This is a genomic window from Ruegeria sp. CJ3 (assembly GCF_056536725.1).
The window spans coordinates 115,125-230,467 of sequence record NZ_JBQFQE010000007.1; the positions used below are offsets into that span (position 1 = coordinate 115,125).

Annotated in this window: 93 protein-coding genes, 2 tRNA genes and 1 pseudogene (2 of these 96 cut by a window edge); 51 read left to right on the forward strand and 45 right to left on the reverse strand. The window is 60.8% G+C overall.

The annotated features are described in order from the left end of the window. Nucleotides 1–890, reverse strand: partial view of an ABC transporter substrate-binding protein gene (locus ACR0J1_RS13930; RefSeq protein WP_480733430.1) — the 5' portion only. It extends 370 nt beyond the left edge of the window; only the first 890 of its 1,260 coding nucleotides appear in the window; the start codon lies at nucleotides 888–890; the stop codon falls past the left edge of the window. A 139-nt stretch (nucleotides 891–1,029) separates the two neighbouring features. Here ACR0J1_RS13930 and ACR0J1_RS13935 point away from each other — a divergent pair, with 139 nt between their 5' ends. The 5 genes from ACR0J1_RS13935 (at nucleotide 1,030) to ACR0J1_RS13955 (ending at nucleotide 6,116) form a co-directional block, all read left to right on the forward strand. After that, nucleotides 1,030–1,821 carry an IclR family transcriptional regulator gene (locus ACR0J1_RS13935; RefSeq protein WP_480733429.1) on the forward strand — a complete coding sequence of 264 codons (792 nt, stop codon included), beginning with the start codon at nucleotides 1,030–1,032 and terminating at the stop codon, nucleotides 1,819–1,821. Next, entirely contained in the window at nucleotides 1,818–2,876 is a 1,059-nt protein-coding gene (locus ACR0J1_RS13940) for an ABC transporter ATP-binding protein (RefSeq protein WP_480733428.1), read from the forward strand. The genes ACR0J1_RS13935 and ACR0J1_RS13940 overlap by 4 nt, the downstream gene beginning before the upstream one ends. Before the next feature lie 128 nt (nucleotides 2,877–3,004). Beyond that, nucleotides 3,005–3,964, forward strand: coding sequence for a dihydrodipicolinate synthase family protein (locus ACR0J1_RS13945; RefSeq protein ID WP_480733427.1), 960 nt, complete (start codon nucleotides 3,005–3,007; stop codon nucleotides 3,962–3,964). After that, a complete protein-coding gene (locus ACR0J1_RS13950; protein ID WP_480733426.1) occupies nucleotides 3,955–4,884 on the forward strand; it encodes a 4-hydroxyproline epimerase in 930 nt (309 codons plus the stop codon). The genes ACR0J1_RS13945 and ACR0J1_RS13950 overlap by 10 nt, the downstream gene beginning before the upstream one ends. Then, nucleotides 4,881–6,116: an NAD(P)/FAD-dependent oxidoreductase gene (locus tag ACR0J1_RS13955; protein WP_480733425.1), complete on the forward strand. Its 1,236-nt coding sequence runs from the start codon at nucleotides 4,881–4,883 to the stop codon at nucleotides 6,114–6,116. The genes ACR0J1_RS13950 and ACR0J1_RS13955 overlap by 4 nt, the downstream gene beginning before the upstream one ends. A 6-nt stretch (nucleotides 6,117–6,122) precedes the next feature. On the opposite strand, the gene ACR0J1_RS13960 is transcribed toward ACR0J1_RS13955, so the two are convergent. Next, complete coding sequence (locus ACR0J1_RS13960; RefSeq protein WP_480733424.1) at nucleotides 6,123–7,139, reverse strand: Ldh family oxidoreductase; 1,017 nt, start codon at nucleotides 7,137–7,139, stop codon at nucleotides 6,123–6,125. 133 nt (nucleotides 7,140–7,272) lie between these two features. Here ACR0J1_RS13960 and ACR0J1_RS13965 point away from each other — a divergent pair, with 133 nt between their 5' ends. Further along, nucleotides 7,273–7,950, forward strand: coding sequence for a GntR family transcriptional regulator (locus ACR0J1_RS13965; protein WP_480733423.1), 678 nt, complete (start codon nucleotides 7,273–7,275; stop codon nucleotides 7,948–7,950). Here ACR0J1_RS13965 and ACR0J1_RS13970 read toward each other — a convergent pair. Then, entirely contained in the window at nucleotides 7,947–8,528 is a 582-nt protein-coding gene (locus ACR0J1_RS13970) for a YceI family protein (RefSeq protein ID WP_480733422.1), read from the reverse strand. The genes ACR0J1_RS13965 and ACR0J1_RS13970 overlap by 4 nt on opposite strands. A gap of 86 nt (nucleotides 8,529–8,614) precedes the next feature. On the opposite strand from ACR0J1_RS13970, the gene ACR0J1_RS13975 reads away from it, so the two are divergent. The 3 genes from ACR0J1_RS13975 to ACR0J1_RS13985 are packed head-to-tail and all read left to right on the forward strand — an operon-like array spanning nucleotide 8,615 to nucleotide 11,016. Next, nucleotides 8,615–9,151 carry an RNA polymerase sigma factor gene (locus tag ACR0J1_RS13975; protein WP_480733421.1) on the forward strand — a complete coding sequence of 179 codons (537 nt, stop codon included), beginning with the start codon at nucleotides 8,615–8,617 and terminating at the stop codon, nucleotides 9,149–9,151. Further along, nucleotides 9,148–9,885 (forward strand): anti-sigma factor family protein, encoded by a 738-nt coding sequence (locus ACR0J1_RS13980; protein WP_480733420.1) that lies wholly within the window; start codon nucleotides 9,148–9,150, stop codon nucleotides 9,883–9,885. The genes ACR0J1_RS13975 and ACR0J1_RS13980 overlap by 4 nt, the downstream gene beginning before the upstream one ends. Nucleotides 9,886–9,936: 51 nt before the next feature. Further along, complete coding sequence (locus ACR0J1_RS13985; RefSeq protein ID WP_480733419.1) at nucleotides 9,937–11,016, forward strand: helix-turn-helix domain-containing protein; 1,080 nt, start codon at nucleotides 9,937–9,939, stop codon at nucleotides 11,014–11,016. 34 nt (nucleotides 11,017–11,050) lie between these two features. On the opposite strand, the gene ACR0J1_RS13990 is transcribed toward ACR0J1_RS13985, so the two are convergent. From ACR0J1_RS13990 to ACR0J1_RS14025, 8 genes are all read right to left on the reverse strand, one after another. Beyond that, nucleotides 11,051–12,127, reverse strand: a complete 1,077-nt coding sequence (locus ACR0J1_RS13990) for a DUF2793 domain-containing protein (RefSeq protein ID WP_480733418.1) — start codon at nucleotides 12,125–12,127, stop codon at nucleotides 11,051–11,053. 119 nt (nucleotides 12,128–12,246) lie between these two features. Further along, the gene (locus ACR0J1_RS13995) at nucleotides 12,247–13,683 is read right to left on the reverse strand and encodes a mannose-1-phosphate guanylyltransferase/mannose-6-phosphate isomerase (protein WP_480733417.1); all 1,437 of its coding nucleotides are present in this window, start codon (nucleotides 13,681–13,683) and stop codon (nucleotides 12,247–12,249) included. 24 nt (nucleotides 13,684–13,707) lie between these two features. Beyond that, nucleotides 13,708–14,601 carry a UTP--glucose-1-phosphate uridylyltransferase GalU gene (gene galU / locus ACR0J1_RS14000; RefSeq protein WP_480733416.1) on the reverse strand — a complete coding sequence of 298 codons (894 nt, stop codon included), beginning with the start codon at nucleotides 14,599–14,601 and terminating at the stop codon, nucleotides 13,708–13,710. A 215-nt stretch (nucleotides 14,602–14,816) separates the two neighbouring features. Continuing rightward, the gene (locus ACR0J1_RS14005) at nucleotides 14,817–16,622 is read right to left on the reverse strand and encodes an ABC transporter ATP-binding protein (RefSeq protein WP_480733415.1); all 1,806 of its coding nucleotides are present in this window, start codon (nucleotides 16,620–16,622) and stop codon (nucleotides 14,817–14,819) included. 1 nt (nucleotide 16,623) lies between these two features. Continuing rightward, nucleotides 16,624–17,553 carry an ABC transporter permease subunit gene (locus ACR0J1_RS14010; RefSeq protein WP_480733414.1) on the reverse strand — a complete coding sequence of 310 codons (930 nt, stop codon included), beginning with the start codon at nucleotides 17,551–17,553 and terminating at the stop codon, nucleotides 16,624–16,626. Between the two features lie 10 nt (nucleotides 17,554–17,563). Then, nucleotides 17,564–18,487, reverse strand: a complete 924-nt coding sequence (gene oppB / locus ACR0J1_RS14015) for an oligopeptide ABC transporter permease OppB (protein ID WP_480733413.1) — start codon at nucleotides 18,485–18,487, stop codon at nucleotides 17,564–17,566. A 67-nt stretch (nucleotides 18,488–18,554) separates the two neighbouring features. Continuing rightward, a complete protein-coding gene (locus ACR0J1_RS14020; protein WP_480733412.1) occupies nucleotides 18,555–20,183 on the reverse strand; it encodes a peptide ABC transporter substrate-binding protein in 1,629 nt (542 codons plus the stop codon). Nucleotides 20,184–20,574: 391 nt separating this feature from the next. Then, nucleotides 20,575–21,804, reverse strand: a complete 1,230-nt coding sequence (locus ACR0J1_RS14025; RefSeq protein ID WP_480733411.1) for a lytic murein transglycosylase — start codon at nucleotides 21,802–21,804, stop codon at nucleotides 20,575–20,577. A 133-nt stretch (nucleotides 21,805–21,937) separates the two neighbouring features. Here ACR0J1_RS14025 and ACR0J1_RS14030 point away from each other — a divergent pair, with 133 nt between their 5' ends. From ACR0J1_RS14030 to ACR0J1_RS14045, 4 genes are read left to right on the forward strand one after another with little or no spacing between them, the layout of a single operon-like run. Continuing rightward, nucleotides 21,938–22,891, forward strand: a complete 954-nt coding sequence (locus ACR0J1_RS14030) for a cytochrome ubiquinol oxidase subunit II (protein ID WP_480733410.1) — start codon at nucleotides 21,938–21,940, stop codon at nucleotides 22,889–22,891. Continuing rightward, complete coding sequence (locus ACR0J1_RS14035; RefSeq protein WP_480733409.1) at nucleotides 22,888–24,978, forward strand: cbb3-type cytochrome c oxidase subunit I; 2,091 nt, start codon at nucleotides 22,888–22,890, stop codon at nucleotides 24,976–24,978. The genes ACR0J1_RS14030 and ACR0J1_RS14035 overlap by 4 nt, the downstream gene beginning before the upstream one ends. Beyond that, nucleotides 24,975–25,607, forward strand: coding sequence for a cytochrome c oxidase subunit 3 (locus ACR0J1_RS14040; protein WP_480733408.1), 633 nt, complete (start codon nucleotides 24,975–24,977; stop codon nucleotides 25,605–25,607). Before ACR0J1_RS14035 ends, ACR0J1_RS14040 begins: the two co-directional genes overlap by 4 nt. Continuing rightward, on the forward strand, nucleotides 25,600–25,926 hold the full coding sequence (locus ACR0J1_RS14045) for a cytochrome o ubiquinol oxidase subunit IV (RefSeq protein WP_480733407.1): 327 nt from the start codon (nucleotides 25,600–25,602) through the stop codon (nucleotides 25,924–25,926). Before ACR0J1_RS14040 ends, ACR0J1_RS14045 begins: the two co-directional genes overlap by 8 nt. Here ACR0J1_RS14045 and crcB read toward each other — a convergent pair. Next, the gene (gene crcB / locus ACR0J1_RS14050; protein WP_480733406.1) at nucleotides 25,919–26,290 is read right to left on the reverse strand and encodes a fluoride efflux transporter CrcB; all 372 of its coding nucleotides are present in this window, start codon (nucleotides 26,288–26,290) and stop codon (nucleotides 25,919–25,921) included. The two genes, ACR0J1_RS14045 and crcB, sit on opposite strands and share 8 nt — an antisense overlap. Continuing rightward, a complete protein-coding gene (locus ACR0J1_RS14055; RefSeq protein ID WP_480733405.1) occupies nucleotides 26,287–26,694 on the reverse strand; it encodes a fluoride efflux transporter FluC in 408 nt (135 codons plus the stop codon). Before ACR0J1_RS14055 ends, crcB begins: the two co-directional genes overlap by 4 nt. Before the next feature lie 192 nt (nucleotides 26,695–26,886). Between ACR0J1_RS14055 and ACR0J1_RS14060 the strand changes: the two genes are divergently transcribed. Continuing rightward, complete coding sequence (locus ACR0J1_RS14060; RefSeq protein WP_480733404.1) at nucleotides 26,887–28,467, forward strand: FMN-binding glutamate synthase family protein; 1,581 nt, start codon at nucleotides 26,887–26,889, stop codon at nucleotides 28,465–28,467. Between the two features lie 2 nt (nucleotides 28,468–28,469). Here the strand turns inward: ACR0J1_RS14060 and ACR0J1_RS14065 are convergent, their stop codons facing one another. The 4 genes from ACR0J1_RS14065 to ACR0J1_RS14080 are packed head-to-tail and all read right to left on the reverse strand — an operon-like array spanning nucleotide 28,470 to nucleotide 32,386. Then, a complete protein-coding gene (locus ACR0J1_RS14065) occupies nucleotides 28,470–29,126 on the reverse strand; it encodes an ABC-type transport auxiliary lipoprotein family protein (RefSeq protein ID WP_480733403.1) in 657 nt (218 codons plus the stop codon). Continuing rightward, nucleotides 29,123–30,439 carry an MlaD family protein gene (locus tag ACR0J1_RS14070; protein WP_480733402.1) on the reverse strand — a complete coding sequence of 439 codons (1,317 nt, stop codon included), beginning with the start codon at nucleotides 30,437–30,439 and terminating at the stop codon, nucleotides 29,123–29,125. The genes ACR0J1_RS14065 and ACR0J1_RS14070 overlap by 4 nt, the downstream gene beginning before the upstream one ends. 5 nt (nucleotides 30,440–30,444) lie before the next feature. After that, the gene (locus ACR0J1_RS14075) at nucleotides 30,445–31,260 is read right to left on the reverse strand and encodes an ABC transporter ATP-binding protein (protein ID WP_480733401.1); all 816 of its coding nucleotides are present in this window, start codon (nucleotides 31,258–31,260) and stop codon (nucleotides 30,445–30,447) included. Between the two features lies 1 nt (nucleotide 31,261). Further along, entirely contained in the window at nucleotides 31,262–32,386 is a 1,125-nt protein-coding gene (locus ACR0J1_RS14080; RefSeq protein ID WP_480733528.1) for an MlaE family lipid ABC transporter permease subunit, read from the reverse strand. A 331-nt stretch (nucleotides 32,387–32,717) separates the two neighbouring features. Here ACR0J1_RS14080 and aspT point away from each other — a divergent pair, with 331 nt between their 5' ends. The 4 genes from aspT to ACR0J1_RS14100 are packed head-to-tail and all read left to right on the forward strand — an operon-like array spanning nucleotide 32,718 to nucleotide 38,696. After that, nucleotides 32,718–34,403: an aspartate-alanine antiporter gene (gene aspT / locus ACR0J1_RS14085; protein WP_480733400.1), complete on the forward strand. Its 1,686-nt coding sequence runs from the start codon at nucleotides 32,718–32,720 to the stop codon at nucleotides 34,401–34,403. An 18-nt stretch (nucleotides 34,404–34,421) separates the two neighbouring features. Further along, nucleotides 34,422–36,038 (forward strand): bifunctional aspartate transaminase/aspartate 4-decarboxylase, encoded by a 1,617-nt coding sequence (locus tag ACR0J1_RS14090; RefSeq protein WP_480733399.1) that lies wholly within the window; start codon nucleotides 34,422–34,424, stop codon nucleotides 36,036–36,038. Between the two features lie 55 nt (nucleotides 36,039–36,093). Beyond that, entirely contained in the window at nucleotides 36,094–37,995 is a 1,902-nt protein-coding gene (locus ACR0J1_RS14095; RefSeq protein ID WP_480733398.1) for a PAS-domain containing protein, read from the forward strand. Next, nucleotides 37,995–38,696 carry a response regulator transcription factor gene (locus tag ACR0J1_RS14100; protein WP_480733527.1) on the forward strand — a complete coding sequence of 234 codons (702 nt, stop codon included), beginning with the start codon at nucleotides 37,995–37,997 and terminating at the stop codon, nucleotides 38,694–38,696. Before ACR0J1_RS14095 ends, ACR0J1_RS14100 begins: the two co-directional genes overlap by 1 nt. Nucleotides 38,697–38,740: 44 nt before the next feature. Here the strand turns inward: ACR0J1_RS14100 and ACR0J1_RS14105 are convergent, their stop codons facing one another. From ACR0J1_RS14105 to ACR0J1_RS14125, 5 genes are read right to left on the reverse strand one after another with little or no spacing between them, the layout of a single operon-like run. Beyond that, nucleotides 38,741–40,051 (reverse strand): HlyD family type I secretion periplasmic adaptor subunit, encoded by a 1,311-nt coding sequence (locus ACR0J1_RS14105; RefSeq protein WP_480733397.1) that lies wholly within the window; start codon nucleotides 40,049–40,051, stop codon nucleotides 38,741–38,743. Next, nucleotides 40,035–42,167, reverse strand: coding sequence for a type I secretion system permease/ATPase (locus ACR0J1_RS14110; protein ID WP_480733396.1), 2,133 nt, complete (start codon nucleotides 42,165–42,167; stop codon nucleotides 40,035–40,037). Before ACR0J1_RS14110 ends, ACR0J1_RS14105 begins: the two co-directional genes overlap by 17 nt. Further along, entirely contained in the window at nucleotides 42,164–43,507 is a 1,344-nt protein-coding gene (locus ACR0J1_RS14115; RefSeq protein ID WP_480733395.1) for a TolC family protein, read from the reverse strand. The genes ACR0J1_RS14110 and ACR0J1_RS14115 overlap by 4 nt, the downstream gene beginning before the upstream one ends. Further along, nucleotides 43,494–44,282: a SapC family protein gene (locus ACR0J1_RS14120; protein ID WP_480733394.1), complete on the reverse strand. Its 789-nt coding sequence runs from the start codon at nucleotides 44,280–44,282 to the stop codon at nucleotides 43,494–43,496. Before ACR0J1_RS14120 ends, ACR0J1_RS14115 begins: the two co-directional genes overlap by 14 nt. 16 nt (nucleotides 44,283–44,298) lie before the next feature. Continuing rightward, nucleotides 44,299–48,144, reverse strand: coding sequence for a beta strand repeat-containing protein (locus tag ACR0J1_RS14125; protein ID WP_480733393.1), 3,846 nt, complete (start codon nucleotides 48,142–48,144; stop codon nucleotides 44,299–44,301). Between the two features lie 223 nt (nucleotides 48,145–48,367). On the opposite strand from ACR0J1_RS14125, the gene ACR0J1_RS14130 reads away from it, so the two are divergent. After that, nucleotides 48,368–50,413, forward strand: a complete 2,046-nt coding sequence (locus tag ACR0J1_RS14130; RefSeq protein WP_480734655.1) for a dockerin type I domain-containing protein — start codon at nucleotides 48,368–48,370, stop codon at nucleotides 50,411–50,413. A gap of 20 nt (nucleotides 50,414–50,433) precedes the next feature. Here the strand turns inward: ACR0J1_RS14130 and ACR0J1_RS14135 are convergent, their stop codons facing one another. From ACR0J1_RS14135 to ACR0J1_RS14150, 4 genes are all read right to left on the reverse strand, one after another. Next, nucleotides 50,434–51,741: an HlyD family type I secretion periplasmic adaptor subunit gene (locus ACR0J1_RS14135; RefSeq protein ID WP_480733391.1), complete on the reverse strand. Its 1,308-nt coding sequence runs from the start codon at nucleotides 51,739–51,741 to the stop codon at nucleotides 50,434–50,436. Beyond that, nucleotides 51,742–53,475, reverse strand: a complete 1,734-nt coding sequence (locus tag ACR0J1_RS14140) for a type I secretion system permease/ATPase (RefSeq protein ID WP_480733390.1) — start codon at nucleotides 53,473–53,475, stop codon at nucleotides 51,742–51,744. Between the two features lie 298 nt (nucleotides 53,476–53,773). Further along, a tRNA-Pro gene (locus ACR0J1_RS14145) sits at nucleotides 53,774–53,850 on the reverse strand. 108 nt (nucleotides 53,851–53,958) lie between these two features. Continuing rightward, nucleotides 53,959–55,071: a THUMP domain-containing class I SAM-dependent RNA methyltransferase gene (locus tag ACR0J1_RS14150; protein ID WP_480733389.1), complete on the reverse strand. Its 1,113-nt coding sequence runs from the start codon at nucleotides 55,069–55,071 to the stop codon at nucleotides 53,959–53,961. 247 nt (nucleotides 55,072–55,318) lie between these two features. On the opposite strand from ACR0J1_RS14150, the gene ACR0J1_RS14155 reads away from it, so the two are divergent. The 6 genes from ACR0J1_RS14155 to nqrF are packed head-to-tail and all read left to right on the forward strand — an operon-like array spanning nucleotide 55,319 to nucleotide 61,188. After that, nucleotides 55,319–56,659, forward strand: a complete 1,341-nt coding sequence (locus tag ACR0J1_RS14155) for a Na(+)-translocating NADH-quinone reductase subunit A (RefSeq protein WP_480733526.1) — start codon at nucleotides 55,319–55,321, stop codon at nucleotides 56,657–56,659. Between the two features lie 5 nt (nucleotides 56,660–56,664). Continuing rightward, nucleotides 56,665–57,873 carry an NADH:ubiquinone reductase (Na(+)-transporting) subunit B gene (locus ACR0J1_RS14160; RefSeq protein ID WP_480733388.1) on the forward strand — a complete coding sequence of 403 codons (1,209 nt, stop codon included), beginning with the start codon at nucleotides 56,665–56,667 and terminating at the stop codon, nucleotides 57,871–57,873. Beyond that, nucleotides 57,866–58,693, forward strand: coding sequence for a Na(+)-translocating NADH-quinone reductase subunit C (locus ACR0J1_RS14165; protein WP_480733387.1), 828 nt, complete (start codon nucleotides 57,866–57,868; stop codon nucleotides 58,691–58,693). Before ACR0J1_RS14160 ends, ACR0J1_RS14165 begins: the two co-directional genes overlap by 8 nt. After that, complete coding sequence (locus ACR0J1_RS14170; RefSeq protein WP_170710614.1) at nucleotides 58,693–59,346, forward strand: NADH:ubiquinone reductase (Na(+)-transporting) subunit D; 654 nt, start codon at nucleotides 58,693–58,695, stop codon at nucleotides 59,344–59,346. The genes ACR0J1_RS14165 and ACR0J1_RS14170 overlap by 1 nt, the downstream gene beginning before the upstream one ends. Next, complete coding sequence (gene nqrE / locus ACR0J1_RS14175; protein WP_050603817.1) at nucleotides 59,346–59,954, forward strand: NADH:ubiquinone reductase (Na(+)-transporting) subunit E; 609 nt, start codon at nucleotides 59,346–59,348, stop codon at nucleotides 59,952–59,954. The genes ACR0J1_RS14170 and nqrE overlap by 1 nt, the downstream gene beginning before the upstream one ends. Before the next feature lie 10 nt (nucleotides 59,955–59,964). Then, nucleotides 59,965–61,188, forward strand: coding sequence for an NADH:ubiquinone reductase (Na(+)-transporting) subunit F (gene nqrF, locus ACR0J1_RS14180; RefSeq protein ID WP_480733386.1), 1,224 nt, complete (start codon nucleotides 59,965–59,967; stop codon nucleotides 61,186–61,188). A gap of 58 nt (nucleotides 61,189–61,246) precedes the next feature. Here nqrF and tviB read toward each other — a convergent pair whose 3' ends face one another. Beyond that, nucleotides 61,247–62,530, reverse strand: coding sequence for a Vi polysaccharide biosynthesis UDP-N-acetylglucosamine C-6 dehydrogenase TviB (gene tviB / locus ACR0J1_RS14185; RefSeq protein ID WP_480733385.1), 1,284 nt, complete (start codon nucleotides 62,528–62,530; stop codon nucleotides 61,247–61,249). A gap of 15 nt (nucleotides 62,531–62,545) precedes the next feature. Then, the gene (locus tag ACR0J1_RS14190; protein ID WP_480733384.1) at nucleotides 62,546–63,559 is read right to left on the reverse strand and encodes a GDP-mannose 4,6-dehydratase; all 1,014 of its coding nucleotides are present in this window, start codon (nucleotides 63,557–63,559) and stop codon (nucleotides 62,546–62,548) included. A 151-nt stretch (nucleotides 63,560–63,710) separates the two neighbouring features. Between ACR0J1_RS14190 and ACR0J1_RS14195 the strand changes: the two genes are divergently transcribed. Then, nucleotides 63,711–64,496, forward strand: a complete 786-nt coding sequence (locus ACR0J1_RS14195) for a metallophosphoesterase family protein (RefSeq protein WP_480733383.1) — start codon at nucleotides 63,711–63,713, stop codon at nucleotides 64,494–64,496. On the opposite strand, the gene ACR0J1_RS14200 is transcribed toward ACR0J1_RS14195, so the two are convergent. Further along, nucleotides 64,493–65,017, reverse strand: coding sequence for a CBS domain-containing protein (locus ACR0J1_RS14200; protein WP_480733382.1), 525 nt, complete (start codon nucleotides 65,015–65,017; stop codon nucleotides 64,493–64,495). The genes ACR0J1_RS14195 and ACR0J1_RS14200 overlap by 4 nt on opposite strands. Before the next feature lie 123 nt (nucleotides 65,018–65,140). Between ACR0J1_RS14200 and ACR0J1_RS14205 the strand changes: the two genes are divergently transcribed. The 7 genes from ACR0J1_RS14205 to ACR0J1_RS14235 all read left to right on the forward strand — a co-directional run bounded on the left by ACR0J1_RS14205 (nucleotide 65,141) and on the right by ACR0J1_RS14235 (nucleotide 72,455). Continuing rightward, a complete protein-coding gene (locus tag ACR0J1_RS14205) occupies nucleotides 65,141–65,326 on the forward strand; it encodes a hypothetical protein (protein WP_480733381.1) in 186 nt (61 codons plus the stop codon). A 65-nt stretch (nucleotides 65,327–65,391) separates the two neighbouring features. Then, nucleotides 65,392–66,417 (forward strand): FAD:protein FMN transferase, encoded by a 1,026-nt coding sequence (locus tag ACR0J1_RS14210; protein ID WP_480733380.1) that lies wholly within the window; start codon nucleotides 65,392–65,394, stop codon nucleotides 66,415–66,417. 15 nt (nucleotides 66,418–66,432) lie between these two features. Continuing rightward, on the forward strand, nucleotides 66,433–66,663 hold the full coding sequence (gene nqrM / locus ACR0J1_RS14215) for a (Na+)-NQR maturation NqrM (RefSeq protein ID WP_480733379.1): 231 nt from the start codon (nucleotides 66,433–66,435) through the stop codon (nucleotides 66,661–66,663). A 15-nt stretch (nucleotides 66,664–66,678) separates the two neighbouring features. Continuing rightward, nucleotides 66,679–68,349, forward strand: a complete 1,671-nt coding sequence (locus tag ACR0J1_RS14220; RefSeq protein WP_480733378.1) for a sulfatase-like hydrolase/transferase — start codon at nucleotides 66,679–66,681, stop codon at nucleotides 68,347–68,349. Nucleotides 68,350–68,433: 84 nt separating this feature from the next. Then, a complete protein-coding gene (gene gpmI / locus ACR0J1_RS14225; RefSeq protein ID WP_480733377.1) occupies nucleotides 68,434–69,981 on the forward strand; it encodes a 2,3-bisphosphoglycerate-independent phosphoglycerate mutase in 1,548 nt (515 codons plus the stop codon). Next, nucleotides 69,978–71,108, forward strand: a complete 1,131-nt coding sequence (locus ACR0J1_RS14230) for a murein hydrolase activator EnvC family protein (RefSeq protein WP_480733376.1) — start codon at nucleotides 69,978–69,980, stop codon at nucleotides 71,106–71,108. Before gpmI ends, ACR0J1_RS14230 begins: the two co-directional genes overlap by 4 nt. A gap of 6 nt (nucleotides 71,109–71,114) precedes the next feature. Continuing rightward, nucleotides 71,115–72,455 (forward strand): S41 family peptidase, encoded by a 1,341-nt coding sequence (locus tag ACR0J1_RS14235; RefSeq protein ID WP_480733375.1) that lies wholly within the window; start codon nucleotides 71,115–71,117, stop codon nucleotides 72,453–72,455. Nucleotides 72,456–72,485: 30 nt separating this feature from the next. On the opposite strand, the gene ACR0J1_RS14240 is transcribed toward ACR0J1_RS14235, so the two are convergent. From ACR0J1_RS14240 to ACR0J1_RS14250, 3 genes are all read right to left on the reverse strand, one after another. Then, a complete protein-coding gene (locus tag ACR0J1_RS14240; RefSeq protein ID WP_480733374.1) occupies nucleotides 72,486–74,012 on the reverse strand; it encodes an MFS transporter in 1,527 nt (508 codons plus the stop codon). An 81-nt stretch (nucleotides 74,013–74,093) separates the two neighbouring features. Then, complete coding sequence (locus ACR0J1_RS14245) at nucleotides 74,094–74,459, reverse strand: hypothetical protein (RefSeq protein WP_480733373.1); 366 nt, start codon at nucleotides 74,457–74,459, stop codon at nucleotides 74,094–74,096. Between the two features lie 10 nt (nucleotides 74,460–74,469). Then, nucleotides 74,470–75,231 carry a DUF6478 family protein gene (locus ACR0J1_RS14250; RefSeq protein ID WP_480733372.1) on the reverse strand — a complete coding sequence of 254 codons (762 nt, stop codon included), beginning with the start codon at nucleotides 75,229–75,231 and terminating at the stop codon, nucleotides 74,470–74,472. A gap of 232 nt (nucleotides 75,232–75,463) precedes the next feature. Between ACR0J1_RS14250 and ACR0J1_RS14255 the strand changes: the two genes are divergently transcribed. The 4 genes from ACR0J1_RS14255 to ACR0J1_RS14270 are packed head-to-tail and all read left to right on the forward strand — an operon-like array spanning nucleotide 75,464 to nucleotide 81,705. Then, nucleotides 75,464–78,559, forward strand: coding sequence for an ABC transporter transmembrane domain-containing protein (locus ACR0J1_RS14255; protein ID WP_480733371.1), 3,096 nt, complete (start codon nucleotides 75,464–75,466; stop codon nucleotides 78,557–78,559). Further along, complete coding sequence (locus tag ACR0J1_RS14260) at nucleotides 78,549–79,442, forward strand: CPBP family intramembrane glutamic endopeptidase (protein ID WP_480733370.1); 894 nt, start codon at nucleotides 78,549–78,551, stop codon at nucleotides 79,440–79,442. Before ACR0J1_RS14255 ends, ACR0J1_RS14260 begins: the two co-directional genes overlap by 11 nt. A 59-nt stretch (nucleotides 79,443–79,501) precedes the next feature. Beyond that, nucleotides 79,502–80,434 (forward strand): acetyl-CoA carboxylase, carboxyltransferase subunit beta, encoded by a 933-nt coding sequence (gene accD / locus ACR0J1_RS14265; protein ID WP_480733369.1) that lies wholly within the window; start codon nucleotides 79,502–79,504, stop codon nucleotides 80,432–80,434. After that, the gene (locus tag ACR0J1_RS14270) at nucleotides 80,431–81,705 is read left to right on the forward strand and encodes a bifunctional folylpolyglutamate synthase/dihydrofolate synthase (protein WP_480733368.1); all 1,275 of its coding nucleotides are present in this window, start codon (nucleotides 80,431–80,433) and stop codon (nucleotides 81,703–81,705) included. Before accD ends, ACR0J1_RS14270 begins: the two co-directional genes overlap by 4 nt. A gap of 75 nt (nucleotides 81,706–81,780) precedes the next feature. Here ACR0J1_RS14270 and zapE read toward each other — a convergent pair whose 3' ends face one another. Further along, entirely contained in the window at nucleotides 81,781–82,839 is a 1,059-nt protein-coding gene (gene zapE, locus ACR0J1_RS14275; RefSeq protein ID WP_480733367.1) for a cell division protein ZapE, read from the reverse strand. 148 nt (nucleotides 82,840–82,987) lie between these two features. On the opposite strand from zapE, the pseudogene ACR0J1_RS14280 reads away from it, so the two are divergent. Further along, nucleotides 82,988–84,223 (forward strand): annotated as a pseudogene (locus ACR0J1_RS14280) (MFS transporter). On the opposite strand, the gene ACR0J1_RS14285 reads toward ACR0J1_RS14280, so the two are convergent. The 5 genes from ACR0J1_RS14285 to ACR0J1_RS14305 form a co-directional block, all read right to left on the reverse strand. Then, on the reverse strand, nucleotides 84,220–84,840 hold the full coding sequence (locus ACR0J1_RS14285) for an HAD family hydrolase (protein WP_480733366.1): 621 nt from the start codon (nucleotides 84,838–84,840) through the stop codon (nucleotides 84,220–84,222). The pseudogene ACR0J1_RS14280 and the gene ACR0J1_RS14285 overlap by 4 nt on opposite strands. A gap of 146 nt (nucleotides 84,841–84,986) precedes the next feature. Then, nucleotides 84,987–85,439, reverse strand: a complete 453-nt coding sequence (locus ACR0J1_RS14290; RefSeq protein WP_480733365.1) for a YaiI/YqxD family protein — start codon at nucleotides 85,437–85,439, stop codon at nucleotides 84,987–84,989. Next, entirely contained in the window at nucleotides 85,436–86,896 is a 1,461-nt protein-coding gene (gene sthA, locus ACR0J1_RS14295; protein ID WP_480733364.1) for a Si-specific NAD(P)(+) transhydrogenase, read from the reverse strand. The genes ACR0J1_RS14290 and sthA overlap by 4 nt, the downstream gene beginning before the upstream one ends. A 3-nt stretch (nucleotides 86,897–86,899) precedes the next feature. Continuing rightward, nucleotides 86,900–87,733, reverse strand: a complete 834-nt coding sequence (fghA, locus tag ACR0J1_RS14300) for an S-formylglutathione hydrolase (RefSeq protein WP_480733363.1) — start codon at nucleotides 87,731–87,733, stop codon at nucleotides 86,900–86,902. Nucleotides 87,734–87,836: 103 nt separating this feature from the next. Then, nucleotides 87,837–88,766: an AEC family transporter gene (locus ACR0J1_RS14305; protein WP_480733362.1), complete on the reverse strand. Its 930-nt coding sequence runs from the start codon at nucleotides 88,764–88,766 to the stop codon at nucleotides 87,837–87,839. A 148-nt stretch (nucleotides 88,767–88,914) separates the two neighbouring features. Between ACR0J1_RS14305 and ACR0J1_RS14310 the strand changes: the two genes are divergently transcribed. After that, nucleotides 88,915–89,532: a TetR/AcrR family transcriptional regulator gene (locus tag ACR0J1_RS14310; protein ID WP_480733361.1), complete on the forward strand. Its 618-nt coding sequence runs from the start codon at nucleotides 88,915–88,917 to the stop codon at nucleotides 89,530–89,532. 217 nt (nucleotides 89,533–89,749) lie between these two features. On the opposite strand, the gene arcC is transcribed toward ACR0J1_RS14310, so the two are convergent. From arcC to ACR0J1_RS14340, 6 genes are all read right to left on the reverse strand, one after another. Further along, entirely contained in the window at nucleotides 89,750–90,679 is a 930-nt protein-coding gene (arcC, locus tag ACR0J1_RS14315; protein WP_480733360.1) for a carbamate kinase, read from the reverse strand. Nucleotides 90,680–90,682: 3 nt separating this feature from the next. After that, complete coding sequence (gene argF, locus ACR0J1_RS14320) at nucleotides 90,683–91,684, reverse strand: ornithine carbamoyltransferase (RefSeq protein ID WP_480532496.1); 1,002 nt, start codon at nucleotides 91,682–91,684, stop codon at nucleotides 90,683–90,685. Between the two features lie 20 nt (nucleotides 91,685–91,704). Continuing rightward, nucleotides 91,705–92,934, reverse strand: a complete 1,230-nt coding sequence (locus tag ACR0J1_RS14325; RefSeq protein ID WP_480532498.1) for an arginine deiminase — start codon at nucleotides 92,932–92,934, stop codon at nucleotides 91,705–91,707. Continuing rightward, nucleotides 92,931–94,220 (reverse strand): amino acid permease, encoded by a 1,290-nt coding sequence (locus ACR0J1_RS14330; protein WP_480733359.1) that lies wholly within the window; start codon nucleotides 94,218–94,220, stop codon nucleotides 92,931–92,933. Before ACR0J1_RS14330 ends, ACR0J1_RS14325 begins: the two co-directional genes overlap by 4 nt. Nucleotides 94,221–94,278: 58 nt before the next feature. Further along, entirely contained in the window at nucleotides 94,279–95,685 is a 1,407-nt protein-coding gene (locus ACR0J1_RS14335; protein ID WP_480733358.1) for a YfcC family protein, read from the reverse strand. A gap of 679 nt (nucleotides 95,686–96,364) precedes the next feature. Next, nucleotides 96,365–96,449 (reverse strand) — tRNA-Leu (locus ACR0J1_RS14340). Nucleotides 96,450–97,185: 736 nt separating this feature from the next. On the opposite strand from ACR0J1_RS14340, the gene ACR0J1_RS14345 reads away from it, so the two are divergent. The 12 genes from ACR0J1_RS14345 (at nucleotide 97,186) to ACR0J1_RS14400 (ending at nucleotide 112,868) form a co-directional block, all read left to right on the forward strand. Further along, the gene (locus ACR0J1_RS14345; RefSeq protein ID WP_480733357.1) at nucleotides 97,186–97,599 is read left to right on the forward strand and encodes a hypothetical protein; all 414 of its coding nucleotides are present in this window, start codon (nucleotides 97,186–97,188) and stop codon (nucleotides 97,597–97,599) included. Between the two features lie 2 nt (nucleotides 97,600–97,601). Next, nucleotides 97,602–99,602: a dynamin family protein gene (locus tag ACR0J1_RS14350; protein ID WP_480733356.1), complete on the forward strand. Its 2,001-nt coding sequence runs from the start codon at nucleotides 97,602–97,604 to the stop codon at nucleotides 99,600–99,602. An 8-nt stretch (nucleotides 99,603–99,610) separates the two neighbouring features. Then, nucleotides 99,611–101,230, forward strand: a complete 1,620-nt coding sequence (locus ACR0J1_RS14355) for a dynamin family protein (protein ID WP_480733355.1) — start codon at nucleotides 99,611–99,613, stop codon at nucleotides 101,228–101,230. A 38-nt stretch (nucleotides 101,231–101,268) separates the two neighbouring features. Continuing rightward, entirely contained in the window at nucleotides 101,269–101,670 is a 402-nt protein-coding gene (locus ACR0J1_RS14360; protein ID WP_480733354.1) for a hypothetical protein, read from the forward strand. A 23-nt stretch (nucleotides 101,671–101,693) separates the two neighbouring features. Continuing rightward, on the forward strand, nucleotides 101,694–102,521 hold the full coding sequence (locus ACR0J1_RS14365) for a hypothetical protein (protein WP_480733353.1): 828 nt from the start codon (nucleotides 101,694–101,696) through the stop codon (nucleotides 102,519–102,521). Nucleotides 102,522–102,591: 70 nt separating this feature from the next. After that, nucleotides 102,592–104,634 (forward strand): dynamin family protein, encoded by a 2,043-nt coding sequence (locus ACR0J1_RS14370; RefSeq protein WP_480733352.1) that lies wholly within the window; start codon nucleotides 102,592–102,594, stop codon nucleotides 104,632–104,634. Further along, a complete protein-coding gene (locus tag ACR0J1_RS14375) occupies nucleotides 104,631–105,917 on the forward strand; it encodes a dynamin family protein (protein ID WP_480733351.1) in 1,287 nt (428 codons plus the stop codon). The genes ACR0J1_RS14370 and ACR0J1_RS14375 overlap by 4 nt, the downstream gene beginning before the upstream one ends. A gap of 338 nt (nucleotides 105,918–106,255) precedes the next feature. After that, on the forward strand, nucleotides 106,256–108,430 hold the full coding sequence (locus tag ACR0J1_RS14380; protein ID WP_480733350.1) for a serine/threonine protein kinase: 2,175 nt from the start codon (nucleotides 106,256–106,258) through the stop codon (nucleotides 108,428–108,430). A gap of 200 nt (nucleotides 108,431–108,630) precedes the next feature. Continuing rightward, nucleotides 108,631–109,653 carry an FHA domain-containing protein gene (locus ACR0J1_RS14385; protein ID WP_480733349.1) on the forward strand — a complete coding sequence of 341 codons (1,023 nt, stop codon included), beginning with the start codon at nucleotides 108,631–108,633 and terminating at the stop codon, nucleotides 109,651–109,653. Next, the gene (locus ACR0J1_RS14390; RefSeq protein WP_480733348.1) at nucleotides 109,653–110,432 is read left to right on the forward strand and encodes a PP2C family protein-serine/threonine phosphatase; all 780 of its coding nucleotides are present in this window, start codon (nucleotides 109,653–109,655) and stop codon (nucleotides 110,430–110,432) included. Before ACR0J1_RS14385 ends, ACR0J1_RS14390 begins: the two co-directional genes overlap by 1 nt. A gap of 22 nt (nucleotides 110,433–110,454) precedes the next feature. Continuing rightward, nucleotides 110,455–111,717, forward strand: a complete 1,263-nt coding sequence (locus ACR0J1_RS14395; RefSeq protein WP_480733347.1) for a type 2 periplasmic-binding domain-containing protein — start codon at nucleotides 110,455–110,457, stop codon at nucleotides 111,715–111,717. A gap of 44 nt (nucleotides 111,718–111,761) precedes the next feature. After that, on the forward strand, nucleotides 111,762–112,868 hold the full coding sequence (locus tag ACR0J1_RS14400) for a peptidoglycan-binding protein LysM (RefSeq protein WP_480733346.1): 1,107 nt from the start codon (nucleotides 111,762–111,764) through the stop codon (nucleotides 112,866–112,868). Between the two features lie 355 nt (nucleotides 112,869–113,223). Here ACR0J1_RS14400 and ACR0J1_RS14405 read toward each other — a convergent pair whose 3' ends face one another. After that, nucleotides 113,224–115,343 carry the 3' portion of an NADP-dependent isocitrate dehydrogenase gene (locus tag ACR0J1_RS14405; protein ID WP_480733345.1) on the reverse strand. Its footprint extends 94 nt past the window's final position, so 2,120 of the gene's 2,214 nt are visible here — the last part of the coding sequence; its start codon lies off the right edge, out of view — the gene reads right to left on this strand; it ends in the stop codon at nucleotides 113,224–113,226.

The window sequence follows — 115,343 nt, forward strand, 5'->3', positions numbered from 1 at the left end:
AGTTCAACGTCAGGGTTGATCGCCACGAACTGGTAGAAGTCCAGCTGATCATCGCTTAGACCCGCTTCGCGCAAGGGGGCCACTGCAAAGTTACCCATCAGGTAAGCGGTGGCTTCGCCATTGACCATGAAGGGCAGCGCCTCCTGCCAGCTATAGGTCTGGTGGTTGTCGATGAACGCGCCCATGTCGATCAACTGCTTCCAGTTGGCGAAGGTCTGCTTGACGCGATCGTCTTCCCAGCTCACCTCGCCATTGGCCAGCTGCTGGTGGAAGTCGAACCCATTGGTGCGCATGTTCAGGTAGTCGAACCAGCCACCAGCGGTCCACAGGAACTTGGTGCCGATGGTATAGCAGGCGCGACCGGAATCGACGATCTTCTGGCAGTTGGCCAGTTCTTCTTCCCATGTGGTCGGCTCGGTCAGGCCCAGCTCGTCAAAGATGTCTTTGCGATAGTAAACGCCCCACTGATAGTAGGTATAGGGCACGCCCCACTGCTTGCCGTCGATGGTCATCGCACCTTTGGTCGAGGCCAGGTTGTCGCCGATCTCAGCCTCGGCCCACAGGTCCGAAACGTCCTCGAACAGGCCGGCCTCGACATAAGGCTTCATTCGGTTGGCGGCATACCATGTGGCAACGTCCGGTGTGTCAGCCGTCAGGAAGTTGCGGATCTGGGTCTTGTACGCCTCGCGGTCGATCACGGTGGTTTCGATCTCAAGATCGGGGTGCTGGGCCTGGAACCGCTCGATCATCGCTTCCATCGTCGCACGCGGCGCCGGGTTCGATGTATCAAGGAAAATGCGCAACTCACCGGTGAGCTCGGCGGCTGCCGGGGCAGCAATTGCAACGCTCATGGCCAGCGCGGCCGTTGTGCGCTTGAAGATGGAATGCATGGTTTCCTCCCTTAGCTTCCATTCTAGGTTCCAAATAATGAAACCAAGTTTTATATATTGAAAACTACACATCGACTCGGCTAGTCTTGTCAAGACCCCCGTGGAGGAGCGGCGGGCTGGAGGAGGAGATCAGGCGCCCGTGGCTGGTGACGGAACGATAGGCAAGGCATGTGATGTGCTGGAACAGGTGGCAGCGTTCGGGCGGCCGGTGCGGTTCGGCGAATTGCTGGACGACAGCGACTTTCCCAAGGCTACGCTGTACCGGTTCCTGCAGTCTCTGACCAATCAGGGGATGTTGTATTACGACCCCGACCGGCAGACCTATGCGCCGGGGCTGCGGTTGGTGCGGCTGGCCCATGCGGCGTGGACGCAAAGCTCGCTGGCGCCGATCGCGCGCCCGTTTCTGGACACGCTCAGCCAGGATACCGGCGAAACGGTGCATCTGGCGCAGCTGGACTCCAGTCAGGTGCTCTATGTCGACAAACGCAACGCCGCGCAGCCGGTCGAGATGTATTCGCAGGCCGGCAAGGTCGGCCCGGCCTATTGCACCGGCGTTGGCAAGGCGATGCTGGCCTATCTGGACGAGGATCGGCTGCAAAAGACGATCTCGCAGCAGAGCTTTCACCGCTTTACCGACAAGACGCTGACCTCTGAGGACGCGCTGCGCGCCGATCTGGCACTGATTCGCAGCCGGGGCTATGCGGTCGATGATGAAGAGCACGAACCCGGCATTATCTGCATCGCCTGCCCGATTCTGACACCGGGCGGGCGCGTGCTGGGCGCACTTTCGGTCACGGGATCGACCGGGCGGATGGATTTTGAGCAGTTGGAAGCATGGGTTCCCCGTGTTCGGCGCGTGGCCGACCAGATCGGAACCGAGGCACAGGCATGGCGGTTCCCAGAGAGCCAGAAGAGGATGCAAGCAACATGACAGGTGTAACCCTGAAGAACGCGATCAAGCGCTATGGCCAGACTCAGGTCATCCACGGGATTGATCTGCAGATCGAAGACGGCGAGTTCTGCGTGTTCGTCGGCCCGTCGGGCTGCGGCAAGTCCACGTTGTTGCGGATGATCGCGGGGTTGGAAGAAACCACTGACGGCGAGATCGATATCGGCCAGCGCAACGTGACCCACATGGACCCGGCCAAGCGCGGCGTGGCCATGGTGTTCCAAACTTATGCTCTTTACCCCCATATGACGGTGGCTGAGAATATGGGCTTTGGCCTGCGCATGAACGGCGTACCCAAGGCCGAGATTGACCAAAAGGTGCAGGAGGCCTCGAATATCCTCAAGCTGGACCAGTACCTGAAGCGCAAGCCCAAGGCCCTGTCCGGCGGGCAGCGGCAGCGCGTGGCCATCGGTCGGGCCATCGTCCGCGGCCCTGAGGTGTTTCTGTTCGACGAACCGCTGTCCAATCTGGACGCCGAATTGCGCGTCGAAATGCGGGTCGAGATCGCACGATTGCATCAAGAGATCGGTGCGACGATGATCTACGTGACCCACGATCAGGTCGAGGCGATGACCATGGCCGACAAGATCGTGGTGCTGCGCGATGGCCGGATCGAACAGGTGGGTGCGCCGATGGATCTGTACCGCGACCCGGATAATCGTTTTGTGGCGGGATTCATCGGATCTCCGGCGATGAATTTTCTCGATTGCGATGTGGTGGACGGCAAGGTGCACCACCCCGCCCTGACCGATGATGTTCCAGTGACGGCCAGCGTGCCAACCGGCATGGCGAAGGTGACGCTGGGCATCCGGCCCGAGCATATCCAGATCGACCGCAGCGGCGACACCTGCACCGTCGATCTGACCGAGGCGCTTGGCGGCGTCAGCTATTCCTATCTGCTGACCGCAAATGGCGACAAGCTGATCGTCGAGGAACGCGACGACCAGCGTAGCAGGCAGGGCGAGCGGATCGGCATCTCGGTCCGGCCCGAGCGGGCGATGCTATTTGATCCCGAAAGTGGCCAGCGGCTGCGGTAAACGATTTCATTAAATGAAATCGGGCCGGAAACTTTCAAAGTTTCCGGTGCCGCGCTGCGGTGGTGCTAGATTTTGTATCCAATATCCGATAGTGGGGATTTAACCCTCATCAATCGGAGCCTGCACTTATGTCTGCCACCATCTTCACTGGTACTATGCCCGCCCTGATGACCCCGTGTACGCCGAACCGCGAGCCGGATTTCGATGCGCTCGTCCGCAAGGGTCAGCAGATGATCGACGCTGGCATGTCGGCGGTGGTCTATTGTGGCTCGATGGGCGACTGGCCGCTGCTGACCGACGCGCAGCGGATGGAAGGGGTCGAACGCCTGATCGGCGCGGGCCTGCCGGTGGTCGTGGGCACCGGGGCGGTCAATACGCACTCTGCCGTGGCCCATGCGGCGCACGCGCAACGGATGGGCGCCGCAGGGCTGATGGTGATCCCTCGGGTACTGTCGCGTGGCAGTTCGGCGACCGCGCAGCGCAACCACTTCAAGGCTATCCTGTCGGCAGCGCCGGATGTCCCTGCCATCATCTACAATAGCCCCCATTACGGCTTTGCCACGCGGGCCGATCTGTTCTTCGCCCTGCGCGCCGAGCACCCCAATCTGGTCGGCTTCAAGGAATTCGGAGGCCGCGACGATCTGCGTTATGCGGCCGAGCATATCACCAGCCGCGACGATCAGGTGACGTTGATGGTCGGCGTCGACACCGAGGTCTATCACGGCATCGTCAATTGCGGGGCCACTGGTTCGATCACCGGCATTGGCACCGCTCTGCCGCATGAGGCGCTGTTGCTGTCCGCATTGTCGCGCCGGGCGGCTGCTGGCGATGCCGAGGCCCGCCAGCGCGCGCTGGAACTGACCGAGGCGATCCATGTCCTGTCCAGCTTTGACGAAGGTCCCGATCTGGTGCTCTACTACAAGCATCTTCTGGTGCTGAATGGCGAGGTTGAATACCGTCTGCATTTCAACGAAACCGACGTATTAACCGATGCGCAGCGCAATTACTGCGAACAGCAATACGCCCTGTTCCGCGCCTGGTTCGCCGGTTGGTCGCAACAGGGTGGGGTGATCGCCGAATGCATGTGATCGACAGCCATACCGGCGGTGAGCCAACGCGGGTCATCCTGACCGGCGCGCCCGATCTGGGTTCGGGCTCGCTGGCGGATCGCGCAGGGCGGCTGGCGACAGAACACCGGGGCTTTTACCGCTCGATCCTGCGGGAGCCGCGCGGCCAGCCCGCCATGGTCGGCGCGCTGCTGGTCGAGCCCGAGGATGCGCGGTGTACCACGGGTGTCATCTTTTTTGATGCCGATGCGGTTTTGGGCATGTGCGGGCATGGCACTATCGGCCTGGCGGTAACGCTGGCAAATCTGGGACGGATTGGCCTCGGCGCCCACCGCATCGAAACCCCAGCCGGGGTGGTGACGGTCGAACTGCACGATGCCAACACCGTGACGATCACAAATATCGAAAGCCGCCGGGTGCAGGGCGCCGTTACGCTGGATGTGCCGGGGTATGGGCCTGTGTCCGGAGACATCGCTTATGGCGGCAACTGGTTCTTCATCGTTGATCCCAGCCCGATCCCGGTTACCCCTGGAAACATCCCGGCGATGACTGCATTGACGCGGGCCATTCGTGAGGCCTCGATCGCGCAGGGCGTGGGCGGTGAGCAGGGGGAGGCGGTGGATCATGTGATCCTTCAGGGGGTCTCGGACACCGGGGCGCATAGCTGCAATTTCACCCTCTGCCCGGATGATGCCTATGACCGCTCGCCCTGCGGCACCGGCAGTTCGGCGCGGCTGGCCTGTCTGGCGGCCGAAGGGCGGCTGGCCCCGGGCGAGGAGATCGTGCAGGAGAGCGTCATCGGCAGCACCTATCGGCTATCTTATCAGCCCGGCCCGAACGGCGGCGTGTTGCCCCGTATCACTGGGCAGGCCTTTGTCATGGCCGAGGCCACGCTGATCTTCGACCCCGCCGATCCGTTTCGAAACGGCATCGACCCGTGACCGATATCACCGTCATCGGCGCGGGGGTCATCGGCATCACCTGTGCGCTGGAATTGCAGCGCCGGGGCCATGCGGTGCGGGTGCTGGACCGGTCGGGCGTGGCCCGGCAGACCTCGGCCGGGAATGCCGGGGCCTTTGCCTTTCCCGAGGTCGAACCTCTGGCCACCCCCGGCATCATGCGCAAGGCTCCGAAATGGTTGCTGGATCCGTTGGGGCCGCTTTCGATCCCGCCCGGGTATGCGTTGAAGATCGCGCCGTGGATGTTGCGGTTCTGGCGGGCCAGTCGACTGGATCGTTATGCACATCTGCTGAAGGCGCAGGCCAGCCTGATGGACCTGTCCGCCGCTGCGCTGGAGCGCTTGATAGTGGATGTCGAGGCCGATCCGATGCTGCAGCGCGACGGGCAGATGCAGTTGTATGAAAGCGCCGCCGAATACCGCGCCAGCCTGCCCGCATGGGAGACACGCCGCCGTCATGGCATTGTCTTCGATCTGTTGGAGAGCCCCGAGGCGATTGCCGAGATTCAGCCGGGTCTCAGCCCTCGGTTCACCCATGCCGGGTTCACCCCGAATTGGTTCAACGTGACTGATCCCCAAAAGTGGGTCGAGCATCTGGCGCAGGTGTTTCAGGCGCGCGGCGGCGTGATCGACCGGCAGGACATCCGCGCGCTGACCCCGACGGAACGGGGCGTCCGGCTCACCTTGGCCGAGGGTACGTCAGAGGTCTCGCAGGTGGTTGTGGCCGCCGGGGCGTGGTCGCACCATCTGGCCCGGACGCTGGGCGATGCGATCCCGCTCGAGACCGAGCGCGGCTATAACACCACCCTGCCGCCCGGGGCGTTTGATCTAAGGCTACAACTGACTTTCTCGGGCCACGGATTTGTCGCCAGTCGCATCAATGGCGGTGTGCGTGTGGGGGGTGCCGTCGAACTGGGGGGGCTTACCTTGCCGCCGAATTTCAAACGGGCCGAAACCTTGTTACGCAAGGCCGCGCAGTTCCTGCCCGGCCTGAACACCGAAGGTGGAACTCAATGGATGGGATTCCGTCCCTCGCTGCCCGACAGCCTTCCGGTGATCGGATCCGCGCCGAACGCACCGGGTGTTGTCTACGCCTTCGGTCACGGCCATCTGGGCCTGACCCAATCGCCCGGAACCGCCGAATTGGTCGCCGCGCTGATCGACGGGCGCGCGCCACCGATCCCGATAGACCCGTTTCGCGCCACGCGGTTCTAAGCGACCTCAGTCCAGTAACGCGAGTAGGTCGTCGTGTAATTGCCGTGATATTTCAGCATAGCCGCGCTGATGATTGTGCGTCCTAGCGGCATAGCGGCGTTGCGAGGGCAGTCGCGCGCCTTGATCCAGAATGTCGGCAAACAGGCGCTCGGCACGGGCCGAACCTGCCTGCGCTTGGCCTGCGCTGAACAGGTCGGGGTCAAAGGCGATCACGATCTGGCCGTGATAGGGCGCGCCGCCTGCGGTCCCGGCAAAATCCATGCTGTCCAGACTGGTCATATCGTCGATCAGCGGCCCGGCCAGCAGTTCGATCATGATCGACAAGGCCGAGCCCTTGTATCCGCCGAAAGTCAGCATTGCCCCGTCCAGCGCCGCCTGCGGATCAGTGGTGGGGTTGCCCTGCGTGTCTATGGCAACCCCTTCGGGCAGAGGTTTTCCGGCACGTTTGTAAAGCTCGATCTCACCCCGGGCAAAGGCGCTGGTGGCGAAGTCGAAAGTGAACGGATCCTGCCCGGGTCGCGGCCAGCTAAAGGCCAGAGGGTTCGTGCCCAGACTGCCCCGCGTACCACCTGCGGGGGCAACCCACGCATGGCTGGGCACCATCGCCATCGCGGCCAGACCGGCGGCGGACAAACGTTCAACCTCGGGCCAGAGCGCCGAGAAGTGAAAACAGCGGTTGATCGCCATTGCAGCAATCCCATGCGCGCGGGTCTTGTCGATCAACACCGGCAGCGCCTGTCGGAATGCCAGCAGGGACATGCCGCCCCGCGCATCCACTCGCACCACCGCGTTCTCGGACGGGGCAACAACCGGCGCCGCATGGCCGTCGATCTGCCCTGCCTGCATGGTCTGGGCGCACATGAACAGGCGGAACAACCCGTGTGACTGGCAATCGTCCATCTGGCAGGTCGTCAGCATTTCGGCGATCGCCTGTGCATGATCGGGGCCATAGCCGGTTTTGCTCAGCACCCGCAGACACAGATCGTTGATCTCATCCGGTGATAGTCGGACCGTTGCGCTCATATCTAGCCTCCCAGACTTCTGGAAACTGGATAGCGGGGAAAGGCTGCCCGGTTCAACTCTGCACCGGGCTTTGAGGTTGGAAATCCGGGTTTAGCCGGGTATTTGTATCCAAAATGCAAAAACGGATATCCCCTTGACGACAAAGCGCGCAATAGCCCGGCAGAGCCTTCCCGACGTGATTGCGAATGACCTGCGCGAACGGATCCTCAGCGGTGATCTGGCTGAAGGTGCAACCATCCGGCAAGAGGCACTGGCCGAGGAATATGCCGTCTCGCGGATGCCGGTGCGCGAAGCGCTCAAGCAGCTGGATGCCGAGGGATTGGTGGTGCTGACGAACAATCGCGGCGCGTCCGTCACCGAACATTCGCCGGACCAGATCGCCGAAATCTTCGACCTGCGCGTCCTGCTTGAGGTTGATCTGTTCCGCCGCGCCATCCCGGTGATGACCGCGGCAGATCATGCGGTCTGCGGCGATATCCTGCAACAGATGGAGGCGTCCTATGACGCCAATGATGTCGGTCAGTGGGGCGCGCTGAACCACCAGTTTCACGCCGCACTCTATGCAGCAGCAGATCGGGGCCTGACGAATGAGCTGTTGAACCGGGTCTCGCTGCAATCGGACCGCTATGTGCGGATGCATCTGAGCGTGATGCAGCAACGTCAGCCCGCCCGTGCCGAACATCAGGAACTGCTGCGGCTGGCCCAGGCCGGTCAGGATGAGGCGGCCTGTGCCTTGCTTGCGGCCCACATTACCCGGACCAGGGACGAGTTGTTGGCGCTGATGACGGCCCGCCGCGCCGCGGCGAATTAACCCTCGCGCGTGAACATCAGCCGTGCGGTAACCGGCACTGTTCGGGTGATCCCGGGCAATCCGGCCAGCTCCATCAGCTTATCGACACCTGCAGTTACTCCGGCATCTTCGGCGCTGATGAACACCATGTCGTTGGTGGATACCATGACCGCCGTGTCCGACAGGCGCAGCACGAACATCTCGGTCTCGAAACTGACATCGGTCCCGACCAGCGACAGCACCGCATCAACCGCGACCACCTCGGACGCGCCCACATCCAGCGCCGAGACCGCCGCCATGTCGATCTGCGCGCTCAGCGTGGCGGTGGCGGCCTTGCGGAAAACATGCTCGATCATGCGTTCGTTGCGGATGTCGATCTGGGTCTCGACCGAAGACAGGTCGATGCCGATCTCGACCGTGCCATCCTCGCCGACCTGACCGGACAGATTGGTGAAGGAATTGACCTCGCCTACATCGTCGATTTTGATGGTGCCATAGGCCAGATGCGAAGCATCGGGGTTCAGTGCCCAACCACCCGCAAAGGCAGGGCTTGCAACAATCGCCGACGCAATCGTGAATGCTGTGATCAGAAGTTTCATTTCTTTCCTCCAGAGTCTATGCCAGTTCAGACCAGGCGGGCCCGGCCCCGTGACAGAACAAACACACACAGGTCGCGTTTTATTCGATGAGTGTTGAACCAAACACCGAACAGGCCGTCCGCGGCGCAATCCAGACCCATTCGAAACGGGTCTGGCGGTTTGGCCTCGCCCTGTCGGGGGTCCCGGACGCGGCAGATGATCTGTTGCAGGCCACGGCGCTGCGGGCGTTGGAAAAGCACCATCAGGTTACATCCTATGACCGGCTGGACAGCTGGTTGATGACCATTTGCCGCTCGATCTGGCTGAACGAGCTGCGCGCGCGCTCGGTCCGCAAGGCGCAGGCGCTGTCAGTCACGCCCGAGGCGGATTTAATTGCGGTCGGACCCGATTCAGAAACGAATATTTTTGCCGCTCAGGTGTTTACCCAAGTGATGCAACTGCCAGAGGCGCAGCGCGAGACCGTAATGCTTGTATTTGTCGAAGGATACAGCTACCGCGAAGCGGCTGCTATGCTGGACGTTCCCATCGGTACGATCATGAGCCGGTTGTCCAACGCCCGGCAAAAGCTGAAAACCGTGATGCAGCACGAGGATGCTGAAACCGCGCGACGGAGTGGCAAATGAAGTTTTCGGACGAGACGCTTCTGGCCTATCTGGACGGCAGTCTGGACGAGTCCGCCATGCGCGCCCTGGAAGATGCCGTCGCCGACGATCCCGCGCTCGAGGCGCGGCTGATGGCGCTGGACCCGTTCGCCGCAGCCGTGCAGCAAGCGTTTGAAGATGTTCCCGCTGTGGCCCCCGAGGTCGAATTGCCGCCATCCGCCCCGTCGCGCGCTGCGGCGGGGCCTTTGCGCCTGCTGGCGGTCGCGGCCTCGGTCGGGGTTATCGCTGTTTCGGCGACCTTTTGGGCCACGCGCCCGGCTGATCCGGGCTGGGCGGAGCAAGCGGCGATCTATCAATCACTCTATGTCCCCGAAACCATCGCCGCACTGGACAATTCGCCCGAGGCTCTGGACGCGCAATTCGCGCAGGCTGAGGCGCAGTTGGGCCGGTCGCTGAACCGGGATGTGCTGGAAAATCTGCCCGGCCTCGATTTGAAACGGGCGCAGGTCCTGTCCTTCAAGGGCAAACCTCTGGTTCAGATCGTCTTTGCCGACGCGCAGGGCCAACCCTTTGCCTTCTGTGTCATCCGACAGGGCGACGGGGCCCCGGCGAAGGACGTGAACCGCGCGGTGCTCAGCGGTCTGGCAACGGCCACCTGGGCGCGCGACGGGTATGGCTATATGCTGCTGGGTAGCGATCCGCAGACCGATCTGGATGGCGGGCTGAACATCCTGACGGGTGCGTTCACCGGCTGATCGGCCGAATACCCCTTGTGAACCGCCACAAATGGCCGAAGAATATCCGCCATGACGCCCAAACCTTTGACACCGGACCCGGATGACGAGGCCACCGAGGAGTGGCCCCGCAGCATATACGACACCGACCCGCCCGACGATGAGGACCTGTGGTTCCTCCCTCCGGCAGACGAGGATGAGGCGCACGATCTGCTGACCCACGGGCCTAGGCCTGAACAGAGCCTTTTGTTCGACGCCCGGGACTGGCGTGCGGCGCAATCCGAACTGTCCGCCGAACTTGCCGATCTGGCCCTGACCTTCGGTGCGCTGGACGAACGTCTGCGCGCGGGCCCTGCGGGGTGGGGACATCGGCTGGCGCTGATGGAGGTCTCGGATCTGGGATGGTGGACAGGCGACCGGATCGGGGTTGATCGGCTGGCGCTATGGACGGGGCTGCGGATCGGGTCCACCAGTGACGATGTGCAGGCCTTGTATCGGGCGGGTTGGGCGGTGCGGCGGCTGACCTCGGGTGCCGGGCCATCCGACGGCGGCTGGGATGCTGGGCTGACCGCCTTCCTCGACCGTCAGGCGCAGGGGATCGAGGATGTCCCCGAGGCCGTCGCCGATCTGGCCGAGGTCATGCGCAGCGCCGACGGCCTGCATCCCATGACACAGGCGGCGATCAGTTTTCATGCGTGGCGCGCATTCTCGCCCGGCATCGGACAGGATACCGAGGCCGCCATCGTCGCGGCCCGCCATGCCTCCACGATGGGGCGGGGCGGGGCGTTGTTCATGCCGCTGGCTTTGTCGGGGCCGGGTGCGCTGCGCGGGGCTGGAACTGTCGGGGAAAAACTGTACGCGTGGGTCACCGGGGCGGGTCAGGCCGCGCTTGCGGCGCTATTGCATCTGGACCGCATCAGCGCATGGGAGGTTCGCGCCCGAGAGGCCACGTCTGACCTCAGCGGGCGCACGCCTCCGGTCCTGATTGACGTGATGACGGCGTGGCCGATGGTCTCGACACCGCTGGCCGAAGAGTTGACCCAATCCTCGCGCGCCGCTGCCCAGCGAAATCTGGACAAGTTCACCCGCAGGGGGCTGATCCGGGAAGTGACAGGACAGGGCCGCTATCGCGTCTGGACCGCGGATTTGTGACCGCCCGAACCTTTGGGCCGGACGGTCTGGAACATCAGAACCAGCGGCCAACCGCCATAAGCGTCGGCGACAAAGCAGTCGCGTCCGATGCCGCTGCCATCACCTGATAGCTGGCCTGCGTCTCTGACGGTGCATCGAATCCCACGAAGCGCGCGGTGCCTCCGCCGCTGCCGCTAAGGGCTGGTGTTGTGCCAGCGGCAAAGGCGACCGGGAAATCCCAATCGGCCGAAGCGCTGGCAAAAAGCGCACCCGTTGCGGTGGTGCAGCCCACCGCACCAGGCGTCACGGTGCAAACCTGGGTGCCGTCGGCGAAGCGCACAAAATCACCATTCGCATTGCTGCCGCGTTCGATCACAGCTCCACCGGGGGTGCCGCCGCTTTCGGACACCGCACCCAGCACATTGCCTGGCCCGTATCCGTAATCCGCCCGCATCAGACGACCCGGCGTGGTATCATCCGCGCTGTTCTGTACTGCCGCACCGCTTACCGTGCCTGTCGTGGCGTCGATCCGCAGCGCCTCGGACCAGTTGCCGCCATCGGGCGAGACCTTGATGGAAAACTCGGTGCTGCCCGACAGGCCCATTTCGGCATAACCCGTCCAGTTCGACTGGAACAGCAGCGAGGCTGTATCACCCGCGCCGGCCTTGTTGATCTTCAACTGATGCCCGCCGCCCTCATGGGTCAACAGGGTGGCCGGGCTGCGCACCGCCAGACGGTTAGTGCTGTCGCTGCTGGTGGTAATACCGACCCCGGTCAGGTTCTGAGTGTTGACCGGTGGGTCGATCCAGTCCGATCCGTTCCAGACCTTGATCTGCCCCGTGCCCTGATCCCAAGCTCGCCAACCCGCACCCGGCGTCAGAAAATGCCAGCCATTGTCAATCCACGCGGCCAGTTTGTTGGCCTGTCCGCTCCAGTCACCGGTGGGGGACGCCCCCAATGCATGGGTCTCACCCTGTTCCGGGGCCGCCGGAGGCGTAGTAGCGTTCACCGAGGTAACGCTCAGCTGTACCACCAAATCCAGCGCTCGCAGCGCCTCGTTATGGGTGACGTGTTTCTGGGCTTGCGCGGGTTGCAGATAGGGCAGGTCCAATCGGGGTGAGTTCTGTGGCACGGGCGTCCTCCTGTGGCTGTCGGTCCGGTGATGATTGCGCGCCACCCTGCCGTGATCCGCGTGAATCCCACCTGACCGGGCCGAACGCCCGTTTTGTCCTTTGTTAAGGAATGTGCCCCCTAATCGCGGGCGTAGATATCCTCGTACCGGATGATATCGTCTTCGCCCAGATAGGTGCCGGTCTGTACCTCGATCAGAACCATCGGCACCTTGCCGGGGTTCACCATCCGGTGCACAGCGCCGAGTGGCACATAGACCGACTGGTTTTCCGAAACCAACTGAACCTTGTCATCAATGGTGACCTCGGCAGTACCTTCGACCACAATCCAATGCTCGGACCGGTGGTGATGCGACTGCAGGCTCAGCGAAGCGCCGGGATGGACATGGATGCGTTTGACCTGAAACCGGTCGCCGATCACGAGGCTTTCGAACCAGCCCCAGGGTCGGTGATCGACCGGCAGCGATTCCGCCTGTTTCGCGCCCTTCGCCTTCAGCGCCGCAACCGCCTGCTTGACATCCTGCGCCCTGTCCATACTGGCCACGAGCACCGCGTCGGGCATGGCCACCGTGATCACATTCTCAAGCCCCATCGCCACGACTTCTTGCGCAGGGGATTCCGAGCGGACCAGCACGTTCTTGCAATCTATGGCCGTGACCTCTCCGGCCGTTGCAACACCATTGGTGTCGGGGTTGCTGAGTTCCTGCACCGCGGACCAACTGCCCACATCGGACCATCCGGCGGCATAGGGCACAACGCTGAGGTTGTCGGCCTTCTCCATCACCGCATAGTCGATTGAGATATCCTGAACCCCGCCCCAGGCCTCAGCATCAAGTCTGAGAAAGCCAAGATCGGATTGCGCCTGATCGACCGCCATCCGAACCGGAGCCATGAGGTCAGGGGCGTGCTGTTCAAAGGCCCGCAGAATGTCGCGCACGGCAAACAGGAAGATACCCGAATTCCAGAGATAGCTGCCCTCGGCCACCATCGCCTTTGCATTGTCCAGATCGGGTTTTTCCACAAACCGGTCAAGCGGCACCGCAACACCGGACGCATCCGGCGTGTGACGCAGTTTGAGGTAACCATACCCGGTCTCGGGCCGGTCGGGCGTGATGCCGAACGTCACCAGATCACCGCGATCAGCGATGGTGCGCACGCCTTCAGCCACGGCGGTGTGAAAGGCCTGGGTGTCGGGGATCACATGATCCGACGAGGCCACCAGCATCACCGCATCCGCATCGACCGACGCCAGATGCAGCGCAGCAGCCAGCACGGCCGGGGCGGTATTGCGTCCTTCGGGCTCGATCAGGATCGGCCCCGGATCAACGCCGATTTCCATCAATTGTTCGGGCACAACAAAACGAAAGGCTTCGTTGGTCAGAATCAACGGCTTGGCATAAGGCGCGGCGTCCGGCCCCCGCAGACGTTCGGCGCATTGCTGCAGCAGGCTGGTTTCACCGATCAGGGGCACGAACTGCTTGGGATAGCTTTTGCGCGACAACGGCCAGAGCCGCGTGCCAGATCCGCCGCACAGGATGACCGGATAGACCTTGCTCATGTTGCTTGCTCCCTCAGAGTGCCGTTATTGGGCGGCACGATCCGAAGTAACGATGTCGTGCAGATAGCGGCTCAGATCGTCGCGCAAGTCTTCACGATTCAGAGCGAAGGATACGGTCGCCTGCAGGAACCCGGCCTTGGACCCGCAATCGAACCGCTGCCCGTCGAATTTATAGCCAAAGACCGGCACACCGTTGGTGATATCCTCGGCAATGGCGTCGGTCAGCTGAATCTCCCCGCCGCTGCCGGCCTTCATCTGGTTCAGGTTATACAGAACCGACGGGCCCAGAATGTAACGTCCGATCGCGGCCAGATTTGACGGCGCCTCGGCAGGTTTGGGCTTTTCGACCATGCCTCTGGCGCGGACCACGGTGCCAACATTCTCACCGGTATCCAAAATCCCGTACGAGCTTGTCTTTTCGTTGGGAACCTCCATGGCGGCCACCATGTTGCCGCCGGTTTCCTCATAAGCCTCGACCATTTGCTGCAGGCAGGGCTTATCAGCGGCGATCACATCGTCGGGCAGCATAACGGCAAACGGCTCATCCCCGATCAGTCGGCGTGCGCACCAAACGGCATGACCCAACCCCAGCGCCTTGTGTTGGCGGATATAGGCAATCGCGCCGCTTTCCATATTGGTGGCGTTCAGAATCTCAAGCAGCTCGTCCTTGCCCTTGGATTTCAGGTCCTGTTCCAGCACCAGATTGTGGTCGAAATAATCCTCGAGCGCGGATTTCCCGCGCGAGGTCACAAAGATGAACTCCTTGATACCTGCCGCACGCGCCTCATCGATGGCATATTGGACCAGCGGGCGATCGACCAGAGTCATGATCTCTTTCGGCACCGATTTGGTCGCTGGCAGAAACCGCGTCCCCATCCCTGCAACGGGAAAAATTGCCTTGGTGACCTTGCGTGTCATGTTACCTCTCATATTCGATGCCTGTCCGGGGATGCGATGACGTGCCGGTGCGTTCCCATAAGACGTAAATCCGCATCAATCAATCGTACCCGGCGTTTCGCCACGGGGACCAGTTGGAATCTGCCACTAACTCTGAGGCAGAGTCAAAACGAAACCTGTCAGAATACAGGGGCTGAGCGCCCGCAGGTCGTGAAAGACTGCGGGCGCTCAGATTTTCAGCCTTTGGCCATGATCGCGTCGAGAGGGTCGTGTTCGGCCACGAAATGATCCGGTGCGACCTCGCTGAGTTGCGGTACATAGTCCTCCTGACCCGCCGACAGCCGGCTGGGAAGAAAGCGCAGCGATGCTTTCGGGTCCAGGGGCGAGGGCAATTCGCCCGGCAATTTAAGCCTTTGACGGGTGCGCTCGACATCCGGGTCCGGGATCGGAACGGCCGAGATCAGCGACTGCGTATAGGGGTGAATCGGCTCGGAACAGATCACCTCTCCATCGCCCAGCTCGACGATCCGGCCCAGATAGAGAACCATGATCCGGTTCGATACGGCCCGCACCACCGACAGGTCGTGGCTGATGAAGATCATCGAGAGGCCAAACTCTTGTTGCAATTCACGCAACAATTCAACGATCTGAGCCTGAATGGACACGTCAAGAGCCGAAACCGCCTCGTCACAGATGATCAGCTTTGGCTTGTTAATCATCGCCCGCGCGATTCCCACCCGCTGGTTCTGACCACCCGACAGCTCGTGCGGATAGCGGTTGATCATGTTGGCGTTCAGACCCACACGCTCCATCATCTCGCTGACCATCTGTTTGCGCTCGCGCTCGGTCAGATCAGGGCGATAAGTCTTGAGCGGCTCGGCAATCGAGGCCGAGATCGTCATCCGCGGGTCGAGACTGGCCAGCGGGTCCTGGAACACGATCTGCAGGTCCTTGCGGTACTTGTTCAGCTCGGCCCTTTTCAAACCGACGATGGGGTGGCCCAGCCAGCTGACATTGCCCGCGCTGGGTTCGATCAGTTGTAGCACCGCCCGCGCCAGTGTGGATTTGCCACAGCCGGATTCGCCCACAACGCCCAGCGTTTCACCCTTGCGGATGTCAAAGCTGACACCGTCAACGGCCTTGAGCGGGACCTTGTGCCCGAACAACCCGCCCGAGACGTGGATCGGGAAATGCACCTTGACGTCGTCGACCTTCAGCAGCGGTTCTTCGACCTGAGGCAGCGCCTTGGGCGCGTCGCCCGCGTCGATGCGGGGCATCGCGTCCAACAGGGTGCGGGTGTATTCGTGCTGCGGCGCGCGGAAGATTTCACGCGTGTCGCCGGCCTCGACGAACTGTCCCAGACGCATGACCTGAATGCGGTCACACATCCGCGCCACCACGCCCATATCGTGCGTAATAAGGGCAATCGCCGTGCCTTCGTCTTTCTGCAGGCGTACCATCAGGTCCAGAATGTCGGCCTGGACGGTCACATCCAGCGCCGTTGTCGGCTCATCCGCGATCAGCAGCTTGGGGTTGCACAGCATCGACATGGCGATCATGACCCGTTGGCGCATCCCGCCCGACAACTCGTGCGGATACTGGTCCAGGCGGCGCGCGGCCTCTGGAATACGCACACGGTTCAGCCAGTCCAGACAACGTTGGCGGGCGGCAGAGCCCTGTAGGCCCTCATGAATCTGCAGCACTTCGCGCATCTGCTGACCCACCCGCAGATGCGGGGTCAGGGCAGTCAGCGGGTCCTGAAAGATCATGCCCACATCGGCACCACGGATCTGGTTCAGCTTGTTCACGGGCAGGTTCAGTATTTCCTGACCGTTCAGCATGGCAGACCCCGATGCCCGCCCCGCGGGCGGCAACAGACCCATCGCGGCCATGAAGGTCTGGCTTTTGCCCGACCCGCTTTCGCCCACGATGCCAAGGCATTCGCCGGGATTGATCTCGAAACTGATGCCTTTGACGGCCTCGACCACACCATCGGGGGTGTCGAACTGGACGCTCAGGTCCTTGACGGAGAACAAACTCATATCAGCGATCCTTCGGGTCCAGAGCGTCACGCAGACCATCGCCGATGAAGAACATCGTGATGATGATGGTGACGTAGAATGTCAGCGGGTACATCAGCTGCCAAAGCGTGCCATAGCTCATCGTCCCGGCCCCTTCGGCGATCAGACGACCCAGCGAGGTGTAGGGTTCGGAGATGCCAAGACCCAGGAACGAGATAAAGCTCTCGGTCAGGATCATCTCGGGCACCAGAAGCGAGGCATAGACGATCACCACGCCCAGCAGGTTGGGCAGGATGTGGCGGTACATAATGGTGAACTCGCTGACACCGGCGGCACGGGCGGCCTCGATGAATTCGCGGTTCTTGAGCGTCAGGGTCTGGCCCCGCACAATCCGCGCCATCGTTAGCCAGCCCACCGCACCCAGCGCGATGAACAACATGAAGAAAGATCGCCCCGCCACGACAAGCAGCAGAATGATGACCAGCGTGGCCGGGATCGCCAGCAGGATGTCGACAAAGCGCATCATGACGCTGTCGGTGCGACCGCCGATATAGCCGGCAGCGATGCCATAACAGGTGCCCACAATCAGCGCCGTCGCGGCACCAATCAGACCCACCAGCAGCGACGTCGTGGTTGCCTGAATGACGCGGCTGTAAAGGTCGCGCCCCAGATCATCGACACCAAAAAAGTGCCCAGTCTCGACCGATGGCATCCCCATGCCGCGCACGTCACCCATGACGTTCCAGTCGATCTCTTCGTTGCTCCAGACCGCGAAATACGGCCCGAAGATGGTGAACAGCACGATCATGCCAAGGATAAAGACACTCGCCATCGCGGCCTTGTTGCGCACGAAGCGCAGCCGCGCATCTTGCCACAGCGATCGCCCCTGAATGGCCGTGTAGTCGGTGACGTCTTCGGCCAGTTGGGCGGCTTTTTGAGATTTTCCAAGCATTGCCAGCCCCTCAGTAGCGGATTTTCGGATCGAACCAGGCATAGGCCAGGTCGGTCAGCAGGTTCACGATGACGGTCAGCGTGCCATAAAGGATCGTGACACCCAGCAGCACCGCATAGTCCCGCGCCAGCGCCGAGTTCACATAGGCCTGACCCAGACCACCGGTCGAGAAGTAGATGTCGACAAAGACAGAACCGGTCAGCACGTAGACGAAGACCGGCCCCAGATAGGACACGACCGGCAGCAGGGTCGGTTTCAGTGCGTGACGCCAGATCACGGTTCTGGTCGGCAGACCCTTGGCCCGTGCGGTGCGGATGAAGTTCGAGTTCAGAACCTCGAGCATCGACGACCGGGTGATCCGCGCGATCGAGCCCATATACGAGGTCGCCAGCGCGATAACCGGCATGACCAGATATTGCCACTGGCCGCCATGCCAGCCACCGCCCGGCAGCCAACCCAGCCACAGGGTGAAGGTCAGGATCAAGATCGGGCCCATGATGAAGTTCGGCAGCGCCTGCGCGGCAATGCCCAGACCGACGGCGAAATAGTCGATCCAGCTATTGTGCTTGATCGCAGCGGCAATACCCAGCGCGACACCGATGGATGTCGCCACCAGAAACGACAGCGAACCATAGGTCAGCGAGATCGGGAAACCCTGCGCGATGATGTCATTGACGTCCCGGTCCTTGAACTTGAAGGACGGGCCAAAGTCGAAATGCACCACGATATTATACAGATAGTCCCAAAGCTGCTTCCACAGCGGCTGGTCCAGCCCGTAGCGCGCCTCGATATTGGCCAGTACCTGCGGCGGCAGAGGCCGTTCCGAGGTGAAGGGCCCGCCGGGCGCGACGTGCATCAGAAAAAAACAAGCGACGACCAGCAGCAGGATCGTCGGAATGGCGACCAGCAGCCGCCGCAGACTATAGGCAAGCATTTTCTGCCCCCGTGTTTATTGGCCCTGCCCCGGGGCGGTCCCGGAGCAGGGCTTGGTTCAAAGACGGTTACTCGGCGATCTTGTAAAGGTTCTTCGAGTACCAGTTCTGCTCGACGTTATTGACCGGCCAGTTCCCGACATCGCTGTCCATCATATAGACGCCAGCGTAGTGGTAGATCGGGATAACCGGGGTTTCTTGTGCGATGATGCGCTCAACCTCGGTGTACAGCGGTGCCGGATCGTCCGAGGTTTTGGCCTCTTTCAACAGTTCGTCAACGCGGGCGTTGTTGAACTTGCCGTCGTTGTAACCCGAGTCCGACTGCAGCAGGTCGAGGAAGGTCGATGCTTCGTTGTAGTCGCCACACCATGCGCCACGGGCCAGTTCAAAGTTCTGGTTGCCGCGCTCTTCCAGGAACACTTTCCATTCCATGTTCGCCAGCTCGGCATTGACGCCCAGCTTCTGCTTCCACATCTGGCTCAGAGCCACGGCAACCTTCTTGTGGTTCTCCGAGGTATTGTAGACCATTTCGAAGCTCAGCGGGTTGTCGGGGCCATAGCCTGCTTCGGCCAGCAGTTCCTTGGCCAGCTCATCACGTTCAGCCTGGCTCATCGACGCCATTTCGACCGCCGGAACGGTGAAACCTGCGGTCGCTTCGGGCGCGAAAGTGTAGGCCTGCGGCTCACCACCGGCCATCACTTTTTCGGTGATGATCGCGCGGTCAACAGCCAGCGACAGCGCTTGGCGGACATTGGGGTCCTTGAACGCCTCGGGGCCGCCTTCGGACAGGTTGAAGGTATAGTAGTAGTTGCACAGACGCGGGAAGCTGATGGCTTCTTCCGGGTGTTCCTGGCTCAGGCGCGGATACTGACCGGCGGGGATTTCGGTGCGGTCCAGTTCACCTGCCAGATAGCGGGTCAGGGCAACGTTTTCATCGTTGATAACCAGTGCGACAACTGTGTCGATGATGGTGTTGTCGTTATCCCAGTACATCTCGTTGCGTTCACGCACCGAACGTTCCTGCGGCAGATGCTCGGTCAGGACATAAGCGCCGTTCGAGACGATGTTTTCAGGCTTGGTCCAAGCGTCGCCAAACTCTTCAATCACTTTCTGCGGGGCCGGGAAGGTGGTCGAGTGCGTGGTCATCTGCGGGAAATAGGGCAGGGGGGCACTCAGGCGGACTTCCAGCGTCTTGTCGTCGATGGCCTTGACGCCCAGATCGTCAACGGATGCATTGCCCGCGATGATCTCGGCAGCGTTTTCTATCGACATCAGTTCCATGAACCATGCATAGGGCGAGGACAGCTCGGGATCGACAGCACGCTTCCAGGCGAAGACGAAATCGCTTGCGGTCACGGGATCGCCGTTGGACCATTTGGCATCGTCACGCAGGGTGAAGGTGTAGACGTCTTTGGTGTCGTTGACCTCAAAACCGGTGGCCACACCGGGAACCAGATTGCCTGCCTCGTCCTGGTTCATCAGGCCTTCAAACAGGTCGCGCACGATTTCGGCGCCGGAGACATCTTCGACCACCTGCGGGTCGACCGAGCTGTGTTCGTCGAGGATACGATAGGTAAAGGTCTGATCATCGGCCAGCGCTTCGCCGGTTTCCGGATGCGTTCCTGCAGCGACAGCGGCACCGGCGATGATGGTCGAGGTCATAAGCCCAGCCAACGAGGTTCGGATGATTCGGTTCATGTGTTTACTCCCATTTTTCTTGGTGTCTGATGACCGCGCCACCTGCGTGATGCGGCCCGTCTACCATTTTGTTTCCGGCATCTGCTGGGGCTCTGCTTTGATCTAGATCGCATAAGGGGCCGAAAATTTCGGGTCCCGGAAGCCAGCTTTGTCAGAAACTCAACTGCGAAAGTCGTCTTTCACTGGCGCGGAACGTGCCAGTTTTTGGGCAAAGGTAAAGGGTTTTGGGGGCAAAACTGTGATCAAATATCGAATGAAACCGTAACGACCGGGGCATTCGAAATAAAATTCTGAAACGCCCCGTCGCAATGACATTTTTGTGAACCCCTACATATATGACCTGATGAATAGGTCTCGGGGCACGGTTGCACGCGGCGAATCAGTGATCGACTCAGGGGCGCAGGCGAGTCTTCATCGCTGTTTCGGGGAAACAGGTTGCCGCGCGACCCGCGCTTTCCTGCCAGCGCCCGATCGAGCGGCGGGTTTTGTACCCCGGCAGCCCGTCGACACCGCCGACATCGTGGCCCTGTTGAACCAGCGCCTGCTGCATCCCCGCGATGTCAGAACGATAGAGCCCTCCGACCTTGCCCCAGCGCCCCGTGAAATCCCCCACACCATACTGAATGCGGTCACCGATATGGCCAACGAACAACGCGTAGAGATCGCTAGTGTTGTAATCCTTGAGGACATAGAAATTGGATGTGACAACAAAAGCAGGGCCATGGCGGCCTGCGGGCATCATCAGATAACCTTCGCCTGCCAGTTCATGCGCCGGAAAAGGCCGGCCCGAGACCCGCGTGATCCCCATCGCAGCCCAATCGCGGATCGGACGGCCCTGATCCGGGCCCTCAAGCGTGCACGAAACCTCAGGCGGGACCGTCACCTCGAACCCCCAGTCGCGCCCCGTCTCCCACCCGTGCCGTGCCAGATAGCTGCCGATTGAGGCAATCGTGTCCGCCTCGGATCCCCAGATATCGGCGCGCCCGTCGCCGTCTCCATCCGTGGCATAGGTCAGAAAGTTGGTCGGCATGAATTGCGGCTGCCCCAGCGCACCTGCCCAACTGCTTTTCAACACCCGCGTGTGGCCGGCCTCGGCAATCTGCAGCGCCGCGATCAGTTCCTCGGTGAAATATTCCGCGCGAGTGCTCATAAACCCTTTGGTGCCTAGCACCTGAAACGCATTGTGACGGATCGGGACCTGGCCATAACCGCTTTCGCGCCCCCAGATGGCCAGAATGATACGGGCGGGCACGCCGGTTTGCGCCTCGACCCGCGCAAGCGTTTCGGCATGACGCCGCGCCATCTTGCGCCCCACGGATGCCGCGCCCTGCACAGAGCCCGCGTTGAAATAGCGCCCGGGCGCGCCAAATTCCGCCTGCCGCTGCGCCTTGGGTGTCTTTTTGGGCTGCCCCGGCACCACCAGATCCGGCAGATCCCAGTTCAGGGTGACCCCGTCAAAGGCCTGCTGGAAAGTCTGCCGTGAAACGCCCTTGGCCTTGGCCTGCGGCCAGACCTGCTGTTGCAGCCAGTTCTGAAACTGCCGCTCAACCGACGCGCGATCCTGCGCAAGCGCCGAGGTGGCAATCACCAGCAGACAGAAAAGAACACCGACCAGTCGCATTCCCAAGGTCTCGCGCGCATCGGCCCCCGGTGTCAACCGGGCGGGATCGGGGTCTCTCTGGAAAAGGTCTTGAGAAATCCTCTGACTCTGCCGATAGTTGCCGGGAACCCCGGTCGCTAGAGGATGAGCAGGCGTGACCATCTCCCGGATTTTTGCTGTTGCAGGGCCCGTTCTGGCGGCGCTGCTGGTGTCGGCCCAGACAGCCGGGGCCAGCGACAGTTTCATGGATCCGCAGGGCCCGATTGCGGCGGTTCAAAAGACACATCTTCTGCGGGCGACGGCGCTGATCCTGATTGCAGTCATTCCGGTGCTGGTACTGGTGCCGCTGATCGCCCTGCGTTATCGCCGCCGCAAGGGCAGCCCCGCAGCCTACAAGCCCCATTGGGATTTCTCTGCGGGGCTGGAATTTCTGATGTGGGGCGTGCCGGTCGCCATCGTGGCAATCCTGTCCTTCTATCTGTGGAAGGCCACGCACCGACTTGACCCTTACACAGCATCTTTTGGCGAGGAACCAGCGCTGCGGGTGCAGGTGGTCGGGCTGGATTGGAAATGGCTGTTCATCTACCCCGACCTTGGCATCGCCACGGTCGGAGAGCTGGGCATTCCCATCAAACAACAGGTGGCGATGACGCTGACCACGGATACGGTAATGCAGTCCTTTCTGATCCCGGCGTTGGCCGGGCAGATTTACGCGATGCCGGGGATGACGACCCAACTGCATGTCGCGGCGGATATGCCCGCCACCATGCAGGGCGAGAACACACAGTATAATGGCCGTGGCTTCACCAAGCAGAAGTTCCTGACCCAAGCGATGCAGCCCGGCGATTTCCAGTCATGGGTCGAAAGCGTCCGAGCCCATGGCAGGCCGCTAACCGAGGATACATATCGTACGCTCGCCATGCGCACGGACCGGGATGAGGTTCAGGCCGCGTTGGGCACACCACTCATGCCGCTCAACGCGCTTTATTTCACGTTGGAGGACGGCGACCTGTTCCAGTCGATCCTGCACCGCTATCACAGCGGCGCGCCCCTGCCGCGGGATCAGCAACCCGGAACCACCGCGTTTGGGCAGGAGGCCAGCCAATGACGTCCACCGAGACAGGTTTTCTTGGCCGCCTAAACTGGGACGCCTTCCCCATTACGGGTCTGATCCAGAACCCCAGCGCGAACGAGATCATTGCCAACGCCGCCGCTGCCATCGTGATCATCGGTGTTGTGGCCGTTGTCGGTCTGCTGACATGGTTCCGTCTGTGGGGGACGCTCTGGCGCGACTGGCTGACCAGCGCCGATCACAAGAAGATCGGCATCATGTACATAGTCTTTGCTATTGTCATGCTGGCGCGCGGTGTGCTGGAGGGCGTCGTCATGCGCGCCCAACAGGCGGCAGGGCCGGGGGACGGATTTCTGGAACCCGAACATTTCGCTGAACTTTTCAGTACCCATGGGACAATCATGGTGTTTTTCGTCGCCGTGCCCTTCGTGTTCGGTGTTGCGAACTATGTGATCCCTCTGATGATCGGCGCGCGCGACGTGGCCTTTCCGGTGATGAACCAGATAGGTCTGGGCCTGACCGTCTCGGCGGGCATGATGCTAATGGTTTCGCTGGTCGTGGGCGAGTTCTCGACCGGCGGCTGGACCGCTTATCCGCCCTATACCGGGGCTGCGTTCAATCCGGGCGTGGGGCCGGATTACTGGATCTGGGCCATCGTCGTCTCGGGTGTCGGCACCACGTTGACGGGCATCAACTTCGCCGTCACCATCTACAAGCTGCGCGCGCCGGGGATGAAGTTCATGCGGCTGCCGATGTATTGCTGGACGATCATCTGCAGCTCGATCCTGATCATCTTTGCCATGCCTCCGCTTGGCGTTGCGGCGCTGCTGCTGGCCGCCGACCGGTATCTGGATTTCCACTTCTTCACCAATGACCTTGGCGGCAATATGATGAACTACGCCAACCTGTTCTGGCTGTTCGGTCACCCCGAGGTCTATCTGTTGGTCTTGCCTGCCTATGGCATCTATTCCGAGGTTTTTGCGACCTTCTCGGCCAAGCGGCTCTATGGCTACAACTCGCTGGTCATCGCCACCATGTCGATCGCAATCATGTCCTTCACGGTCTGGCTGCACCATTTCTTTACCATGGGCCAAAGCGCGCTGATCAATGCGGTGTTCGGGATCGCCACGATGCTGATCGCCATTCCCACCGGGGTGAAGGTGTATGACTGGATGGCGACGCTGTGGCGGGGACGCATCCGGTTTTCGGTGCCGATGCTCTATAGCCTCGCTTTCCTGATGCTGTTCGTAATCGGCGGCCTGTCCGGGGTGATCCTTGCCAACCCGACCGTTGACTATCAGGTTCACAACACGCTGTTCCTCGTTGCGCATTTTCACAATGCGCTGCTGCCCGGCGTGCTGTTTGGCCTGCTGGCCGCCTATAACTATTGGTTCCCCAAAGCCTTCGGGTTCCGCCTGAACGAGTTCTGGGGCCGCGTCTCGGTCTTTTGCTGGACGGTGGGCTTCCTGCTGACCTTCATGCCGCTCTATTTCGTCGGTCTGATGGGCATGCCGCGCCGGTCATTCAGTTGGGAAGACCCGGGCTTTCACCCCTATATGATCACCGCCGTCATCGGTGCCTTGGTGATCACCTGCGGGCTATTCTCGGTCCTGATCCAGCTTTGGGTCAGCATCCGCGACCGCGATCAGGCGCGCGCGCCGGTGGGCGACCCGTGGGACGGGCGGACGCTGGAATGGTCGATCCCATCGCCTCCGCCGCCTTATAACTTCGCCATCATCCCGCAGGTCACCGACCGCGACGACTTTGCCGCCGCCAAGGAACGCGGTCAGGCTTATCCCACGCCGGACTCCTATGAGGATATCGAGATGCCGCGCAACACGGGTATCGGGTTCATCCTCTGCGTGCTCAGCGGTGTGTGGATGTTCGCGCTGGTCTGGTGGATCTGGTGGCTGGCGGCGCTGATGACCGTTGCCATGATCCTCGCCGTCATCATCTGGAGTTTCGATACCAGCACCGAGGTCATCATTCCGGCCGAAGAGGTCCGCAAGGATCACGAAGCATGGCTGGCACTGGTTCACAGCACCCCGGCCGTGGACCGCGACCATGAAAGCGCCCCTGAGAACCGCGGCCTTGCCCGCCCGGATCTGGAGGCCGTGACATGAGGCGCGCACCCAAGCACAGCTATCCCGGCATCAACCTTGGCGAAGATCACGCCAGCGCGGACAAGGCCGCGCAGGTTGTCACCTTCGGCTTCTGGGTCTTTCTGATGAGCGATCTGGTCTATTTCGGCCTGATGTTCGCCATCTACATCACCATGATCGACGCGCAGGCGGGCGGACCGGGGCCGCATGAGTTGTTTGATCTCCACAGCATTTTTGCCCAGACCCTGATCCTGCTGACCAGCAGTCTTACGGTGGGGCTGGCGATGCTGGCGCTGAAATACAATCTGCCGCGCGCGCGGATTGTGCTGTGGTTCGGCGTGACGTTGGTGCTGGGGCTCAGCTTTTTGGTGCTGGAAATCCGCGATTTCATGAACATGGCCGCCCTTGGGGGCATCCCTCAGCGCAGCGGGTTCCTGTCGGCGTTCTACGGTCTGGTGCCGCTGCACGGGCTGCACGTGGCCGCCGGGTGTCTGTGGCTGATCGTGCTGGGCATCCAACTGCGAGTCTTTGGTCTGACCGATCTGGTGATGTCCCGCGTGGTGCGGCTGGCGCTGTTCTGGCACTTCCTCGACCTGATCTGGATCGGCATCATTACCATCGTGTATTTCGGAGGGCTGACCTATGGATAAACGCACCGAACTGCACCGCCGCGAACGTCGCCGCTATGTCATCGGCTATGGCGGCTCGCTGCTGCTGACGCTGACCGTGTTCGCCATCGCCTATCGCTATGGGATCGAAACGCCGGGGGTTTACATGACCATCGGCCTGCTGGGGCTGGCACAGCTGGTCGTGCAACTGGTCTATTTCCTGCATATCGACCGCCGCCGCAGCAGCCGCGAGGATCTGGACCTGATCTTGTTCTCAACCCTCGTGCTGCTGATCATCATCGGTGGAACGGTGTGGATTCTGGGCAATCTGGCCCTACGGATGCATATGCACGCTATGTAAGCCCACCCGTCAGCACCAGCCCAAGCCATAGCGCGAACCAACACAATACAAGGCTGAGCACGATGTTGCCCGCCGCCAGCGCAATTGTGCGTTCGCGGTGCAGTTGCAGCGACTGGTAGGCAAAGCTGGAAAACGTGGTGAACCCGCCGCAAAAGCCGAAGACAAGCCGCTTTGCTTCCTCACCCATCTCGACGGGGCCGCCCAGATAGCCAATCCAAAGGCCCAGCAACAGGCTGCCCAACACGTTCACGATCAGGGTTGCATATGGCAGATCATGCGTCACGCGCAGGGCGATCCAATGGCGCAGAACCGCACCCAGACCACCGCCGATGGCGAACATGACGTGCAGATAGAAGCCGCTCATTCTTGGGCCTCCGTCGGAGGCCGCCTACGCCCCAGCGCCTCGCCCAGAATGGCGGCCCCCAATCCCAGCACGATCTCGGCCACAACCGCTATGACGACGATGCCGCTGCCGGTTTCGGCCAGCCGCTCCAACTCGGCCACGAAGGAGGAAAACGTCGACAGGCCACCACAGAACCCCACCGCGCCCAGATGCAGCACATGGGCATGAACCCGGTGGCGCACCGCGTAAAGCCAGCCCAGGATAAAGCACGCTACGATGTTGATCCCGAAGGTCGCTGTCAGGAAGGGCGCGCCGGGAATCTGCACCGCAAAAAACTCGCGCAGCAGCGAACCCGCAGCACCGCCAACAAAAACCGCCACATACATCAGGGCGCGATGGCGGAATGCAGGCGCTGTTGGTGGCACTGGGTTGATCCTGCTCTGGGTGTTTCTTTCGGCATACAGATTGCAATTGTGCGGATCAACCGCGTCGATGAAGCAACCGTTACTGCGGGATTGCCCATAAGGGCTTGCGCGGAAAGGTCAATCTGTTCCACGGTCACGGACAGCACAAGGCCACGGCCGCGCCGCTTTCGGCGTCACCCAGGGAGATCGGGAATGATTGTTCGCAGGCTCTATTATATCCTCAGCTACGTGTGTTTGCCGCTGACCCTGCTGCTGGGGTATTTCTGGCCGCCCGCCTATTGGCTGCTGGTCATTCTCGTGCCTTATGCCGTGATTGGCCTCTACGACATGCTGACGACCAAGCATAACGTGCTGAACAACTATCCCGTTCTGGGCCATTTCCGATACATGCTGGAGTTTGTAAGCCCCGAAATCCGGCAGTATTTCGTGGAAACCAACGAAAGTGGGCGGCCCTATAACCGCATCATCCGCAGCCTTGTCTATTCGCGGGCCAAGGGGCAGGTGGACACCCAGGCCTTCGGCACCCAGTACGACATCATGACCGTCGGCTATCATCGGGCGAACCATTCGTTGTCTCCCAAGCATGTCGCTGAAAGCGAAGAACGGGTGATGCTGGGTGGGCCGCAATGCGAAAAGCCCTATGATGCGTCGCGGCTGAATGTCTCGGCCATGAGTTTCGGCGCACTCAGTGCCAATGCGATCCGCGCGCTGAACGGAGGCGCGAAGGATGGCGGATTTGCCCATAACACCGGCGAAGGCGGGCTGTCCCCGCATCATCTGGCCGAGGGTGGCGATATCATCTGGCAGATCGGCACCGGATATTTCGGATGCCGCACCCCCGAGGGCGGCTTCGACAAGGACAAGTTCGCCGAGAAGGCCAGCAAAGACGTGGTCAAGGCGATTGAGATCAAGCTGTCGCAGGGGGCCAAACCCGCGCATGGCGGGGTGCTGCCCGCCGCCAAGGTCGACGAAGAAATCGCCGAGATCCGGGGGGTGCCCGTGCATCAGGACGTGATCTCTCCGCCGACGCATTCAGCCTTTGGCGGCCCGACCGAGCTGATGGAGTTTGTGCAGCACCTGCGCGAGATGTCGGGTGGTAAGCCGATCGGGTTCAAACTGTGTATCGGCAACCCGTCCGAGTTCATGGCGATCTGCAAGGCGATGCTGGAAACCGGCATTCTGCCCGATTTTATCACCATCGACGGGGCCGAGGGCGGCACCGGGGCTGCGCCGGTCGAATTCACCAACCGGTTGGGGATGCCGCTGAACGAGGCGCTGATTTTCGTCAACAACTGCCTGCGCGGCATCGGTGTGCGCGACAAGATCCGCGTGATCTGCGCGGGCAAGGTGGCCACTGGCTTCGATATGGTCGAGAAATTCGCGCTGGGGGCCGATATGTGCAATGCGGCGCGGGCTATGATGTTTGCGGTGGGCTGCATTCAGGCGCTGCATTGCAACACCAATCGTTGCCCCTCGGGGGTGGCGACGCAGGACCCGATCCGGGGTCGTGCGGTGAACGTGCCACAGAAACGGCAACGGGTGCATCGCTATCACGACGCAACGCTGGAAAGCTTCCGCGAGATTCTGGGCGCGATGGGCAAGGAAAAGGTTTCCGACCTGCAGCCTTCCGATATTCGGCGCCGGACCGCGGATGAGCGGGAACGGTCATATGCCGAACTCTACAGTTTTCTGGACGACGGCGCGTTGCTGGGCAAAACAATCCCCGAAGAGTTCGCTGCGGATTGGCAGGCGGCCTCGGCCAGCCGTTTCTAGGCCTAGCTGGGGATGTCGCGCGGGTTGTTCTGAACATGCCTATGGATCGTGCGCACGCTCCATTCCACCGCATCGCGCATGGTGTCTCCCAGCGCCTCGTCGAAGGTTGCGACCAGATCGGGGGTCTGGTCCGTGGGTGAGATGACATTCTCTTCGAACGAGGCCGAGGCGATGATCTTGTCGCTATATTCGTCGATCACCTTGATGTTCAGACGCACCTTGACCTGAACCGTGGTGGAATTGTCGTCTCGCGTGATCACATGACCCTGAAACTCGCGCAGATCGGGGGCGATGACATAATCGGCCCGCAGCCCGACCGTTGACCGCCCCACGGCGGCCACCTTGCCCGAGTTTTCATAGCTTTCGACCAGCAGAGACTGCACGATGATCGGCGCACGGTCGGCCCAGCGGGCGCGGGGCAGGTATTGCACCTGCAAGGGTGTCGGCTGAACCGCAATCTGATCTGTGTTGACGGCCGCCGTCGCGATAGGTTCCTGCACCACAATCTGTTTCTGGATGCGAGGCAAAGAAGACGAGAACGTGCTTTTGGGCGTCAGCAGATACAGGTCGTTGGGCTTTGATGCCTGCCGCAGTGTATCCAGGCCCGTACACGCGCCCAGCGAAACCAAAGCCAGGGTCAGAAGAAAAGGCCGGATCATTGGCGGAACTCCGATGCTTGGGTGCCTAAGAGAAAACGGGCCGGGTCGCGTTCGACCTTGTCGACCAGCCGGTCGAGGCTGATGACCAGACGCTGCGATTCCTCGATGAACCGCACGAATTGCGGCAGACCCACCCGCAGGAAGTCCGAGACCTGGCGGCGGTTGTCCTGCACAATCCCGTCGATGGTACCCAGCAGGTCCGATGCCGATTGCGAAGCGCTGAGGATATCGTCGGAAATCTTGTCGATCTTCTCGGTGATGTTCGACACGGTCGAGGCCACCTGATTGGCCGCCTTGCGCACATCTGCCGCAACCGCCGCAATGTCTTCGTCCATCACGCGATTGGCCGAGTCAAAGGCGCGTTCCGCCGAGGCCAGCGCCGCCTTGGCGGTGTCCATGGCGGAATTGATCGAACTGAGCGTGGTGTTTGCATTGGCAAAGGTCTCGGTCACGGTGCCCAGCGTGATGCTGCCTTCTTCGGACAACACGATCAGATGATCGGCCAGCCGCGAGCCGCGTTCGATGAACGGTCGGATATCCTCGGTCATCACTGTCTGCGCCGTCTGCAGTGTGCCATTAGCGGTTTCCAGCGCAGTTTTGGCGGATTCTGATGCGTCCTTGATGCTTTTGAGCGTATCGGTCCCGGTGGTCAGCGTTGTCTCGGCGGTGTCGGCCAGCGTATCCAGACGCTTGGTAAAGGCCCCAATTTCCTTGGCGGCGCTGCCCAGATCGCTGGACAAGCTTTCGAAATCCGACAGCGTCTTGTCCAGCCGTCCCGAGGCCGAGGCCAGATTGCCGAGGATCTCGGACACGGCGTTGCGGTTCTTTTCATCCACGACCGAGTTCAGGTCTTCAAGCAAGGTCAACGCCTTGTCCAGTACCTTGGGCGCACCTTCCAGCAGGGACTGGATCGAACTGCGCTTGCTTTGGATGACGCTGTCCTGCGGCAAACGCTCGGCGCCGGGCGAGCCACCCGACAATTCGACATAGGCAACACCGGTCACCCCCAGCGACTGGAGCTGTGCGATGGTTTCCTTCGTCACCGGAATATCCGCGTCCACCTCAAGCCGGACCCGCACTTTCGACGGATCGTCGTCATCCAGCTTCAACGAGATCACTTGGCCAACAGGCAGACCGTTGTAGTTGACCCCACCAGCGGCTGACAGCCCGGCGACATTGTCGAACAGCACATCGTAATAGGCGTATTGCCGCGTCACCTCGAACTTGGCGAGCCACAGGAAGAAACCAAAGGCCCCCAGAATACCGGCAAGGGTGAACGCACCGATCAGGATATAATTCGCTCGGGTCTCCATCGCCTCTACCTGTCCTGCCCCTTCTCTTGCGCGGCGCGCGCGCGGGGGCCTGTGAAATATTCCTGAACCCAAGGATGATCGACCTTGGTCATGTCTTCAATCGGACCTTCAACCAGCACGCGTTTTTCCGCAAGTACCGCGATGCGGTCGCAAATGGCATAAAGACTGTCCAGATCATGGGTCACCATGAAAACGGTCAGACCCAACGCCTGCTGCAGCTCTCCGATCAGATCATCATAGGCTGCGGCCCCGATTGGGTCCAACCCGGCGGTGGGTTCGTCCAGAAACACGATCTCGGGGTCCAGCGAGAGGGCGCGCGCCAGTGCCGCACGCTTGCGCATCCCGCCCGACAGTTCCGAGGGGAACTTGCTGCAACTTAGCTGCGGCAGACCGACAAGGCTGATCTTAAGGCCCCCCAACGCCTCCATGAGGCTTTCGCTGATGCCCGTGTGTTCACGCAACGGGGCCATAACGTTTTGCAGCACGGTCAGCGATGAAAACAGTGCGCCGTCCTGAAACGCCACGCCCCAGCTTCTTTCAATCCGCTGGCGGTCGGCCTCGGGGCCGTTGAGGACATCGACGCCCAGAACCTCGATACTGCCCGCCTTGGGTTTATTCAGGCCGACAATGGTGCGCAACAGCACCGATTTGCCCGTGCCCGAACCGCCCACCACACCCAAAACCTCGCCGCGCCAGACATCGAGGTTCAGGTTGTCATGCACAACCTGTTCACCGAACTGGTTGGTCAGGTTGCGCACGCGGATGACCGCTTTGCGCTGTGTGTCGTTTTGGGGTTTGTCCTGCAGGGCGGTTCCGTCCATCTCAGACCCCGAGTTCCGAGAAGAAGATCGAGAACAGCGCGTCGATGGCGATGACCATGAAGATCGATTGCACGACCGAGGCCGTGGTGCGTTGGCCTACACTTTCGGACGAGCCCTTCACCTGCATCGCCTGCCAGCAGGCAATCGTGCCGATCACCAGCGCAAAGAACGGGGCCTTGATCAGGCCGATGGCCAGTTGCCAGACCCCGGTGTTTTCCTTCAGGCGCGTCAGGAACATGCCGGGGCTGACACCCAAATCGATCCAGCTCATCAGTGCGCCGCCGATCAGGCCCGCCATATCTGCCACAAACCCAAGGATTGGCAGCATGATCAGCAGGGCCACGACGCGCGGGATCACCAGCACCTCAATCGGGTCCAAGCCCAACGTGCGCATGGCATCAATCTCTTCCTGCACCTTCATCGACCCGATCGAGGCGGTAAAGGCCGAGCCGGACCGGCCCGCCACGATGATCGCTGTCAGCAGAATACCCAACTCGCGCAGGATCGAGATAGAGATCAACTCGACCACGAAAATCTCGGCCCCGAACTGTTTCAGCTGGGTCGCGCCCTGAAAGGCAAGAACCACGCCGATCAGAAAGCCCATCAGCATCACAATGGGCAGCGCTTTGAAGCCGACCTGTTCCATCTGCGACACCAGTGCGGCGCGCCGCAGCCGCCAAGGCATGATCAGCGTGCGCGCGAGACGGTGCAGCGTCAGCCCGAGGAAGCCGAGGATCGACAGCGTATCCTGCCACGCCCCTGCTGTGCGCTGTCCCAATCGGGCGACCCAGTTCATGAAGCCGCGCGGCGGGGCCTGGTCGCCGACCTTCTCGGGGATGTTGTGCGAAACCGTCTCGATCAGTGAGGAATGAGCAGGCTCCAGCCCCTCGAGCCGGACCGTCGCGCCGTTGGTGTCCAACCGCTGAACCAGATTGGCGACCAGCCACGCACCGCCTGTATCCAGCGCCTGAATCTGCGACATATCCAAGGTGATGTCATGACCACCGGGTTGGATCGTCGCGAAATCACGCTCGACCTTGTCCAACTGCTGCGTGCGCAGATCACCCGAAATCCGTATGCAAACGCTGGTTGCGTCAGTGTCAGAGGTGATCGTGGGCCGAGTCATAGCGGTATGTGATGGCAAACCGGCATCCGCTGCAACGGGTTTGTTCAACCACGCCGGGTTTTCGCACCAAGCAATTGCGCTGGTGTTACAGCAGGTTCCGCCCAATATACCGGCATACGATGGCGTTACACCCATGATCCCACCATGGGAAACCGTCCAACCCGAGGCCGCTGGTGGGGACATCGATGGCGCAGCAACCCGTAACATTCAGATAATCATAGACAACGCGCCCTGACCGGGTATCGTGACTGCAGAGATTTCCTGTTCTGATTGAAACGCCGGACGGCCCGGTCGCTTTAGGCCTCTGGTGCCCGAAATTGCGAGGTCTGCCATGATCGACTGGTTTGTAAACATCCTGCGCACCTATCCTGAACTGGCAGTGTTCCTGTCCATCGGTATCGGATTTCTGGTCGGTCCGTGGAAGCTGATGGGGTTCAGTCTGGGCACGGTTACCGCCACGCTGTTGGCAGCGGTGGTGATCGGGCAGGCCCAGATCGACATCGACTCGGCAGTCAAATCGACCTTCTTCATCCTGTTCATCTTTGCCGTGGGCTATGGCGTCGGGCCACAGTTCATCCGCGGCCTCAAGGTCGACGGCGCGCGCGAAGTGTTTTTTGCCCTCAGCGTGCTGGCCCTGTGTCTGGTGATCCCGATTGTCGCCGCCAAGGTGGCAGGGCTAGAGCTGGGTTATGCCGCCGGTCTTTATGCCGGATCGCAGACGATATCAGCCGCGATTGGCGTTGCCACCGATCAGATCGGACAGCTTGGGCTGTCGGCCGAGCAGGCCAAGACCTACGCCAACCAGATCCCCGTCGCTTATGCCGTCACCTATATCTATGGGACTATTGGGTCAGCGATCATTCTCGCCAAGATCGGGCCCCGTCTGATTGGTGTCGATCTGGTCGCGGCCTGCAAGGAATATGAGGCGCAACTGGGCGGCGGCACGGCGATGGAAACCGGCGAAGGCATCGTCTCGGGCTATCGCGCTATCGAGTCGCGGGCGTTCGAAATCCCCGAGGGCAGCGATCTGCTGGGCCAACCGGTCAAGGATCTGATGCCGGGCGTGCGGGTTTACGCTGAACGACTGCGCCGAGGCGATCAGATCATCGAGGTGGGCGGCAACACCGTGCTTGAAGCTGGCGATGTCGTCATGTTCTCGGGCCGCCGTGCCGATCTGGTGACGCTGTTCGAAACCACCCTGAAAGAGGCCGATGCCCCCGATCTGCTCAGCATCCCCTCGGAAAAGCTGGATGTCCTGATAACCAGTAAAGAGGTTCACAACAAAACCCTCGAAGAACTCAGCAAAATGCCGATTGCGCGCGGGGTCTATGTCTCGAAACTGACACGCAACATGCTGGACCTTCCGCTGTTGCCCGGCACGGTGGTACATCGCGGCGACATCCTGACCCTGCAGGGCAGCAAACGCCATGTCGAGGCTGTCATAGCTGAGGTCGGTTATGCCGACCGCCCGGTCGACACCACCGATCTGGCCTTTGTCGGCTGGGGCATCTTCATCGGTGGCATTATCGGGACGCTTGCCATCATGATCGGAGGTTTCCCCATTAGCCTGTCCACGACTGGTGGCGCTCTGCTGGCCGGGCTGGTGCTGGGCTGGCTGCGCACGGTGCATCCGACCTTTGGTCGCATTCCGGGACCTGCGCTTTGGTTAATGAACACGCTGGGCCTGAACGTCTTTATCGCCGTGATCGGAATCACGGCGGGACCGGGATTTGTCGCCGGTCTGCAACAGGCGGGGATTGCGCTGCTGCTCTGGGGGATCGTTGCCACCTCGCTGCCGATGATCTTTGCCGTCTACGTGGGCCATTACGTGTTCAAGTTCCACCCAGCCATCCTGTTCGGAGCCTGCGCCGGGGCGCGTACGACCACCGCCGCTTTGGGCATGATTCAGGAAGCCGCCCAAAGCCGCATCCCGGCGCTTGGCTATGGGATGCCCTATGCCATCGGCAACACGCTGCTGACCATCTTCGGGATGGTCGTTGTTTTGATCCTAAGCTGATTTCGAAAGGTTCGACCCATGGATAGAGTCACGCTGCACGATTACGAAGCCCTCAGCCCGTTTCAGATCAAGGATGAGCTGATCCAGCTGGCCTCGGCCGAGGCGCGTAAAGCCAACAGCGCCTTTCTGAACGCAGGCCGCGGCAATCCCAACTGGGTCGCCACCCGCCCGCGCGAGGCGTTTTTTGCCCTTGGTCTGTTTGCCGTGACGGAATCCAAGCGGGTGATGGAACACCCTGCCGGTCTGGGCGGGATGCCTGCGTTGAAAGGATGCCATCAGCGCTTGCATGACTGGGCCGAGGCAAACGCCGAGATGCCGGGCGTCGATACACTGATGCAGGTCGTATCCCACGCCATCTCGGCCTTCGACTTTGATGCCGACGCCTTCGTGCACGAACTGACGGACTCGATCATCGGCGACAACTATCCGGTGCCCGACCGGATTTTGCAGCACAATGCCGCCATCGCGCATGAATACCTGATGTGGGCCATGTGCCGGGGCCACCAGACCGATGCGCAGTTCGACCTGTTCGCGGTCGAGGGCGGCACGGCTGCCATGTGCTATATCTTCAAGACACTGAAAGCGAACCGCCTGCTGAATCCCGGCGACACCATCGCATTGTGCACGCCGATCTTCACGCCCTATCTGGAGATGCCCGAACTTGAGGATTACGCCCTCGAATCCGTGCATGTCGAAACCGATGAAGAAGACGGGTTCCAACTGACCGACGCCGCGGTCGAAAAGCTGAAAGACCCCAAGGTCAAAGCGTTCTTTCTGGTCAATCCGGGCAATCCGTCCTCGGTCGCACTCAGCACTGCGTCGCTGCGCAAACTTGCCGATCTGGTGGAAAACCACCGGCCCGACCTGATCGTGCTGACCGATGATGTCTATGGCACCTTCGTGCATGACTTCACATCCGTGATGGGCCATCTGCCGCGCAACACGATCGGGGTCTATTCGTACTCCAAATATTTCGGCTGCACTGGCTGGCGGCTGGGAGTGATCGCGGTGGCCCAGGACAACATCTTTGATCTCAAGCTGGCCGAGCACCCCGAAGACATCAAACAGGTGCTGGACAAACGCTATGGCACGCTCAGCCTGACGCCGCGCGATATCCGCTTCATCGACCGGCTGGTGGCCGACAGCCGCGACGTGGCCCTGAACCACACCGCTGGGCTGTCGCTGCCGCAACAGGTGATGATGACGCTGTTTTCGCTGTGCGAGCTGGTCGACACCAAGAAGGCTTACCAAACCGCCTGCATGGAGCTGGTCCACCGCCGCTTCAAACTGCTGACCGAGGCCATGGGGATCGAAGTTCAGGCGGGCGAGCATTATGACGCTTATTACGGCATCATCGATTTCGAATACTGGTTGCGCAAATATGTGGGCGAGGATGTGGTCGCCTGGATCAAACAGAACGTGCATCCGCTGGATATCGCCTTCAAACTGGCCGAGGATTACGGCATCGTCCTGCTGAATGGCAGCGGCTTTGACGCGCCGGGCTGGTCTGCACGTGTGTCCTTCGCCAACCTGCCGGACGAGGCTTATACCCAGATCGGGACCGCCGTCCGCTCGGTTGCGCGCGGTTATGTTCAGGCCTATCGCGCCGCGACAAACCAGCCGCTGCACGGATAGCCCAAACTCTCTACACCTGCGCCGGAACTGGTGTTACCCATAGGCGCAAAAGGGGATGGATTTGGACGCAACCGAACAGCGCATCAAGGCGATGACAACTGCGGGGCTGAACCTGATCGGTCAGGCCCTGTCGATCTATGACAGCGATTTGCGGCTGGTGGTCAGCAACCGGCGCTTTCGGGAAATGTTCGACCTGCCCGATGACCTAGTGCAACCCGGAGCCCCCTTCCGCGATACGATCCGCTTTCTTGCGGGACGCGGCGAATATGGCGATACGCAGGATGTCGAACAGATGGTCGAACAAAGGGTCGAACAGGCCCTTGCGTTCGAGCCGCATTATATCGAGCGCGTCCGCCCCAACGGTCAGGTCATCTCGGTCGAAGGTGCGCCGCTGCCCGCCGGTGGTTGGGTGGCCGTCTATACCGACATCACCCGCACCAAACAGGCCGAGGACCTGCTGCGCGCGCGGTCCGAGGAGCTCTCGGGCCAGCTTCTGACCCGCGCCGAGGAGCTTTCGGCAACCAACCGCAAGCTGGCTGCCACGATCACTGCTCTGGAAGAGGCTAAGCGGCAACTGACCGAGATCGAAGCCCGCACCCGCATGACCACCGAGATGATGCCCGCCCATATCGCGCATCTGGACGCTGACGCACGCTATGACTATTCAAACCGCCGCCTGAGCGCGGTGATGCCCGGGCGACCCTCGGATATTCTGGGGCTGCATATCTCGCAGGCGCTGGGGCCGGCGGCTTATGAGCGGGTGAAACCGCATCTGGAACAGGCTTACGGCGGCCAGACCTCGGTCTTCGAATTTACCGAGGATCAGGATCAGCGCCGCATCCGCGTGTCGTTCACTCCGGATGGAACCGGCGGTGTTTATATCATGTCTGTCGACATCACCGAGGAAACGCAGGCCCGTGTCGCCCTGCAACAGACCCGCCGCCGGGAAATGGCGGCCCAGATGACCAGCGGGCTCGCGCATGATTTCTCGAACCTGCTAACGATCATTCTGGGGATGCAGGCACGGCTAGATCGCATGGACCTGCCGGACGAGGCCCACCAGATGGTCGCAGCCACCCGATCTACCGCGCGGCGCGGCGGGCAATTGCTGAATCGCATCGCCGACATGACCAGTCATCGGACCCCGCAGCCTCAGGCCACCGATATGACCGCGCTGCTTGAAGATCTGCGCATTCTGGCCTCGCCGTCGCTGCCACGCGGGATGGGGCTGTCGGTGGTGAACACGCTGCCGGGCGAGGCGCTGATGCTGGACCCCGGCATGGTGCAGGATGCGCTGCTGAATCTGGTTCTGAATGCCCGTGATGCCTGCGGGACCTCGGGGCAGATCACCATCAGCGCCCATGCCATCGGGCGGATCTGGGCCGAGATCACCGTCTCGGACACCGGCCCGGGTTTCTCGCCCGAAGCGCTGGACAAGGCGCTGAACCCGTTTTTCACCACCAAGGGCAGCGACGGATCGGGGTTGGGCCTGCCGATGGTCTACGACACCGTCAAGCTGGCGGGCGGAGACCTGAACCTGCGCAACACGCCCTCGGGCGCGACGGTGGTCGTGCGGCTGCCCTACCGACCCGCGCCCCCGGCGCAAACCGGCCTTGCATTGCTGGTCGAGGACAGCGACGATCTGCGCCATGCCTTCCGCGACATGCTGATCGACCTGGGTTTTGCGGTGATCGAGGCGACGTCGGCCAATGAGGCGCTGGCGCTGATCGCCGATGTCGGGGATATCGCTCTGGTCCTGTCCGACATCCGGCTGGAAGGGACCGAGACCGGCCTTGACCTGATCGAACGTGTCGGCGGCAAGCTGCCCTGCATCCTGATGACCTCGCTGCCCTATTCCGACCCACTGCACCGGCGCGCGCTGACCCTTGCGCCGGTCTTGCACAAGCCCTTCACCCGTGCGCAACTGTCGGCGCTGATCCGCACCGAGGCCGCATGATGACTCAACCGCTGGTGACTATTCTGGACGACGAACCGGAAATCCGCCGCATCCTGACCGATACGCTGGAGGAGGCCGGCTTTCGCACCCAGAGCTTTGCCCGTGCGCGCGAATTCGAAGCCTCGTTGAAGCGGGTTACTCCCGATGTCTGCCTTGTAGACCTGTCGCTGCCCGACACCGACGGGCTGGCGCTGGTGCACCGGCTGGCGCTGGAGCAAGGGGCGGCAGTCATCATCATCTCGGGCCGGGCGCAGGTGCAGGACCGGGTGACCGGGTTGGAGCTTGGGGCCGATGACTATATCACCAAGCCATTTGATCCGGCCGAGGTGGTGGCCCGTATCCGCGCCCGCCTGCGATCCTCGGGCCCGGCGGTGCAGAATTCCGACGTTGCTGTGTTCAACGGCTGGACGGCCCGGTTCGATCGCTATGTTCTGATCAATGCCGATGGCGCAGAAACGCCGTTCAGCCACGCCGAGGGCGAGGTCCTGCGCCTGTTTCTTGAAAGTCCCAAACGTCTGATCAGCCGGGCAAGGATGCAGGAAATGCTGGGCGGCGGCGCTGGTGAGAGTTTTGACCGCGCCATGGATGTCCGTATTTCGCGCCTGCGCACCAAGCTGGGCGAAGACCCCAAAAAACCGCGCCTGATCAAAACAATCTACGGGGCCGGCTACATCTTTCTTGGGGATGTCACTTGGCAATGAGACCTGCGGGAAGGCTGGATCGATGCAGCAGGGCGCTTCACGGATCACTCCCGCAATGCGCGATCCCTGATCTTGAGCACCGGTTGAATCAGATAATCCATCACTGATTTCCTGCCCGACAGGATGTCGACCTCGGCGATCATTCCAGGAATGATCTCGACCGCCACGCCACCCGCGTCAAGCATTGTGCCCGAGGTTTGAATTTCGACGACAAAGACCTCATCTTCACTGCGTTCCGAGCGGGTGACAGTGTCCGCCCCGATGCGGATGATTTCTCCCTCCAGACCACCGTATCGTGCAAAATCATAAGCTGTAATCTTGATCTTCACGCCTTGCCCTGCGTGCAGAAACGCAACGTCCTGGGGGCGCACATAGGCCTCGACCAGCAGGTTATCATCCAGCGGCACTATCTCGATCAGTTCCTCGCCGCTGCGGGCCAGCCCCCCGATGGTGGTGCGATGAATTCGGTTTACGATCCCTCGAACCGGCGCGCGTATCTGCGCCCGCGCAGCGCGGTCGCGCAGGGCGGGCAGGGCTGGCTGCAGGGTGGCAAGCTCGGCCGTGACCTGTGCCAGATCCGAAAGGGCTGCGCTGCGAAACCGGCTGCGGGTGGCGCGGACCTTGTCGTCGACCTCATCAAGCCCCGTTTTCAGGCGGCTGATCACCGCTTCCGCGCGAACCTTACGACCCATCCATTCCGCCTCGTTGCGGCGCAGGGAAAGCAATGTTGTCGCGGGCTCCATACGTTGTTCGACCAGGGGCGCCAGCATTGCGCGTTCTTCGGCGAGGACATTCAGCGTTTCGACCGCAGTCACCTGATCCACCAATCCTTCTTCATATTCGCGTTGCCGCTGTTCGCGCTGCCGGTTCAAGATCGCGATTTCCGCTGTCAGCTCGACTTGCCGGCCCCGGTACAAAGCTGTCTCCGACCGCACGACTTCAGGGGCTGCGCGCAGCAAGTTGTGCTCAAATATCAACTCGGTGCCGTCAATTTCGGCCTGAAGCCGCTGCGCTCGTGCGGTCAGGGCATAAACCCGCTGCTGTTCCTGACTCAGTTCCCTTTCGATCTGGTTGGTGTCCAGCTCCATCAAAACGGCTCCGGGTTCGACCACCTGCCCCTCGTGTACATGCAGGGCTTGCAATATACCCGGTTCCGCAGCTTCGAGCAGCTGAAGGTCGCCAGAGGGTACGATGCGACCGTCCACACGAACGACATCATCCAACTCGGTGAAACAGGCCCAAAGCACTGCGGTCACAAGACAGGCAAGGATCAGCATCAGCAGGACCGAACCCCGCAGCGGCGCCCGGCCCCGCATCTCGCGGGCAAGGCTTTCCAGATCAGGATGCCGCGACATTCACATTCTCCGAAACCGGACGGATATGCCGGTTCAACAGGCTTTTAGGTCCGTCCAAACCAACCTTGCCGTCTTCGATGACGATAACCCGGTCGACCAACTGCAGCAGGCTGGTGCGATGCGTGACGATCAGCATTGTGGTGTCCTCCGTTGCCTCTTTCAGCCGTCCGATGACCTCGGCTTCGGATTTGACATCCATCGCACTGGTCGGCTCGTCCAGCAGCAGAACCGGAGGTCGCCCGACCACTGCGCGCGCCAGAGCAATCGCTTGTCGTTGACCGCCGGAAAGGCCCTCGCCGCGCTCAGCCATCTGCAGGTCGTATCCGCGCGGGTGCCGGGCGACAAAATCTTCGACCCCGGCAATCTGACCGGCACGCACCAGATCTTCGTCGCGCGGGCGCACGGTGCCGCTGGCGATGTTGTCTCGTACCGAGCCCGAAAAGAGCCAAACATCCTGTAACACCGAGCCGACACTGCGCCGCAAATCGCCTGGATCAATTTGACGAATATCGAGCCCATCGAGCATCACCGAACCCACCCGGGGTTGATACAGCCCCAGCATCAACCGGGCGATAGTACTTTTGCCCGAGCCGATTTGACCCAGAATGGCAACCTTTTCGCCCGGCGCTATGGCGAACGAAACACCTTTCAGCGCATCGTCTGTCTGGTCGGGATAAGCGAAATGAACATTGTTGAACGTGATCCGTCCTGCATATTCCGCGCGGCTGATCCATCTCTGACCGGAAGGCCGTTCACTTTCGGCGGCCATCAGGGCATTCAGGCTCCGAAAAGCGCTGCGGGCCTGATTGAGCCGCGTCAGGGTTTGCGCCAGCTGACCCAATGGCGCCAGCGCGCGACCGGTCAGCATGACCGACGCCACAAGGGCCCCCATACTGGTCTGACCCTGGGCAATCAGGAAAACCCCGGCAAACACGATCAGAACCTGCGCCGCCTGTTGAGTGAAACCCGTCAGATTCAGCGCAAACTGAGTCACGGCCCGGCTGCGGGTGCCGTGGTCCGATTGCCGTTCGACCGCGCTTTCCCATCGGCGACGCATCTGGCGTGCGGCAGCAGTGGTCTTGATGGTTTCCAGCCCCGTCACAGCCTCGACCAGCACCGATTGCTTGGATTGCCCGTCAGCGAGACTTTGTTCTGCAAGGCGCGACAATATTGGTTGGATCGCCAGCCCGCTGAGCAGAACGATGGGCACGGCAAGTGCGGGGATCAGTGCAAGCGGGCCGCCAATCAGATAGATGGTGAAGACAAAAACAGCGATAAACGGTAGGTCTACGACGGCAACCAGCGTGGCTGAGGTAAAGAATTCCCGCAACGTTTCGAACTCGCGCACGGTGCTGGCCATGGCCCCGGTCGACCCCGTTCGGGACGTCATGCGGATGTTCAGCACCTGATCGAAAATTCGCCGCCCCATGAACATATCGGCCTTTTGACCAGCGCGGTCAATGAACCCGGCGCGCAGCAGTTTCAGCGCAAAATCGAACCCCAGGGCCAGTCCTACGCCAAGGGTAAGCGCGACAAGCGATTCCATGGCTTCGTTGGGCAGAACCCGGTCATAGACGACCATGATGAAAACCGATGTCGAAAGCCCCAAAATGTTAGCCAGCGCTGCAGCAAGTGCCACCTGCGCATAAGACCACCGGTTGGCAGCCAACGCTGACCAGAACCAATGCCCACCTGCGTCATCATCCTGCGCCGAGGCGTCATCCCGACTGGCGCGTCGAAACAAAAGCGCATAGCCGGTGTAGGCCGATCGCAGGATTTCTCCCGAAATCTCTCCGATACTATCGCCCAAAGCGGGATCGAAGATGAGCAGATCACCGCTTGACGACCGACCATGATAGACAACTGCCCGGTCCCCTTCCAGCAACAGGACGGCCGGAGCCAGCATCGTATTGAACGCCGCAAGCTCTCGGCGACCGAAGCCCACCTGCAAGCCCGCCCGGCGCGCCGCGACAATCGCATCCCGCACCGTCAGCCCTTCAATCTCACCAGATTGCGCGGCGTACAGCGCCGATAGGGTCAGGGGACGTTCCAATGTTTCGGCCACGTTCAGGATGCAGGCCTCAAGGTCCGTCAGCGATTTGCAGGTTCTGGTCATTGCGCAGCCTCCCAACCGGTCAAAGTGACCCCAAGCAGATCGAGAATGTCACCCGTCAGGCTCAGCGCCGCGTAGTTCGTCAGAAAAAAGCTCTGCTCGGCAAGGATATGCCGCTCCTGAGCGTTTACATAGTCACGCTGCGCGTCCAGAATTTCGATCAGGCTGCGGCGTCCGATGGTAAACTGTGCCCGTGCTGCTGCAACACTGTCGGCATTGGCGTCTAGGGCGATACGGGCTTCGCGCAGGCGAAGTGCGCCCGCTTCCTGATCCGAGCGAATAAAACCCAGCTCACGCCCGATTTCCCGGATCAGAACCTCGCGGTCGGCCTCGGCCTGTGCAACTTGTGCCTGCGCGGCGGCAATTGCGGCACGGCGCTGACCCGTGCTGTCGATCTGGTAGTTGACCGAGAGATCGACGCCAAAATCCGCGTCCTCAAAATCATCGTGATCCGCGAAAGCCGCAAGGCGCACATCCGGTTGCCTCCGGGCCTGGGCGGCAACCCATTCGGCCCGGGCTGCCATCACCGCAGCGCCGGCGCGCCGCACCTGAGGACTATCGAGCACGATCTGCGCGTCGCTGCGGTCCAGCCCCGGGGCCGGAATCGCAGGACGCAATGGGCCGGGCGGGGTGCCAAAAACCTCACGAAATCGCGCTTCGGCCCGATCAACCCGGGTCCGCGCATCTGCCAACCGGGTCCGCGCATCAGCGGCTCGCGACCGCGCTGTCAAAACATCAGCATTCGAGCCGAGACCGCCCGACACCCGATCGGTGATTTGTTGTTCGATCTCTTCATGCACCGCAACATTACGGTCGGCAATCTGCACAAGCTCGCGCCGGTTCAGAACCATGACATAGGTCTCGATGGCCGCCAGAGCGGTGGCGGCCGCGACTTGCAACTGATCACCCCGGCTTTCAAGGACGCGCGCGCGGGCGGCGGTTAGGTCATTTACGGCGACCCCACCATCATAGACAAGCTGCGAAACCCGCAGATAGGGTGAGACATCGCCGTCATCACGAAACGCCCGTTCCGAACGGGCACTTAGACCCAAAGATACCTGCGGCAGAAATGCCCCTTGCGCCGCATCTCGGTTGGCTTGCGCGACCTCAAGCCTGGATTTGCTCTGCCTCAGTGTCGGGCTGTTTTGCACAGCTTCCCGCACACGCTGTCCGAATTGGCTTGCAGTCAGACGGCTTGAGGTCGCGACGGCCCCCGATCCGGTGGTGCCACTGGCAAAGGACATCTCAACCGGCGAAAGGTCTGGGGCTGGGGCACAGGCGGCGATCTGCAGCAGCAGGAAGGCCAGGCCGATGAAGCTGTACGTGGTCTTAGGCTGGCGCATGGATCACCTCGGGAGTCATCAACGTCTGCGAGGCATCCCGGGCGAGTGCCGCCACGAAGCCGTCCAGCTCTCGTTCTGGCGCGGAGCCGCGCCTGGATATGGCGGTTTGTGCCCGGGACAACCAGCCGCTATGTGACAGCGATATCTGATGTGCATGGATCAGGCGGAGGCCACCTCCGGCCGCCAAGCTCAGGAGATCGGGATCAGGCAGGCGCTCCAGCTGCTTGGCTTCAACTCCCCATAGGCCAGCTTGCAAGGCAACACCATCATACTGCACCAACGGGACAAACAGCTTCATCCTGGCGATCAGGTCGCACAGGCGTCGGGTCTTGGCAACGGCGACCTGCCGGGCCTGCAGGAATTTCCGAACCTCGCAAAGCTCGGGGTGCAGATTTCCGTCGGTTGTAAAGAACCCGATATCCGCAGGGTCAGAGGTCACAAGCCCGGAGTTTTCATCCACCATCAATTGCGCTTGAGTACTGGCCTGAAACGGGACGCAGCGCAGCGCCGACGGGACATAGTGCGCCCGCCAGCTGCCATCCTTGCCGACAAAGGGCGACGGCGCATCGATCGCAGTTGACAGCAACGCAACTGGCTCAAAGCCAGCCGGCCCTGCGCGAAAGGCCAAGGGAAAGGCCGCCGCCACCTGCGCCGCCTCTGCGCTGACGATGGGGCATGTGCTTGCCGTTCGCGCAAATTCGTAGGAGGTAAAGCGGCGCCAGTATCGCTTGCCATGGCGGGCAAGACTGACGGGGAAAAGGCCGTTCTCTGCCATGTGATCCTCTTGTGGTTCAGGCGGTTGCGCCGGTCGAGTCGGTCATCAGGATGTTGTCTGAAGTCAGACCGCTGAGGTCCGAAAGCCCGTCAAACTGCGCCAGAGTCTGGACCGTCGCGGCGTCGGGGGTCGAGTAGTCCACCCGGACCAAAACGCTGTCGGTTCCATCGGTTGCCAGAAGATAAACTTCGTCCCCAGCCAACGCTCCGTTCAGGCTTTCTGCTGCAGTCGCCAGAGTATCGCCGTTCAGGTCGGACAACGCAGTCTCCAGGCCGACGAAGCCGGTATTTGCACCAAGGTTCCCGCCCGCGCTCAGCAGTTCGACACCAGTGCCTGCCCCCCGCAACGAACTGACGTCCAGCCCCTGAAACAGCAGGGCATCCGCCGCGTCGGCCGCGGGGCCGAGGGTAAAGCCGCTTATGATGTCGGTCCCATTGGCCGTCGGGTCCGCCTCGAGCACGACAACGTCGCGGCCCGCGCCGGACAGGTCGATGGTATCGTCCCCGCCACCACCGCGGATCACATCGTCGATATTCGAGCCGGTTAGCGTGTCCGCGCCATCTGTTCCCAGATGCAGTTGCGAAGGTCCACCATCCGGCGTGGTCAGGGTCAGAAGCACCGGCTGGTCTGCGTCCTGAACCGTCATCGTGAAGGTGACAACAGGCTGGGACAGGTCGCCATAGCTCGTGGCTGCACCGGCAAAGTTGATCGCCGTCGCACCGTCCGGATTCGCCAGAAACAGATCGAAATCGGCATTTTCGGTTGCCGAACCCGCATCGAAGGTCACAACCGATGGGTCAAAACCCAGTGCGGCGGTGAACGCCAACCCACCTGAGGTATCGCGGTCCGAGTCTGCATAGATCTCGAATGTGATCGTTGATCCGCTTCGACCGGCCTCGGCAATGATATAGGCAGCTGGTACATGCGCGACGGTCTGGGTGATCGCAGGTGCAGGATCGGGGCCGCCGGAAACGGTGGCCTGCGCAGCGAAGTCCAAGGTGTCGCCTGCGTCGATCGCCGCAAATTCAGAGGCCGGGACAGCAAGGGTCCAACTGCCATCGGCAGCGACCGTCGCGGTGCCGACTGATGCCGAATTCAGAAGAACATTCACAGCCTGGCCCGCTGTCAAACCCGCGGAACCGCCGGTTATTGTCACTCCGCCGCTTTGGGCATCGTTCAGCGACAAGGCATTATTTGCCCCAATGTCATTCAACGTCAGAATGGGCCGGAAATCGGTGGTGAGCATCGTGGTGGCATCCGGGGCCGGGTTGCCCGCCGCATCCTCGACCGAAGCGGTGATGGTGAGATTGCTGCTATCTGCCAGCGCGGACAGATCGGCCTGCGGGATGTTGACGCTCCAGTTGCCGCCAGAGGCCGCTCCCGTATAGGTCTGGCCATTCAGGCTGACCGACACGATTTGGCCATCCTCAGCCGTGGTGGTGCCCGAAACCCGCAGGTCCGCGCCCCGTTCGATCACGTCCAGAACCGAACCCACCGGAAGCGGGTCAAGCGTGACCGAAGGCGCGTCGAGATCGGTGCTGAAACCGGCCGACGTGCTGTTGCTGTTGCCTGCGCCGTCGGTGACCGAGGCGTTCACGCTGTAGGCCTCGCCGTCCTGCAGGCCGCTAAGGTCGGCAGCGGCGGCGGTGAAGGTCCAGGTGCCGCTGCTGACAGTGGCGGTCCCGCTCAGCAGCGTGCCGCCACCTGTTTGTTCGATCTGCACCGTTACCAGCGTACCGTCAACGGCATCGGATGTGCCGGCGATCACCAGATCCGTTGCCTGCTCGGCCACATTGATGACTGCGCCGTCGGACAGGGATGAGATCGCAAGAGATGGGGCGCTGAAATCGGTGTCGAAGCTGGCCGTCGCCTGCACCGCCGGGTTGCCTGCCCCATCGGCAACATCCGCCGTGACCGCGATGGTCACGCCGTCTGATAGGCCGGCCAGATCGGACGCAGGAACGGTCACCGTCCAACTGCCGCCCGAGGCCGTACCGGTATAGGTCTGCCCGCTCATCCCGACCGTCACTAGCTGTCCGTCCTCCGCCGAAGTGCCGCCCGATATGGTCAGGTCTGTTCCCTGCTCGGCGGCATTCATCACCGCACCGTCCGAGAAACCGTCAATACTAAGCGTAGGGGCGGTGATGTCCTTGGACAGGCTGGTACTGGCCTGTGGCGCCGCAAGCCCGTCTGCGTCCGTGACATCTGCCGTGAGGCTAAAGTCGCCTCCGTCCGCAAGGGCACCCAGGTCGGCGCTGGGGATCACCACACTCCAACTGCCGCCCGAGACGGTGTCGGTATAAGTTTGGCCATCCAGCGTAATTGTCACCTGCTGGCCGTCCGTTACATTTCCGGTGGTGCCGGATACGGTCAGGTCAGAGCCAACCTCGGCCCCGTTCAGGATTGCTCCGACCGACAGCGGTGTGATCGCAATCGACGGGCCGGTCAGGTCGACCGGAACCGTGACCGAGACCGGTATCGCAGGATTGCCCGCGATATCGCTGATCGAAACCGAAACTGCGGCCGGAGTGCCCGTCACCAACCCGCCCAGATCCGCGTTCGGTATTGTAACCGTCCAGCTTCCGCCGGATGCGCTACCGGTGTAGTTCTGGCCGTCAAAAACCACCGCCACCGTCTGGCCGTCCTCTGCGGTGGTCGTCCCGCTCAGCACTAGGTCGCCCGTAACATCGACCAGATCGATCGACCCGCCTCCGACGGGGTTCAGCGTCAACGACGGAGCGGTAAAATCGGTTTGAAAGCTGCTGGTCGCCTGCAGCGCGGGGTTGCCTGCCCGATCGGAAACATCCGCCGTCACCGCAATCGCGGACCCATCAGGTAATGCGGCCAGATCAGCGGCGGGCACCGACACACTCCATGTCCCGCCTGCGACCGCGCCGGTATAGGTTTGACCGTTGAGGGTCACGGTGACCGTCTGGCCATTCTCGGCATCGGTCGTGCCGCCGACCTGCAGGTGAGCGCCCTGCTCGGCGGCATTCATCACGGCACCGTCTGACAGCGCCGTAATGGCCACCGTAGGCGGCACCGTGTCCACATCGAACCGGGCCGTTTCCGTCGACAGCTCCACGCCGCCCCCGTCCAGATAACGAACCGTCACCGACGAGGCGCCCTGTGGCAACATACTAGCCTCAGCCTGCGTCAACGAAACGCTCCAACTGCCGTCGGCTGCCGGGGCGATGGTTTTGGTAACAGAGCCGATAGTCACCTCGACAGAGGTCGTTCCGTCAGGTGCCGTCGACTGTGTGCTGGTATTGCTGAGCGCGTTCGACTGCAGTTGCGCAAGGTTCAGGCTGGGTAGCTGCGGGACCGGCGGAGTCACGGTCGGCGATCCCCCGTCATCCGAGTCGTCACCCCCTCCACCGCCGCCGCCTGCAGCGGCAGCCGCGCCGGCAAGCCCCAGCCCGCCCAAGGCAATTCCTGCGCCGCTGAGACCACCCGCGGCGGTTGCGGCCCCGGCCTCTGCGGCGATGCTAAACTGTGCGACATCACCGGCGACGGCATCGGCCAGCATGATTGCGCCGCTGTCAAGAACCTGCACGTGCTCTGCCGCCACAACGACCGTCCGACCGTCCACAAGGCTGAGCTGAACGTCGCCGTTGGCCAACAGCTTGACGGATCTGACCCCCGGGATCGCCTCGGCAAACTGATAGCTGTCCAGTTGATCGTCGCTTGCCTGAGCCAGCGCAGGAAGCGCCATCAGTGTCGAGCCCAATCCACCGGCAAGCCCGCGACTGACCCATTTACCGAGTCGCTTGTCGATCCAGTGGCGAATGTGGCGTTTGCGCTCGGCTTCGGGCGTCGTATCGGCGGTCGGGGCTTCGGGCGAAACAGTACTTTTGGTCATCTTACTCTCACATTTGATGGACGCTGGGTGTTGCGCGACGGGCTGGGTCCGGTCCGAAACCGTTCATCTGGATTACGATCTGGTGACACATGCGGGCGAACCTGAAAAATTGAGTTAAACTGAAGCCGAAGTCCTTGTTTTCACCACATTCCTGCTCTGGTTCCTGTCTGTGCATCAGGTCACCTTGCTGTCATTGCCTTGGGTGGCATTGGGGTGAAGGGCGATGATGCTTCAGTTCGAAAGAGTGGTGGCAACGGGGACCGCAGCGCTTGATTCAGGTATCGGCGATACGGCTTTAAAAACGTTTAACGGGGATACTTATCTCTACAGCACCACAGGAGCCTGGGGTGGGGTGGCGTCGTGGCGACTGGTGGATCAGGGTGGTCCGCAGCTGGAAGATCAGCAGTATTTCGAGGCTTCGATTGCCCATCAGGTTGGCCGCAGCGGCACACCGCTGAGCCTAGGCGGGCAGGATCGGCTGATTCTCGACGTGGATACAGCCACAGGTCTTGTCGGTTATGATCTGGGCTCTGATGGCTCGATCGGTGACCTGCGGGAAACCGGCACGCTGAACGGTGGCGGAGACCTGTCCGCCGCGGTTCAGATCTGCGCTGGGGCGCATGATCTGCTGGCGCTGGCGCATGAGGACACCGGTCAGATCACCACCTATCAGATCGCTGCTGACGGATCGCTCAGCGCGGCGGGCGGTATCGCTGGGCGCGCCGATGCGCTGCAGGCTGCGCAGGTTGGGGCGAACCATTACATCATCGCCGCTGATACGCAGAACAGCGCCGTTACCGTCTATGCAATCGACCCGGGCAGCGGCGGATTGTCGACAATCGACGGCAATGCGGCACTCGAAACCCTTGGCATCGCAGCGCCGACCGCGCTCGAGACGGTTCAAGCCTATGGCAAGTCTTGGGTTGTCGTCGCTGGCGCGGGCAGCCATTCCCTAAGCGTGATGGAATTGGACGCCGATGGGCGGCTGACGCCAACCGATCATGCGTTGGACACGTTGCACACCCGATTCGCGTCGGTGCAGGACCTTTCGGTGGTCGACGTCGCCGGACGCGTCTTTGTTGTTGCCGGCGGCGGCGATGACGGCATCACGCTGTTTACCATGACGCCGGACGGGCGGCTGATCCACATGGACAGCTTTGCCGACACGCTGGCCAGTGGGTTGCAAAACGTCCAGTCGATCAGCGTCGCCCATATCGGCGATGAGCTACAGATCTTTGCAGCCTCGCAGCAGGATGCGGGCCTCACGCAACTAACGACATCAGTGGCCGATCTTGGGGAAATTCGTCAGGGCTATGGGAACGTCACAGGGACCGCGTTGGACGATATTCTGACCGGCGGCATTTTGGATACGACTCTGGTCGGCGGGGCAGGGGATGACATCCTGATCAGCGGAACCAGCGCAACCACCATGACCGGCGGGGCAGGGGCCGACATCTTTGCAATGCGTCAAAGCAGCGGCGCGACCACCATCACCGACTTTCAGGCAGGAACCGACAGGCTGGACCTGACTGATTATCCGTTTCTGCGATCCCCCGCGCAGCTGGATTTTCTGACCACCGCGCAGGGTGCGCGCATTTCTTATCGCGGCGAAACGATTGAGGTTTTATCGGATGATGGGTCGTCGCTGACGCGCGAGCAGATTTTCGGGGCAGGCTTTGACGGTGCAGATCATATTCCCGTCAATCTGGGCAGCGGGCCCGACAATAACGCGTCAGATGGGCTAGCCGGACCGGTCACGCTGGATTCTACGGCCGCAAACGCGGCGTTCCGGGACGCCGAGATTCAATTCACACCCGATGGCGGCGCAACGCTCACCGCTCAGGCCAACGCGGACGGGGAGTTTACGCTCAATGTACCGGACGGCACTTTCCCGGGGCACCTGGACATCGTCAAATCCTATTCGACCGCAAGCGGTGAGATCACGGCCCTGGATGCCCTGCAGGTCCTGCGCATGTCGGTCGGGCTTGACCCGACATGGGGTCCGGCGACAGCCGAGAATTTCATTGCGGCCGACATTACCCGCGACGGGACAATCAACGCGCTCGACGCGCTGGCAATTCTTCAGGTGGCGGTAGGCCAGCCCACAGCGCACGACGCCGAATGGGTTTTTCTGGACAAGGATGCGGATCTGTCCGAAATCACGCGCACAAATGTGGATTACAACACCGGAACATCAGTCACCGTCGTTGATGGCGACTTTGCGGTCGACATGACATCGATCCTGCTTGGCAATATCGAGGCAACCTGACATCGCCCGCGATACCCGCCCTATTCCCGGAACGCCCGATAAAAGTAATCCGCCAGCGGTTTGATCAGGTAAGACAGCGGCGTGCGCTCATCGGTTTTGATCATGGCTTCGACGGGCATACCCGGCAGCAGCTCTTGCCCGTTCAGACGCTCAAGCTGCCCATCATCGGGTTCGACCTCGGCCCGGTAGAAGGTGAAGCCTGTGCTTTCATCGGTGAATGTGTCCGCGGAAACGTTGATCACATGGCCGTTCAACTCGGGCGTTTCCCGCTGGTTGAAGGCAGGAAAGCGCAAAGCGACCTCTTGCCCCCGGTGCAGCTGGTCCACATGCAGCGCATCCACACGCGCCGCGACCAACAGGGGCGTGTCCTGCGGCACCACATACATCATGGGCTCGGCGGGCTGGATCACGGATTGCACGGCGAAAACCTGACTGTCATACACCGTGCCGGCGACCGGGGCGCGGATATCGAGGCGCGAGAGACGCTCGGTCAGCGACAGGCGGCGCTCGGCCAGTTCGACGGCGCGCGACTGCACGTCCCGCAGCTCGGTGATGGCTTCTTCGCGACGGGTTGCCTGCAATTCCACGATCTGAATCTCGGTTGACGCGATCTGCCCTGTCAGCCGCGCAATCAGCGATTCAAGCCGCCCGATCTGGCCATTGAGATCAGCCTCTTCCCGCTGCAGCGCCGACACACGGCTGGCCTGCGTCAGCCCCTTCTTCAATAGGCCTTCCTGATCGGCAAGCTCGTTCGAGATCAGATCGACCTGCGTCAGGTATGATGCCAGCTGGGCCTGCGTCCCCTCGATTTCGTTCTGGATCTGGGTCTTCTGCTCGCCCAACTGCTCGATTTGCTGCGTCAGCGTATCAAGCCGCGCGCTGAACAAGCGTTGTTGGCCATCCAGAAGATCATCGCCAATACTTTCGCTGGCCTTGAGCGCCTGCAGGTTGGCCGCAAGCTGCGTCGCTTCGGTGCCGTCGCGTTCGGCCTCAAGCCGGGTTTTGCGGGCCAACAACTCGAACAGCTGCGATTCTACGATGGTCTGTTCCGATGCAAGGAAGGTATCGTCCAGCCGCAGCAGCAGATCCCCGCGCGAAACGCGATCACCGTCACGCACGAATATCTCACCTACGACACCGCCATCAGGATGTTCGATCACCTGACGGTTGCTCTGCACTTCGACTACGCCCTGTGAAATGATCGCCCCGGCCAGTTGGGTCCGGATGCTCCAGACACCCAGTCCCAGAATCAGGATAGCCAGCGCCAGCAGGCCAACAGTGGCAGGAGCCTTGATGCTCCAGGCCAGGCGTGTGTTTGTGTCAGACATCTATTCACCCACCTTGTTCAGATGCCGCCGGATGACATTGGCATTTTGAACCATCGTGTTCAGCACCTCATCCCGCTTGCCGGATTTGACGATCTGACCCTTTTCGATGACCACCAGATCGTCACATTCCGAAATGGCCTGAGGCCGGTGCGTCATAATGATGGTGGACTTCCCGGCTTCCTTCAATTCGCGCACCGCATTGTTCAGGGCCAGCGTCCCATCCGCGTCCAAGGCCGAGTTCGGCTCGTCCAGTACCAGCAACACGGGATTGCCATAGAGCGCGCGGGCAAGCGCAATGCGTTGCTTTTGCCCGCCAGACAACTGGCTGTCATTGCCTTCCAGAAAAGTGTCGTATCCTTTGTCGAGGCTCAGAATGAGTTCATGCGCATTTGCGGTCTTGGCCGCGGCAACAACAGCCTCGGGGTCGGGGGTCTGGGACATGCGGGCAATGTTCTCGGCCACAGTGCCGTTGAACAGCGTCACCTGCTGCGGCAGATACCCGATATGATGGCCCAGATCGTTCGGATCATATTGGTCCAGCGTGGCACCGCCCAATCGGATTTCACCCGCTGCCGGAGCCCATAACCCCAGCAACGCCTTGGCCAGTGTCGTCTTGCCCGACCCGCTTTTGCCGATCACCCCCAGCGCCGTACCCGGTTCCAGCTCAAGCGTGGCATTGCGCAAGGTCGGCGTGGTCGCGCCCGGCGGAATCACCGTGAGGTTTCGTGCCACAAGATGCGCCTTGGGCACCGGAAGCTTGGTGCGCGCAGGCTCCGGCGGGGTCGCATCCAGAAACCTGTTCAGGCTGATCCATGCGGTTCGCGCGCGCTCGACCATCGACCACTGGCCGACAGCCATCTCAACCGGCGCCAGCGCACGGCCGAGCAGAATGGTCCCGGCAATCATGGCGCCCGGCGTCATCTCGTTGCGCAGAACCAGCAAAGCCCCCAGCGCCAGCATCGCCGATTGCAGAAACAGCCGCAGCGACTTGGTGAGCGAGGTAAAGCTGCCGGTCCAGTCGCTTGCCGAAATGGACTGAGACAGCGCTTCGGTCCGTTGTTTCATCCAACGTTGCGAGACATCCCCCTGCATCCCCTGCGAGCGTACAACCTCGGCAGCCTGACGGGCATGTTCAGAAAACGCATTTGCCTTGGCCGAGGCGCTTTGCGCTTCGGCAACCTTGCGGTGGGTCAGCGCCTGGTTCAGCAGGGCAATTGCCACCAGCAGCGCACCGCCAGCGACTGCCAGCCAGCCCAGCAGCGGATGAAACAGGAAAATCGCCGCCAGAAAAAGCGGGGTCCAGGGAATGTCCATCACAGCAAGCAGAACCGGCGAGGCACACAGCGCCCGGATCGATTCCAGATCACGCAGCGCGGTCGCGGGGGCCGAGCGGATCTGCGGGAACAGGGCCCGGCGCATCGTGCCGTCAAAGACCCGCTCGTCCAGCGAGGACTGAAAGCGCGCACCAAACCGCGCTACGATGCGGCCGCGGGCGTAATCCAGCATTGCCATAAGCGCATAAAGCAACGCCACCAGCAGAAATAGCGCTGCCAAGGTCTCAACCGAACGTGACCCCAGCACCCGGTCATAGACCTGCAACATGAACAGAGGGCCCGTCAGCATCAGTAGGTTGACGAAAACACTGAACACAAAGGCCAGCGCAAAGAAACTATTCCCCTGGCTGAGTATCTTGCGCAACTCATGCCGTTGCGGTGGGGTTTGTCGGTTTTTCATGCTCACGCGTTCCGGCCCTTAGCTGTTCGTGAACGGGACTAGTTCGTAGGATTGTCGTCCTGACCCCAGAGATACCCCGCCATTGGCGGTGACTATATCGGCCCCCCGAGACAGGAACAACGCGCGTTTCTTTCCCAGTCCGGTGTTTTGAGCAAGGTTTGGACCCCCGACCGCGCAAGACTGGCGGGAAGATGCCGAGCTTGTACGTCAAATGTCCGTTGGGAGCGCGGCAAACCCACCTGCATGAAAAAATATGTCGAATGTAGAAGACAAAACAGGCGCCCCTGGGCGCCTTAATTGGTCGGAGTGAGAGGATTCGAACCTCCGACCCCTGCCTCCCGAAGACAGTGCTCTACCAGGCTGAGCTACACTCCGACCGTGGCGGGTGATCTATACCTCAGGATTTGGATGTGCAAGAGGGTTTTTGACCCGGCCTGCGTCGATTTTGCGGGCCTTCTCAAAGAACGGACGGGCACCGGAACGCTATGCCAGCGGGTCGGTTCGGTACAGCCGGATCTTCGTGCCGCCGTGATCGACAACCGGGCCCGGTGGCAGCAGGGGCAGGCGCGTGGCGCGGGCGAGACCGGGCGTGGTGGTTACAATACCGACGCGCCAGCCCTGAAACCGGTTCAGCAGCACTTTGCCCAGACTGCCGTAAAGTGACCGCAGCCGTTTTTCATCACCGATCCGCGCGCCGTAGGGCGGGTTGACAATGACCAGACCAGCGGGACCTTCAGGCGGCTTGATGTCGCTGACTGCGCGCTGTTGGAACCGGGTGATCTGATCCACGCCCGCGCTGGCGGCATTGCCGGATGCAGCCTCAACCGCACCCGCGTTGCGGTCCGAACCGTAGAACCTCAGATCAGTTTGCGATACCGGGCGCGACTGCCGCATCCCCTGCCATTGGTCACGGTCGAACCCCGCCAGATCTTCGAATGCAAACCGGCGCGACCGCCCTGGACGCAGGCCGAGGGCAATCTCAGCGGCCTCGATCACGAAGGTGCCCGAACCGCACATTGGGTCCAGCACCGTTTGGGTGCCGTCAAAGCCGCACTCGTGTAGGAACATCGCCGCCATTGTCTCGCGCATCGGGGCCTTGGCGACTGCGGTTTTGTGGCCGCGCTTGTGCAGCGGATCGCCAGAGGTATCTACCGAAAAGGTGCAAATGTCCTTCTCGATCCTCACCAGAACCCGCAGGGCGGCGTCCGACGAGATCGGCGCGCCCAGCGTTTCGGTGATGGCGCGCTCGACCCGCTGGCGGGCCGCACCGGCATGATAGATGCGGGATTTACGGCTGGTGGCCTCGATCTTGATCGGGACATCCGGACGCAGGAAATCCGACCACGGAAACTTGCGCGCGCGCTTGTCCAGCTGCGCCAGATGCACCACCGGAAAACTGCCCAGTCGGACCAGAACCTTGTTGGCACCGCGCAGTTCAAGATTGGCGCGCCAGACCTCGGGCCAGCCACCCCGGCAGATGACGCCTCCGGCTGTCGCACGGGCGTCAGAGAACCCGCGCGCCACGGCTTCGGCGCATAGAGGGCCTTCGAGCCCCGGTGTAGCGATCAGAAAAATCTCAAACTCTGCGTTTTCCATTCCCGGTGCTTACACCGGTTGCCCCGCCCGCGCGACCGCCAATTTGCACCGGCAAATCGCCGCATCTGCCCGGAAAATAGCCAGAACCCGCGCCCAAGCCATGAGTTTGTGCGGTAACGGGTTTGCGTTTGCCGCAATCCACGCGTAAAGGAGCCATATTCGAACGGATGCCGCATGGCTCGCATCGGACCGGCAAGGACAGCCGGGACAGATAGCGCAGGAACAAGGCTTGGAAGACCAGAACAACATGCACAGTTTCAAACTGAAAAAGGGGTTGGATCTGCCGGTTGAAGGCGCACCCGAACAGAAAATTCACCCCGGCCCCGCATTTTCGACCGTTGCGGTTCTGGGCGGCGACTATATCGGCCTGAAGCCCAAGATGCTGGTGCAGGAAGGCGACGAGGTTCAGCGCGGCACAGCTCTGTTCTGCCATAAGGACGCGCCAGAGGCGATGATGGTCGCGCCGCTCAGCGGGAAAGTCGTAGCAATCAACCGGGGTGCGCGCCGTGTCCTGCAAAGCGTTGTGATCGAGGTGTCCGATGCCAACGATACCGGTGTCGATTTCTCGGCCACAGGTGATGACAGTGCCGAGGGTATGACTGCGAAACTCTGCGCCTCGGGTCTGTGGACCTCATTCCGCACGCGGCCCTATTCCAAGATGCCCCAGCCCGGCACAAAACCCGATGCGATTTTCGTAACCGCCATGGACAGCGATCCTCTGGCCCCGGATGCCGCCTCGATCATTTCCGACGCTGGCGAGGCGTTTGCAGCCGGGCTGACAGCCATAGCGAAGCTGACCGACGGCAAGACCTATCTTTGCCATCAGGACGGAGCTCAGGTTCCCGGCGCCGATCTGCCGGGTGTTGATGCGGCAGCGTTTTCCGGGCCGCATCCCTCGGGTCTGGCTGGGACGCATATCCATTTTCTTGAACCCCTGGCAGGCGACAAGCAGGTCTGGACCATCGGCTATCAGGACGTGATCGCCATTGGTCGCTTGATGCAGACCGGACATCTGGACCCCAATATCGTGATCGCTCTGGCCGGGCCGGGGGCACGGCAGCCGCGTCTGATCCGTACCGTGATGGGCGCGTCGACCGATGATCTGACCCGCGACGAGGTCAATATCGAGGGCACCGCCCGCATCATTTCAGGTTCGATCCTGTCCGGGCAGCACGCTGAGGGGCCGACCGCCTATCTTGGCCGCTTTGCGCGGCAGATCAGCATTATCCGCGAGGATCATGACCAAATCACGCTGGGCTGGATTCTTCCTATGCCGTCGAAATACTCGGTGCAACCGGTGTTGGGCTCGGCTTTTGCCAAGAAGCTTTACGCGTTCACGTCGAACCTGAACGGCGGTCGCCGGGCAATGGTCCCGACCGGCGTGTTCGAAGAACTGATGCCGCAGGACTATCTGCCCACGCAACTGCTGCGCGCGCTGCTGGTGATGGATACCGACACCGCGCAGGCGCTGGGGGCGTTGGAATTGGACGAAGAAGATCTGGGCCTTGTGGGCTTTGCCTGCCCGGCGAAATATGAATACGGGCTGGCGCTGCGCGACTGCCTGACCAAGATTGAGAAGGAGGGCTAAGCCGAATGGGTCTGCGCAGCTTCTTTGACCGGATTGAGCCGAACTTTACCAAGGGCGGCAAGTACGAGAAGTATTTCCCCATCTACGAGATGGTCGAAAGCTTCATCTACACTCCGAAAACTGTCACCACCGTCGCGCCGCATGCGCGGTCTTACGTGGATATGAAACGGATCATGACATATGTCGTGATCGCGACGATCCCCTGTATTCTGTGGGGGATGTGGAACACCGGCTATCAGGCCAACTCCGCAATCGCGACGCTGGGGCCGGATGCGGCAACAGGCTGGCGGATTGCTTTGTTGCAGATGTTTGGCATTTCGCTGAACCCGGAAAGCCTGTTTGCCAATGTGATGCATGGGTTGCTGTATTTCCTGCCGATCTACATCACGACACTGGTCGCGGGTGGTATATTCGAGGTCATCTTTGCCACGGTACGCGGGCATGAGGTGAACGAAGGTTTCCTTGTTACCTCAATGCTTTACACACTGATCCTACCTGCGACCACGCCTCTGTGGCAGGTGGCGCTGGGGATCATCTTTGGTGTTGTGATCGGCAAAGAGGTGTTCGGCGGTACTGGCAAGAACTTCCTGAACCCCGCGCTGGTTGGGCGGGCGTTCCTGTACTTTGCTTATCCGGCCAGCATGTCCGGCGATTCCGTCTGGACGCCGGTGGACGGATTCTCTGGCGCGACGGCACTGGGTGTGACGGCAGCGCAGGGCGTTCAGGCGCTGGCGAGCGAAGGCATCACATGGGCAAGCGCCTTTTTCGGCACGATTCAGGGCAGCTTTGGGGAAACCTCGACACTGGCCTGTATGATTGGTTTGGCCTTCCTTTTGACAACCAAGATCGCCAACTTCCGGCTGATTGTGGGCTGTCTGGCGGGAACAATCGGCTTTTCGCTGTTGCTGAACCTGATCGGATCGGACACGAACCCGATGTTCGCAATGCCATGGTACTGGCACATTGTTCTGGGTGGCTACGCATTTGGTCTGGCCTTCATGGTGACCGAGCCCGTCTCGGCCAGTCACACCAACATGGGCCGCTACATCTACGGCGCGCTGATCGGTGTCATGGTTGTGATGATCCGCGTCATTAACCCCGCTTTCCCCGAAGGCATGATGCTGGCAATCTTGTTCGGCAACGTCTTTGCGCCGCTGATCGACTATTTCGTCGTGCAAGCCAACATTAAACGGAGGGCGCGTCGCCATGTCTGATACGCAATCCCCAGATAAAAACGAGGCCCCGAAGGGCGCGTTTGCCAAGTTTCTGGCGGCCTCGCCGGACTCGGTCAGCAAAACTATCATTATCGCTGTTGCTGTGTGCCTCGTGGCGTCCATGGTCGTCTCGGCAGCCGCTGTAAGCTTGCGTCCGGTACAAGAAGCCAACGCGCTGAAAGACAAGCAAGTCAACGTTCTGCAGGTCGCAGGTGTCTATGAGCCCGGCGTTGACGTAACCGAGGCTTTCGCCGCGTTCGAGCCGCATGTGCTGGAACTCTCCACCGGTGATTTCGTTGACGATCAGTTTGACCCAACCACGTTCGACGACATCGCCGCGGCCAGCGATCCTGACCTCAGCGTCGCTCTGGATGATGACCCGGCTGGGATCGGGCGCAAGTCCAAATACCGTGTGATCTACCTGCTGCGCGACGATGCCGGTGGGCTCGACAAAGTGATCCTACCTCTGCATGGATACGGCCTGTGGTCTACGCTTTATGGCTTTATTGCACTGGAAAACAACGGCAACGACATCTTCGGTCTGCAGTTCTATCAGCACGGCGAGACGCCCGGTCTCGGGGCCGAAGTGGACAACCCGCGCTGGAAAGCCCTGTGGAATGGCAAAAGGCTGCGCGACGACAATGGTGATCTGCAGATCACCGTCGCCAAGTCTCAACCCGCAGCCGGGCCTGATTTTTACATCGATGCGCTGGCGGGGGCCACGCTGACCTCGGTCGGTGTTGATAACCTGGTGAAATTCTGGATGGGCGATGCGGGCTATGCTCCGTTCCTGGCCAAACTGCAAGCAGGAGAGATCTGATGTCCCAGACCAAGAAAGAGATGCTGGTCGATCCGCTTGTCGACAACAACCCGATTACGCTGCAGGTACTGGGCATCTGTTCGGCGTTGGCGGTGACATCCTCGCTGCAGGTGTCGATGGTGATGGCGCTGGCGGTGATCTTCGTGACTTCGTTCTCGTCCTTCTTCATCTCATGCCTGCGCAACCAGATTCCGGGCTCGATCCGGATCATCGTGCAGATGGTGATCATCGCCTCGCTGGTGATTTTGGTGGATCAGATACTCAAGGCATACGCGTTTGAGATTTCGAAAACCCTTTCGGTCTTCGTTGGCCTTATCATCACCAACTGCATCGTGATGGGCCGGGCCGAGGCGTTTGCGATGAAAAACCCACCCGTCGCGTCGTTTATCGACGGCATGGGCAACGGGATGGGCTATGGCCTGATCCTGCTGCTGGTCGGTTTCATTCGGGAATTGTTTGGCGCGGGCTCGCTGTTCGGCGTCACCATCCTGCAGACGGTGAACAATGGCGGCTGGTACGTCCCGAACGGCATGTTGCTGCTGCCGCCTTCGGCGTTCTTCATCATCGGTCTGATCATCTGGGCCTTCCGCACTTGGAAGCCGAACCAGGTCGAGGAACGTGAATACAAAATCCAGCAGGTAGAGGCGCACTGATGGAAGGTCTGATCTCACTGGCCGTTAAGGCCATCTTTGTCGAAAACCTCGCGCTCAGTTTCTTTCTGGGGATGTGTACGTTCATTGCCGTTTCCAAGAAGATATCGACCGCGCTGGGGCTGGGCATCTCGGTCATGGTGGTGCAGGCCATCACAGTGCCTGCCAATAACCTGTTGCTGAACTACCTGCTGAAACCGGGTGCGTTGGCCTGGGCTGGGTTCCCGGATGTGGACCTGACCTTCCTTGGTCTGATCTCATATATCGGCGTGATCGCGGCGATGGTTCAGATCCTTGAGATGGTTTTGGATAAATACTTCCCGCCGCTTTACAACGCGTTGGGGATCTTCCTGCCGCTGATCACGGTGAACTGCGCCATTCTGGGTGGTTCGCTGTTCATGGTGGAACGCGATTACAACTTTGCCGAAGCTGCGACCTACGGTTTGTCCTCAGGTTTTGGCTGGGCGCTGGCAATCACCGCCATGGCAGGCGTACGGGAAAAGCTGAAATATTCGGACATTCCCGACGGCCTGCAGGGGCTGGGTATCACCTTCATCACCGCAGGTCTGATGGCAATGGCCTTCATGTCCTTCTCGGGCGTGAAACTGTAAGGAGGCGTCGATGGAAACTTTCACTCTAGGCGTCGCACTTTTTACTCTGATCGTGATCGGGTTGGTTGCGATCATCATGGCTGCGCGGTCGCGGTTGGTTTCGACCGGCAATGTGAACATCACCATCAACGGTGAGAAAACGGTATCCGTGCCTGCAGGCGGCAAATTGCTGCAAACGCTGGCGGCCGAGAAATTGTTTGTTCCTTCGGCATGCGGCGGCGGCGGCACCTGTGCTCAATGCCGCGTGCGTGTTCATTCAGGCGGTGGCTCGATCCTGCCCACCGAAGAAAGCCACATCACCAAGCGCGAGGCGTCTTGTGGCGACCGCCTGTCCTGTCAGGTTGCGGTCAAGCAGGACATGGATATCGAAGTCCCGGAAGAGGTCTTTGGCGTCAAGAAGTGGGAATGCACCGTCCGGTCCAATGAAAACGTCGCGACCTTCATCAAGGCGCTGACACTGGACCTGCCCGAGGGCGAAGACGTGAATTTCCGGGCTGGCGGCTATATCCAGATCGAAGCGCCTGCGCACCAGCTGGCCTATACCGATTTCGATGTTGAAGAAGAGTATCGCGAGGATTGGGATCGCTTCAATCTGTGGCAATACAAGTCTGTTGTGGCGGAGCCGATCGAGCGGGCCTATTCAATGGCCAACTACCCGGATGAAAAAGGCATGATCATGCTGAACGTCCGTGTGGCCTCGCCGCCTCCGGGGTCCGAGGGTATCCCTCCGGGTCAGATGTCGTCGTATATCTTCAACCTGAAACCGGGTGACAAGGTCACCATCTCGGGTCCGTTCGGTGAGTTTTTCGCTCGCGAAACCCAAAAAGAGATGGTCTTCATCGGTGGTGGCGCGGGCATGGCTCCCATGCGCAGCCACATCTTTGACCAGCTCAAGCGTCTGGAAAACCGCGATCGCAAGATCAGCTTCTGGTACGGTGCGCGTTCGAAGAAAGAGATGTTCTTTGTCGAGGATTTCGACCAACTGGCCGAAGAGTTCGACAATTTCGACTGGCACGTCGCACTGTCGGACGCACAGCCCGAGGATGACTGGAAAGGCTATACCGGCTTCATCCACAACGTGCTGTTCGAGGAATACCTCAAGAACCACCCGGCGCCGGAAGATTGCGAATACTATATGTGTGGCCCACCAATCATGAACCAGTCGGTCATCAACATGCTACTGGATCTGGGCGTGGACCGCGAAGATATCATGCTGGACGATTTCGGCGGGTGACCAGAAAACGAACCGGCGCTCCAGAGCGCCGGTTTTTTCTTTTGGCCGAGTTGGCATGTTACAACCGTAGATCGCTTGCGCCGACAGGCAAGCAGGATTTGACGTCGAACAGAACGCTTTGATCCTTGCAATAGCTCCGGATTTCCTCAGGATCGAGCGCCAGATACTCGCGATGTGCAACAGCCAGAACAAGCCCGTCATAGGTTGCTTGCTCAGGCTGCGCGATCAAAGAAATCCCATATTCGTCCTGCGCCGCCTGCGGGTCGGCATGCGGGTCATGAACCTCAACAGTGACACCGTAATCCTGCAGTTCGGTGATGATATCGATGACCCGTGTATTCCGTAGATCGGGACAGTTTTCCTTAAAGGTCAGACCCATGATCAGCACCCGTGCCGCGCTTACGTCTATCCCTTCGCGCGTCATGCGCTTGACCAGTTGAGACACGACATAGCTGCCCATACTATCGTTCAGGCGTCGCCCGGCGAGGATGATCTGGGGGTGATGTCCGACTGCCTCGGCCTTGTGGGTCAGGTAGTATGGGTCAACGCCGATACAGTGCCCGCCAACTAGACCCGGGCGGAACGGCAGAAAGTTCCATTTGGTTCCGGCAGCGCGCAGCACGGCGTCGGTATCGATGCCAAGGCGGCCAAAGATCATCGCCAGCTCATTCACCAGAGCGATATTCAGGTCCCGCTGCGTGTTCTCGATGACCTTCGCGGCCTCGGCCACGCGAATGCTCTCGGCCTTGTGGGTGCCTGCGGTGATGATCCGGGCATAAAGCGCGTCGACCAGATCAGCGATTTCAGGGGTCGATCCCGAGGTGACCTTGCAGATGTCCGCGATCCGATGGGTCTTGTCGCCGGGATTGATCCGCTCGGGGCTGTAACCGGCAAAGAAATCCCGGTTGAAGGGCAGGCCCGAGGCGCGTTCCAGCACCGGAACACAGTCTTCTTCGGTCGCGCCAGGATAGACGGTGGATTCGTAAATCACCAGATCGCCCGGTTTCAGCACAGAGCCAACCATTTCCGAAGCGCTCAGCAGCGGCCCAAGGTCCGGTTGCTTGCCCGGCGTAATCGGCGTGGGAACCGTCACGATATAGGTGTCGCAGGCGACCAGATCGGCGGTGTCTGTTGTGAAACTCAGACCACGCGCTGCGCTCAACTCAGCGGGTTCAACCTCCAGCGTTGTGTCCTGACCGGCACGCAGCGCCGCGATCCGGTCGGCGTTTATGTCGAAGCCGACAACAGGTCCGATCCGGCCAAACGCCACCGCCAGCGGCAGGCCGACATAACCGAGGCCGATGACGGCGATCTTGCGGGCGTTCGGGTCGGTTTCAAACATGCCGGTCACTTCTGCTTATTTGCCGTGATACTCGCGGAACCATTTGACGAATTGGGCGACACCATCCTTGAAATCGGTCTGCGGGCGGTACCCTGTCAGCCGTTGCAATAGATCGTTGTCCGCCCATGTCGCCGGGACGTCCCCCATCTGCATGGGCATATAGTTGCGGATGGCTTTCTGACCTATGGCGTCTTCGATGGCCTCGATAAAATCCATCAACCGAACCTTGTCGCCGTTGCCGATATTGACCACCCGATAAGGCGCGGCAGGCGACAGGCTGTCGCCCTCCTTGATCTCATCCGGACTGGCGGGCCGGACCGGGGGCACATCGATCAGCAGTCGAATGCCGCGCACGAGGTCTTCGACATTGGTAAAATCGCGATACATATCGCCGTGATTGTAGATATCTATTGGACGACCATTGAGGATTGCATCGACGAATTTATACAGCGCCAGATCTGGCCGACCCCACGGGCCGTAGACCGTGAAGAAACGGAACATCGTCGTCGGCAGATCCCAGAGATGCGCATAGGAATGACCCATCGCCTCATTGGCCTTTTTGGTCGCGGCGTAAATGGTCAGTTGGTGATCAGCCTTTTCGACCTCAGTAAACGGCATGTCTTCGTTGGCGCCATAGACCGACGAGGTCGAGGCCATCAGCAGGTGATCGACCTTGTGCACACGCGCGATCTCCATCACGTTGAAGGTCCCCACCACGTTCGAGTCGATATAGCTGCGCGGGTTTTCAAGGCTGTAACGCACCCCGGCCTGCGCGGCGAGGTGGACGATGACCTCGGGCTGGAACTCTTCCGCCACCTGCATCAGCTTTTCATGGTCTTCCAGCAGAGCTTCGGTCGCGGTGAAACCGGGGTTCTGCAGTAGCATCTGGTGCCGCCGCTGCTTGAGACTGACGTCGTAGTAATCCGTCATCCCGTCATAGCCGTGCACCCTAAACCCCTCGGACAGCAGCAGTTTTGCCAGATAATAGCCGATGAACCCCGCCGTTCCCGTAATCAATACCCGCTTCATGCGTCCTGCACCGTTGTCCGAAACCTGTCCCTCAGGGATACTTTCCCCGTCCGGTCGTCAAGTGGATTTTTCATGTTTCCCGCGGCAAAGCCCAGCACTAGGCGGATTTGATGATTGCCGCCCCTTGCGCAGCGGGTTAGGCATCTGGCCAATGCTACAGCAATGGATCAAACGCCTTCTGTCCCCCGAACCAGCGCAGCCGCGCAGTGTCGAATTATTGACGCTGGCCCCTGCGGGTCGATTCTTTGCGATCGGCGATATTCACGGCAGGTTTGACCTGTTGCAGGTCCTGTTGGAGGCGTTGGACGATACGGTGCCGCTGATCTTTCTGGGCGATTATGTCGACCGGGGCGACTCCAGCGCGCAAGTCCTGCGCCATTTGCATCACCACAGCACCCGAGCGCACAGCCGCGCCATCTGCCTGAAAGGCAATCACGAAGAGATGCTGCTGGGCTTTCTCGAAGATCCCGCCGGGATGGAACGTATCTGGATGCACAATGGCGGCATACAGACGCTCGCCTCTTTCGGGGTAACCGGCATCCAGAACCTCGACGCCGCCGCGCTGGCCGAGCAATTGCGGCATGCCATGGGTGAATCACTGCTGGACTGGCTGCGCGACCGACCCGTGACTTGGACACAAGGCAACATTACCGCCGTTCACGGCGCGCTGGACCCGGCAGAACCCTTCGACGGGCAACAGGACCGGATCTGCCTGTGGGGGCATCCGAATTTTCCCGACAAGCCGCGCAAAGACGGGCAATGGGTGGTTCACGGGCACTCAATCGTCGATGAACCACGCGTGCAGGGCCGCGTTATCTCAATCGACACCGGAGCGTTTGCCACCAATCAACTGACTGCGGCTGAGATTTCGGATGGGGGCGTGCAGTTCATCTCGACCAGCCGCGACGGGATCATCCGCAGCACCGTCAGCCGCTAGCCGACGATCATCTGCTTCATCTTCAGCGCTTCGTATTCCAGTTCCTTCAGCCGGAAATGCACCACGTCACCGATGGTTATGACGCCGCGCAGATTGCCATCACTCAACACCGGCATATGGCGAAACCGCCCCTCGGTCATGGTTTTCAACACATCGTTCAAAAGGTCATTCGGCGCGCAGGTCTTGACCTCTGTCGTCATCAGCTCGGACACCGATTGCGGCAGGGTCTGCCCCGGTGTTTCGGCCATGCGTCGCACAATGTCGCGTTCCGAAAGGATGCCCTGCAGCGCCCCGTTCTGATCGGTTACCACCACGGCCCCGATGCGTTTTTCGCGCAGGATATCCACGACCGAGTGAATCGTGTCGTTCGGACGCACCGAAAACACCGCATCGCCCTTACCCTCCATCAGTTTTGCAACCGTGGTATGGGTCTGTGAAAGGTTGGTTTCAACGGACTGGCTGCGGGTTGTCGACCCGGCCTTGTCGCCGCGTGTCGGGGGCTGGTAAGAGCTTGGGGCCATGGGCGGTCTCCTCCTTCACCGGAAATGGCTGTTTCCTCTACCTTATCGCAGGCACAGAGACTGTATAGGGTGCAAATTCGAAATCCGGCGCAGCCCGGCCCGTTTACAAGGAAATCGAGGCATTTGAGCGATCTCTATCTGACCCCGCCCGTGGCTGCGCTGATCTTTTTTGCAGTTGTCGTCTGTGGCCATAATTTCCGCATGGCTTGGAAACAGCAACCGAAGGGGTGGCAGAAATGCGCCTGGCTGTTTGGCGTGCCCGCCGCGATCGGGCTGTTTGCGCTGGCCTTTCTACCGCTTGAGGTCTGAGGCCGGTTTGACTCTGATCGGGGCCGCTGGCATATGCCGGGCACGTGTTTTCCCGGGGGACCCCAATGCGCCAACTGATTGCACTGGCTTCGCTGCTATTCGTCACCGCCTGCCTGTTCGACAAGGAACCGGATGTGGTGCGCCTGTCGGGTGAAACGATGGGGACGACTTTCAACATCACCGCAATCGGCGAAGACCTGGACGAGGCCGCACTGGGCCAAGCCGTTCAAGACACCTTGGCCGCGGTCAACGCCAAGATGTCTAACTGGGACCCGAACTCAGAGGTCTCAACTTTTTCGGCCTCGACCAGCACCGCGCCGATGCCGGTATCCGACGAATTCGCTCTTGTCGTTGAGGCCGCCAATGACGTGCACGCCAAATCGGGCGGCACCTTCGATGTCACTCTGGGTCCGCTGATCGAGCTTTGGGGGTTCGGTCCCCGCAAACCCGAAGACCCGGTGCCAGCGGATGCCGAGATCACGGCGGCGCTGGGGCAGGTGGGGCAGGCCCGTTTGCTGACGCTGGATCGTGATGCGGGCACTCTGGCCAAGTCCGAGCCGGGCGTCGGCATCAACCTGTCCGCTATCGCCAAGGGCTATGGGATCGACGCGCTGGCGGCGCAACTGCGTGCGGCAGGCATCGAGAATTACATGGTCGAGATCGGCGGAGATCTCGTGGCCATGGGCGAGAACGACAAGGGCGAAAGCTGGCGCATCGGCGTTGAGAAACCTGAGGCGGGCGCGCAGGCCATTCAACTGATCGTGCCGCTGAACAATCTGGGCATGGCGACCTCGGGCGATTACAAGAATTTCTTTGAACAGGACGGTGTGCGCTATTCGCATATTATCGATCCGACCACGGGGCGTCCGATCACCCACCGGACCACCTCGGTCACGGTTCTGGCCGACAGCGCGATGATGGCAGACGCGTGGGCCACGGCGATGCTGGCGCTGGGGCAGGAGAAAGGGCTGGAGCTGGCCGAAAAGCATAAACTTGCCGTGTTTTTCATCTCGTGGGATGTGACAAGCGGGGAAGAAGCCTATATCACCGTACAAAGCAGCGCCTTCAAGGATGCGCTGGGGACCAACTGACCGGTAGGAACCGCAATGAGCACCTTTGTTCTGGCCTTCATCCTGTTGCTGATCATCATGGTCGGCATGTCCTTGGGTGTGATGCTGATGGGCAAGACCATCAAGGGCAGCTGCGGTGGTCTGAATGCGATTTCAGGCGCTGACAAATGCGTGGTCTGTCAGAAGGATATCGACCCCGACAGCCCCCTGCGGGACCAGTTGCAGTGCAAGCGTGCGAAAAAAATGCTGCAACAGATGGAAGGCTAGGATACCCCTCTTGGCATGAGTAAAGCCAAGAACATCCTTTTCATCATGTTCGATCAACTGCGCTGGGATTACCTCAGCTGTTACGGGCATCCGCATCTGCATACGCCGAATATCGACCGTCTGGCCTCGATGGGCGTACGTTTTGACCGCGCCTACATCCAGTCCCCGATCTGCGGCAGTTCCCGTATGTCGACCTATACCGGACGGTATGTGCACTCGCACGGCGCGTCATGGAACGGCATCCCGCTGAAGGTGGGCGAGATGACGATGGGCGATCACCTGCGCAAGGCGGGGATGGATTGCTGGTTGGTCGGCAAAACCCACATGCGCGCCGATGCCGAAGGCATGGCCCGGCTGGGGTTAGAGCCGGACAGCCTGATCGGCGCGCGGGTGGCGGAATGCGGCTTTGACGTCTTTGAACGCGATGACGGGATGCGCCCCGAAGGACCAGACGGCTTCTATGACCCGGACGGAGCCAAGAAATACAACGAATACCTCAAGGACAAAGGCTATGAGAGCGACAACCCGTGGCATGACTTCGCCAATTCCGGGCTTGATGCGGATGGCAACGTGCTGTCGGGCTGGTTCTTGAAGAACTCATCTGAGGCGGCGAACATCGCCGAGGAAGACAGCGAAACGCCCTATCTGACGACCCGTGGGATCGAGTTCATGGAAACCCATGAGGGCCCATGGTGCTGTCACCTCAGCTATATCAAGCCGCATTGGCCCTATATCGTGCCCGAGCCCTACGCCTCGATGTACGGTCCCGAGCATGTCTTGCCCGTGGTTCGGTCCGAGGCTGAGAGACAGAACGCGCATCCGGTCCTCAAGGCATTCATGGATACCAAGATCGGCCAGACATTCTCGCGTCAGGATGTGCGCGAGGCTGTGATCCCTGCCTATATGGGCCTGATCAAGCAGGCCGATGACCAGATGGGGAGGTTGTTTGACTGGATGGAACAAGCCGGACGGATGCAGGATACGATGATCGTGCTGACATCGGACCATGGGGATTTTCTGGGCGATCACTGGATGGGAGAGAAGACCTTCTTCCACGACGCCTCGACCAAAATGCCCCTGATCATCTACGATCCATCGCCCGAGGCCGACGCCACACGCGGCACCACCTGCGATGCGCTTGTCGAGTCCATCGATATGGCCCCCACCTTTCTGGAGATCGCGGGTGGGGAACCCGCCGGACACATCCTCGAAGGGCATTCATTGCTGCCGATCTTGCGCGGTCAGGCCACAAGCACCCCGCGCAATGTGGTGATCTGTGAATATGACTATTCCGCCTCGCCCATTGCGCAGGTGCTGAATGTCTCGGTGCGCGATGCGGTCATGTTCATGGTCGCAAACGAGAAATGGAAGCTGATCCATTGCGAGGGCGGGTTTCACCCGATTCTGTTCGATCTTGAGAGTGATCCCAATGAACTGACCGATCTGGGCGAAAGGGCCAAGCACGCAGAGGTCATTGCCCAGATGTATGACCACCTGTTCGCCTGGGCGCGGCGTCCGTCGCAGCGTACCACCCGGTCCGAACAGCAGTTGTTGAATATGCGCGGATCAAGCCGGGGAACCGGGGTGGTGATCGGCATCTATGACGAAAACGATATGCCGCTGGAGCTGACGGTGAAATACCGTAACCGCAAGGCGCGGCCTTTTGGTGACTACAAGCCGGATTAATTCTGCTCCAACGGCCCGAAAAGACGGTTCAACCTTGCGCGGGCAAGGGGTAGAAGATGGCTACACCGCACTCGGAGAGCTTTCATGACCGCCCCCAAACCCGTTGTTCTGTGCATCCTTGATGGCTGGGGTCTGTCGGATGACACAACCGCCAACGCGCCGCATCTGGCCCACACGCCCACCTTCGATGCGATCATGGCGGAAGGCCCTCATGCGCAGTTGATCACGCACGGACCAGATGTGGGTCTGCCCAGCGGTCAGATGGGCAATTCCGAGGTTGGCCACACCAATATCGGGGCAGGGCGCGTGGTTGCGATGGACCTTGGGCAGATCGATCTGGCCATCGAAGACGGTTCATTCTTTGACAACTGCGCGCTGCAGGATTTTATCGCCAAGATCAAAGCCACGGGCGGCACGGCGCATCTGATGGGGCTGGTCTCGGATGGCGGGGTGCACGGGCATCTGGATCATATCGTGGCCGCCGCCAAGGCCATCACCGATGCGGGCATTCCGGTAGCGTTGCACGCGATCACTGATGGGCGCGATGTAGCCCCGAAATCGGCGGAAACCTATCTTTCTGAACTTGAAGATCGCTTGCCCGAGGGCGCACACGTCGCAACTGTGTCTGGGCGTTACTACGCGATGGATCGCGATAACCGTTGGGAAAGAGTCGAAGCCGCCTACAGGGCCATTATGGCCTTCGAAGGCGTTAACTTCAGAGATTTTCCGACATATGGTTTTTTCCCGGAAGCAGAAGACATAATCGGTACCGGATACGAACTTCACGGCGAGAGTGATGAGTTCCTCAAGCCCTCCATCGTTGAAGGATACGCGGGCCTGAAAGACGGCGACGGGTTCTTTTGCCTAAACTTCCGCGCCGACCGCGCTCGCGAGATTCTGCGCGCCATCGGTGAGCCCGGTTTCGCCGATTTCGACACCGGCCCGCGCCCGCAGCTTTCGGCGCTGCTGGGCATGGTCGAATATTCCGATGGCCACAACGCCTATATGACCACGGTCTTCCCCAAGCGCGACATCTTGAACACGCTGGGCGAATGGGTTGCCAAACAGGGCCTGCGCCAGTTCCGACTGGCCGAGACCGAGAAATACCCTCATGTCACCTTCTTCCTGAACGGCGGTAAAGAGCAGCCCGAGGGGGGCGAGCATCGCCATATGCCGAAATCGCCCAAAGTGGCGACTTATGATCTGCAGCCAGAGATGTCCTCGGCCGAGGTGACAGAGGCATTCGTTCGGGCGATCCATGAGGGCTATGATCTGATCGTCACCAACTATGCCAACCCCGATATGGTGGGCCATTCCGGCGATCTGCAGGCCGCGATCAAAGCCTGCGAGGCGGTGGATCAGGGTCTGGCGCAGGTGGTCAAAGCCTTGCGGCAAGTGGGCGGCGCTATGATCGTGACCGCCGATCACGGCAATTGCGAGATGATGGTCGATCCCGAAACCGGCGGCCCGCACACGGCGCACACCCTGAACCCCGTCCCGGTGGCTCTGATCGGTGGCCCCGTGGGGGCAGGGCTGCGCAACGGACGGCTGGCCGACCTGGCCCCGACGCTGTTGCAACTGATGGAGCTGCCCGTGCCGCCGGAAATGACCGGAGAAAGCCTGCTGACATGAGGGCATTCTGGCTTTGCCTGACCGTGCTCTGGCCATGGTCCGCCATGGCGCAGCAAAGCCCGTCCGAGGCTGCGTTGCAAGCGGCGCAAATGCTGGAGCAAGCCTCGGTCGCTCTGACTGAAGCTGATAGTGCCCGCGATAGGGTGCGCGCCCTGACCGAGACGATACAGGCCTATGAGGCCGGGTTGGCCGCGATGCGCGACGGTCTGCGCCGCGCCACCCTGCGCGAGGCGCAACTGAGCGCCGAATTGCAGGCCCGCGAACAGGATGTGGCGCAGCTGCTGGGTGTGTTGCAGACCATCGAAACGACCGCGCCTCCGGTGCTGATGCTGCATCCTTCGGGGCCGCTGGGGGCCGCTCGGACGGGCATGATGTTGTCCGAGGTCACCCCGGGCCTGAACGCACAGGCTCGTGCCCTGGCCGCTGATCTGCAAGAGGTACAGACGCTGCGGCAACTGCAGCAAAGCGCCGCTGACACGCTGACCGAGGGTCTGACCGGCGTGCAGGACGCCCGCACGCAACTCAGCGAGGCCATTGCCGACCGCACCGATCTGCCGCGCCGCTTTGTCGAAGACCCGGTACGCACGGCGATCCTGATCTCGTCTACCGAAACGCTGGATGGGTTCGCCAGTGGTTTGTCCGAAATCTCGGACGGCGAGATTGCCGAGACCAACGCCAGTGTCAGCGACCTAAAGGGCCAGATCGCGCTGCCAACGCAGGGCATTGTCTTGCATCGGGCCGGTGAGACGGATGCGGCGGGGGTCACGCGCCCCGGTCTGGTTCTGGGCACTCGTCCGCGCGCCCTTGTGGTGTCGCCCACCGCCGCGACGATCCGCTATCGTGGGCCGCTGCTGGATTTGGGGAATCTGGTGATCCTTGAACCCCAGCCCGGGCTGCTTTTTGTGTTTTCGGGCCTGCAAGAGGTCTATGGTCAGGCCGGGCAGGTGATCCCAGAGGGCACTCCGGTCGGTCTGATGCCCGGCGAAACCCCCGGAATCGGCGCTATTATGTCAACAAGCGGTGATGGCACTGGAACTGACCGGTCAGAAACGCTCTATATAGAGGTAAGACAAGACAACAGCCCAGTGGACCCGGACGCTTGGTTCCGGACGGACAAGGATGGATAAACGAGTATGAAGAAATTTGTGATGGCCGGTCTGGCCGGCACCGTGGCAGGGATTATCGCAACCACTCAGATCGCAGGCCCCTTGCTGGCGCAGGAAGCGGAAAGCAAGGCAAGCGTCTACGAACAGTTGGACCTGTTCGGCGACATCTTCGAACGCATCCGCGCGCAATATGTCGAAGAAGTCGAAACCGAAGAGCTGATCGAGGCGGCAATCGATGGGATGCTGACCTCGCTCGACCCGCATTCCAGCTATCTGTCGCCCGACGATGCAGAACAGATGCGTGTGCAGACGCGCGGTGAGTTCGGTGGTCTGGGCATTGAGGTGACGCAAGAAGACGGTTTTGTCAAAGTCGTCTCGCCAATCGACGACACTCCGGCGGCATCCGCCGGGATTGAGGCCGGTGACTTCATCACCCATGTCGATGGCGAGAGTATTCTGGGGCTGACCCTTGATAAGGCGGTCGACCTGATGCGCGGACCTGTCGGTTCAGAGATCGTGATCACAGTCGTCCGCGAGGGCGAAACTGATCCCTTTGATGTCACCATTATCCGCGACACGATCAAACTGACCGCTGTGCGGGCGCGCACCGAAGGCACCAGTGTTGTGCTGCGCGTCACGACCTTCAATGACCAGACTTATCCCAACCTTAAGGAAGGGCTGGAAAAGCAGATCGAAGAGGCGGGCGGTATCGAGAACGTCAACGGGATCGTGCTGGACCTGCGCAACAATCCCGGCGGTCTGCTGACCCAGGCGATCAAGGTCTCGGATGCGTTTCTAGATGAGGGCGAGATTGTCTCGACCCGCGGCCGCAACCCCGAGGACGGAGAGCGTTTCAATGCGACAGTGGGCGATCTGACCGGGGGAAAACCGATTGTCGTTCTGATCAATGGTGGTTCGGCATCTGCTTCTGAGATTGTGGCGGGTGCGTTGCAGGACCATCACCGGGCTATCGTCGTGGGTACCAAGAGTTTCGGAAAGGGCTCGGTCCAGACCGTAATGCCGCTGCGCGGTGATGGCGCGATGCGTCTGACCACCTCGCGCTATTACACCCCGTCAGGCCGTTCGATCCAGGCCCTTGGCGTCAGCCCCGATATCATTGTGGAGCAACCGCGTCCGGCCCCTGCGACCGAGGAGGAAGAAGATAACGCCCGCACCCGTTCCGAGGCCGATCTGCGCGGCAGTCTGAACAATGACAGCCTGAGCGAAGATGAAATCCGCCAGATCGAGGAAGACCGCGCCAAGGCCGAGGCAACCGCTGAGCTGCGCGAGCAGGATTATCAGTTGGCCTATGCCATCGATATCCTCAAGGGCCTGTCTGCGTTCAACCCGGCAGGACCGTCGCAATAACCGGCAGGGGTCGCGTGTTCCGCGACCCCGTCAGCCTTCGACCTTGTGCAGTTTCTTCTCGTCCAGCATCAGCGCGAGGACGATCCCCAACGACACCGAAATCGTCGCAAAGACGAAGGCCATATTCATCCCACTATCAAAGGCCGCCGCAATGGCGGCCTTGACCTTTTCGATCTCACCCGGCCCAAGCTTTTGCAGCACGGCTTTGGCGGTTTCGGTCGTGAGCGTGCCCCCATTGATCGCTTTCTGATCCGCCCCCGACATCGTAATCCCGGCGGCAGCAAGGTTGTCACGCAGGCTGGACAGGCTGACCACATACATGACCGCCGTCGCACAGGCGACAGAGATTGCACCATAGACAAGGTGCGTCATGAAGCTGAGCCCGCCCACCAGTCCGGCGCGTTCGGGCTTGACCGCGCAGACCGCCGCCGTACCCGAAGGGCCAACGGTCAGCGTCGCGCCCAGCCCCATCAGGGCCATGCCGGGCAATATCTGAAAATACCCCCAGCCTTCAGGCAAGACCACCACGCTCGCGGCACCGACGGTGGCGCAAAGATAGCCCCAAAGCAGCAACCGCTTTGGGCCAAAATCATTATAAAGCGTCCCCGAAACGATCGACCCAACAGCCAGCAGGACCGTCAGCGGGGCCAGGCCCAAGGCAGACTGGAACACCGACCAGCCAAGCACCTTTTGCATATATTGCGGAAAATACAACAGGGCGACAAAGGCCGCCGAGACGTTGAACATATTCAGGCCGAGAGTGATCAGAAACTCTCGGTTCTGCATCAGCTGGGGCAACAGCAGAGGTTCCTTGACGCGTTTTTCGACCCTCGGGAACAGGAAAAACAGCGCCGCGCTGACAAAGAACAGCAACAGCAGCGGGACCGAGGTCCAGCCCCAGTCAGCCCCCACGTCGAGGCCATAGAGCAGCAGCAGAACCGCAAAGGACAGGATGCCCATTCCGGCAAAGTCGATATGCTCGCCTTTCTTGTGCTCGGTCTCGCGCTCCATCAGCAGGATCGCGGTGGCCATCGAAATGCACGAAAACAGCACATTGGCCAGGAAGAACAGCCGCCAGTCGCCGAAGTTAACCACCGCGCCGCTGATCATCGGGCCAAAGACATTGCCCGTTGTCACGCCTGCCAGAATAAGCCCCATCACCAGCGCCCGGTGCTCTGGCTTTGAAACCTTTGTGGCCCCGAAGGCGAGCGTGCAGGGCCAGACACAACCCGCACCGATCCCCTGCAGCGCCCGCGCGCCGATGAGATAGTCCAGACCGGGTGAGACAAAGCACAGGACCGAGGCAAACAGGAAGATCGACAGGCCGATGATCATCACCTTGCGGTGGCCATACATATCCCCCAGCCGTCCGCCGGCAACCATGGTCATGGCAAAGAACAGGGCATAGATGTTCAGAACCCATTGGGTGCTGGTGATATCCGCGTCAAAGCTGTTCTCAATCGCCGGGACCAGCATCAGGGCCCCGGTGAAATCAATACCGATCCCAAAGCCCGTGATCATCAGGGCGATGACCTTTATGATGCTGTTGCGGTCCATAGCAGCCCCCGGATATGTCGGAATGCTTCAATGATGCACGGATGGGGCTGAAAAGATAGAAAAATTCCAGCGCCGCCCGTTTCAATCGTGCCCGTCAGAAGTCTGAGACCGGCGAAAAGCCCGCTTGAGCATATCCAGTTCGGCGCGCAGCAGCGCAAGTTCGGACCTTAGGTCATCGGCGGCAGGTTGGCCCGCGATGATGGTGAAATCACCCAACGTCCGGTCCGTGTTGACATCGCGGATGACAATGGAATGAACCCCTTCGGACAAGGCGGCCACCGGCACTGGGATGTGCAAGGACCAGCCGTCCGCATCGGGCTGCAACTCCACATCTGGCAGAGGCTCTCCCAGATACAGAGCCTCAATCTGCGGCTGTTCGGCGGCCGAGACGTGACCCTCCCACAGGGCGTTTTCAAAGCGGATCGGGGTCAGCGTTGCTTGGGTCATGGGATGCCTCTTACAGATCGGCCCGGTGATAGCGGCAGAATGTCAGGTCGCGCAGAACAACACGGTTCATGGACAGATCGTCCAGAATCACATCCAACCACAGCTTTTCGACCCGTCGTTCGTTCAGATTCAGATGTGCCAGATCGAAATCCACCGCCGCCGCGGGCTGTCTCAGGTCAAACTCGCGCAGGACCTGCTCGGTGTTGGGGCCATGCTGGATATTGAGCCGCGCAAACACGGTGGTCGGGCGTTCGGCCTCAATCAGCGCCTCTACCCGCATCAGGTGTTGCCGGGTCAGCGACAGGGCAGCGTCAGCGGGCAGTTCAATAGACAGCGACAAGAACGAGCCACGGAAATCGAACACCTCGACCGCAAGACTGAAAGGGGCCAGATCCTTATCGCGGCGGTTGCGCACCTGCTGTGCGGCGATCTCGGCCCGGTCGCAGTCGTGAAACAGCGTCACCTGCCCATCCAGCCGCGCCTTGCGTGGGGGTGATGCCAGCCCCCTGCGGGCCAGTGGACCCCGCCACAGATCAGGCCGCCAAGACCAGTCCGTGCCCTGCGGCCTTGAAAACTGGTTCGAGCCGATCAGGGGGCGGATCAAACGGCCATCAGCCTTCTGGACAACCCGGTCCAGAAGCGCCCGCAGCTGGCGTGCGTCATCCCGCTGTTGCCGCAGCCGGGGGGCAGCGGTCTGATCAGCCTGCTGCGCCGCGTGGCCCCAACGCGCCAGCGCCTTGCGCTGAAAATAACGGTCCAGAAGTCTGCCCATCGTCCCAATATCCGAAACTGTCCCCTCTTTAGCTAAAGACCGGGCGAGGGACAAACCCGGTCTGACCGTAGCCGGGGATTTTTTCCCAAAGGTGAACAACCACCCGATTTCGCGCAACCCAAGGGCTGAGCATTCTTGCAATAGCTTCCGCCGGGGCGTAACTTCGGCGTTCTGGTTGCGTGGGCGATCCGCATCTATCCCAGACGATTCAATGTCACGGTGAGGCAGGGCCATGGAACCCACCCTATTTTCATTCATCTGGAAATATTCAAAGAAACAGCAGCTGGTTCTGTTGGTGCTGACGGTTCTGTCGTTTCCGTTTCTCTATGCCTCGCTTGAGTTGCCGAAGCAGATTATCAACGACGCCATCGGTGCGCCCTCGGATACGGTGACGGTGCTGGGGATCACCGTGACTCAGGTGCAGTACCTGCTGATCCTTTGCTTTGCCTTTCTGGGAACCGTGATCGCCAGCGGGTTGATGAAGATGCGCATCAACACCATGAAGGGCATTCTAGCCGAACGGATGCTACGCCGTCTGCGCTTTACCCTGATCAGCCGGGCGATGCGGTTCCCGAAATCCTATTTCGCCACCACCAGTCAGGGCGAGCTGGTGTCGATGATCACCTCCGAGGCCGAGCCGATGGGCGGGCTGATGGGCGATGCCATCGCGCAGCCGGTGTTTCAGTTCGGGCAGATGATGACCATCGTCACCTTCCTGTTCATGCAAAGCGTCTGGTTCGGGCTGGCCAGCATCGCCCTGATCCCACTGCAGGCGTGGCTGATCCCCAAGTTGCAGCGTCAGATCAACCTGCTGAACAAGGACCGCATTCAAGAGGTGCGCCAGCTTAGCTCGGAAATCGGTGAAAGTGCGGCGGGCATCAGCGATCTGCGCACCAATGGCGGCTGGCGCTACCGGCTGGCGCAGTTCAGTCACCGTCTGGGCACCTTGTTCGAGATCCGGTTCAAGATCTACAACAAGAAATTCTTCATGAAATTCCTCAACAATCTGATCACTCAGATGACGCCGTTCCTGTTCTATTCGGTGGGCGGCTATCTGGCGATCACGGGTGAGGTGACGGTGGGCGCGCTGGTGGCGGCGCTTGGGGCCTACAAAGACCTCAGCGGCCCATGGAAGGACCTTCTGACCTATTACAATCAGGTTCAGGATATGTCGCTGCGGTGGGAAATCGTGACCGAGCGGTTTGCTCCGTCGAACATGATCCCCGAACATCTGTTCGAAGGCGTTCCCGAAACCATCCCGCGCCTGACGGGCGATATCGAGCTGCGCAACGTGACCGTCCGCGACGATGACGGCAAGACGATCCTTGAAGATATCGATCTGACCATTCCCCGCGGCGCCCGGGTTGCGATCCAGTCAACCCATGCGTCGGAACGCAGCGCTCTGGCGCAGCTGCTGACCCGCGAATTGCTGCCGGTCCAGGGCGAGGTCGTCATGGCCGGCCATAATCTGAACGACCTGCATCAATCTGTGATCGCTGCGCGGATCGGCTATGCCTATTCACGGCCCTATCTGTTTGACGGCACGCTGGGCGACAACCTGCTGATGCCGCTGCGTACCGGTCCACAGCACGAGGCCGAGGCGCTGCGGGTTCCCTCGCGCCGCCAGATCGAGGCGGTCCGGGCCGGGAACCCGCCGGATTCGCTTGACGACGAGTGGATCGATCCGGGTCTGGCCGGGCTGGAGGATATCGAGGACATCCGCGACTGGTGGTTCCAGCTGGTCGAAGCGATGGGCATTGACGAATTCATGTTCCGCCGCACCCTGCGGTCACAATTCGACCCCAAGGTTCATCCGGTTCTGGCGCAGGAAATCGTCAACCTGCGCGACACGGTTGCCACCCGCCTGAAGGAACGCGGTCTGGACCAGTATGTCTATCGCTTTGATCCCGAACGGTTCAATCCGGCGGTGCCGTTGGGCGGCAACCTGCTGTTTGCCTCGCCGTCGCGCAACATCGCCCCTGACCTGCTGGCTGGTGACGGGCGGTTCCTGTCGATGCTGACGGCGCATGAGCTGGACGATGATGCGCTCAGCATTGCGCGAGCGGTGCTTAACACGCTGAACCAGACCTTCGGGCGCGATGGCGCGGATCACCCTCTGTTCCTGCGTTTGGGCATGTCGAAAGAGATGTATCACCGCCTGCTGGACATCGAGGAACAGCGCAAGACCAAGGGCGACGACGCGATCAGCGATCAGGACCGCGCCCTTTTGCTGACGGTCCCGTTCATGCTGACCGCCGAGCAGATCGGCCCCAGCTTCCCCGAGCGCTACAAGGACAAGATCCTGTCGATCCGGCACAGTCAGGCCGACAGGCTGCGCAGCGCCATGGGCGGGATGTTTGTACCGGTGTCGCCCGATCTTTACGTGCCGCGGCTGACCGCGATGGAAAACGCGCTCTATGGCCGGGTGTCGATCATGGCAGGTGCCCATGCCGAAGAGATCGAGGATCTGGTGGCCGAAGTGCTGAACGAAGCCGGGCTGCGCCGTCGCGCGGCGGCGATCATCTACGACCTGCCCTCGGGGCTGGGCGGGAACAACCTGCCGACAGTGTTTCAGGAACGCGCCGCATTTTCGCGCGCCGGGATCAAGCGGCCTGATATCCTGATCCTCGACAAGGCGCTGGCCAGCCACGATTCTGAAAGCCGCCTGCGCACCCGGCTGAAACTGCGCGAACTGCTGCCAGACTCGGTCATGATCTTCATGGAGGATCACTTTGCCCATCCCGAAGCCTATGACCTGTTCGTCGAGGTCAAGGATGGTCGCATCGACGGTGTCTCTCGCGTGCGGGCCGATACCGGCGACGGCGCATCGGACGATCTGAGTCGTAAGCTCAAGATCATTTCCTCGACCGAGCTGTTCTCGCGTCTGGACGGCCGCAACCAGCGGCTGCTGGCGTTCTCGGCCCAGTGGTACGAGGCTGCGGCGGGGCAAACGATATTTGCCAAGGGTCAGGCTCCGGATGCGGCCTATCTGTGCATCTCGGGCGAGGCCAGCCTGAACTGGCTGAACGAGAAGGACGAAGTCGAATCCCTCTCGACCGTTGAACCGGGGCGGTTGATCGGCGATTTGGCAATCATCACCAATGAACTCCGTCAGCTGGATCTGGTCGCCACTACCGATTGCGCCTTCCTGCGGATCGGGGCCGAAGAACTGCGCGCCGTGATCGAAAGCGACGCCGGGGTGGCGATGCAATTGCTTCAGACCGTCGCGGGCTATCTGACATCCGCCGCCGAGCGCCTGCGCGCGCCGAACACCGCGGCCAGAGAAGCCGCAGGCACCACTCCGGCCGGTCCAGACAATGAGACCTGAAGCACGCGCCTATGATCCGCATCAGGTGCTGCTGACCCAGGCCCGAAAATCCCCCGAGCTGTGGCGTCTGATCGTCGGCCTTGCCGTCGTTGGGGTGGTCGTCGTGGCGTTGAACACCGTCCTGTTCACGGCGGTTGCCAGCCTTGGATCAGCCGGATGGGCCAGCACCTTTCTGACCGGATCGTCCCCGGCTGCGTTGCTGATCGTTCTGGCCAGCTTCATCTTTGTCACGCTGGGGGTCGCACTTGCCGCACGCCTGATGCAGCGCCGCGCACTGGTTACGGTGATCGGGCCACAGGCGGTTGCCCTGCGGCAGTTCTGGCTGGTCCTGCGGGCATTGATCGTGCTGGGAGCGGTTCTGATCCTGCTCCCCCCCTATGACCTGGGCGGGCCGCTGGTCGCCAATCTGCCCCTGTCCCGCTGGCTGATCCTCTTGCCGTTGTCCTTGGTTGCCGTCCTGATTCAGACCAGTGCCGAGGAAATCCTGTTCCGCGGCTACCTGCAGCAGGGTCTGGCGGCGCGATTCCGGTCCCCGCTGATCTGGATCGGCCTGCCCTCGGTGCTGTTTGCCGCCGGACACTACAATCCGGCGATCGCCGGGGAAAATGCTTTTCTGATCGCCATCTGGGCACTGGTCTTCGGCGTTCTGACCGCCGATCTGACCGCCCGCGCCGGAACCCTCGGCCCGGCCATCGCCCTGCATTTCTTCAACAATGTCACCGCCCTGCTGATCATATCGCTGCCCGACAACCTGAGCGGTCTGGCGCTCTATCACCTGCCATACGAGGCCTCGGACACGCAGGCCATCCGGCCCTGGCTTCTGGTCGATATGGCGCTGATGATCGTCGGGTGGCTGGCCGCGCGTCTGACCCTCAGGCGTTGATTGCAATTCCTTCCGTAGCGTCTTATTTGACGTCAACGCAGTCTCAGCAAGGTTCCGACATGAACTGGATCACAAACTACGTCCGCCCCCGGATCAACTCGATCTTCTCGCGCCGCGAAGTGCCCGAAAATCTTTGGCACAAATGCGGTGAATGCGGAACGATGCTGTTTCACCGCGAGCTGGCGGAGAACCAGAATGTCTGCACCCAATGCGATCACCACATGGCGATCACCCCGCGCGACCGGTTCAGCCACCTGTTCGACGGTGGCATTTTCACCGAAGTAGCCGTGCCCGCACCCAAAGACGACCCGCTTCAGTTCCGCGATCAGAAGAAATATCCCGACCGGATGAAAGCCGCGCAGAAAAAGACCGGCGAGAAAGAGGCGATGCTGGTCGCCTCGGGCGAGATCGGACGCACGCCCATCGTAGCCGCGGCACAGGATTTCTCGTTCATGGGCGGGTCGATGGGCATGTATGTCGGCAACGCCATCATCGCCGCTGCCCAAGAGGCGGTAAAGCTGAAACGCCCGCTGATCCTGTTTTCAGCTGCGGGCGGCGCACGGATGCAGGAAGGCATCCTCAGCCTGATGCAGATGCCGCGTACCACGGTCGCAATCGAGATGCTGAAAGAGGCGAATCTGCCCTATATCGTCGTCCTGACTCACCCGACCACGGGCGGTGTCACCGCGTCTTATGCGATGCTGGGCGATGTGCATATCTCGGAACCGAACGCACTGATCTGTTTCGCCGGCCCGCGCGTGATCGAGCAGACCATCCGCGAAAAATTGCCCGAAGGGTTCCAGCGTGCTGAATACCTGCTGGACCACGGGATGCTGGACCGCGTGACCAAGCGCACCGAGATGCGCGAAGAACTGATCACCATCACCCGCATGCTGATGAACCAGCCCCCCGCGGTGAAAGGCGATCTGCCTGCGCCCAAGCCGGAAACCCCGGCGAATGAAGTCCCCGCCGAGGACGCGGGCGAGAAATGACCAGCCAAAGCTCGGACGTCATCCTTGACCGGATGATGGCGCTGCACCCCAAGATCATCGATCTGACCCTGGACCGTGTCTGGCGTTTGCTGGACTCGCTCGACAATCCACAGCGCAATCTGCCGCCGGTGATCCATATCGCCGGGACCAATGGCAAGGGGTCGACCCAGGCGATGATCCGCGCCGGGCTCGAAGGGGCAGGGCGCACCGCCCACGCCTATACCTCGCCCCATCTGGCGCGGTTTCACGAACGTATCCGACTGGCTGGCGCGCTCATCTCGGAACCCGCGCTGACCGCCATTCTCGACGAATGCTACGCCGCTAACGGTGGCGAGGACATTACGTATTTCGAAATCACCACATGCGCCGCCCTACTGGCTTTTTCGCGTACCAAAGCTGACTACACGTTGCTTGAGGTGGGTTTGGGCGGACGTCTCGATGCGACCAACGTAATCGCGCAGCCCGAAGTGACGGTAATCACTCCGGTCTCGATCGACCACGAACAGTTCCTCGGCAACACTCTGGGCAAGATCGCCGCCGAAAAGGCCGGGATTATCAAACCCGGCGTGCCCTGCATCGTCGGACCTCAGGAAGATGAAGCGCTTGAGGTCATCGAATACACCGCCGCCCGCCTTGGTGCGCCGCTTCTGGTGCACGGTCAGCACTGGCATGTGCACGAGGAAAACGGCCGCCTTGTCTATCAGGACGAAACCGGCCTGCGCGACCTGCCACTGCCAAACCTGCTGGGCGCGCACCAGATCCAGAATGCCGGCGCAGCCCTGGCCGTTCTGCGCCATCTGGAAATGGGCGATGCCGCCTACGAGGCCGCCGTCGCCCGCGCCGAATGGCCCGCCCGGATGCAGCGCTTGAAATCCGGCCCGCTGGTCGATCAGGCCCCGCAGGCCGAGCTGTGGCTGGACGGCGGCCACAACGCCGCCGCCGGTGCCGCATTGGCAGACGTGCTTGGGAAACTGCCGCAAAAACCGACCCACATGATCTGCGGTATGCTCAACACCAAGGACGTCACCGGCTATCTCGCCCCTCTGGCCAGTCAAGCCGCCACCCTGACGGCCGTCTCGATCCCGGGTGAGGCCAACACGCTAAGCGCCGAAGACACCGCCGCAGCCGCCGCAAAAGTCAATCTGCCCGCCTCAACCGCAGGCAGCGTCGCCGAAGCACTCAGCAAAATCACCGACACCAGTCCGCAAGCCCGCATCCTAATCTGCGGCTCGCTCTATCTGGCGGGCAATATCCTGCGCGAAAACGCCTGACCGCAGGGTCCACGCAGCTTCATCTGGCCAAAAATATCCCGGGGGAGTCGCCTCCGGCGACGGGGGCAGAGCCCCCTAAGCGCCCCAGTCCTTATCCTGCATCTCCCGCAGACGTGACGCAGTACGCTCGAACTCGAACGTCCCCTCACCTTCGACATAAAGCAGCTCTGGTTCATCTGCCGCCGAACAAATCAGCCGTACCTTCCCCTCGTACAAAGCGTCAATAAGAGTGACAAACCGCTTGGCCTCGTTGAAATTGTTCCGCGAAAGCCGCGGGACGTCTTCAAGAATCAGCACCTTAAGCGCCTCGGCGATTGCCAAATAATCACCGGGGCCCAGCATCCGCCCGCACAGATCGTAAAACGACGCCCGGGCCACACCGTTGCGGAACGCAGGCAGAACGACCTCGCGGCCTTTGACATGCAGCGAAAGCGGCTCGGCTGGACCACCCGACAGATCCGCCCAGACCTGCCGTATCTTCTCGCGCGCCTCGGGGCCGATCGGGGTGAAATAGACCGGGGATCCTTCCAGCCGGTTTTGCCGGTAATCGGTGGGCGAGACCAGTTCCCACACTTCAAGCTGCGCCTTGATATGTTGAATGAACGGCAGGAAAAGCTGCCGGTTCAGGCCGTCTTTGTACAGATCGTCCGGATGCCGGTTCGAAGTCGTCACAACCACGACCCCGCCCTCGTGCAACATATCGAACAGCCGCCCGACGATCATCGCGTCGGTAATATCGGTGATTTGCATCTCGTCAAAGGCCAGCACCCTGACGGAACGAACCACCGCCTCAGCCACCGGGGCCAGCGCGTCCTCGACACCGCGTTCGCGGGCCTCGTGCAAGCCGGAATGGATCTCCTGCATGAAGGCGTGAAAATGAACCCGCCGTGCCGGGATGTCGCCCAGCGTTTCGACGAACATATCCATCAGCATCGACTTACCACGCCCGACACCGCCCCACAGGTACAACCCCTTGGGTGCGGGTGGGGCCTTACGGAACAATCCACGCTTTACTGGCGTGCTCACGGCCGACCGGATGCGATCGAACCGAGGCAGCACGGCCTCTTGCGCGTCATCCCGTGTCAAGGAGCCATCCGCGATGCGGGTTTCATACAGCGTCGTCAAGTCGGTCATACCCCGAGCCATAGCGCCCGGTTTGCCCCTTGAAAAGCAACGATTTCCCAACCGCATCAAATTTGCTCATCCGATCCAGCAAAACTCCTGAATTGACGTTCGGACTGTTCCCGCTAACGTCCCTCGAACCCAAACCCTGTGAGGTCCCATGCCCCAATCGGCCCGCTTGCTGAATCCCGTTCTGATCGTCGGATGTATCATCATCACGGTCAGCTTCGCCGTGCGCGCGTCGTTCGGTGTGTTCCAGATTCCGATCGCGGATGAGTTCGGCTGGCTGCGCAGCGACTTCTCGATGGCAATCGCAATTCAGAACCTTGCATGGGGCATCGGCCAACCGATCTTTGCCGCCATCGCCGAAAAGGTCGGCGACCGGCGAGCTATCATCCTCGGCGCGCTGACCTATGCCGCCGGCATGGTGCTGTCGGCATGGTCGGTCACGCCGTTCGGCCATCAGATGTACGCGTGACTGGTAGGGTTTGGCATTGCGGGGACCGGTTTCGGCGTTGTGCTGGCCGTGGTCGGGCGGGCCTCGTCGGACCGGAACCGCTCGATGTCGCTGGCCGTGGTCACGGCGGCAGGTAGTTTCGGGCAGGTGATTGGCGCTCCGACCGCTGAGTGGCTGCTAAGTTTTCTGCCCTGGCAACAGGTGTTTGTGATCTTCGCCGTCGCCATTCTGGCGCTGGTCCTGACGCTGCCATTCATGCGCGCGCCAACACCTGTCAGCAAAACCGAACTTGAGGGCAGCATGGGCCAAATCCTGGGCCGCGCCTTCCGTGACCCGTCTTATGCGCTGATTTTTATGGGGTTTTTCAGCTGCGGTTATCAACTGGGCTTTGTCACCGCCCACTTCCCGGCCTTCGTGACTGAAATGTGCGGCCCGATCCAACCCGGCGGTGTTCTGCATTCCATCGGCATAACCACGACCTCAGCGCTGGGGGCTGTGTCGATCTCGCTGATCGGGCTGGCCAATATCGGCGGAACGCTTCTGGCCGGGTGGGCGGGCAATCACTTCCCCAAGAAGTACCTACTGGCGGGCGTCTACACCGCCCGCACGCTGGCGGCCGCGGCTTTCATCGTTTTCCCGATTACCCCGTTTTCGGTGATCGTATTCTCATTAGTGATGGGGTCGCTGTGGCTGGCCACGGTGCCGCTGACCTCGGGGCTTGTCGCGCATCTCTACGGGCTGCGCTATATGGGCACGCTCTATGGTTTCGTATTCCTCAGCCATCAGATCGGCAGCTTTCTGGGCGTCTGGCTGGGCGGGCGCATGTATGACCAGTTCGGAGACTATACGATGGTCTGGTGGATCGGTGTCGCTGTCGGAGCCTTCAGCGCCATCCTCCACCTGCCCATCCGCGAGAACCGCCCGATGGCTGTCGCCTAGACCGCCTCGTCTGCGGTCAGCAGCCCTTCGGCCACCAACCGATCAGCCCAGCCCTGCGGGCCGTCAAAATGATGCACCTGCCAGCCGCGCGCTTGCGCGGTTTCGATGTTTTCCAGCCGGTCATCCGCGAACAACAGCGCCTGGGGCGGTAGCCCGCAATCGGCCTCAACCATCTCATAGATCGGCGGGTGCGGCTTTACCGCCTGCATCCGGCCCGAGACATACTGTCGATCGAACTCATTCAGAAACGGATAAACCGTGGTCGCATAGTCGAAATTTTGCACCCCGAAATTGGTCAGCGCAAACACCGGCACGCCCTTGGCCCGCAAGGCCCTTTGCAACCGCACCGAATGCGGTATCTCGGGCGTGGCCAGTTCGATCCACTTGTCATGCCACATGCGGATCTCATCACGCCATTCGGGGTATTTCTCGGCCCAGTCATAGATCGTGTCGGTGAAATGACGCCCTTGATCGACCAGATCGTTCATCCCGTGCAGATCGACCTCGGCAAACATGGCGCGACGGCGATCCTCGCCGATGATCCGATCATAGTACCGCTCGGGCTGCCATTCGATCAGAACGTTTCCGATATCGAAAATAACGGCTTCAATCGGCATGAGGGCAACCCTGTTGTCATGTTCCTACACGAACCGACTGAACCAATCCCCGCGTCCGGATGCAAGCGGCAACCGCAGCGCGGCACGCGCTGCCCGGCCCAACGGGAAGAAGCGCATCTTTGATGCGTTGATGACCGGCGGGAGCGTCACCCGCGCGCGGCGGCTCTCAGTTCCCTTTCCAGCGCATCCAGAAACCGCGACCTGTCGGCCTTGCCGAACGGCTTACCGCCACCGCCTGCGCCCAACGGGTTGGCCGCGCGCAAATCCGCCATCAGATCGCGCATCGCCAGTTGCTGGCCGATATTGGCCGCCGTAAAGGCCTCGCCATTGGGCCGCAGCACCCGCGCACCCGCTTCGACGCATTTAGCGGCCAGCGGGATGTCGGACGTCACCACCACATCGCCCGCGCCGCAGCGCTCGGCAATCCACTTGTCGGCTTCATCGGCACCTTCCGAGACGACGATCACCTGCACCAACGGATTGGCCGAAGGCCGCAACCCGCCATTCGACACCAGCATCATCGGCACCCGATGACGGGTGGCGACACGTTCGGCCTCGGCCTTGACCGGACAGGCGTCGCCATCGATATACAGCGTCACTCGGCGGCCTTCGCGGGTTTTGCAGCCGCTTTTTTGCTGCCCTTGCGTACCTTGAATTCCTCGGGGATGGGCATCCGGTTGAACGCATCCAGACCGGCGATCTTATAAGCCTCGGCCAGGGTCGGATAGTTGAACGTGTTCTGCACGAAATAGTCCACCGTGCCCTTCAGGTTCATCACCGCCTGCCCGATATGGATCAGCTCGGTCGCGCCTTCGCCCACGATCTGCACGCCCAGCACCCTGCGGGTCTTGAGGCTCAGCAGCATTTTCAGCATCCCGTGCTCCAGCCCCATGATATGCCCGCGCGAGGTTTCGCGGAACCGCGCCACTCCAACCTCATAGGGGATGCCACGTTCCTGCAATTCCTCTTCGGACATGCCGCAGGTCGACATTTCAGGCACCGAGTAGATGCCATAGGGGTACCACGGGCTTTCCGGCAGCGTAGGTGTTTCCAGCGCATGACAGGCCGCCACGCGCCCTTGTTGCAGCGAGGTCGAGGCCAGCGACGGGTGCCCGATCACATCGCCGGTGGCATAGATATGTGGCACATTGGTCTGATAGGTCTTGCGATCCACCTCGATCCGGTTGCGATGATCGGTTTCAATCCCAACCGTCTCCAGATTCAGCGCCGAGGTCGCGCCCATACGCCCGGCGGCAAACAGCAGCATCTCGGCCCGCACATGGCGGCCATTGTCCAGTGTGACCTCGACATGACCTCCGGCATCCTCGATCTTGTCGACCGCCGAGCCCAGCCGCAGATCGACACCGTTTTCGCGGATCTGATGGGTGAACTCGTGGATCAGGCGGCTGTCGATAAAGTCCAGAAAGCTCTCGCGCGGCTCGATCAGCGTCACCCGCACATCCAGCGCCGAGAACATGGTGGCGTATTCCACCCCGATCACACCCGCGCCGATCACGCAGAGCGAGCGGGGAATCTCACCCATCTCAAGGAAATCATCGCCATCGACCACGGTCTTGCCATTAAAGGGCACATAATCGGGTCGATAGGTCTTGGTACCCGTCGCAATCAGGAATTTCGAGGCCGTCAGGCGGGTGGTCTCACCGGCGTCGGTGGCCACCTCAACCTCATGCGGGCCGACGAATTTCGCCAGACCGGCCAGCGTTTCCACATGGTTGCGGTTGAACTGGTGTTCCAGCACATCGACCTCGTGGTCCAGCGTCATGTGCAGCCGTGCCTTCAGATCCTCGGCGTGGATCTGGTCCTTGACCCGGTACGAGCGCCCATAAAAGCTGCGCTCGCGCCAGCCCGACAGGTTCAGGACCGTTTCGCGCAGGGTTTTCGACGGGATCGTACCGGTATGCACCGAAACACCACCCAGCCGATCCTTGCGGTCGACCACCAGAACCCGGCGTTTCAGCTTGCCCGCCTGAATCGCCGCCGCCCGCCCCGAAGGCCCCGAGCCGATGATGATCAGGTCATAGTCATATTTGCTCATGCCTTACTCTCCATACAGCGCTTCGGCGTGAAAGCTCACGTGATCCTCCATGAAGGTGGACACGAAGAAATATGAGTGATCATAGCCCGGCTGCAGCCGATAGATTGCCTGCTGGCGACGTTCCGCAATCGCCTGCGCCAGCGCCTCGGGGCGCAGCAGGTCGATGAACTGATCGTCGGCACCGGTGTCGATCAGGACGGGGCCGTCGAACCCGGTGCTGCGCATCATCAGCGAGGCATCGTGTTTCGCCCATGCCGCTTCATCCCCACCCAGATAGGCAGCCAATTGTTTGCGGCCCCAATCCGCGCCCGTCGGGTTCGAGATCGGCGCGAAGGCCGAGACAGAACGGAACCGCCCCGGCAGGTTCATCGCCAGCGTCAGTGCCCCATGCCCGCCCATGGAATGTCCGGTGATGGACTGGCGGTCGGCATCGATGGGGAAATGTTCGGCCAGCAGGGCGGGCAATTCATCGGCCACATAGTCCCACATCCGGAAATGCGGCGCCCAGGGGGACTGCGTCGCGTTGACATAGAAACCCGCACCCTGACCCAGATCGTAGTCCTCATGATCGGCGACGCCCTCGCCCCGAGGAGAGGTGTCGGGGAAGACCAGCGCGATACCTTGTTCGGCTGCCCAGCCCTGAGCGCCCGCCTTGATCATGGCGTTTTCGTGGGTGCAGGTCAGGCCCGACAGGTACCACAGCACCGGCACAGGGCCGTCCTTGGCCTCGGACGGCAGGAACAGGCCGAATGTCATGTCGCAGTTGCACGCGGACGAGGCGTGGCGGTAGACGCCCTGCACGCCTCCGAAACAGGCATTTTCCGATAGGGTTTCCATCTGGGTTGGTCCTTGTTTTGGGTCTGCGCCATGGCTAACGACCCACAGCGCCGGCGGCAAGTGCAGGAGCCTCCGGCGGGAGTATTTTTCGAAAAGATGAAGATCAGGGTGTGCTGACCCAGGCAATGACGAGCGGCACCGTCAGGATGCTGGCCATGGTCGACAATAGGATCGCCGCCGAGGCGCGCTGCGGCGCGACCCCGTAGTGGGCCGCCAGGATGTAGACATTGCCTGCTACGGGCAGCGCTGCGGCGGCGATGGCGACAGCGGCCGGGAAGGGCGCAATCGGGATCAGCCACAGCAGAACGACGGCCACGCAAAGCGGATGAAGGATTAGCTTGCAAAAGCTCAGCCATGCCGCGACCTGAACACGCTCGGCCGATTTCCCGGCCAGCGACGCGCCGATTGCAAATAGCGCGCCGGGCGTGGCCGCGCCGCCCAGAATGGTCAGGAAGTCGTTCAGCGGCGCAGGTACGGGCACACGCAGCGCCGACCAGATCAGACCGGCCGAGATCGACAGGATCATGGGGTTTTTCAGCAAGCCGATCCCGATCAGGCGCAGCGTACTGGCGGCCAACCGCCCTTCGCGCGCGCCGTTGATCAGGATCACGATCAGCGATGAGAACACCACCAGATCAACCGTCAGCACCAGCATCACCGGCCCGATGGCGGCCTCAGACAGCAGGACTGCCAGCATCGGCAGGCCCAGAAAGCCCACATTGCCGATGGCGGCGCATTGCGCTTCGACCGCCGCCGTGGGGATGTCGAGCCCGCGCAGGTAAGCCACCAGCGTGGCCAGCCCATAGACCGCAAGCGTGGCGATCAGATAGCCGATCACCAGCCGCCCGTTGAAGATCTCGGCAAAGGGCAGGGTGGCGGCAAAGCGGAACAGCATCGCCGACAGCGCAAAGTAGAATACGAATTTGGTCAGATAGGCCGTCGCCTCGGGTGGGAAAAACCGGCTGCGTCCGGCACCGTATCCCAGGCCGATGATCGCAAAAAAGGGCAGGGTGCGCAGAAAAATCTCGACCATGGGTCGAGGGATAGCATGGTTTGCCCCAGTCGCAAGCTTCGGGTTTGCGGCCACAGGATGCCGGGATTGCATCACAATTCGCGCGCGAATCGTTGAAAGTGAACCGAGCGGTTTATAGAATCGCGCAAATCAATCTTCAGGAGCCACCATGACCCAAGCCGCCACCATCCTGCGCACAGGCCGAAAATTCGATCAGGTTTTGCGCGGGGCCCGAGAGGTTTTCATGGCGGATGGGTTCGAAGGTGCCAGCGTTGACGACATCGCCCGCGCAGCCGGTGTATCCAAGGCCACGCTGTACAGCTACTTCCCCGACAAGCGCCTGCTGTTCACCGAGGTCGTCCAGACCGAATGCAGCCGCATGGCCGAACGTGTGGTAGCCATGGTGGACGAAACCAAGCCCGCCAGTGAGGTACTTACCATCGCCGCCACGCAACTGACCGGATTCCTGGTGTCGGATTTCGCCCAGCAGGTCTTTCGTGCCTGTGTCGCCGAACGCGACCGTTTCCCCGAGTTGGGGCAAGCTTTTTATCAGGCCGGGCCGCAGAACGGTCAGTGCCAGATGGCCGAATATCTCGAAAAGGCCGTCGCGAAGGGCGAGTTGGTGATTGATGACGTTCAGACGGCGGCTGCTCAGTTCTCGGAACTGTGCAAGGTCCGCATCTGGAACCGCGCGGCCTTCGGCATTCAGACCCGGTTTACCGAAGATGAGATCGACGCGGTGGCACAACAGGCGGTGGATATGTTCATGGCCCGTTATGGTGCATGACATCAGTGGGGCGGGTGGAGAGACTCCATAACGCATAAGGTCAGCGTCTTGCAGGCTGCCCGAAGTGAGACGGGTCGCTAGGCATTGATCGAAAAAACCACCCCCGCACAGACCCAGCAAGATTTACGTTCGGGTCCGGCAACGCGGGGATGGCTTGTCTCTCATGCAATTACGCGTTTCGGTTTGAATTCCAAACCGAAGCGCGCTTTGGCCTTCGTTAGTGGAAGGCAGTCTCGCCAGCGGATTCGCTGATCGTGGTGCCTTTGGTTCCGGCGACGATTTCGGCCAGATCCGCAAGCGCCCCGATGGCCGCAGCTTTGCCAGTGCTCTTGGCGAACTGGGTCGCCGCATCGACCTTGGGTCCCATCGACCCGGCGGCAAAGCCGTAGTCGTTGATCGCATCAGGCGTGATGGATTTGATCCCACGCTGATCTTCGGTGCCCCAGTCCAGATAGACGCTGTCGGCATCGGTCGCTGCGATGAACAGATCCGCGCCCACTTCGCGTGCCAGCAGCTCGGAAGCCAGATCCTTGTCGATCACCGCCTCGATACCTTCCAGCGAGCCTTCCTCGTTGTAGACGGTCGGAATACCGCCACCGCCAGCGCAGATCACCACGGTCTGGTTCTCGAGCAGCCATTTGATCGGCCGGATCTGGAAGATCCGCTTGGGCAGCGGCGAGGCGACGACGCGGCGCCACTTGTCACCATCGGCCCGGATTTCCCAGCCTTTTTCAGCAGCCAGACGCTCGGCCTCTTCCTTTTCGTAAACCGGACCAATGAACTTGGTGGGGTTTTCAAAGGCGGGGTCCTTGGCATCAACCTCGATCATGGTCAGCAGGGTTGCCAGCGGCGTTTCAGCCGGCAGCAGGTTGCCCAGTTCCTGTTCAACCATGTAGCCGATCATGCCTTCGGTCTCGGCACCCAGCACGTCCAGCGGGTAGGCCTCGTCAGGTTTGTAGGCGTTGCCTTGCAGCGCCAGCAGACCCACTTGCGGACCATTGCCGTGGGTCACGATCAGCTCGTTTCCTTCGGCGATAGTAGCCAGCGCCTTGGCGGCGATGGCTGTGTTTTCGCGCTGGTTTTCCGCGGTCAGAGCCTGACCGCGGCGCAGCAGCGCGTTGCCCCCAAGGGCGACGACAATCCGCATTTCTTAGCTCCCCAATGTGGCGACCAGAACCGCCTTGATGGTGTGCATCCGGTTTTCAGCCTGTTCAAACTGAACACCTGCGGGGCTCTCGAAGACCTCTTCGGTGACTTCCATTTCCGAGATGCCGAACTTCTCGGCGATCTCCTGACCGACCTTGGTTTCGGTGTTGTGGAAGGCAGGCAGGCAGTGCATGAACTTGACGTTCGGGTTGTTGGCCGCAGCCATCAGTTCCGCGTTCACCTGATAGGGGCTCAGCTGCTTGATGCGGCTTTCCCATACTTCTGCCGGTTCGCCCATCGACACCCAGACGTCGGTGTGGATGAAGTCAACGCCGTCAACAGCCGCTTTGGCGTCTTCGGTGATGGTCAGCTTGCCGCCGTAACGCTTGGCCAGCTCTTCTGCCGGACCGCGGAATTCGTCGGCGGGCCACAGCTCTTTCGGAGCGGCAATGCGCACGTCCATGCCCATCAGGCAGCCTGCGATCATCAGCGAGTGGCCCATGTTCGAGCGCGCGTCGCCAACATAGGCGTACTTGATGTCATGCAGCGGTTTTTCACCGTACTCCTGCATGGTCAGCAGGTCAGCCAGCATCTGGGTCGGGTGGAACTCGTCGGTCAGACCGTTATAGACCGGCACGCCTGCATATTCCGACAGGGTCTCGGCCAGTTCCTGACCGAAGCCGCGGTATTCGATACCGTCGAACATGCGGCCCAGAACCCGGGCGGTGTCTTTCATGCTTTCCTTGTGGCCGATCTGCGAGCCTTGCGGGCCCAGATAGGTCACGCCTGCGCCCTGATCCATTGCGGCGACTTCGAAGGCGCACATGGTCCGGGTCGAGGTTTTTTCGAAGATCAGGCAGATATTCTTGCCTTTCAGGTGTTGGATTTCCGAACCGGCGTATTTTGCACGTTTGAGGTCGCGCGACAGGTCCAGCAGGTAACGGATTTCACGTTGGGTGAAGTCCAGCATTTTCAGGAAGCTACGTCCTTGAAGGTTAAAAGCCATCTTATTTGTCTCCTTAGAATTTAGTAGTCAACGGGGTCGCGCCAGATCGGGCAGGTCATGCAATGCCCGCCTCCGCGCCCGCGTCCGAGTTCCGCGCCTGAGATGGTGATCACCTCGACGCCAGCTTTGCGCAGCAACGTGTTGGTGTAGGTGTTGCGGTCATAGGCCACGACCACGCCCGGTTCGAGCGCCACAACGTTGTTGCCGTCATCCCATTGTTCCCGTTCCTGGTTGAACGAGTCGCCACCGGTCTGCACGATGTTGAGCGACTTGATGCCCAGGCATTCTGCGGCCACATCAAACAGGTGCTTGTCTTCGCGGCGGAAGTCGATTGTGCCTTCCTTGTTGCCGGGGCGCAGGCTGATGCACTGGATTTCGTTGCAGACGTCCACAAATGCGGTCGCGGTTTCGCGGTCACAGTGGCTGAACACCGTATCCAGGTGCATCGCAGCACGGCTGCGCGGCATCTGACAGGCAACAACCCGTTCTGCAGCGCCCTGTTTGAACAGCGCACGGGCCATCTGACCCACGGCTTGCGGGCTGGTGCGTTCGCCCATACCGATCAGCACACTGCCATTGCCCCAGGGCATGACGTCACCGCCTTCGACGGTGGCTGCGCCGTGATCTTCGTCGGGATCGCCCCACCAGATCTTGAAATCGCCATCCTTGAAGTCCGGGTGGAATTTGTAGATCGCAGTCACCAGCAGCGTTTCGGGCTGGCGGGCGGGCCAATACATCGGGTTCACCGTCACGCCGCCATAGATCCAGCAGCTGTTGTCACGGGTGAACTGAGTGTTCGGGATCGGCGGGATGACAAAGCCATGGGTACCGAGGTAGCTGCCGAACATGCCCGAGGGGGTAAAGGGCATATCTTCGACCGCGATACCGCCGATCAGATACATGGCAAGGTCCTTGGCGGACATTTCGTCCAGCCAGCCGCGCAGCTCGTTCAGCATACCGACGCCGACCTGATTTTCCGTGATGCGGCGATCCAGAACCCATTTACGGGCTTCTTTATCCTTCATCGTGGTTTCCAGCAGGGCGTGGAACTCCAGCACCTCGACCCCGCGTTCTTCCATTTTCATGCGGAAATCGGCGTGATCGGTGCGGGCTTTGTGCACCCACAGAACGTCATCATAAAGCAACTCGGCCGCGTTACCGGGTGTCAGGCGGGAATGGGCCAGGCCTGGTTCACACACCATGACCTTTCGAAGTTTGCCAATCTCGGAATGAGCTCCAAATCCAGTCATGATTTCTCCTTCGACATTTTAGCTCTTGACTGCACACGCAGCCAAACATGGATGGGCAATCCTGCCAAAAGCAGCAGAACGCCCCAGAAAACAACGTCTTCACCCGCGCCGTAGATGGCCCAGAAAGAATAGGCAAAACCCAGCGCCGCAAGGATAAAGACGTTCGGTGACAGTTGTGTAAGATCGCCCCTGCGTACGCGGATCATCACTTCGGCCAGCGCACAAAGCAGGTAGGGGATCAGGGTTGAAAGTGTGGCGAGCAGAATGATGAATTCGAACTGCTCGGCCAGAGTACGAGTGTAGTTCATCGCGATGAGCCCGCTGGCCAGCACGCTGGACACGACCAGCCCGAAGGTGGGCGTACCGGTGCGTGACAGGCGCGCGAACTGAGGCGGGAACAGCCCGTCGCGGGCTGCGCCCAAGGGCACCTGACCGGTCAGCAGAACGAACCCGTTCAGCGTCCCGAAGGTTGAGATGCAGGCTCCGACGGCGATGAACAAAGCTCCGCCAAAGCCCCACAGCAGCGCCGCCACATCGGACAGCGGTGCATTGGAATCGGCCAGAACGGCCGAGGGTACGACACCCAGCGCCACATAGGTTGTGGCGATATAGACCAGCGCGGCGACACAGGTGCCCAGGATCGTGGCGCGTGGAATGGTGGTTTTGGGGTCTTTGACATCGCCCGCCGGGACGGTGGCCGACTCGAGCCCCACAAAGGCCCACAAGGTCAGAGCCGCACAGGTAGATATCGCTGAGATATTTGACATGCCGCTCACATTCACGGGTCTGAAATTCGAGCTGTCGACATGGGCGACGCCCAGAACGATCAGCAGTATTAGCGGGGTCAGCTTCATGACAGTGGTTACGACCTGAATGATCCCCGCTTCCCGCACACCGCGCACGTTGATCCAGGTCAGCAGCCAGATCGCCCCCAGTGCCGCGAACAACCCGGCCACCGGGCTTTGTCCGACTTCAGGGACCATGACGCTGAGGTAACCGGCAAAGGCTACCGCCACCGCTGCATTGCCTGACCACAAGGCGATCCAATATCCCCAGGCGATAAGGAAGCCCGCGAAGTCGCCGAAACCCTCTCGGGCATAGACGTAGGGCCCACCAGCGCCAGAGGATAGCCGCGCCAGCCGTCCGAAGATCAGTGCCAGAACGATTGCACCGCCTGCGGTCAGGATCCAGCCTGCCATCGAGATCGGTCCGAATTCGGCCAGTGACGATGGCAGCAGGAAGATACCGGACCCGATCATGTTTCCCACTACAAGAGCGGTGCACATCCAGAACCCCAGGGTTCGTTTTGTTTCTGATCGGGTCACGGTAGACATCTTAGGTACCTCAGCCCATCGCGGACAGGCTGAGCCCGGCCATGATGATTACGATGAGGACGGCCAGCAGGGGCAGGGTGAACTTGAGCCAGCGTTCATAGGGCACACGACCCAGCGCCAGACCACCCATAACCACAGCCGAGGTCGGTGTGATCAGGTTCACCAGACCGCTTGCGGACTGATAAGCTGTTACAACCAGCGACCGGTCGACGCTCGAGAAATCGGCCAGCGGTGCCATGATCGGCATGGTCAGAACGGCCAGACCGGACGAGGACGGAACCAGGAAGGACAGCAAGCCCTGCAGCCCGAACATCGTGTTGATGAAGGCAACCTGACCCAGACCGTTCACTGCGCCTTCGGCCCAGTTCAGGATGGTGTCGGTCATATTGCCCGCGTCCATGACGATCACGATACCACGTGCGATACCGATCACCAGCGCAACGCCCAGCAGGTCGCGTGCGCCGTCGACAAAGGTCGAGGTGAACTCTTCCTCACCCATACGGGCGATCAGGCCCACGATGATCGAGGCAACGATGAACAGGCCGGACATTTCAGCCATCCACCATCCACCGACGGACACACCCCAGATCATGACGCCGAAGCTGGCGGCAAAGATCACAAGGATGATGCTGTGAATACCGGTGAAGACGGGTGTGCCTTCGCCCTCGCGCTTACCTTTGAGGAAGTGCGCTTCGTTGCTTTCACGCTTGTCGGCAACGATGGACAGTTCGGGGTTTGCTTTCACACGCGCTGCATAGCGCATGACGAATGCGACACAGGCCAGCCAGCAGACACCCAGCAACGCAAAGCGCAGCATGATACCGTTGGTGAACGGAACGCCTGCGGCGTCCGACGCGATTACGGTTGCAAACGGGTTGATGGTCGAACCCAGCGTACCGACGCCTGCGCCCAGCATGATGATCGCAACACCGACGGTCGCGTCATACCCCGCCGCGATCATCACGGGAATGATCAGCGTATAGAAGGCTAGGGATTCTTCGGCCATACCGTAGATCGTGCCGCCTGCCGCGAACAGGGCCATGAGGATTGGGATCATCCACTTTTCTCGCCCTTCCATTCGCGCCATCGCCTTACCGATGCCCGCATCGATTGCGCCCGTATGGGCCACGATGCCCAGAAAGCCGCCGATGACCAGCACGAACAATGCGACGTCAATCGCCTGTGCTTCATAGCTGGCCGGGTCATAGAACCCAGCAATCGGGGCCAGCACGACATCGAAGAAACCCTGAGGGTTGGATTCGACAACCTGATAGCTGCCAGGAACGGGAACATCCCGTCCCAGCGCCTCATTTGCGACCCGGTCATATTGGCCGGCGGGGACGAACCACGTCGCCAACGCTACGACCGCAATTAGCGCAAACAAAATTGTATACGCCGTTGGGAACTTGAATTTCATATCACTGACTCCTTCGACTTAGGACGTCGGAATTATCTGATTTTCCGGCTTTGGATTTGTCGGCGCTTCTGGCTGAAATTCGAATACTAGAAGCGACGACGAGGATGCGTGTGAGCTTTCTCGCAACCGGTTTCCTCCAACGGCCCGCGCGTCGCTTTGACATGAATCAAAGAAGTTTCTTAATTGGGAATACGCCTCCGAAAATGTAACCAGTTCTGGGCTATGATCAAAATATACCTATAAAAACAAAGCGTTATATGGCACAAAACCTTCGAAAAAGATACTTGAAATGTACCGGTTATGATTTGCAGTCAGTCCCGGTATGCATCCGGCGATGTGTCAAACCATGCGTCGGTCAGCCGTTGTTTGACCGCCCAACCCGAAATCTTGCCGTAAAACTGAGAGGTCGTTCGTCATTATGACGATTTCGCGACTCAGCCTGGAATCACCTGCGGATCCACTCCGGGGGTTCCATGCCCCTGCCGAACAGCCGCGTCAGATCGAAGTCTGACTCGGCTCTACCATGTTCACTGTCGCGACCGACCCGGCCTTTTCACAGGTTGGATTGCCGACAACGACGCGAGTGGTTCGGCCATCAATATGCCGCGAATAGCTGGCTCTGAAGTCGTGTCGACGAAGTGGCGTTCTCAGCGTCTGATAGGGATTGTCAGGAATAGAATGGTGCGGGTGGAGGGACTTGAACCCCCACGCCTTGCGGCGCCAGAACCTAAATCTGGTGCGTCTACCAATTTCGCCACACCCGCAACACGGCGACACAGCACCGGAATGCCGCGCTGAATAGCAAAGCTTTTGCACGAGGGCGAGAGGGAAATTGGGTAAAATGAAAGATTGTCACGATGGGTTCGGACAGTGCTCCGGGTACGCAACACGCGGCCCGGGATCAGCCCGGCCATCCAACAGGCAAGTACCGCCGGTCTGATACAGACGACGCCGATCTTTCTTCCTAAGGCCGGTTTAACAATTGCCAATTCACCCAGAGATTCTGTATTCATTTGTTTCCATTTCGAGAACATTCCACGTGAAATGTTGAATGAATTTACGCACTCATAGGTTGCATTGCGAGAATGTCTTAACGGTCCTTGTATTTCCTTCTCCATGCAGATCGCGCGCCAAGCGGGTGCCGACCGATGGAACGTTCGGCGGACCCGAAACTCCTACCTATGAATTAGGTATAAATATCAATAATATACAGTATATCACTTCACACGCTCGACGAGAATCCCGCGCATCGCTACTCGCTCGGCGCTTACTTCAAATACGTCTCGGCAGCCCAAATCGCAGAAACAACTCTTCCATTGGTTGAGACATTTCTATGCGCCCAAACCATAATTGCGCCACATTTCAAACGCCAAAAAATCTTATTCGCGTCAAAATAACACCGTGGTGATCGTAATTGATTAGACGCAGGAGTTAATGAGTCTTTTTGCCATCCGGCACCGTACGAGTTTCTGCTCAACTCCAGAAACAAGGGTCTCTGTCGTGACCAATCAGATCAAAACCGCTGCCTCCGAGCAAGACGCCGTTGGTCTTGCCCGTGAAAACTTTATCGGTGAGCTGAAAACCCTGAACCGCCAGCATCCTGGCACCGGGTTCGGCATCGCTCTGCGCACCCATTCGGGCAATCGTTATCTGCTGGCCAATGCCCGCATGCCGCTGCCTGCCCACAAATCACAAGACTTCCCGACCGGGCGCCGCGTGGCGTGCCTTGAGAACGGCGAAGGCTTTAGTTCCATCGAAATTCTGGCCGACTCCATGGCCTATGAATCGATCTCACCGCGTACCGAGGCCGCAATCCTTGGCAATGCGCTGGACCTGATCGCACGTATCGACACGCTGGCAAGCCTGCCTGACGGGGCAGGGGACCAGATCGCCGCAACCGGCACCGGAGGCTGACCATGGCGCGTAACGACCACCTTCTGTCCGTCGGCAACGAGTCCCTGTCCGAGATGACAGGGGCAATGACCTCGTTGGCGACCCAAATCGACCAACTGACAGAGGTGGCGGATGCGCGCTCCTCGGCGCGGCTGGCAGCGCTGAAAACGAAGATGGAGAATTTCACCGCCAGCGTCACGCTGGTGGGGCAGGTGAAGGCCGGGAAATCCTCGATCGTGAACATTCTGGCCGCACGGCCGAACCTGCTGCCGTCGGATGTGAACCCGTGGACATCCGTGGTGACCACGCTGAACATCAACACCCGAACCGAGGGCGACACCCGATCCAAATTCACCTTCTTCGAACAGGAGGAATGGGACAATCTGATGGTCGGCGGTGGTCGTCTGGGCGAGCTTGCCAATCGTGCCGGGGCCGATGACGAGATGGACGATATCCGCCGTCAGATCGGGGAAATGAAGGCCAAGTCCGAGGACCGGCTGGGCAAGCATTTCGACCTGATTTTAGGGCAGAGCCACCAGTATGACTATTTCGACGATGAGCTGATCCAGCGCTATGTTTGCCTTGGCGACGAGGACGACCCGGATATCGACCCCAAGACAGGCCGATTTGCCGATGTGACAAAATCAGCTGAGCTGTTCATGGATATCCCGCAATATCCGATCTCGCTGAAACTCTGCGACACCCCCGGCGTCAACGACACCTTCATGGTGCGCGAGCAGATCACCCTGCGCAGCCTGCGCGGGTCCGAGGTTTGTGTCGTCGTTCTGGCGGCCAGTCAGGCGCTGACCACGATGGACATGGCGCTGATGCGGATCATCGCACAGTTCGAGAACCGACAGATCATCCTGTTCGTGAACCGCATCGACGAATTGTCCGACCCGGTCAATCAGGTGCCCGAGATCCGCGACCGCATTCAGGACACGCTGAAACAGAACAACATCGACACCAACACCAGCATCGTCTTCGGCAGCGCCCTGTGGGCCGAGGCCGCGTTGACCGGCAACCCCGATATCCTGACCGAGGAATCGCGGCAGGCGTTGAACACCTTCTATCTGGCCGCCGGTTTTGGCGATCAGGCGGCGTCGCTGGACAAGATCTGGGCGCTTTCGGGTCTGCCGGATCTGCTGCTGGCGATGAACGAACGGATTGCCGAAGGAGCGGGCACCCGTCTACTGGATCGGGTGCGCCACCGGGCGCGTAATATTGCCAGCCAGATCAGGGCCACCGCTGTGGCCAAGACGCTGTCGAACACCGACGGCATCGTGCGCGATCTGGATGGCGTGTCGCCGGATCAGGCGATTGCGACCGTTTCCGCAGAATATGACAAGAAGGCCGCCGAACTGACCACGAAACTGCGCGACAAGGTTCTGGAACGGCTGGCCTCGGCCGAGGCGAACTTTGTCAAACGCGCGACAGATTCGTTGATCGCGCATCTGGAACAGAATGGCGAGCAGGGCACGTGGCAGTACGACCCTGCAGGCCTCCGGACGCTGCAAAAAGCGGCCTATTTCAGCTTTGCCCGCTCGATGCGCAAAGAGGCCGGCGCGCTCTATTCGGCGGCGGCGTCAGATATCGAAGCCCTGTATCAAAAACTACTGGGCAATCATCTGGGCGAATTCAGCATCGAAGCGCCCATCGTCCCACGCGTCCCGCCACCCTTGGGGATCGGGCGCACGATCGCGCTTGATCTGCAAAGTACGTGGTGGCGTCGCTGGTGGCAAAAGCGCAAAGGGTTCGAGGCTTATGCTGCGGATTACACACGTCTGATCGCGTCCGAGGCGAACTCGATCACCAAGGATATCGAGGAAAACCAGATCGCAGCCGTTCTGGAAAACGTCCGCGCCGTCCTGAGCGATTTCATGGCCGAGCAGAAAGACACTTTGCTCAGCATCTCGCAATCGCCCGACAAGGCGGCGGCGCAGATCACCGAGACCAAGCCCCAGAAATCGCGCGACGAAATTCTGGGTGACATCCTCAAAGACCTCAGCAACGAAGCAGCATAAGTAGAGTTATGGTAAAAGAATCACAAACCCGCTTCGTCTCTCCCAAGGCCTGGAACCGCATCGAGCAGTGGTCCCGCCGCAAGCCTGTGTTTGCGCTTATGGGGGAATTCAGCGCCGGAAAATCGACGTTGATGAACTTTCTTCTGCGTAAACAGGCCTTGCCGACACAGGTGACGGCGACGCAGCTGCCGCCCGTGTGGTTCAGTTGGGGCAACCGGCCAGCCTATATCAAGCGTCACGACGGCAGCACTCAGACTATCGAGTTGGATCGGCTTGAACAGGTCGGCGTGAATGACGCGCAATTCGTGCGGATTTTCCTTGAGGCCGACATTCTCGAGGCGGTCGATCTGATCGACACACCCGGCATTTCCGACCCGAAGATCTCGACCGATGTGTGGCAACGTGCCGTCGGTCAGGCCAATGGCGTTCTGTGGTGCACCCATTCGACACAAGCCTGGCGCGAAACCGAGCGGGCCACATGGGTCTCGCTGCCCGAACGGCTGCAGCACAAGTCGCTGTTGCTGGTTACCCGGGCGGATGCACTGAACCAGAAAGACCGACAGAAGGTGCTGCGTCGAGTGAACCGCGAAGCGGGCCATCTGTTCAACCGCACCATCCTGTTTTCGGCCCGCGACGCCATTCTGGCGCGTGACAAGACCGGCGATGCCGAGCTTTGGTCGCGTAGCGGCGGTGGCAAGATGGTCGACAGCTTCCTTGAGATCACCGAACAGATCATGGACAACCGCGCCGACATGCTGGCGCGCTATCAGATCGACAAATCTCTGTCGGATGCGCCCAACGTGCGGACCTTGCCGACCCCGCCGCAACCCGAAAGCACGCCGCTCAAGCTTGTTGACCCAGTCGATCGACCCTCGGATGCGGACGATGTGATCACCAGCTTCCCGGTGCGCCCTGCCCGCGTCGAACGACGCCCGGACGAGGCCGAGCGTACCCGGATCGACGCGGACGAGGCGGAACGACTGCGCGCCGAGATGGAAGCCGACGCACAACCTGCCGAAGACGATCTGCGCGCTGTTTTCGCCAGCAAACCGGATGATCCGCTGGATCTGGACGCGCTGGCGCGATCGACCACGGATGTGGACGAATTCGATTTTATGGCCGACGAGGATGACGACGAGGCAGAGGCAGAGCTGATCGTTCTGGGGCCCGAAGCCGATCCATCGGACGCGATGGACGAGCTCGCCGCCGCCTCAGACCCCGAGGTGCAAAGCGCCGACAAAGAGGGCAAGGACGCATCGGATATCGAACTGTCGGTGTCATCGATCACCGCGTTGTTGTCTGAACAGTCGGACCGCAACGACGAGGACTATGAGCCCGAACCGGAATCGAATGCGCTGGCCCCGGTGCAGATCGTACCGATGCCCGAGGATAAATCCGACCAGATTGCCACCGCCGAGGCCTTGCCAAGCGCCAGCGCCATGTGGAACGAAATCGTCACGAATGACGCTCTGCCCGACGATGCCAAAGGTCTGAAAAGCGCCTTTGCAGCGTTCCTGACTGAATACGATCAGATCGCGCTGGAACACAGCAGCCGCAAGGAGGGCGACGCCCTGCCCCGGGTTCCCGAAGCTCGCGAAAACCGGGGGGTTGAACGGCATGTCCTTTGACCCTGGCCTTTTGTGCAGGCCGAAGAATGGGATGAAAGATGTCGATTGATGCCGCGCTGAACGCCGCCATTCAGAACATACCCGACTGCATTGCAGCCGGGTATGTTGATATGGAAACGGGGATGTTGCTGGGTGCGGATGCGTCTGACCAGAACAGCGCCGATGCGATGGAAACGCTGGCCCTTGCGGTTGCGAACCTGTTTCAGGGGCGCGGCGTCAAGGGGTTCGAAGATCTGTTACGCAGCGCGGAAATCGACGATGACGGACATCCGGGATTTGGGGAAATCGCGGTGTTTTCGAACGATCGTCTGCACATCTTTCTCAGAACGAAGGAATATCCCGACCATGTCGTGTGCTATATCTGCCGCGACAGCGCAAATGTCGGGCTTGCGCTTACGAAATCACATCTCAGCCTTGGGCCGGTTGCGGCCGCAGTTTAGACGGGACCAGAGGGGGTCACGGCATGATGGACAGCGAAATACTGGAAATGCTCGACGATATCGGGCGGTCGTCGGTGGCGCGGTTGTCTCCGGCCACATTCCTTGCGGGCGACAGCGCCGAGGCCCGGCGGGGTCAGGTACTGGGCGCAATCCGCGGCACGATCCTGCCCCGGCGGCTGGAATTTACCGCCGCCGATGGCGCGGTTCTGGCGATTGAAGTCAACAGTTCCCGGATCACGGATGTGTTCCGCTGCGCCTCGGGGCCGGTGCCGGATTTTGAGACCGAAGCGCGCGAGGATCTGACCGCGCGACTGGCGCAGCTGGTGTCCGACATCTCGACCGCCTCTGGCCCGCTGGAACTGGTGTCGCTGCGTCCCGACACCGCGCTGGAAGCGGATGATGTCGGCATCACATATTCCGAGATCGAAGCCGCCTGCACCCGGATCGACCTGCCCGAAGAACCGCGCATGTCCATCGTCCCTGACCCAGAACCCGAGGCGGGCATCGCCGGGCAGTTCTACGAAGGCTCTGACCGGTTCGCACTGGGCCGTCTGCTGATGGACGCATCCGGCGAAAACCCGGCATTTGATGGCCTGTGCGCCCCAGATCAGCCTGCACATCCCGGCCCCGACCTTCTGGCCCGGTTCGCCCGCGATCTGACCGGATGGCAGGCTGACGGGTCCGATGCCCTGTCGCAGCCGCAACTGATGGTGCTGCGCCCCTCGGGCGGTCAGGGTGCGGGTCTTGCCATTCTCAGCGATGGTCAGCAAACTGCCGCCGCCGTCCATGATGCCCGCAAGCTGGGGGCTGTCGTCAACCTGTGGAAGTCCTTGAAACCCGCCGTCGAATGACCGCGATCCCGCCCAATAGTGTCCATTTTGTAAAACTAAATCTAAAATACGAGTTACCAGGGTAAATCTAATGAGTGAACTGAACCGCCGCGAGCTTATTCGCATCGCCGAAGACATGAACGGGATGAGCAATGACGAAACCCGTCATTTCATCTCGCGCATCATTGATGATCTGTCGAACCTCAAGCCGTCGATTGCCTTTGTCGGCCAGATCAAGGCGGGAAAATCGCGCCTGATCAATGGCTTCACCGGTCAGGCAGAGTATCTGCCCTCGGACGTAAACCCCTGGACCACCGTCATCACCGACATGCATTTCGGCCACCCCTCGGGTCGGACCTCGGGGGCCGAGTTTCATTTCTTCGACAACCGCCAGTGGCAGGCGTTGATCGCCGAGGGCGAAGAGCTGCGCAATATGTTTCCCGACGAGGAAGACAGCTATAAGCGCGAGATGATCGAGGAGCAGGTCGAGGCGATGAAGACCCGCGCCAAGCTGCGTCTTGGCGAAAGCTACAAGCACCTGCTGGGCCAGCATCACGATCTGGACAATCTGACCACCGACGATCTGGCGCGCTATGTCTGCGCCGGGGACGATCCGACCGAAGACGGAGGTCAGGACCCGGGCTCGGACCGGGGTCTTTACAGCGATATCACCCGCAAGGCCGAGGTCTATTTCGACATCGGCCATTTCCCCTATCCGGTGACCGTAACCGATACGCCCGGCGTCAATGACCCGCTGCTGATCCGCGAAGAGATCTCGCGCCAGTATCTCAAAGAATCCGATTTCTTTGTGGTCGTGCTGTCGGCGCATCAGGCCCTGTCGCGGGCCGATCTGAAACTGTTCCGCCTGATGCAGGCGCTGGAATTGGGCCAGATCGTGGTGTTCATCAACCGCGTGGACGAGTTGGGCGGCGGGCCAGACGATGCCTCGAAAGTGCGCGCCGACGTGATCGACGGACTGTCGCAAGCGCTTGGCAATTCCGACATCGACGTGCTGATGGGCAGTGCCCAGTGGGCGCATTACGCACTGACCGGGGACGAAACCGGCATCGATCACGACGAGATTCTGGCCTGGCTGCGCGCCCATCCCGAGCAGATGAAGCAATATCTGTCCGGCGTCGAAGAGATCAAGCAAGGCCCCGGCCCGATCAGCCGCGAAGGCGTGCTGCGCTTTGCGGCAATGATCGCTTCGGGGCTGCCGGATCTGCGCCGTCACGTCACCAAGGCGCTGACCGAAGGGCCGCGTCAGGAACATCTGAACATGGCGTGGCAACACCTCAACAGTTTTGCGCAGGGCGAGCTGGAACGCAGCGCCGCCCGCTTGCGCGCGCTTGAAGAACAGGATCAGCCCGAGGCCACCGATGCCGACGAAAACAACAAAACGCTCGCCGACCTGCGCGCCCTGATCGCCCAAAAGACCGAAGCCATCACCAACGACATGGACAACGTACTGGCTAATCTGCGCGGGGTGATGGACGATACGGTGGCCGAAGCGGTCTCGATCGTCGTGCGCGGACCAGACGGGCAATCGCCCTTGCTGGCCCGGGATGGCGAAACCGAACTGAATTTCACGCCGCTGCGTGAACGGATGCGAGAGTTGGTGCAGGGCGCCACACAGGTCGTGCGCCAACGGATGCTGAGCGAGCTATATGCCATCGACATGCAAAGCAACGCCGCCTTGCGCGCCCTGCCCGGCTGGCAGGAACCGGCAGATAATCGCATGAACACCAGCGCTGTGCGCTGGTTCCGCCCTGACACCAGCGCCCTGACGCGCGGCATCACGGTCGAGTTGCGTGTGACATGGCTGTCGCGCCTGATTTCCCGCCGCAACGTCCTGAACCGGGCCGAGCGGATGATCGTGCAAGAATTTGAGATGATCGGCGACGATCTGGTGGACACCGCCCGCAGCGATCTGACAGAACGGTTGCAGACGGTTCTGGATCACTATCTGGCGCTGCTGGCCGGACATCTGGAACACCGGACCAACCCCGACGGCGCCAATGCGCGCACCGAGGCTCAGCGGGCCGTGGATCAGGCCCGCCGCATTGCTGATGAGCTGGGATCGGTGCAAGGTACCGCGCCCATAGATACGCCACAGGCAGAGGCTGCAGAATGATTGAATTCCCCGGAACCGAACAGGAAGTGCGCCAGCTGGAGCGCTTTTTGACCGTCACTGAAAAACAGCCCGCCTCGGCCGAGTTGGACGAGATGCGCGCCCGCGCTCTGGCCCATGCCGAACGGCTGTCGAATGCGGTGTCGATCGGGTTTGCCGGGGAGTTTGGGGCGGGCAAATCCAGCCTCGCCAACATGCTGGCCGGGGCCGATATCCTGCCCACGGGTCCGCAGCATCTAAAACTGCCGCTGGTCATCGTGGCTTATGCCGACGCCCCCGAAACCACCGTCGGCTGGTGGGACAAGGAACCCAAGACCTATTCGGGCATCGCACTGGAAAAGGCCGCTGCTGACAATCCCGATTTCATCTCTGTCGGGCTGAACACACCGGCTTTGCAGGAAATCTCACTGTTCGATCTGCCCGGCGCAGGGGCCCTTGATGACACCTACAAAGAGACGTTGAATCTGCTCGATTATGTAGACTGCGCGATCTGGTGCACAAACGGCACCAATGCGTGGCGCGAATCCGAGCGGCATCTGTGGGCGCAGGTTCCGCAAAAGCTGCGCGACAACAGCCTGCTGGCCGTCACGCATGCCGATCTGCCGCCTGTCCGCGATGCGCTGGACCGCGTGACCGGTCGTCTGAACAAGGAAAAGGCCGGAATGTTCCGCGCCGTGGTGCCCATCGGCACCCCCGTGGCGGTGCGCGCCATGGAACAGGAGCCCGAGCCCGATTTCGAGCTGTGGGAAACCTGCGGTGGTCAGACTTTGGCCGAACACGTGCTGCAGATCGCCTCGGACCATCGCCAGCATGATCTGGACGCCGCCCGCAAGGACATTGCGCAGGACTTTCAGCCCTATCTGGAGCAGATTGGCGGCGCTGACAGCGATGAGTCCAGCACCGACGGTCAAACCGTCCACGCCAGCCTGGAATCCGCCCTGCCCCCGCTGGACAACCCGATCCTCGAAGATTGGCTGGCCGCGATTGCCAGCATCTACGAGGACCTGCGCGAAAACTCGGATATGGAGCCTGCAGCCTTTTTGCAAAGCTGTCAGGAGATCGTCGAGGATTTCGCGGAACGGCTGGAATCGGGCCAGGAGATCGACCCCGAGGCCGACTGGATTCCGGCCGAGTTCGAAAAGGCCACCGACCTGCTGTTGCTGCTGCAATTTGAAAGCGGCGATGCGCCCCTGAAGGATGCAATCAGCATCCTTGCGCAGCTCAGCGATAACCTTGCCTGGGCCGGAAGCACCGTCGCCTCGGCCCCGCCCAGAACGGGCACCTGAAGCTTTCGCGCTAGAATTGAGCCGCAATGCGGCGATTCGAGATGGTCAGAATCACTCTGGCATTGTTTCGAATCCGTGGACCAAGCCGCGCATTTCAACAGATAAGCATCAAGTTTTTTACCCTGCATTTACATCATATGGTGTTTTGCAGCAATCCATCGCCTAGATGTAGTGATCTCTAAATCTTGATCCTTAGTGAAGCCATCAGGCGGCCCCAATAAAGTCAAATTTGAACCGTCTAACCGTCTCAAGTGTCCTGCGGTTGTGTTTGGTTGTGAGTTCGTGGGCTGAAGCCCCAGTTATCTATGCCGCAAAACGTATGAAATGGGCGGGAAGATATGAGCCACAACCAGGCTGTCGGCACAACGCACGACGAACCTCAGATCGAAGGACTGCAGCCAGGCGCAAAGTTGCTGCGCGGCCAGTATGAAATCCAGCGCTTTCTCAGCAATGGCGGGTTCGGGATCACCTATCTGGCCCGGGACAGCCTGGATCGGGACGTGGTGATCAAGGAATGCTATCCGGGCGCACTCTGCCACCGGAACGGCGATCTGGTTGAGCCCGCAAACCCCGATCACAAGGATGATCTGCGCGCCATTATCGAGCTGTTCATTCAGGAAGCCCGCAATCACGCGCGGCTGGTGCATCCCAACATCGTCGACGTGCATCAGGTGTTCGAAGACAACAACACCGCCTATATCGCGATGGACCTGATCCGCGGCTGCGACCTTCTGGATTATGTCCAGAACCCCGAGAATGAAAGCGGCCCGGATTTCATCGTTCAGGTCACCGAAAAGATGCTGTCGGCGGTGTCGTTCATCCACCAGAGCGGGATGCTGCACCGGGATATCTCGCCCGACAACATCCTGATCGACGAACATGGTGAACCGATCCTGATCGACTTTGGGGCCGCACGCGAACAGGCGGCCAACAAATCGGCAGCCCTGCTGACGCTGCGGGTGATCAAAGACGGGTATTCGCCGCATGAGTTCTACGTACGCGGTGCGGAACAGGGGCCCAGCAGCGACCTTTATGTGCTGGCGGCCACGCTCTATCACGCGATCAGCGGCGAGCGCCCGATTGACGGCCAGACCCGCCTGAACGCATTCAACAACGGTCAGGACGACCCGTATTCACCGCTCACGGACCGCTTCAGCGGCTATCCCGAGGGTTTTCTGGAAGCGATCGACAAAGCGATGGAGGTCCATGCCACGGACCGCCTGCAATCGGCGCTGGACTGGTTGCGCATGTTCCGCGGCCCTGACGTGATGTTCGACACGTTCGGCTATCGCCCGGTCTCGGTCATCGTCGGCATGGATCGCAAAGATGCGCAGGCCGAAAAGGAACGGATCCAGGCCGAAAGCGAGAATGCCGAGGCCGTCGTGACCGCCCTGCTGGCCGGAAACTCCGATCTGGTGCTGGGCAACGAAGAAAAATCCGATGGCGAGTTGGCCAAGTTCACGCCGCAGGACGAAGCGGCCGTGGCCGTCGACACCGTTGTCAAAAGCGGTTCGGGCGGCAGCGGCAAGATGATCGCGGGGGCCGCGGTGGTATGTGCCGCGTTGGCCGCCGGGGGATATTTCATGATGTCGGGCGATCAGTCGACGCCCGGGGCAACACCGGCAACAGAGCAGGCGACGGTCACTCCGGCACCTGCAGATACAGCGCCGGAACCGGTCGAGCAGACCGCCGAAGCCGTAACAGAGCCGCAACAGGCCGAACCCGCTTTGGCACCGGAACCAGAACAAGCACAGGAGCAACCTGTCGAGCAGACTCTGGAAGCCCCCGAAGATCCGGTTGTCACCGAGGCCCCGGCAGAGGCACCGCCCGAAACACCGGTGGTGGCCGAAGTCGAGACCAGCGCACCGGTCGTTGCCGAGGCACCGGCTGTGGCGGAACCCGTCGATCTGGCCCCCGAACAGGTGGCTTTCGGGCATTGGGACGTCGAAATCCCATTCTCCATTTCCCAACGCCGCAGTTCCACCGGCAGCACCATCGCCATCAACGGCGTCGACGCAGATCAGGATATGTCGGTGATCGGAGACTGGGTGCAACGCGGCGCGACGATCTTTACGCTCAACGGGGAACCGGTGCGCCCGGATGCCTCTTTTGCAGCGCAGATTCTGGACAATTTCTCGGTGGATCCCGACGGCTATATCCGCGTCGCCGCCCGGTACCGTCCGCTGGGACAGACCCGGGCACAGAACGGACTGCTGGCCCTGCCCGCCTACCGCATGTTCGGCCTGCACAACGGCTATACCTTTGACGTGCGCCATGATGGTGAGGCCGGCTGGCAGACCGTCGTGACCGCCGTACCGCAGGACAGCGCGAGCAGCCTGCAGCGCGGTGACATCCTGCTGAATGAGTCCGGCACAGGAACCACCATCGACGGGCCCGAAAGTCTGGATGCCGTTTTGGCCCAACTTGTCGCAGATAACCAGCCCGAGGCGCGCCTGACGGTTCTGCGCAACGGATCCGAAAGCGCTGCGGCGATGCAGCTGGCGCAGGAGTAGTTCTACCGGTTCGTGTGAAATTCGCCAGCGTGTGTGTGCTGAGGGTGGCCCCAACATCGCCCCCCTGTCGGGAACCGGCCCGTCGCGAAGTTACCAGTTTCCCGTTTTTCCTTTCATCAGTGCCTCTGCATCAGACGCAGGGGTTTGTAGCAGCCCCACGGGATGATCCCCGTGCCAGAATTCAAGAAGGTAACGACACCATGTTCAAATACAAAAGCCCTCTCAGCCGGCTTCTCGAAGGTGCCGGAAAACCGAAAGAAGACGCAGTCGAAACCGAGGCGGTGCAGGACGACAAGCCCGAACCGATTGCCGATTTCAACGCGCTGCGCGCCGCCTTGGGCGGTGGCGACATGAAGGCGGACGCCTATGAAGACAGCGATGAGCTGATCCCCGAAGATACCATGCCGGATTTCGCCGATGAAGAACCCGCACCCGAAGAGGTGGCCGAGGTCGTCGAAGACGAAATGCCGACCCCCGAGGACGTCGTCGCCGAGGCTGAGGAAGAAGTTGAGGAAGACGACCAGATCGTCACCCTTCACCTGACCGAAGAGGACGAAGTCGACAACACCGAATACGCCATGCTGGCATCTGTTGCCGAAGCCTCTGCGCCCGAGCCCGAAGTCGCGCCGGAACCCCAACCCGAGCCCGAGATCGTGGCAGAGGTTGTGACCGAGGTGGAACCCGAACCGGCACCGGAACCCGCGCCCGAGCCCATCGCCGAAGCGCCCCAACAGCCCGAGACCCCTGCGGCCCCCGCCGAAGATCGCCGCTCGCGCGTCAAGACAACCTTTCTGGGCTTTGAACGCGCCGATACCCATGTGCAAGAGCTGATCGAAACCGCCGAACCGGTGGCCGCCGCCCCAGCTGCGCAACAGACCTATCCGGTTGGCTGGCTGGTCGTGACTGCCGGACCGGGACGTGGCGCCTGCGTCACCCTCACCGAAGGCCTGATGCAGATCGGTCGCAACGATGATCAGGCCATCCAGCTTGATTTCGGCGATACCGGGATTTCTCGCAGCAACCACGCGGTGATTGCCTATGATCCCGAGGACCGGAAATGTTATCTGGGCCATGGCGGCAAGGCGAACCTTGTGCGGCTGAACGGCAAACCGGTACTCAGCACCATTGCCCTGTCCAACGGCGATCTGATCCGCATCAGCGAGACCTCAATCCGCTTTACCGCCTTCTGCGACGATGGCTTTGACTGGCGGGATGCCGACTGATGCTGGCGACCCCTGCATATGACATCGCCCTGATCCTGGACCAGGGTCAGCGCGAGACGCAGGAAGACGCGATTGCCGCGCGGGTCTTCGACACAGCCCAGGCGGGCTATGTCGTGATCGCTGACGGCATGGGCGGGCACGATGCGGGCGAGGTTGCATCCGCGCTTGTGATCGCCGCCTGGCAAGAGGCGCTGGATGCGCAGCTTGAAAACGATGAAGTGACGAAGGGCGCTCTGCTCGACGCCCTGCCCATGGCAGCCATGCAAGCAAATGCTCAGGTGGCCAGCCATGGCGAAACCTCCGGGATCCAGCTGGGGTCCACCCTGCTGGGCACCCTGCTGGTCGACCAGAACCTATTCTGGATCTCGATCGGCGACAGCCCCCTGTACCTGTTCCGCGACGGCACCCTGAGCCAGATCAACGAGGATCATTCGATGGCCCCCGTGATTGACGGCCAGCTTGCGCAGGGCCTGTTGACCGAGGCCGAAGCGCAAACCCATCCCGACCGCAATCAGTTGACCTCGGTCATCATGGGCGCGGCGATCCCCAAGGTGGATTGCCCGGAACAGCCGCTGGCGCTGAACCCGGCGGACATTCTGATCCTCGGCAGCGACGGGCTGCAATATCTCAGCAATGCCCAGATCGAAGCGCTGCTGCACAGCCACATTCATTCTCCGGCCCGCGACATTGCCGATGCGCTGTTACAGGCGCTGCACGCCAAGGCGGACCCGGATCAGGACAATATTTCAATCGCCGTGGTCAAACCGGCGCAGACATAAAAAGGCAGAGAAACAGGACAACATGAGAACCCATCTGATCATATCCAGCCTGGCTCTTGCAGCCGCAACAGGGGCGGCCTCGGCGCAAGAGGCGTGTTCAACCTATGAGATTCAGCGCGGCGACAGCCTGCGGGAATTGGCAATCCAGGTCTACGCGACCGAGGATTACCGGTTCATCTATGACGCCAACCGCGATGTCATCGGCTCAAACCCCAACATCATCCGCGTCGGTGATGTTCTGACCTTCCCCTGCTTGGAAGACATTGGCCGCGCGCCCGAACTGCCTGACACCGAAGAGGGCCGAATGGCCGCTGAAATGGCTTCGGAACTGGTGAAGGCTGCAGAGGAACGTGCCGCCAAGGCCATCGCCGAGGCCGAAGCCCGCGTGGCCGCCGCCGAAGCCGAAGCCAAGAAAGCCAGCGAAGAGGCCGTGATCACGGCCCGCGCCGAAGCGAAGAAAGAGATTGAGGCCGCCCGCGCCGAAGGGGCCGCCCTGATCCGCAACGCAGAAGGTGGCGAGCGGCCGGAAATCCGCGATCGCCAGCTTCTTCTGATCACCGGCGGCAACTATGCCCCCTTCACGGATGAGGCGCTGCCGAACCGGGGCCTTTACACCGATCTGGTCGAGACCGCGATGCTGCGAGCCGCGCCCGAGCAGCCCTATAAGATCCAGTTTGTCAATGACTGGTCCTCGCATCTGGACCTGCTGATGCCAACGCTGGCCTTCGACGCGACCTTCCCCTGGTCGCGCCCGAACTGTGAAGAGGCTGAGGCCCTGTCGGAAAGCGACCGTACCCGCTGTGAGACCTACAACTTCTCGAACCCGTTTTACGAAGTGGTGGATACGTTCTTTGCCAAGGACGGCGCAGGCTATGAGGAAACTCTGACCTATGCGGATTTCGTGGGCACCACGATCTGCCGCCCCGAAGGCTGGTCCTTGTCGCATATGGATGCGGTGGGCCTTTATGAACCGGCAATCACCCTGATGCGCCCGGTGTCGCCCGATGACTGCTTTCACGCGGTCATGGATGGCAGCGCCGATATCGTTGCCATCGAAGCCCATCTGGCGGTCGAGGCCATCAGCCGTCTGGGTTACGAGCATCAGATTATCGAAAACCCCAACCTGGCGGCAATTAAGTCGCTTAACGTCATGACCCACAAAGATAATCCGGATGGGGAAGCGATCCTTGAGACGCTCAACCAGGGTCTGGCGATCATGCAGCAATCTGGCGAATGGCGCGACATCGTGTCGACTGCCCTGCGCTATCAAATGGAAAATGGCTAAGGCCTCAATTGGCCTGACAAAACAAAAGTCTGGAGGACGAGGACATGATGAACAAGACATTCAAGAAGGCCGCATTGGCGGCAACAGCTTTCACCGCGCTGAACGCCGGTGCAGTCGCCGCGCAAGAGGCCTGCTCGAACTATACAGTGCAGGACGGCGACACGCTGGCAACGATTGCCATCGCGGCCTACGGCACATCGAACTATCAGCCGATCTTCAACGCGAACCGCAACGCGATCATCAACCCCGGCTCGCTGGAGACCGGTCTGGTTCTGGCCCTGCCATGTGAAGACGGCAGCCTGCCCAACGGCCAGTCCGCACAGGAACTGATCGCCGCCGAAGAAAAACGTGCAGCCAGCGTCAAACGCTCGAACGTGTACGCGCCGCCGATCAAGATGGTTGCGGGCAACGGCTGGGAGCCGTTCACAACCGAAAACCTGAATGGCGGCGGCATCATGACCCGTCTGGCAACGACCAGCCTGCAGCGGGCCGGCAATAGCCGTGACTTCTCGGTCAGCTTTGTCGACGACTGGAGTTCGCACCTGGAAACGCTGCTGCCGCTGGGCGCGTTCGACATTTCCATCGCCTGGACCGTGCCGGATTGCACCAACCGCTCGTATGAATGGTCTGCAGAAACCGAAGCGCGCTGCACTCAGTTTGTTGCCTCGGTTCCGGTTTACGACATCGTCGGTGGTTTCTTTACCCTGCCCGAGAGCGAATACGCGAAGGCCACCGATTTCTCGGACCTCGAAGGTTCGACCATCTGCCGCATGGCAGGCTGGAGCATGGTGGTTCTGGAAGAACAAGGTCTGAACCGCGACAACACAAGTGTGGTTCAACCCAATTCGGCCCGCGAATGCCTTGATGCCGTGCTGACCGGCACAGCAGATGTAGCCGCCTTCGAAGTCGACCTGTTCGCGTCAACCATGAGAGACATGGGCCTGACTTCGGCAGACATCGTTGAAAACCCTTATGTCTCCACCCTGTCGTCGATGAGCTTCCTGGCGCACCGGACCAACCCGTTCGCCCGCGAATACATCGCAATGATGAACAAAGGTCTGATCGAAATGCGTGAATCCGGCGAATGGTACGCGATCATCTCGGACACGCTGCGCGAACAGAACGAAAAGCTGAACGCAGCGTCTAACTGATCTCTCGGTCGATAAGGCCAATCTTGGGGCGGGTCGAAAGACCTGCCCTTTTTTGTTGCCTATCCGGATTTTGTGCATCGACGCCCCATGAGGGTGTGTCGCCTAAATGGGTCAATATAGCCTGCATAAGCCGCTTATTGACCAAAAAATCCTGCGCTACGGGAATTCCCCAATAGTCAGGGTCAGCAATATGCGTAGGATGAACTCAACTGCACCGGTGAGGCTTTAGCCTCGCCACTCACTCAGAAAAGGGCTGGCTATGGGGGTCGGCCCTTTTCTAGTTCGGACGCATGAAAAAACCGGCCCCAGAGAGGGCCGGTTTTTTGGTTTTTTGCACAGCCATGGCTGAGGCAGATCAGCCGATTATCGCGTTCAGCGTCGCGCTGGGGCGCATCACCGCCGCCGCCTTGGCCGGATCGGTGTGATAGTAACCACCCAGATCAGCCGCAGCACCCTGGGCCGCCGCCAGTTCTGCCAGGATCTGACCTTCCTTGTCGGCCAGTTCCTGCGCCACTGGCGCAAATTCGGCGGCCAGATCGGCATCGTCGGATTGCGCCGCCAGTGCCTCGGCCCAGTAGCGGGCGAACCAATAGTGGCTGTCGCGGTTATCGGGCTGACCGACCTTCCGGCTGGGCGATTTGTTGTTGTCCAGAATGCCCTGTGTTGCGGCCTCGGCAGCGGCGCCCAGAACACCGGCCTTGGCGTTGCCCTTGCTGTCGGCCAGGAAGTTCAGGGATTCCCCAAGCGCACAGAACTCACCCATCGAGTCCCAGCGCAGGTGGTTTTCCTCGACCAGCTGCTGAACGTGTTTCGGGGCCGAACCCCCTGCCCCGGTCTCGAACAGTCCGCCGCCATTCATCAGCTTGACGATCGACAGCATCTTGGCCGAAGTGCCCAGTTCCAAGATCGGGAACAGGTCGGTCAGATAGTCCCGCAGCACGTTGCCGGTGATCGCAATCGAGTCTTTGCCCGCCGTGATCGTCTCAAGTGACTGGCGGGTCGCCTCGCGCGGGGCCATGATCAGGAACTTGTCAGCCACGCCAGCCGCCTCAAGCGCCGGTTTGACGTACTTGATCAGTTCCGCGTCATGGGCGCGGTTTGCGTCCAGCCAGAAGATCGCCTCGGAGCCCGTCAGGCGTTGACGATCCATCGCCAGCTGAATCCAGTTCTCGATGGGGGCTTTCTTGACGGTGCAGGAGCGCCAGATATCGCCCTGCTCGACCTCATGGGAATGCAGCGTCTCGCCATTGGCCAGAACGATCCGAATGGTGCCATCGGCTGGTGCCTGGAACGTAGTCGGGTGAGAGCCATATTCCTCGGCCTTCTGTGCCATCAGACCCACGTTGGCCACGGCTCCGGCAGTCGCCGGGTTCAGCGCGCCGTTGGCTTTGAAGAACTTGATGGATTCATCATAAACCGGCGCATAGCAGCGGTCGGGGATCACGCAGTTGGTGTCACCCTTGGCACCGGTCTCATCCCAGCCCTTACCGCCCGCACGGATCACCGCAGGCATCGAGGCGTCGATGATCACGTCCGACGGCACGTGCAGGTTGGTGATGCCCTTGTCGCTGTCGACCATATACATGGACGGGCGGTCGCCTTTCAGCGCATCAATAGCGGCCATGATATCGGCATTGCCCTGAACCCGTTCCAGCAGATCGCCCAGACCCGAGTTCGGGTTCACACCCAGCGCCTCCAGTTCCGCGCCGAATTTCTCGAACACAGGGGCCAGCCACGCCTTGACCGCATAGCCAAAGATGATCGGGTCGCTGACCTTCATCATCGTCGCTTTCATATGCAGCGAGAACATGGTGCCGTCTGCCTTGGTGTCCTCGATGGCCTCGGTCAGAAACGCCGACAGCGCCTTGACCGACATGAAGGTCGCATCGGCAACGGTGCCTTCTTCCAGCGGCCAGCCGTCTTTCAGAACAGCCACGCTGCCATCTTTGCCGACGAATTCGATCTTCGCATCCCCAGCCTGCGCGGCGGTGATGGTGGCCGATTTCTCGTTGGCATAGAAATCATTGCCGGGCATCGAAGACACTTTGGTCTTGCTGTCCGAGGCCCACGCGCCCATCGAATGCGGGTTTTTCTGCGCATAGTTCTTCACCGCTCGTGCCGCGCGGCGGTCACTGTTGCCTTCGCGCAGAACCGGATTCACCGCCGAGCCCTTGATTGCGTCATAGCGCGCCCGGATCGCCTTTTCTTCATCGGTCGAAGGCTCTTCGGGGTAGTTGGGGATATCATAGCCCTGCGACTGCAGCTCCTCGATGGCCGCCACCAACTGCGGGACCGAGGCCGAGATGTTCGGCAGCTTGATCACGTTGGCGTCCGGCGTCTTCACCAGCTCACCCAAGGCAGTCAGATCGTCGGTGATTCGCTGCGCCTCGGTCAGGTTCTCGGGGAAGGTCGCGATGATGCGCCCGGCCAGCGAGATATCCTTGGTCCCAACGCTGACACCCGCGGCGGATGCGA

What these genes read in the sequence shown, in the direction of transcription:
- ACR0J1_RS14330 (WP_480733359.1), bottom strand. Translation starts at nt 94,220, where the DNA reads ATGTGCACCGCTCTTGTAGTGGGAAACATGATCGGGTCCGGTATCTTC.
- ACR0J1_RS14020 (WP_480733412.1), bottom strand. Translation starts at nt 20,183, where the DNA reads ATGAACCGAATCATCCGAACCTCGTTGGCTGGGCTTATGACCTCGACC.
- ACR0J1_RS14065 (WP_480733403.1), bottom strand. Translation starts at nt 29,126, where the DNA reads ATGATCCGGCCTTTTCTTCTGACCCTGGCTTTGGTTTCGCTGGGCGCG.
- ACR0J1_RS14110 (WP_480733396.1), bottom strand. Translation starts at nt 42,167, where the DNA reads ATGACCAGAACCTGCAAATCGCTGACGGACCTTGAGGCCTGCATCCTG.
- ACR0J1_RS13985 (WP_480733419.1), top strand. Translation starts at nt 9,937, where the DNA reads ATGACGCCCAAACCTTTGACACCGGACCCGGATGACGAGGCCACCGAG.
- ACR0J1_RS14260 (WP_480733370.1), top strand. Translation starts at nt 78,549, where the DNA reads ATGAGACCTGAAGCACGCGCCTATGATCCGCATCAGGTGCTGCTGACC.
- oppB (WP_480733413.1), bottom strand. Translation starts at nt 18,487, where the DNA reads ATGCTTGCCTATAGTCTGCGGCGGCTGCTGGTCGCCATTCCGACGATC.
- ACR0J1_RS14155 (WP_480733526.1), top strand. Translation starts at nt 55,319, where the DNA reads ATGCACAGTTTCAAACTGAAAAAGGGGTTGGATCTGCCGGTTGAAGGC.
- ACR0J1_RS14195 (WP_480733383.1), top strand. Translation starts at nt 63,711, where the DNA reads ATGCTACAGCAATGGATCAAACGCCTTCTGTCCCCCGAACCAGCGCAG.
- ACR0J1_RS14190 (WP_480733384.1), bottom strand. Translation starts at nt 63,559, where the DNA reads ATGAAGCGGGTATTGATTACGGGAACGGCGGGGTTCATCGGCTATTAT.
- ACR0J1_RS14285 (WP_480733366.1), bottom strand. Translation starts at nt 84,840, where the DNA reads ATGCCGATTGAAGCCGTTATTTTCGATATCGGAAACGTTCTGATCGAA.
- ACR0J1_RS14040 (WP_480733408.1), top strand. Translation starts at nt 24,975, where the DNA reads ATGAGGCGCGCACCCAAGCACAGCTATCCCGGCATCAACCTTGGCGAA.
- arcC (WP_480733360.1), bottom strand. Translation starts at nt 90,679, where the DNA reads ATGCGGATTGTCGTCGCCCTTGGGGGCAACGCGCTGCTGCGCCGCGGT.
- ACR0J1_RS14230 (WP_480733376.1), top strand. Translation starts at nt 69,978, where the DNA reads ATGAGGGCATTCTGGCTTTGCCTGACCGTGCTCTGGCCATGGTCCGCC.
- ACR0J1_RS14200 (WP_480733382.1), bottom strand. Translation starts at nt 65,017, where the DNA reads ATGGCCCCAAGCTCTTACCAGCCCCCGACACGCGGCGACAAGGCCGGG.
- ACR0J1_RS14305 (WP_480733362.1), bottom strand. Translation starts at nt 88,766, where the DNA reads ATGGTCGAGATTTTTCTGCGCACCCTGCCCTTTTTTGCGATCATCGGC.
- ACR0J1_RS14335 (WP_480733358.1), bottom strand. Translation starts at nt 95,685, where the DNA reads ATGAAATTCAAGTTCCCAACGGCGTATACAATTTTGTTTGCGCTAATT.
- ACR0J1_RS14135 (WP_480733391.1), bottom strand. Translation starts at nt 51,741, where the DNA reads ATGTCTGACACAAACACACGCCTGGCCTGGAGCATCAAGGCTCCTGCC.
- ACR0J1_RS14150 (WP_480733389.1), bottom strand. Translation starts at nt 55,071, where the DNA reads ATGGAAAACGCAGAGTTTGAGATTTTTCTGATCGCTACACCGGGGCTC.
- tviB (WP_480733385.1), bottom strand. Translation starts at nt 62,530, where the DNA reads ATGTTTGAAACCGACCCGAACGCCCGCAAGATCGCCGTCATCGGCCTC.
- aspT (WP_480733400.1), top strand. Translation starts at nt 32,718, where the DNA reads ATGATCGACTGGTTTGTAAACATCCTGCGCACCTATCCTGAACTGGCA.
- ACR0J1_RS14245 (WP_480733373.1), bottom strand. Translation starts at nt 74,459, where the DNA reads ATGACCCAAGCAACGCTGACCCCGATCCGCTTTGAAAACGCCCTGTGG.
- ACR0J1_RS14100 (WP_480733527.1), top strand. Translation starts at nt 37,995, where the DNA reads ATGACTCAACCGCTGGTGACTATTCTGGACGACGAACCGGAAATCCGC.
- ACR0J1_RS14395 (WP_480733347.1), top strand. Translation starts at nt 110,455, where the DNA reads ATGAGAACCCATCTGATCATATCCAGCCTGGCTCTTGCAGCCGCAACA.
- ACR0J1_RS13960 (WP_480733424.1), bottom strand. Translation starts at nt 7,139, where the DNA reads ATGAGCGCAACGGTCCGACTATCACCGGATGAGATCAACGATCTGTGT.
- ACR0J1_RS14140 (WP_480733390.1), bottom strand. Translation starts at nt 53,475, where the DNA reads ATGAAAAACCGACAAACCCCACCGCAACGGCATGAGTTGCGCAAGATA.
- ACR0J1_RS14355 (WP_480733355.1), top strand. Translation starts at nt 99,611, where the DNA reads ATGGTAAAAGAATCACAAACCCGCTTCGTCTCTCCCAAGGCCTGGAAC.
- ACR0J1_RS13975 (WP_480733421.1), top strand. Translation starts at nt 8,615, where the DNA reads ATGAGTGTTGAACCAAACACCGAACAGGCCGTCCGCGGCGCAATCCAG.
- ACR0J1_RS14090 (WP_480733399.1), top strand. Translation starts at nt 34,422, where the DNA reads ATGGATAGAGTCACGCTGCACGATTACGAAGCCCTCAGCCCGTTTCAG.
- ACR0J1_RS14220 (WP_480733378.1), top strand. Translation starts at nt 66,679, where the DNA reads ATGAGTAAAGCCAAGAACATCCTTTTCATCATGTTCGATCAACTGCGC.
- zapE (WP_480733367.1), bottom strand. Translation starts at nt 82,839, where the DNA reads ATGACCGACTTGACGACGCTGTATGAAACCCGCATCGCGGATGGCTCC.
- ACR0J1_RS14390 (WP_480733348.1), top strand. Translation starts at nt 109,653, where the DNA reads ATGCTGGCGACCCCTGCATATGACATCGCCCTGATCCTGGACCAGGGT.
- ACR0J1_RS14125 (WP_480733393.1), bottom strand. Translation starts at nt 48,144, where the DNA reads ATGACCAAAAGTACTGTTTCGCCCGAAGCCCCGACCGCCGATACGACG.
- ACR0J1_RS14310 (WP_480733361.1), top strand. Translation starts at nt 88,915, where the DNA reads ATGACCCAAGCCGCCACCATCCTGCGCACAGGCCGAAAATTCGATCAG.
- ACR0J1_RS13940 (WP_480733428.1), top strand. Translation starts at nt 1,818, where the DNA reads ATGACAGGTGTAACCCTGAAGAACGCGATCAAGCGCTATGGCCAGACT.
- ACR0J1_RS14130 (WP_480734655.1), top strand. Translation starts at nt 48,368, where the DNA reads ATGATGCTTCAGTTCGAAAGAGTGGTGGCAACGGGGACCGCAGCGCTT.
- ACR0J1_RS14250 (WP_480733372.1), bottom strand. Translation starts at nt 75,231, where the DNA reads ATGGGCAGACTTCTGGACCGTTATTTTCAGCGCAAGGCGCTGGCGCGT.
- ACR0J1_RS14385 (WP_480733349.1), top strand. Translation starts at nt 108,631, where the DNA reads ATGTTCAAATACAAAAGCCCTCTCAGCCGGCTTCTCGAAGGTGCCGGA.
- ACR0J1_RS14080 (WP_480733528.1), bottom strand. Translation starts at nt 32,386, where the DNA reads ATGACTCGGCCCACGATCACCTCTGACACTGACGCAACCAGCGTTTGC.
- ACR0J1_RS14010 (WP_480733414.1), bottom strand. Translation starts at nt 17,553, where the DNA reads ATGCTTGGAAAATCTCAAAAAGCCGCCCAACTGGCCGAAGACGTCACC.
- accD (WP_480733369.1), top strand. Translation starts at nt 79,502, where the DNA reads ATGAACTGGATCACAAACTACGTCCGCCCCCGGATCAACTCGATCTTC.
- ACR0J1_RS14120 (WP_480733394.1), bottom strand. Translation starts at nt 44,282, where the DNA reads ATGGCAGAGAACGGCCTTTTCCCCGTCAGTCTTGCCCGCCATGGCAAG.
- ACR0J1_RS13970 (WP_480733422.1), bottom strand. Translation starts at nt 8,528, where the DNA reads ATGAAACTTCTGATCACAGCATTCACGATTGCGTCGGCGATTGTTGCA.
- ACR0J1_RS14070 (WP_480733402.1), bottom strand. Translation starts at nt 30,439, where the DNA reads ATGGAGACCCGAGCGAATTATATCCTGATCGGTGCGTTCACCCTTGCC.
- ACR0J1_RS14360 (WP_480733354.1), top strand. Translation starts at nt 101,269, where the DNA reads ATGTCGATTGATGCCGCGCTGAACGCCGCCATTCAGAACATACCCGAC.
- crcB (WP_480733406.1), bottom strand. Translation starts at nt 26,290, where the DNA reads ATGAGCGGCTTCTATCTGCACGTCATGTTCGCCATCGGCGGTGGTCTG.
- galU (WP_480733416.1), bottom strand. Translation starts at nt 14,601, where the DNA reads ATGACACGCAAGGTCACCAAGGCAATTTTTCCCGTTGCAGGGATGGGG.
- ACR0J1_RS14035 (WP_480733409.1), top strand. Translation starts at nt 22,888, where the DNA reads ATGACGTCCACCGAGACAGGTTTTCTTGGCCGCCTAAACTGGGACGCC.
- nqrF (WP_480733386.1), top strand. Translation starts at nt 59,965, where the DNA reads ATGGAAACTTTCACTCTAGGCGTCGCACTTTTTACTCTGATCGTGATC.
- ACR0J1_RS14115 (WP_480733395.1), bottom strand. Translation starts at nt 43,507, where the DNA reads ATGCGCCAGCCTAAGACCACGTACAGCTTCATCGGCCTGGCCTTCCTG.
- argF (WP_480532496.1), bottom strand. Translation starts at nt 91,684, where the DNA reads ATGGCTTTTAACCTTCAAGGACGTAGCTTCCTGAAAATGCTGGACTTC.
- ACR0J1_RS14075 (WP_480733401.1), bottom strand. Translation starts at nt 31,260, where the DNA reads ATGGACGGAACCGCCCTGCAGGACAAACCCCAAAACGACACACAGCGC.
- ACR0J1_RS14210 (WP_480733380.1), top strand. Translation starts at nt 65,392, where the DNA reads ATGCGCCAACTGATTGCACTGGCTTCGCTGCTATTCGTCACCGCCTGC.
- gpmI (WP_480733377.1), top strand. Translation starts at nt 68,434, where the DNA reads ATGACCGCCCCCAAACCCGTTGTTCTGTGCATCCTTGATGGCTGGGGT.
- sthA (WP_480733364.1), bottom strand. Translation starts at nt 86,896, where the DNA reads ATGAGCAAATATGACTATGACCTGATCATCATCGGCTCGGGGCCTTCG.
- ACR0J1_RS14400 (WP_480733346.1), top strand. Translation starts at nt 111,762, where the DNA reads ATGATGAACAAGACATTCAAGAAGGCCGCATTGGCGGCAACAGCTTTC.
- nqrM (WP_480733379.1), top strand. Translation starts at nt 66,433, where the DNA reads ATGAGCACCTTTGTTCTGGCCTTCATCCTGTTGCTGATCATCATGGTC.
- ACR0J1_RS13945 (WP_480733427.1), top strand. Translation starts at nt 3,005, where the DNA reads ATGTCTGCCACCATCTTCACTGGTACTATGCCCGCCCTGATGACCCCG.
- fghA (WP_480733363.1), bottom strand. Translation starts at nt 87,733, where the DNA reads ATGGAAACCCTATCGGAAAATGCCTGTTTCGGAGGCGTGCAGGGCGTC.
- ACR0J1_RS14370 (WP_480733352.1), top strand. Translation starts at nt 102,592, where the DNA reads ATGAGTGAACTGAACCGCCGCGAGCTTATTCGCATCGCCGAAGACATG.
- ACR0J1_RS14005 (WP_480733415.1), bottom strand. Translation starts at nt 16,622, where the DNA reads ATGAGTTTGTTCTCCGTCAAGGACCTGAGCGTCCAGTTCGACACCCCC.
- ACR0J1_RS14380 (WP_480733350.1), top strand. Translation starts at nt 106,256, where the DNA reads ATGAGCCACAACCAGGCTGTCGGCACAACGCACGACGAACCTCAGATC.
- ACR0J1_RS14375 (WP_480733351.1), top strand. Translation starts at nt 104,631, where the DNA reads ATGATTGAATTCCCCGGAACCGAACAGGAAGTGCGCCAGCTGGAGCGC.
- ACR0J1_RS14235 (WP_480733375.1), top strand. Translation starts at nt 71,115, where the DNA reads ATGAAGAAATTTGTGATGGCCGGTCTGGCCGGCACCGTGGCAGGGATT.
- ACR0J1_RS14325 (WP_480532498.1), bottom strand. Translation starts at nt 92,934, where the DNA reads ATGACTGGATTTGGAGCTCATTCCGAGATTGGCAAACTTCGAAAGGTC.
- ACR0J1_RS14270 (WP_480733368.1), top strand. Translation starts at nt 80,431, where the DNA reads ATGACCAGCCAAAGCTCGGACGTCATCCTTGACCGGATGATGGCGCTG.
- ACR0J1_RS14240 (WP_480733374.1), bottom strand. Translation starts at nt 74,012, where the DNA reads ATGGACCGCAACAGCATCATAAAGGTCATCGCCCTGATGATCACGGGC.
- ACR0J1_RS13980 (WP_480733420.1), top strand. Translation starts at nt 9,148, where the DNA reads ATGAAGTTTTCGGACGAGACGCTTCTGGCCTATCTGGACGGCAGTCTG.
- ACR0J1_RS14350 (WP_480733356.1), top strand. Translation starts at nt 97,602, where the DNA reads ATGGCGCGTAACGACCACCTTCTGTCCGTCGGCAACGAGTCCCTGTCC.
- ACR0J1_RS14160 (WP_480733388.1), top strand. Translation starts at nt 56,665, where the DNA reads ATGGGTCTGCGCAGCTTCTTTGACCGGATTGAGCCGAACTTTACCAAG.
- ACR0J1_RS14060 (WP_480733404.1), top strand. Translation starts at nt 26,887, where the DNA reads ATGATTGTTCGCAGGCTCTATTATATCCTCAGCTACGTGTGTTTGCCG.
- ACR0J1_RS14025 (WP_480733411.1), bottom strand. Translation starts at nt 21,804, where the DNA reads ATGCGACTGGTCGGTGTTCTTTTCTGTCTGCTGGTGATTGCCACCTCG.
- ACR0J1_RS14255 (WP_480733371.1), top strand. Translation starts at nt 75,464, where the DNA reads ATGGAACCCACCCTATTTTCATTCATCTGGAAATATTCAAAGAAACAG.
- ACR0J1_RS14365 (WP_480733353.1), top strand. Translation starts at nt 101,694, where the DNA reads ATGATGGACAGCGAAATACTGGAAATGCTCGACGATATCGGGCGGTCG.
- ACR0J1_RS14045 (WP_480733407.1), top strand. Translation starts at nt 25,600, where the DNA reads ATGGATAAACGCACCGAACTGCACCGCCGCGAACGTCGCCGCTATGTC.
- ACR0J1_RS14165 (WP_480733387.1), top strand. Translation starts at nt 57,866, where the DNA reads ATGTCTGATACGCAATCCCCAGATAAAAACGAGGCCCCGAAGGGCGCG.
- ACR0J1_RS14170 (WP_170710614.1), top strand. Translation starts at nt 58,693, where the DNA reads ATGTCCCAGACCAAGAAAGAGATGCTGGTCGATCCGCTTGTCGACAAC.
- nqrE (WP_050603817.1), top strand. Translation starts at nt 59,346, where the DNA reads ATGGAAGGTCTGATCTCACTGGCCGTTAAGGCCATCTTTGTCGAAAAC.
- ACR0J1_RS13995 (WP_480733417.1), bottom strand. Translation starts at nt 13,683, where the DNA reads ATGAGCAAGGTCTATCCGGTCATCCTGTGCGGCGGATCTGGCACGCGG.
- ACR0J1_RS14105 (WP_480733397.1), bottom strand. Translation starts at nt 40,051, where the DNA reads ATGTCGCGGCATCCTGATCTGGAAAGCCTTGCCCGCGAGATGCGGGGC.
- ACR0J1_RS14095 (WP_480733398.1), top strand. Translation starts at nt 36,094, where the DNA reads ATGGATTTGGACGCAACCGAACAGCGCATCAAGGCGATGACAACTGCG.
- ACR0J1_RS13950 (WP_480733426.1), top strand. Translation starts at nt 3,955, where the DNA reads ATGCATGTGATCGACAGCCATACCGGCGGTGAGCCAACGCGGGTCATC.